The 115,343-nt window shown below is 64.0% G+C and carries 100 protein-coding genes and 1 pseudogene (2 of these 101 cut by a window edge); 53 read left to right on the top strand and 48 right to left on the bottom strand.

What is annotated here, in order from left to right; all coding sequences use genetic code 11:
* The 9 genes from NLM27_RS17385 to dusA form a co-directional block, all read left to right on the top strand.
* On the top strand, positions 1-919 hold the 3' portion of the coding sequence (locus NLM27_RS17385) for an ABC transporter ATP-binding protein (protein WP_254144467.1). Its footprint begins 689 nt before the window's first position; the window shows 919 of its 1,608 coding nt (coding positions 690-1,608); the start codon falls outside the window, past its left edge; the stop codon is at positions 917-919.
* 14 nt (positions 920-933) lie between these two features.
* Positions 934-2,475 (top strand): ABC transporter substrate-binding protein, encoded by a 1,542-nt coding sequence (locus tag NLM27_RS17380; RefSeq protein WP_254144466.1) that lies wholly within the window; start codon positions 934-936, stop codon positions 2,473-2,475.
* Positions 2,472-3,317, top strand: a complete 846-nt coding sequence (locus NLM27_RS17375; protein ID WP_254144465.1) for a polysaccharide deacetylase family protein — start codon at positions 2,472-2,474, stop codon at positions 3,315-3,317. Before NLM27_RS17380 ends, NLM27_RS17375 begins: the two co-directional genes overlap by 4 nt.
* Complete coding sequence (locus NLM27_RS17370; RefSeq protein WP_254144464.1) at positions 3,314-4,084, top strand: polysaccharide deacetylase family protein; 771 nt, start codon at positions 3,314-3,316, stop codon at positions 4,082-4,084. Before NLM27_RS17375 ends, NLM27_RS17370 begins: the two co-directional genes overlap by 4 nt.
* A gap of 286 nt (positions 4,085-4,370) precedes the next feature.
* Complete coding sequence (locus NLM27_RS17365; RefSeq protein ID WP_254144463.1) at positions 4,371-4,544, top strand: hypothetical protein; 174 nt, start codon at positions 4,371-4,373, stop codon at positions 4,542-4,544.
* A gap of 488 nt (positions 4,545-5,032) precedes the next feature.
* A complete protein-coding gene (locus NLM27_RS17360; protein ID WP_254149064.1) occupies positions 5,033-22,291 on the top strand; it encodes a VCBS domain-containing protein in 17,259 nt (5,752 codons plus the stop codon).
* Between the two features lie 30 nt (positions 22,292-22,321).
* Positions 22,322-23,137, top strand: a complete 816-nt coding sequence (locus NLM27_RS17355; RefSeq protein ID WP_254144462.1) for a sulfotransferase — start codon at positions 22,322-22,324, stop codon at positions 23,135-23,137.
* Between the two features lie 71 nt (positions 23,138-23,208).
* A protein-coding gene (locus NLM27_RS17350) for an IS5 family transposase (RefSeq protein ID WP_375142247.1) occupies positions 23,209-23,969 on the top strand; the annotation gives its coding sequence in 2 pieces (ribosomal slippage) (positions 23,209-23,545 and positions 23,545-23,969; 762 coding nt in all).
* Positions 23,970-24,638: 669 nt separating this feature from the next.
* A complete protein-coding gene (gene dusA, locus NLM27_RS17345; protein WP_256569985.1) occupies positions 24,639-25,643 on the top strand; it encodes a tRNA dihydrouridine(20/20a) synthase DusA in 1,005 nt (334 codons plus the stop codon).
* Between the two features lie 54 nt (positions 25,644-25,697).
* Here the strand turns inward: dusA and NLM27_RS17340 are convergent, their stop codons facing one another.
* The 6 genes from NLM27_RS17340 to NLM27_RS17315 all read right to left on the bottom strand — a co-directional run bounded on the left by NLM27_RS17340 (position 25,698) and on the right by NLM27_RS17315 (position 31,270).
* Positions 25,698-26,366: an outer membrane protein gene (locus NLM27_RS17340; RefSeq protein ID WP_254144460.1), complete on the bottom strand. Its 669-nt coding sequence runs from the start codon at positions 26,364-26,366 to the stop codon at positions 25,698-25,700.
* A gap of 168 nt (positions 26,367-26,534) precedes the next feature.
* On the bottom strand, positions 26,535-27,089 hold the full coding sequence (locus NLM27_RS17335) for a TIGR02281 family clan AA aspartic protease (protein WP_254144459.1): 555 nt from the start codon (positions 27,087-27,089) through the stop codon (positions 26,535-26,537).
* Positions 27,090-27,117: 28 nt separating this feature from the next.
* Positions 27,118-27,321, bottom strand: a complete 204-nt coding sequence (locus tag NLM27_RS17330; RefSeq protein ID WP_254144458.1) for a DUF1289 domain-containing protein — start codon at positions 27,319-27,321, stop codon at positions 27,118-27,120.
* A gap of 44 nt (positions 27,322-27,365) precedes the next feature.
* Positions 27,366-28,961, bottom strand: coding sequence for a HAMP domain-containing sensor histidine kinase (locus tag NLM27_RS17325; RefSeq protein WP_254144457.1), 1,596 nt, complete (start codon positions 28,959-28,961; stop codon positions 27,366-27,368).
* A gap of 136 nt (positions 28,962-29,097) precedes the next feature.
* Positions 29,098-30,375 carry a sodium:proton antiporter NhaD gene (nhaD, locus tag NLM27_RS17320; protein WP_254144456.1) on the bottom strand — a complete coding sequence of 426 codons (1,278 nt, stop codon included), beginning with the start codon at positions 30,373-30,375 and terminating at the stop codon, positions 29,098-29,100.
* A 22-nt stretch (positions 30,376-30,397) separates the two neighbouring features.
* Positions 30,398-31,270: an NAD(P)-dependent oxidoreductase gene (locus tag NLM27_RS17315; protein ID WP_254144455.1), complete on the bottom strand. Its 873-nt coding sequence runs from the start codon at positions 31,268-31,270 to the stop codon at positions 30,398-30,400.
* Positions 31,271-31,467: 197 nt separating this feature from the next.
* On the opposite strand from NLM27_RS17315, the gene NLM27_RS17310 reads away from it, so the two are divergent.
* The 5 genes from NLM27_RS17310 to NLM27_RS17290 all read left to right on the top strand — a co-directional run bounded on the left by NLM27_RS17310 (position 31,468) and on the right by NLM27_RS17290 (position 36,238).
* On the top strand, positions 31,468-31,905 hold the full coding sequence (locus NLM27_RS17310; RefSeq protein WP_254148849.1) for a VOC family protein: 438 nt from the start codon (positions 31,468-31,470) through the stop codon (positions 31,903-31,905).
* 52 nt (positions 31,906-31,957) lie between these two features.
* Positions 31,958-33,094, top strand: coding sequence for an Mrp/NBP35 family ATP-binding protein (locus tag NLM27_RS17305; protein ID WP_254144454.1), 1,137 nt, complete (start codon positions 31,958-31,960; stop codon positions 33,092-33,094).
* A 195-nt stretch (positions 33,095-33,289) separates the two neighbouring features.
* Complete coding sequence (locus tag NLM27_RS17300; RefSeq protein WP_254144453.1) at positions 33,290-34,381, top strand: TRAP transporter substrate-binding protein; 1,092 nt, start codon at positions 33,290-33,292, stop codon at positions 34,379-34,381.
* 165 nt (positions 34,382-34,546) lie between these two features.
* Complete coding sequence (locus tag NLM27_RS17295) at positions 34,547-35,635, top strand: TRAP transporter substrate-binding protein (protein ID WP_254144452.1); 1,089 nt, start codon at positions 34,547-34,549, stop codon at positions 35,633-35,635.
* Between the two features lie 255 nt (positions 35,636-35,890).
* Positions 35,891-36,238 carry a hypothetical protein gene (locus NLM27_RS17290; RefSeq protein WP_254144451.1) on the top strand — a complete coding sequence of 116 codons (348 nt, stop codon included), beginning with the start codon at positions 35,891-35,893 and terminating at the stop codon, positions 36,236-36,238.
* A 25-nt stretch (positions 36,239-36,263) separates the two neighbouring features.
* Here the strand turns inward: NLM27_RS17290 and NLM27_RS17285 are convergent, their stop codons facing one another.
* The 5 genes from NLM27_RS17285 to NLM27_RS17260 form a co-directional block, all read right to left on the bottom strand.
* Positions 36,264-36,500: a hypothetical protein gene (locus tag NLM27_RS17285; RefSeq protein WP_254144450.1), complete on the bottom strand. Its 237-nt coding sequence runs from the start codon at positions 36,498-36,500 to the stop codon at positions 36,264-36,266.
* A gap of 283 nt (positions 36,501-36,783) precedes the next feature.
* Positions 36,784-37,974 carry a PHB depolymerase family esterase gene (locus NLM27_RS17280; RefSeq protein WP_254144449.1) on the bottom strand — a complete coding sequence of 397 codons (1,191 nt, stop codon included), beginning with the start codon at positions 37,972-37,974 and terminating at the stop codon, positions 36,784-36,786.
* 3 nt (positions 37,975-37,977) lie between these two features.
* Positions 37,978-38,397 (bottom strand): CopG family transcriptional regulator, encoded by a 420-nt coding sequence (locus NLM27_RS17275; protein WP_028140806.1) that lies wholly within the window; start codon positions 38,395-38,397, stop codon positions 37,978-37,980.
* Between the two features lie 1,338 nt (positions 38,398-39,735).
* Entirely contained in the window at positions 39,736-40,662 is a 927-nt protein-coding gene (locus NLM27_RS17265) for a hypothetical protein (RefSeq protein ID WP_254144448.1), read from the bottom strand.
* A 285-nt stretch (positions 40,663-40,947) separates the two neighbouring features.
* Entirely contained in the window at positions 40,948-41,526 is a 579-nt protein-coding gene (locus NLM27_RS17260; protein WP_254144447.1) for a hypothetical protein, read from the bottom strand.
* 389 nt (positions 41,527-41,915) lie between these two features.
* Between NLM27_RS17260 and NLM27_RS43995 the strand changes: the two genes are divergently transcribed.
* Positions 41,916-42,452 carry a 2'-5' RNA ligase family protein gene (locus tag NLM27_RS43995; RefSeq protein WP_375142254.1) on the top strand — a complete coding sequence of 179 codons (537 nt, stop codon included), beginning with the start codon at positions 41,916-41,918 and terminating at the stop codon, positions 42,450-42,452.
* A gap of 136 nt (positions 42,453-42,588) precedes the next feature.
* On the opposite strand, the gene NLM27_RS17255 is transcribed toward NLM27_RS43995, so the two are convergent.
* Positions 42,589-43,587 (bottom strand): dienelactone hydrolase family protein, encoded by a 999-nt coding sequence (locus tag NLM27_RS17255; RefSeq protein WP_254144446.1) that lies wholly within the window; start codon positions 43,585-43,587, stop codon positions 42,589-42,591.
* 238 nt (positions 43,588-43,825) lie between these two features.
* On the opposite strand from NLM27_RS17255, the gene NLM27_RS17250 reads away from it, so the two are divergent.
* Together NLM27_RS17250 and NLM27_RS17245 are read left to right on the top strand one after the other, a co-directional pair.
* Positions 43,826-44,500 (top strand): response regulator transcription factor, encoded by a 675-nt coding sequence (locus NLM27_RS17250; RefSeq protein WP_254144445.1) that lies wholly within the window; start codon positions 43,826-43,828, stop codon positions 44,498-44,500.
* Position 44,501: 1 nt separating this feature from the next.
* Positions 44,502-45,890, top strand: coding sequence for an ATP-binding protein (locus tag NLM27_RS17245; RefSeq protein ID WP_254144444.1), 1,389 nt, complete (start codon positions 44,502-44,504; stop codon positions 45,888-45,890).
* A 21-nt stretch (positions 45,891-45,911) separates the two neighbouring features.
* Here the strand turns inward: NLM27_RS17245 and NLM27_RS17240 are convergent, their stop codons facing one another.
* From NLM27_RS17240 to NLM27_RS17215, 6 genes are all read right to left on the bottom strand, one after another.
* Positions 45,912-47,201, bottom strand: a complete 1,290-nt coding sequence (locus tag NLM27_RS17240) for a M20/M25/M40 family metallo-hydrolase (RefSeq protein WP_309144749.1) — start codon at positions 47,199-47,201, stop codon at positions 45,912-45,914.
* A gap of 120 nt (positions 47,202-47,321) precedes the next feature.
* Entirely contained in the window at positions 47,322-48,923 is a 1,602-nt protein-coding gene (locus NLM27_RS17235; protein WP_254144442.1) for a TRAP transporter large permease subunit, read from the bottom strand.
* A complete protein-coding gene (locus NLM27_RS17230) occupies positions 48,920-49,459 on the bottom strand; it encodes a TRAP transporter small permease subunit (RefSeq protein ID WP_254144441.1) in 540 nt (179 codons plus the stop codon). Before NLM27_RS17230 ends, NLM27_RS17235 begins: the two co-directional genes overlap by 4 nt.
* A gap of 287 nt (positions 49,460-49,746) precedes the next feature.
* Entirely contained in the window at positions 49,747-50,799 is a 1,053-nt protein-coding gene (gene moaA / locus NLM27_RS17225) for a GTP 3',8-cyclase MoaA (protein WP_254144440.1), read from the bottom strand.
* 132 nt (positions 50,800-50,931) lie between these two features.
* Entirely contained in the window at positions 50,932-51,426 is a 495-nt protein-coding gene (locus tag NLM27_RS17220) for a hypothetical protein (protein WP_254144439.1), read from the bottom strand.
* Between the two features lie 154 nt (positions 51,427-51,580).
* Positions 51,581-52,255 carry an HAD family hydrolase gene (locus NLM27_RS17215; RefSeq protein ID WP_254144438.1) on the bottom strand — a complete coding sequence of 225 codons (675 nt, stop codon included), beginning with the start codon at positions 52,253-52,255 and terminating at the stop codon, positions 51,581-51,583.
* Between the two features lie 169 nt (positions 52,256-52,424).
* Here NLM27_RS17215 and rpiA point away from each other — a divergent pair, with 169 nt between their 5' ends.
* The 4 genes from rpiA to NLM27_RS17195 all read left to right on the top strand — a co-directional run bounded on the left by rpiA (position 52,425) and on the right by NLM27_RS17195 (position 55,541).
* Positions 52,425-53,144: a ribose-5-phosphate isomerase RpiA gene (rpiA, locus tag NLM27_RS17210; RefSeq protein WP_254144437.1), complete on the top strand. Its 720-nt coding sequence runs from the start codon at positions 52,425-52,427 to the stop codon at positions 53,142-53,144.
* Entirely contained in the window at positions 53,141-53,677 is a 537-nt protein-coding gene (locus NLM27_RS17205) for a DUF2059 domain-containing protein (protein ID WP_254144436.1), read from the top strand. Before rpiA ends, NLM27_RS17205 begins: the two co-directional genes overlap by 4 nt.
* 46 nt (positions 53,678-53,723) lie before the next feature.
* Positions 53,724-55,112 carry a glutathione-disulfide reductase gene (gene gor / locus NLM27_RS17200; RefSeq protein WP_254144435.1) on the top strand — a complete coding sequence of 463 codons (1,389 nt, stop codon included), beginning with the start codon at positions 53,724-53,726 and terminating at the stop codon, positions 55,110-55,112.
* A 120-nt stretch (positions 55,113-55,232) separates the two neighbouring features.
* A complete protein-coding gene (locus NLM27_RS17195; RefSeq protein ID WP_254144434.1) occupies positions 55,233-55,541 on the top strand; it encodes a hypothetical protein in 309 nt (102 codons plus the stop codon).
* An 11-nt stretch (positions 55,542-55,552) separates the two neighbouring features.
* On the opposite strand, the gene NLM27_RS17190 is transcribed toward NLM27_RS17195, so the two are convergent.
* Genes NLM27_RS17190 through NLM27_RS17180 form a run of 3 tightly spaced genes read right to left on the bottom strand, consistent with a single transcriptional unit; the run spans position 55,553 to position 57,871 of the window.
* Complete coding sequence (locus NLM27_RS17190) at positions 55,553-55,738, bottom strand: hypothetical protein (RefSeq protein ID WP_254144433.1); 186 nt, start codon at positions 55,736-55,738, stop codon at positions 55,553-55,555.
* Between the two features lie 60 nt (positions 55,739-55,798).
* Positions 55,799-57,025 (bottom strand): carboxylate-amine ligase, encoded by a 1,227-nt coding sequence (locus NLM27_RS17185; RefSeq protein ID WP_254144432.1) that lies wholly within the window; start codon positions 57,023-57,025, stop codon positions 55,799-55,801.
* 18 nt (positions 57,026-57,043) lie between these two features.
* Positions 57,044-57,871: a class II glutamine amidotransferase gene (locus NLM27_RS17180; RefSeq protein WP_254144431.1), complete on the bottom strand. Its 828-nt coding sequence runs from the start codon at positions 57,869-57,871 to the stop codon at positions 57,044-57,046.
* Positions 57,872-58,110: 239 nt separating this feature from the next.
* Between NLM27_RS17180 and NLM27_RS17175 the strand changes: the two genes are divergently transcribed.
* Both NLM27_RS17175 and NLM27_RS17170 read left to right on the top strand, forming a co-directional pair.
* Positions 58,111-58,683 carry a hypothetical protein gene (locus NLM27_RS17175; protein WP_254144430.1) on the top strand — a complete coding sequence of 191 codons (573 nt, stop codon included), beginning with the start codon at positions 58,111-58,113 and terminating at the stop codon, positions 58,681-58,683.
* Complete coding sequence (locus NLM27_RS17170; protein WP_254144429.1) at positions 58,680-59,165, top strand: hypothetical protein; 486 nt, start codon at positions 58,680-58,682, stop codon at positions 59,163-59,165. Before NLM27_RS17175 ends, NLM27_RS17170 begins: the two co-directional genes overlap by 4 nt.
* A 44-nt stretch (positions 59,166-59,209) precedes the next feature.
* On the opposite strand, the gene NLM27_RS17165 is transcribed toward NLM27_RS17170, so the two are convergent.
* Positions 59,210-59,839, bottom strand: a complete 630-nt coding sequence (locus tag NLM27_RS17165; RefSeq protein WP_254144428.1) for an FMN-binding negative transcriptional regulator — start codon at positions 59,837-59,839, stop codon at positions 59,210-59,212.
* 73 nt (positions 59,840-59,912) lie between these two features.
* A pseudogene (locus NLM27_RS17160) lies at positions 59,913-61,366 on the bottom strand (PLP-dependent aminotransferase family protein).
* 141 nt (positions 61,367-61,507) lie between these two features.
* Between NLM27_RS17160 and NLM27_RS17155 the strand changes: the two are divergent.
* From NLM27_RS17155 to NLM27_RS17135, 5 genes are all read left to right on the top strand, one after another.
* The gene (locus NLM27_RS17155) at positions 61,508-61,885 is read left to right on the top strand and encodes a nuclear transport factor 2 family protein (RefSeq protein ID WP_254148848.1); all 378 of its coding nucleotides are present in this window, start codon (positions 61,508-61,510) and stop codon (positions 61,883-61,885) included.
* A 357-nt stretch (positions 61,886-62,242) separates the two neighbouring features.
* Positions 62,243-62,710 (top strand): TerB family tellurite resistance protein, encoded by a 468-nt coding sequence (locus tag NLM27_RS17150; RefSeq protein WP_254144427.1) that lies wholly within the window; start codon positions 62,243-62,245, stop codon positions 62,708-62,710.
* Positions 62,711-62,712: 2 nt separating this feature from the next.
* Entirely contained in the window at positions 62,713-63,075 is a 363-nt protein-coding gene (locus tag NLM27_RS17145; protein WP_375142319.1) for a hypothetical protein, read from the top strand.
* On the top strand, positions 63,072-63,707 hold the full coding sequence (locus tag NLM27_RS17140) for a TerC family protein (protein WP_254144425.1): 636 nt from the start codon (positions 63,072-63,074) through the stop codon (positions 63,705-63,707). Before NLM27_RS17145 ends, NLM27_RS17140 begins: the two co-directional genes overlap by 4 nt.
* Positions 63,708-63,740: 33 nt before the next feature.
* Positions 63,741-64,325, top strand: a complete 585-nt coding sequence (locus tag NLM27_RS17135; RefSeq protein WP_254144424.1) for a TIGR00645 family protein — start codon at positions 63,741-63,743, stop codon at positions 64,323-64,325.
* Positions 64,326-64,340: 15 nt separating this feature from the next.
* On the opposite strand, the gene NLM27_RS17130 is transcribed toward NLM27_RS17135, so the two are convergent.
* The 3 genes from NLM27_RS17130 to NLM27_RS17120 all read right to left on the bottom strand — a co-directional run bounded on the left by NLM27_RS17130 (position 64,341) and on the right by NLM27_RS17120 (position 67,553).
* Positions 64,341-65,309, bottom strand: coding sequence for a helix-turn-helix domain-containing protein (locus tag NLM27_RS17130; protein ID WP_254144423.1), 969 nt, complete (start codon positions 65,307-65,309; stop codon positions 64,341-64,343).
* A gap of 206 nt (positions 65,310-65,515) precedes the next feature.
* Positions 65,516-66,076 carry a DUF2478 domain-containing protein gene (locus NLM27_RS17125; RefSeq protein ID WP_254144422.1) on the bottom strand — a complete coding sequence of 187 codons (561 nt, stop codon included), beginning with the start codon at positions 66,074-66,076 and terminating at the stop codon, positions 65,516-65,518.
* Positions 66,077-66,143: 67 nt separating this feature from the next.
* Positions 66,144-67,553, bottom strand: a complete 1,410-nt coding sequence (locus NLM27_RS17120) for an aldehyde dehydrogenase family protein (RefSeq protein WP_254144421.1) — start codon at positions 67,551-67,553, stop codon at positions 66,144-66,146.
* 181 nt (positions 67,554-67,734) lie between these two features.
* On the opposite strand from NLM27_RS17120, the gene NLM27_RS17115 reads away from it, so the two are divergent.
* Both NLM27_RS17115 and NLM27_RS17110 read left to right on the top strand, forming a co-directional pair.
* Complete coding sequence (locus NLM27_RS17115; RefSeq protein ID WP_254144420.1) at positions 67,735-68,112, top strand: hypothetical protein; 378 nt, start codon at positions 67,735-67,737, stop codon at positions 68,110-68,112.
* Between the two features lie 153 nt (positions 68,113-68,265).
* A complete protein-coding gene (locus NLM27_RS17110) occupies positions 68,266-69,252 on the top strand; it encodes a cysteine synthase A (protein ID WP_254144419.1) in 987 nt (328 codons plus the stop codon).
* A 48-nt stretch (positions 69,253-69,300) separates the two neighbouring features.
* Here the strand turns inward: NLM27_RS17110 and NLM27_RS17105 are convergent, their stop codons facing one another.
* Together NLM27_RS17105 and NLM27_RS17100 are read right to left on the bottom strand one after the other, a co-directional pair.
* On the bottom strand, positions 69,301-69,675 hold the full coding sequence (locus NLM27_RS17105) for a winged helix-turn-helix domain-containing protein (RefSeq protein ID WP_254144418.1): 375 nt from the start codon (positions 69,673-69,675) through the stop codon (positions 69,301-69,303).
* Between the two features lie 77 nt (positions 69,676-69,752).
* Positions 69,753-70,835: a substrate-binding domain-containing protein gene (locus NLM27_RS17100; RefSeq protein ID WP_254144417.1), complete on the bottom strand. Its 1,083-nt coding sequence runs from the start codon at positions 70,833-70,835 to the stop codon at positions 69,753-69,755.
* A 113-nt stretch (positions 70,836-70,948) separates the two neighbouring features.
* Between NLM27_RS17100 and NLM27_RS17095 the strand changes: the two genes are divergently transcribed.
* Together NLM27_RS17095 and NLM27_RS17090 are read left to right on the top strand one after the other, a co-directional pair.
* Positions 70,949-72,433: an aldehyde dehydrogenase family protein gene (locus tag NLM27_RS17095; protein ID WP_254148847.1), complete on the top strand. Its 1,485-nt coding sequence runs from the start codon at positions 70,949-70,951 to the stop codon at positions 72,431-72,433.
* Between the two features lie 185 nt (positions 72,434-72,618).
* Positions 72,619-72,882, top strand: coding sequence for a hypothetical protein (locus tag NLM27_RS17090; RefSeq protein ID WP_254144416.1), 264 nt, complete (start codon positions 72,619-72,621; stop codon positions 72,880-72,882).
* 49 nt (positions 72,883-72,931) lie between these two features.
* Here NLM27_RS17090 and NLM27_RS17085 read toward each other — a convergent pair whose 3' ends face one another.
* From NLM27_RS17085 to NLM27_RS17065, 5 genes are read right to left on the bottom strand one after another with little or no spacing between them, the layout of a single operon-like run.
* The gene (locus NLM27_RS17085) at positions 72,932-74,218 is read right to left on the bottom strand and encodes a nitrate/nitrite transporter (protein ID WP_254144415.1); all 1,287 of its coding nucleotides are present in this window, start codon (positions 74,216-74,218) and stop codon (positions 72,932-72,934) included.
* A 46-nt stretch (positions 74,219-74,264) separates the two neighbouring features.
* Entirely contained in the window at positions 74,265-74,708 is a 444-nt protein-coding gene (locus tag NLM27_RS17080; RefSeq protein WP_166816981.1) for a cupin domain-containing protein, read from the bottom strand.
* A 24-nt stretch (positions 74,709-74,732) separates the two neighbouring features.
* On the bottom strand, positions 74,733-75,533 hold the full coding sequence (locus tag NLM27_RS17075) for an alpha/beta fold hydrolase (RefSeq protein WP_254144414.1): 801 nt from the start codon (positions 75,531-75,533) through the stop codon (positions 74,733-74,735).
* 48 nt (positions 75,534-75,581) lie between these two features.
* Positions 75,582-76,130, bottom strand: a complete 549-nt coding sequence (locus tag NLM27_RS17070) for an NAD(P)H-dependent oxidoreductase (RefSeq protein WP_254144413.1) — start codon at positions 76,128-76,130, stop codon at positions 75,582-75,584.
* 28 nt (positions 76,131-76,158) lie between these two features.
* Entirely contained in the window at positions 76,159-77,391 is a 1,233-nt protein-coding gene (locus NLM27_RS17065) for an acyl-CoA dehydrogenase family protein (RefSeq protein WP_254144412.1), read from the bottom strand.
* 416 nt (positions 77,392-77,807) lie between these two features.
* On the opposite strand from NLM27_RS17065, the gene NLM27_RS17060 reads away from it, so the two are divergent.
* A complete protein-coding gene (locus NLM27_RS17060; RefSeq protein WP_254144411.1) occupies positions 77,808-78,581 on the top strand; it encodes a LuxR C-terminal-related transcriptional regulator in 774 nt (257 codons plus the stop codon).
* 35 nt (positions 78,582-78,616) lie between these two features.
* On the opposite strand, the gene NLM27_RS17055 is transcribed toward NLM27_RS17060, so the two are convergent.
* Positions 78,617-79,513 (bottom strand): alpha/beta fold hydrolase, encoded by an 897-nt coding sequence (locus NLM27_RS17055; protein ID WP_254144410.1) that lies wholly within the window; start codon positions 79,511-79,513, stop codon positions 78,617-78,619.
* Positions 79,514-79,693: 180 nt separating this feature from the next.
* Between NLM27_RS17055 and NLM27_RS17050 the strand changes: the two genes are divergently transcribed.
* The 3 genes from NLM27_RS17050 to NLM27_RS17040 are packed head-to-tail and all read left to right on the top strand — an operon-like array spanning position 79,694 to position 83,222.
* Positions 79,694-81,082: a class II 3-deoxy-7-phosphoheptulonate synthase gene (locus NLM27_RS17050; RefSeq protein WP_254144409.1), complete on the top strand. Its 1,389-nt coding sequence runs from the start codon at positions 79,694-79,696 to the stop codon at positions 81,080-81,082.
* A 4-nt stretch (positions 81,083-81,086) separates the two neighbouring features.
* Positions 81,087-81,440, top strand: coding sequence for a diacylglycerol kinase (locus NLM27_RS17045; protein WP_254144408.1), 354 nt, complete (start codon positions 81,087-81,089; stop codon positions 81,438-81,440).
* Between the two features lie 24 nt (positions 81,441-81,464).
* Positions 81,465-83,222, top strand: coding sequence for an NAD+ synthase (locus NLM27_RS17040; RefSeq protein ID WP_254144407.1), 1,758 nt, complete (start codon positions 81,465-81,467; stop codon positions 83,220-83,222).
* Between the two features lie 25 nt (positions 83,223-83,247).
* Here NLM27_RS17040 and NLM27_RS17035 read toward each other — a convergent pair whose 3' ends face one another.
* The 5 genes from NLM27_RS17035 to NLM27_RS17015 form a co-directional block, all read right to left on the bottom strand.
* Complete coding sequence (locus NLM27_RS17035) at positions 83,248-83,640, bottom strand: cytochrome C oxidase subunit IV family protein (protein WP_254144406.1); 393 nt, start codon at positions 83,638-83,640, stop codon at positions 83,248-83,250.
* A 9-nt stretch (positions 83,641-83,649) separates the two neighbouring features.
* A complete protein-coding gene (locus NLM27_RS17030) occupies positions 83,650-84,372 on the bottom strand; it encodes a heme-copper oxidase subunit III family protein (protein ID WP_254144405.1) in 723 nt (240 codons plus the stop codon).
* A 14-nt stretch (positions 84,373-84,386) separates the two neighbouring features.
* A complete protein-coding gene (locus NLM27_RS17025) occupies positions 84,387-85,091 on the bottom strand; it encodes a cytochrome c oxidase subunit 3 (protein WP_254144404.1) in 705 nt (234 codons plus the stop codon).
* Entirely contained in the window at positions 85,088-86,866 is a 1,779-nt protein-coding gene (locus NLM27_RS17020) for a cbb3-type cytochrome c oxidase subunit I (RefSeq protein WP_254144403.1), read from the bottom strand. The genes NLM27_RS17025 and NLM27_RS17020 overlap by 4 nt, the downstream gene beginning before the upstream one ends.
* Before the next feature lie 78 nt (positions 86,867-86,944).
* Positions 86,945-87,778: a cytochrome c oxidase subunit II gene (locus NLM27_RS17015; protein WP_254144402.1), complete on the bottom strand. Its 834-nt coding sequence runs from the start codon at positions 87,776-87,778 to the stop codon at positions 86,945-86,947.
* A 551-nt stretch (positions 87,779-88,329) separates the two neighbouring features.
* On the opposite strand from NLM27_RS17015, the gene NLM27_RS17010 reads away from it, so the two are divergent.
* The gene (locus NLM27_RS17010; RefSeq protein WP_254144401.1) at positions 88,330-89,238 is read left to right on the top strand and encodes a DUF2189 domain-containing protein; all 909 of its coding nucleotides are present in this window, start codon (positions 88,330-88,332) and stop codon (positions 89,236-89,238) included.
* 53 nt (positions 89,239-89,291) lie between these two features.
* Here the strand turns inward: NLM27_RS17010 and NLM27_RS17005 are convergent, their stop codons facing one another.
* Both NLM27_RS17005 and NLM27_RS17000 read right to left on the bottom strand, forming a co-directional pair.
* Positions 89,292-90,485, bottom strand: a complete 1,194-nt coding sequence (locus NLM27_RS17005; protein WP_254144400.1) for a DUF2865 domain-containing protein — start codon at positions 90,483-90,485, stop codon at positions 89,292-89,294.
* Between the two features lie 131 nt (positions 90,486-90,616).
* Entirely contained in the window at positions 90,617-90,922 is a 306-nt protein-coding gene (locus tag NLM27_RS17000) for a hypothetical protein (RefSeq protein WP_254144399.1), read from the bottom strand.
* A 291-nt stretch (positions 90,923-91,213) separates the two neighbouring features.
* Between NLM27_RS17000 and cysS the strand changes: the two genes are divergently transcribed.
* The 4 genes from cysS to NLM27_RS16980 all read left to right on the top strand — a co-directional run bounded on the left by cysS (position 91,214) and on the right by NLM27_RS16980 (position 95,311).
* The gene (gene cysS / locus NLM27_RS16995) at positions 91,214-92,596 is read left to right on the top strand and encodes a cysteine--tRNA ligase (protein WP_254144398.1); all 1,383 of its coding nucleotides are present in this window, start codon (positions 91,214-91,216) and stop codon (positions 92,594-92,596) included.
* A 115-nt stretch (positions 92,597-92,711) separates the two neighbouring features.
* The gene (locus NLM27_RS16990; RefSeq protein ID WP_254144397.1) at positions 92,712-93,203 is read left to right on the top strand and encodes a GNAT family N-acetyltransferase; all 492 of its coding nucleotides are present in this window, start codon (positions 92,712-92,714) and stop codon (positions 93,201-93,203) included.
* Complete coding sequence (gene cimA, locus NLM27_RS16985) at positions 93,200-94,798, top strand: citramalate synthase (protein ID WP_254144396.1); 1,599 nt, start codon at positions 93,200-93,202, stop codon at positions 94,796-94,798. Before NLM27_RS16990 ends, cimA begins: the two co-directional genes overlap by 4 nt.
* Positions 94,799-94,933: 135 nt before the next feature.
* Positions 94,934-95,311, top strand: coding sequence for a VOC family protein (locus NLM27_RS16980; protein WP_254144395.1), 378 nt, complete (start codon positions 94,934-94,936; stop codon positions 95,309-95,311).
* Between the two features lie 3 nt (positions 95,312-95,314).
* Here NLM27_RS16980 and NLM27_RS16975 read toward each other — a convergent pair whose 3' ends face one another.
* Entirely contained in the window at positions 95,315-95,920 is a 606-nt protein-coding gene (locus NLM27_RS16975; RefSeq protein ID WP_254144394.1) for a TIGR00730 family Rossman fold protein, read from the bottom strand.
* Positions 95,921-96,121: 201 nt separating this feature from the next.
* Here NLM27_RS16975 and NLM27_RS16970 point away from each other — a divergent pair, with 201 nt between their 5' ends.
* From NLM27_RS16970 to NLM27_RS16955, 4 genes are all read left to right on the top strand, one after another.
* Positions 96,122-98,077, top strand: a complete 1,956-nt coding sequence (locus tag NLM27_RS16970) for an ABC transporter ATP-binding protein/permease (RefSeq protein ID WP_254144393.1) — start codon at positions 96,122-96,124, stop codon at positions 98,075-98,077.
* 87 nt (positions 98,078-98,164) lie between these two features.
* Positions 98,165-98,863, top strand: a complete 699-nt coding sequence (locus NLM27_RS16965) for a phosphatidylserine decarboxylase (protein ID WP_254144392.1) — start codon at positions 98,165-98,167, stop codon at positions 98,861-98,863.
* An 86-nt stretch (positions 98,864-98,949) separates the two neighbouring features.
* Positions 98,950-99,834, top strand: a complete 885-nt coding sequence (locus tag NLM27_RS16960; RefSeq protein WP_254144391.1) for a phosphatidylcholine/phosphatidylserine synthase — start codon at positions 98,950-98,952, stop codon at positions 99,832-99,834.
* A gap of 120 nt (positions 99,835-99,954) precedes the next feature.
* Positions 99,955-100,674 (top strand): RraA family protein, encoded by a 720-nt coding sequence (locus NLM27_RS16955; RefSeq protein ID WP_254144390.1) that lies wholly within the window; start codon positions 99,955-99,957, stop codon positions 100,672-100,674.
* Positions 100,675-100,689: 15 nt separating this feature from the next.
* On the opposite strand, the gene NLM27_RS16950 is transcribed toward NLM27_RS16955, so the two are convergent.
* Positions 100,690-100,983 (bottom strand): hypothetical protein, encoded by a 294-nt coding sequence (locus tag NLM27_RS16950; protein ID WP_254144389.1) that lies wholly within the window; start codon positions 100,981-100,983, stop codon positions 100,690-100,692.
* A gap of 102 nt (positions 100,984-101,085) precedes the next feature.
* Here NLM27_RS16950 and NLM27_RS16945 point away from each other — a divergent pair, with 102 nt between their 5' ends.
* The 8 genes from NLM27_RS16945 to NLM27_RS16910 all read left to right on the top strand — a co-directional run bounded on the left by NLM27_RS16945 (position 101,086) and on the right by NLM27_RS16910 (position 110,797).
* A complete protein-coding gene (locus NLM27_RS16945) occupies positions 101,086-101,910 on the top strand; it encodes an SDR family NAD(P)-dependent oxidoreductase (RefSeq protein ID WP_254144388.1) in 825 nt (274 codons plus the stop codon).
* A gap of 200 nt (positions 101,911-102,110) precedes the next feature.
* Positions 102,111-102,884 (top strand): motility protein A, encoded by a 774-nt coding sequence (locus NLM27_RS16940; protein ID WP_254144387.1) that lies wholly within the window; start codon positions 102,111-102,113, stop codon positions 102,882-102,884.
* A gap of 23 nt (positions 102,885-102,907) precedes the next feature.
* Complete coding sequence (locus tag NLM27_RS16935; protein ID WP_254144386.1) at positions 102,908-103,738, top strand: flagellar motor protein MotB; 831 nt, start codon at positions 102,908-102,910, stop codon at positions 103,736-103,738.
* 272 nt (positions 103,739-104,010) lie between these two features.
* On the top strand, positions 104,011-105,909 hold the full coding sequence (locus NLM27_RS16930) for a potassium transporter Kup (RefSeq protein ID WP_254144385.1): 1,899 nt from the start codon (positions 104,011-104,013) through the stop codon (positions 105,907-105,909).
* Between the two features lie 141 nt (positions 105,910-106,050).
* Positions 106,051-107,979: a potassium transporter Kup gene (locus NLM27_RS16925; protein ID WP_254144384.1), complete on the top strand. Its 1,929-nt coding sequence runs from the start codon at positions 106,051-106,053 to the stop codon at positions 107,977-107,979.
* Positions 107,980-108,149: 170 nt separating this feature from the next.
* Entirely contained in the window at positions 108,150-108,476 is a 327-nt protein-coding gene (locus tag NLM27_RS16920; protein ID WP_254144383.1) for a rhodanese-like domain-containing protein, read from the top strand.
* A gap of 7 nt (positions 108,477-108,483) precedes the next feature.
* Positions 108,484-109,665: an aminotransferase gene (locus NLM27_RS16915; protein ID WP_254144382.1), complete on the top strand. Its 1,182-nt coding sequence runs from the start codon at positions 108,484-108,486 to the stop codon at positions 109,663-109,665.
* 7 nt (positions 109,666-109,672) lie between these two features.
* Positions 109,673-110,797, top strand: a complete 1,125-nt coding sequence (locus tag NLM27_RS16910; protein ID WP_254144381.1) for a polyamine ABC transporter substrate-binding protein — start codon at positions 109,673-109,675, stop codon at positions 110,795-110,797.
* A gap of 477 nt (positions 110,798-111,274) precedes the next feature.
* On the opposite strand, the gene NLM27_RS16905 is transcribed toward NLM27_RS16910, so the two are convergent.
* The 5 genes in view from NLM27_RS16905 to NLM27_RS16885 are tightly spaced (at most 16 nt apart) and all read right to left on the bottom strand, a layout consistent with a single transcriptional unit that may run on beyond the window.
* A complete protein-coding gene (locus NLM27_RS16905) occupies positions 111,275-112,207 on the bottom strand; it encodes a lipid A biosynthesis lauroyl acyltransferase (protein WP_254144380.1) in 933 nt (310 codons plus the stop codon).
* 8 nt (positions 112,208-112,215) lie between these two features.
* Positions 112,216-113,493 (bottom strand): beta-ketoacyl-ACP synthase, encoded by a 1,278-nt coding sequence (locus tag NLM27_RS16900; RefSeq protein ID WP_254144379.1) that lies wholly within the window; start codon positions 113,491-113,493, stop codon positions 112,216-112,218.
* Between the two features lie 16 nt (positions 113,494-113,509).
* Positions 113,510-114,718: a beta-ketoacyl-ACP synthase gene (locus tag NLM27_RS16895; protein ID WP_254144378.1), complete on the bottom strand. Its 1,209-nt coding sequence runs from the start codon at positions 114,716-114,718 to the stop codon at positions 113,510-113,512.
* The gene (locus NLM27_RS16890) at positions 114,715-115,185 is read right to left on the bottom strand and encodes a 3-hydroxyacyl-ACP dehydratase FabZ family protein (protein ID WP_254144377.1); all 471 of its coding nucleotides are present in this window, start codon (positions 115,183-115,185) and stop codon (positions 114,715-114,717) included. Before NLM27_RS16890 ends, NLM27_RS16895 begins: the two co-directional genes overlap by 4 nt.
* A gap of 10 nt (positions 115,186-115,195) precedes the next feature.
* Positions 115,196-115,343 carry the 3' portion of an acyl carrier protein gene (locus NLM27_RS16885; protein WP_007592476.1) on the bottom strand. 140 nt of this gene lie beyond the right edge of the window, so 148 of the gene's 288 nt are visible here — the last part of the coding sequence; its start codon lies off the right edge, out of view; the stop codon is at positions 115,196-115,198.

The following is a 115,343-nucleotide window of genomic DNA, read 5'->3' as shown; positions in this document are numbered from 1 at the left end:
GATCGAGACAGGCACGACGCGGCAGATCCTGTTCTCGCCGCGCGAGGCCTACACCAAACGTCTGGTCGAAGCCCTGCCGCGCCGGGGCGCCGCGTCCAAGGCGCGCCAGGGCGGCGAGCCTCTCGTCAGCGTGCGTGATCTCAAGGTCGGCTTCGCCGGGCGGCAGCGATTGTTCCGCCGTGACACCGGCGTCTCCGCCGTCAACGGCGTCGATCTCGACATCGCCGCGGGTGAGACGGTTGCGGTGGTCGGCGGCAGCGGCTCCGGCAAGACCACGCTCGGCCGAGCCATGCTGCGGCTGATCCCGACATCGGGCGGTGAGATCAGGTTCCGGGGCAGGGACGTGACGTCAACCATCGATCGCGACTTTCGTCTCGCCTCGCAGCTCGTGTTCCAGGATCCCTATTCCTCGCTCGACCCGCGCATGCGCGTCGGTGAGATCGTCGCCGAGCCGCTGCGTCATGTCCCGGAGCTGAGGACAGCCGAGCGCGACAGGCGCGTCGAGGCGATGCTGGACGAGGTCGGGCTCGTCGGCCTCGGCAAACGTTGGCCGCATGAATTGTCCGGGGGGCAGCGCCAGCGCATCGCGATCGCCCGCGCCATCGTGCGCGAGCCGGCCTTCGTCGTCGCCGACGAGCCGGTCTCGGCGCTCGACATGACCATTCAGGCGCAGGTGCTGAAATTGTTCGAGCGGCTGCAGGCGCAATACGGCTTTGCCTGCCTGTTCATCAGCCACGACCTCGCGGCGGTCGAGCAGGTCGCCGACCGCGTCGTGGTGATGCAGGGCGGCAAGATCGTCGAGCAGGGCTCGCGCGACGATGTCTTCGATCACCCCCGGCACGATTACACCAAGGCGCTGCTCGCGGCCGCGCCCGTGCTGGATTTTGCGGGGGCGGCGGAGGCGCGCGCCTCGGGCTAGACAGGATATTGGGTATGAAGCGTTTTGTGGTTGCGTTGTGTCTGATGCTTGTCTCGCTGTCCGCGGCCCGCGCCGAGAGCGTCTTGCGCAGCATGATCACCACCGACATTCGCGGCCTGATGCCGGGCAACAGCCCCGACGACAACACCGGCCTCGTGCTTCAACAGATCTATGAAGGCCTAGTCGCCTGGCGCGCCGACGGCACGGTTGCGCCGATGCTGGCGAAGGCGATCGAGACCTCGGCGGATAGCCGCACCTACACCTTCACGCTGCGCGAGGGCGTAACGTTCCACAACGGCGCGCCTCTGACCTCGCGCGAGGTGGCGTGGACCTGGGAACGCTTCCTCGATCCCAAATCCGGCTGGCCATGCCGGACCAATTTCGACGGCACGCGAAAAATCAAGATCGCCGAGATCACGACGCCATCGCCGCAGCAGGTCGTCTTCCGTCTGGCCGAGCCGACCGGCGCCTTCCTCAGCACGATGGCGCGGGCGGATTGCGACGGCACCGGCATCGCGCATCCTGACTCCGTCGGTGCGGACGGCACCTGGCAGAAGGCGATCGGCACCGGCCCGTTCAAGCTCACTGAGTGGCGCCGCGGTCAGTTCATCGAACTCGCCCGCAACGAGGCCTATGCCGCGCGCAGCGAGCCTAGCGATGGGCTCGCCGGCGTCAAGCTTGCCAAGGTCGACCGCGTCAGGTTGTCCATCGTGCCCGACACCGCGGCGGCGAAGGCGGCGATTCAGTCAGGCAATCTCGATCTCTGGCCCTCCGCCGATCCCAAATTCGCGGGCGAGCTGAAGTCGGCGGGGCTCGTGATCAGCGCGGCACCGGTCGCCTCGCTGAACGCCATCGTGATGCAGACCAACGATCCGCTGCTCAAGGACAAGCGCATCCGCGAGGCGATTGCGGCCTCGCTCGATTATCCCAGCATGAGCGATGGCCTAACTGATGGCTATGCCAAGCCGAGCACCTCGCTTGTCCCGCTGTCGAGCCGCTATTACGGCGCAGTCGAGCAGGCCGGCTACAGTCTTGATATCGCGCGCGCGACGAAGCTTCTGAAGGAGGCGGGATACAAGGGCGAGCCGATCAAGATCACCACCAATTCGCGCTTTCCCGTCATGAACGACGTCGCCGTGCTGGCACAGGCGATGGCGCAGCAAGCCGGCCTCAACCTCACCGTCGAAGTCGTCGAGTTCGCGACCCAGCTCAGCCGCTACAACAAGGGCGACTATCAGCTGATGGTGTGGAACTACACGCCGTATCTCGACCCGGCCTTCGGCCTCGACCGCTTCATCGGCGACAAGGCCACGCAGCCGGACAAGGTCTGGGGCAACGGTGCTGCGATCGATCTGCTCGGCAAGCTGATGGAGACAGTCGCGCCCGAGGCGCGGCAGCCGCTGTTCGATGCGGTCCACAAGCTGTTCGTCGACGATGCGCCGATGATCGTGTGGAGCTCCGGCGTCAATGTCTCCGCCGCCTCGCCCAAGGTGCGCGGCTACGCGCCATGGGCGGGCCGAAAACCCCGCTTCTGGAATGTCGAGCTTGTCCCATGATCTCCCTTGCCCAGCGCAGGCAGCATGCCTGGCCTGACGGTGCGCGCTGCGTCGTCGGCCTCACCCTCGATTTCGACGGCACCTCGCTGGAGCGCGGCCGCGGGCAATTGCCGCTCGGGGCCCGCTCGCACGGCCGCTACTCCGCCAAATGCGGTATTCCCCGGTTTGTCGACATGTTCATGCGGCACGACGTGCCCTGGACGTTCTACGTCTCCGGATATGACGCCGAAGAAAGCCCCGGTCTCGTCCGCGACATCTCGCGCTCCGGCATCGAGATTGGCTCGCACGGCTATTTTCACGAAGGCGTCGATCCCGGCGATGCCGAGCCGGAGCTGCTGGAACGAACGCACAAGCTGCTCACCGAGATTACCGGCCTCGCTCCGAGGGGATGGCGTTCGCCATCGGGCCACAAGACCGCGCGCACGTTGCGCAAGCTCCGCGAGCTCGGCTATGTCTACGATTCCAGCGACAAGGATTTCGACCTGCCATATCTCGCCCGCTATGACGGCGAGGAGCGCAGCGACTATGTCTGCCTGCCCAACAACACCTCGAGCTTAGATGATTTCCCGTTCTACCGCGTCAGCTACACGCCGCCGTCGGAAGTGCTGGCGCACTGGGAGCAGGAGTTCGACGCCATCTATGCCGAGGGCGGCTACTACAACCTGACCTTCCATCCGCGCGTCGGTTACGGCTCCGGCTCGCCCGCGCGCGTCGCGGCGGTCGAAGGGCTGATCAAATACGCCAAGCAGCACGAGGGCGTGCGTTTCGTCGGCATGCTGGAGCTTGCCGAATGGTGCCTGACGAATCCGTCCGACTGGCGGCGGGACTGGGGCGGACAATGAGCAAGCCGATCGTTCCCGTCGTCGTCACCGTCAACCTCCAGGGCAAGACGGTGGAGCGGACCCAGCTAGGCGAAGACGCGCTGTTCGGCCGCGCGTCTTACGGAAAATACGCCTATGCCGTCGGTTGCGAGCGGCTGTTCGGCCTGTTCGATCGCCACGGCATCAAATCCACCGTGTTCGTGCCGGGCGCGGAGGCGGAGGCCAATCCCGCCTATATCGCAGCGCTCGCCGGCCGCGGCCACGAGATCGCAGCGCACGGCTGGGCGATGGAGGAGATGGATGCGGCCGACATCGACGAGCGGGCGCTGCTGGAGCGCGCGCATGCGACGCTGTCTCAGATCGTCGGCCGTGCGCCGCGCGGCTTTCGCGCGCCGCATGGCCGGCTCACCGAACGAACGCTCGGACATCTCGCCGATCTCGGCTATCGCTATGATTCGAGCTTTCAGGACGACGACCATCCTTACGCGTTGGATGCCGATGGCGGCCGCGGCATGATCGAGGTGCCGCATGCGGAGATCCTGATCGACGCGACGCTCTACGCCCAGCGCCAGACCCATGATCGCGTCATCAAGATGTGGCGCGAGGAGATCGAGGCGATGCATCGCGAGCGCTGCCTGATCACGCTGACGCTGCATCCGCGCAGCGACTATGGCAGCGCGCGGGCGAGCCGCGTCGCGGCCCTGGACCGGTTGCTAATATGGCTCCGTAATCTCGACGGCACCTCATTTCTCACATGCCAGGAGGTCGCAGATCGAATGCATGACTAAAGGCTGCTTCTCACGCAGCAGGAGGCGGTTCGGTTCGCCGCATGCAGCCGATGATCGCCGACGGTCTCCTCGGGTCTCATATGGTTCGCGAGCCCGAACCGACGTTCAAGCTGTTCACGTGGGTCAACGAGGGCGGCGTGTTGATGGATCGCCTGATCGTCGGCTGTGAGGAAGAGGACGCCGCCATCGATCAGATTACGACCGACGTGACGTCGGTTTCCGCGCTGGCGCAGCGGCTGAGATTGTCGCGGAGCAACTCGGGCGGAAGCTCGCCGAGGCGGAGTCGATGGGAAGCCTTGGCTGGGTCGGGGCGCGCGGCAAGTCCCGGCTGTGGGTATCGAAAGGCTTCCGCCGCGAGTATCACAAGGCGCAGGCCGTCAAGCTCGCGATCATCGACGCAGCCTTCGAGGCCTGTTTTACGATCGCATCGATAAAATCCGTGACGTTGTCGAACCGGTGATCGGCAGCATTGAACGATCAGCTGTCGTCTGACCATTTTTGGTGGTCGGCCTTTCCGGGCGGTCTCGATCTTTACCGCAAATGTTGGGTCGATACGGAGGACCCGCAGGGATTCACGTCGCTGCATACCTTGATTTCGTAGCTGGGTTTCGTGCGCGGAACGAGAATGTCGCGATTTATGATGAATGACGTTTTCGGCTTTCGGACGCGATGGCGGTGATCACGATTGATGAAAATGGGCGCATGTGAACGTTCGTTCGCAGCCTTCATCAGCCGAATACCGTACCAATGGGCCGCTGAAGAGTCGACGCTTCCGATCTGCGCGGGTGCAACGGCGTTGGATGCTTCGGTGAAAGTCCTGAGGAAATGCATGAAGAGGAATGCCCCGATCCGTCGGTAGATGGAGAGCGCGACAACAGCGTCGATCGGGTGCTTGTTCGGCGGTGACCTTCGACCGTGTTACGCGGTCCGTGTCTTTAGATGGAATGAATGATGCTGCATGTCGGCAGTGATCGGCATTTTTCGCTTTCTATTTCGCAGGAACTTTCGACCGAGGGCGGGCCGGACGCGTCCGTCGCAGCGATTCAGGACACGCACCTGCTTCTCAGTGCCGATTTCAAGCGCGTCGGCGATGACCTGCGGCTGATTGGAGCCGACGGAAAGATCCACGTCGTTGCGGGCTATTTCAAATCGGAGAATCTGCACGCGCTGCGGTCGCCGGATGGTGCGACGCTGAGCGGCGAAATCGTCGCTGCGTTGGCGGGGCCTGCCGCTCCCGGAGGGTACGCAGCCAAGGATGCGCCGTCGCCGGCGATGCAGGTGATCGGACATGCGGTGCGGGTCGAAGGGCAGGTAACGGTCCTGCGCAACGGCGTCGTCGTGGCGCTCAACAACGGCGATGTGCTGCTGAAGGGAGACGTGGTCCGGACCGACAGCGCGGGCGCCGCCGGACTTGTTTTCAACGACGGCAGCGCGTTCCAGATCGGGCATGGTTCACGGCTCGTATTGAGTGAATTCAAATTCGACCCGCAGGGCAGCGCCAATCTGGAAGTCTTCGATCTCATCCAGGGATCGTTCAGCTTCGCCTCGGGCAAGATTGCCCAGTCGGGTGACATGCGGATCGGGACGCCGGTCGGCTTTGCAAAGATTGCAGGCTCCGTTGGCGGCGGCGAGATATCCCCTGACGATGGATCGGTCACGCTGTCCATCTTTCATCAGGATGACGGGCAGCATCAGGCGACGGCCTACGATCGGAACGGCAACGCCATTGCAACGATCAGCAGCGAAGGCGGCAAGCTGGAGCTGATGCCGACCGGTCCAGCTCAGATAGCAACCAGCGAGCAGCCAAAGACGGACGCCGATAGGGCTGACGAGCTGGGTGCGTTGAACAACATTCTGCAGATCAAGAACCTTGCGGACCGCTATAGCAGCGACTCGCCGAACGGTGCCGGTCCGCACGGTTCATCGTCTCCTCCACCTGTCTCGTACGATCCGGGGGGTGACGCACCGTCATCTCTGCCTGATGGAGCTTCCGGCCACGGCCCGCCGGTCAACACCGGTGCGGACCTCGCCCCCCATATGCCCGGAGGTGGAAACAGCGGCGCCGGTCCGGGAATTGCATCGATCCCGGCGCCGCCGGTCAATGATCCACCTTCGCTATCTTTCAATTCCGGATCGGCGCCGTTGGCTGCGCTCGAGCAAACGCCGGTCGCGGTTGCACCGGCGCTGACCTTGTCCGATCCGGACAGCCACACTTTGCTGCGGGCGACGATCCAGATCAGCGGCAACTATCAGCCGGACGAAGACGTCCTCTCTTTCGCGAACACTGCGTTGATCGAGGGCCGGTTCGATCCGGTAACCGGAACGCTGACGCTGACGGCCAGGGCCGGCCAGCAGCCGACAGTTGCGGATTTCGCAGCCGCGTTGCGTGCGGTCCTCTATACCGACACCAGCGACAATCCATCGCCGCTGACCCGCACTCTGACCGTGACGGTGCAGGACCCGGATGGCACGGATCATGGCGGGCACGACACGGCCGTCGCCACCCGCGAGATGACGGTCAGCGCCGACAACGATGCGCCGGTCATCGGCGCTGCGCAGATAACCGGTGCGGTGCAGGAGGATACGGCGCTCGATGCCCAGGGGCGGCTGCATGTCGATGGTGCGATCGCGTTCACGGACGTCGATCTGACGGACGCGCATGTCGTCTCGGCCACCTTCGTCAGCTCGACCCGCGCGGGCGGGCTGGCGCTCGGGACCATGAGCGCGCATCTGTCTGCCGACACCGTGAATGGCCTCGGCGGGCAGGCGACGTGGCAATATCTCGTCGACAACGCGGACGTCCAATTCCTGCGGGCCGGGCAGACCGTCACGGAAACTTACGCCGTGACCGTCAGCGACGGTCATGGCGGGCTGGCGAGCCGGAATGTCACCATCACGATCACCGGCGGAGAGGATGCTCCCGTGTTGGCCGGTGCGTCGGAGACCGCCGCGGAAGCTGCTGACGCCGCCGCGCAGCACATCACGCTGACGGGCACCTTGCCGGTGACCGATCCTGACATCGGCGACACGCTGACGGCTTCGATCGCCGGTTCGCCGGTCGTGACTCTCGATGGCCACGCCTTCGCCCTGCCGGCAGGGGCAGCGTCGCTGATCAACAATGCCCTGTCATTCCATGCGGGCACCTCCAACGGCAGCACTGCCGGTGTCGGCTGGACCTATGATGCGTCCGCGGCCAACCTGGATTTCCTGCGGGATGGGCAGAGCCTGGTCCTGACCTACACGGTCGAAGTCAGCGACGGGCTCATCACCAGCAACCAGCAGACCCTGACCATCACCATCGCCGGCACCAACGATGTGCCCGTGGTGACGGGCGACACCGCGGCGGTCAACGAGGCGGCCGATGCCCATGCGCAGGTCATTTCGCTCGCGGGCTCGATCTCGGCCAGCGACCGCGACGTCGGCGACACGCTGACAGCTTCGGTGGTCGGCGCGCCCATGGTGAGCCTCGACGGGCACGCCTTCAATCTGCCGGCCGGCGCGCTGGCGCTCACCGACAATGCCGCCTTTGCGATCGACTCCACTGGTCAGCTGTCGACCGGCTCTGCTACGACGTTCGGCTGGACCTACCAACCGGCCGCGGCAGACCTCGATTTCCTGAAGCAGGGCCAGACGCTCACGCTGACCTATGCGGTCGTGGTCAACGACGGCACCGCGACCAGCGCCACGCAATTTGTGACGATCGCGATCAGCGGCACCAATGATGCGCCGGTGGCCGTCGCGCACAGCTACACAACCGATGAAGACCATCCGCTGGTGGTGTCAGGCACGGGCGTGCTTGCCGGGGCAACCGACCTCGACGGCGATGCGTTGCACGCGATACTCGTCAACGGTCCGGCCCACGGCACGCTGACGCTGAATGCCGACGGCTCGTTCACCTATGCGCCGGTTGGCGACTACAACGGCACCGACAGCTTCACCTACAAGGTCAATGACGGCCTCGCCGATTCCAACGCAGCGACCGTCAATATCACCGTGCAGGCGGTCAACGATCCGGCCGTGGTGTCGGGTACCAGCACCGGCGCAGTGACGGAAGCGGGCGGCGTCGCCAACGCGGCGGCGGGGACGCCGAGCGTGACCGGCACGCTGACGGACACCGACGTCGACAATCCCGCCAACACCTTCACGGCGGTCGGGACCGCCACGGCGAGCGACCACGGCTACGGCACCTTCACCATGACGTCGGGCGGCGTCTGGACCTACAATCTCGACAACAGCAACAGCGCGGTTCAGGCGCTCAATGCCGGCGGGACTCTGACCGACACGTTCACGGTGACGACCATCGACGGCACCGCGCAACTGGTCACGATCACCATCAACGGCGCGAACGATGCCGCGGTGCTGTCGGCCGATTCAGTCAACCTGAGCGAGACCGATTCAGTGCTGTCGACGAACGGCACGCTGACGATCCACGACGTCGACAGTCCCGAAACCTTCGTGGCGCAGGCGGGCACGCACGGGCACTACGGCACCTTCACGGTTGGTCCGAACGGCGCCTGGAGCTATGTCGCGAGTTCGGCGCATGACGAATTCGTCGCCGGGCAGACCTACACCGACACGTTCTCCGTGGTGAGTTCGGACGGCACGGCCTCGTCTGTCACAATCAATATCCTCGGCAGCAACGACGCGGCTTCGATCTCGGGCACCAGCACCGGTTCGGTGACCGAAGCGGGCGGCCTCAACAACGCGCTGGCGGAAACGCCGACTGCGACCGGCACGCTGACCGACACTGACGTTGACAATCCCGCCAACACGTTCACCGCGGTCAACGCGGGCACGGCAAGCGACCACCACTACGGCACCTTTGCCGTCACATCAGCCGGGGTCTGGACTTACACGCTCGACAACAACAATGCCGCGGTGCAGGCGCTCAATGCCGGCGGCACGCTGACGGATACGTTCACGGTAACGACCATCGATGGCACGCCGCAGGTCGTCACGATCACCATCAATGGCACCGACGATGCCGCCGTCATATCGGCGGTGACAAAAAACCTGATCGAAACCAACTCACCGTTGTCGACCGGCGGCACGCTGACGATCCAGGACCCCGACAGTCCGCAATCCTTCGTCGCGCAGGCCGGCACGTCTGGGCAATACGGCACCTTCACGCTCGCCACCGACGGCACCTGGAGCTATGTCGCGAGCTCGGCGCATGATGAGTTCGTGGGCGGGCACACCTACACCGACAGTTTTTCCGTCGCGAGTTCGGACGGCACCACCTCGTCCGTCACCATCAACATCCTCGGTACCGACGATCCGGCCACGATGAGCGGGACGGCGACCGGTTCGGTCATCGAGGCGGGCGGCGTCAACAACGCGCTGGCGGGGACGCCCACGGCGACAGGCACGCTGACGCTGTTCGATCCCGACACATCGTCCGTCACCTTCGTGGCGGTCGCCGCGCCGACCGCCAGCACCGGCGGGTACGGCACCTACACCGTGACCTCCGCAGGCGGGTGGACCTACACGCTCGACAACAACAATTCCACGGTGCAGGCGCTCGCCGCCGGCGCGACGATGACCGACACCTTCTCCGTGAGGGGAAACGACGGCAGCGCGCAGGTCGTCACCATCACGATCACCGGGGCTAACGATGCGCCGGTGCTGTCCGGCGACAATGCGGCGGCGCTGCTGCAGGGCCTGGCGACCACCATCACCACGGCCGACCTCAGCGTCAGCGATGTCGACAACAACGCGAGCCAGCTCACCTTCAACGTCAGCAGCACGCAACGCGGTTACGTGGCGCTGTCGAGTGCGCCCGGCGTTGCGATCACGAGCTTCACCCAGGCGCAGCTCGCCGCGGGCCAGGTGATCTTCGTCAGCGACGGCACGCTGAACCCGGCCGCGAGCTTCACCGTGTCCGCGACCGACGGCAGCGTGACCAGCGTGCCGGTGCTGGTCAGTGTCGCCGTCACCAATGATTTCGTGCTGCCGGGCAACATCAATCTCGGCGCTGTCTCGGAAACCATCCACAGCCTGACCCAGTCCGGCGGCACTCTGTCGGGCACCGGCACGCTGATCGACGCCAACGGGGCGACCTTCACCGGCGGCACCGAGAGCGGCAGCGGCACGACCATCGTCAACGGGCTCGCGACCTTCTTCGATGCCAATAACGAGACCTTCACACTCGACGGCAGGACGCTCGAGCTCCACGGATCCGGCCAGACCGGGGCCTTCTCCGGCGATACGCTGCGACTGAACAACGGCGCGGCCTTCAAGATCGATGCCGGCGTCACCTTCACCGATGCGACGGCCAGCGGCAGCGCGTTCAACATCGCATCGAGTGCCGGTACCGGAACGCTCAACGTCGCCGGCAATTACGACAAGACCGGCAGCGGCACCACGATCGTCAGCACGGCGGTCAACAACAGCGGTGTCATCGACGCCAAGGCGGGTACGCTCGATCTCGCCGGCAACGTCACCAACACCGGCACGCTGCAGGCGGACGGCGGCGGCAAGCTGCTGGTTGCGGGCAATGTCACCGGCACCGGGGCGGTCACCGTCGGCAATGGCGGCACGGTCGAATTCGGCGCGGGCGTCGCATCCAGCCAGACCATCACGTTCAACGGTGGACTCGCAACGCTCAAGATCGACGCGCCGGCGAGCTTTGCCGGCACCATCGCGGGCTTCAGCGCCGCGACCGACGCGATCGATCTGGTCGGGATCAACTACAGTTCCGGGCAGTTCTCCCAGTCGTTCAATTCGTCGACCGGCGTTCTGCACGTCACCGACGGCACGCATAGCGTCGATCTGCACTTCAGCGGACCGACCTACGGCTTCGCATTCTCGGCCGACGGCTCCGGCGGCACCGTGATCAAGCCGTCCAACGTCTATACCGTCCATAACGCCGCGGAGCTCAACGCGACGCTCCTCGCCATCAGCGTGGGTGGCGGAGCTGCCGCCGCCAACACCAACTATTCGATCGAGTTTGCAGGCAACATCTCCATTGCCTCGCTCGGCGCCAATCTGACCGCGATCAATCTGGCCAGCGGCAGCCATCTCGTCATCAATGGCGCGGGCTATTCGCTTGACGGCGGAAATGCCTATCGCGGTCTGTTCGTGTTCGGCGGCAACGTCTCGATCAACAATCTGAACATCGCGCACACGCTGGCCAAGGGCGGCGCCGGCGGCGTCGAAGGCGGCGGCGGTGGTGCGGGTCTCGGTGGCGGCCTGTTCGTGGCGGCCGGTGCGGCGGTAACGATCGATGCCGTGACGTTCACGGGCGCCGCGGCCACGGGTGGTGCCGGAGGCGATTGGGGCGGAGGCTCGAGCGGAGGTCAGGGTGGCGGCGGTGGTGGCATGGGCACCAACGGCAGCAGCGCCCACTACAGTAGCAACCACAGCGTCGGCGGCGGCACCTTCGTCTTCGTCGCGGGCGACGCGGGTGGCACGCTCGGGATCAACGTCCCGGGGCACGCGGGCTACTCGCAGGCCGCTGCCGGCGGCACATCGCCGAGCGGCAGCAGCCTCACTGCGGGCGCGCATGGCGGCTTTGGTGGCGGCGGCGGTGGCGGTGCGGGGGGCTACCTGTCCTACTCGCATGCAACAAGCATCAGCGTCGGCGGCGACGGCGGTTTTGGCGGTGGCGGCGGAGCCGCGGGTGCTTGGGGCTCGGGAACGGGCGGCGGTACCGGCGGGTTCGGCGGCGGCGGCGGCCGCGGTGGGGGCGCTGGCGGGTTCGGCGGCGGTGCTGGCGGCGGTGGCGTCGGCGGCGGCGGTGGCGGCCTCGGCGCAGGCGGTGCCGTGTTCGTGCAGGAAGGCGGCTCGCTGACGATTGCCGGCAGCTCGGTCTCCGGCAACTCGGTCACGGCAGGTCTGGGCAATCATGGCGGAGGCGACGGACAGGCGCTCGGCTCCGGCATCTTCATCCAGGGCAACCAGAGCATCACGTTCGCGCCGACTGCAGGCGAGGATACCGTCATTGCCGATACGATCGCCGACCAGGGCGGCAATGGCGGCAGCGGCCACGTCGAGATCGCAGGCAGCGGCACAGTGCATTTCGCCGGCGCCAACAGCTATGTCGGCGGCACCACCATTGACAGCGGCAGCACGCTCGAGGTCGAGGCCGGCGGCAGCGCCGGCACCGGCGCCATCATCGACAACGGCACGCTGCGGTTCGAGGCGCCGGGTACGATCGTGAACGCGATCACGGACAACGGTGCGGTTACCCTCGACCACGATGGCACGTTCGAATTCCAGGCCGCCGTGACCGGAACGGGCACGTTCAATTTCGCCCAAGGTCACGTCATCACCGCCGTGTTCGACACCGGCGTTCCCGCCGTCACTCTCAAGGGCTTTGACGTCGGGGATACCATCGATCTCAAGTCGATTGTCGCAACCTCCTTCACGATCGATGCGAACAACGTCATGACGCTGAAGAATGTCAGCGGCACTGCGGTGGCGACGCTGCATTTCGACCCGGCGCAGCATTTCGATCTCAACCTTGCCCTGGTCGCGGACGGCAATGGCGGCACCAACATCCGCCTGGCGCAGACCAGCTTCACGGTGAGCACCGCGGCCGAGCTCAACGCCGCACTGACGGCGATGAGCTCGGGCGGCAACGCCTATGGCGCGAATCTCAACTACGTCATCCATTTCGCCGGCAATATTTCGCTGGCGTCGCTGAGCTCGGATCTTGCCGCCATCAATCTTGCCAGCGGCAGCAAATTGACGGTCGATGGTGCTGGCTTCACGCTCGACGGCGCCAATACCCATCGTGGTTTCTTCGAATATGCCGGCACCGTCACGTTCAAGGACATGACGATTGCGCACACCCTTGCGCAGGGTGGTGCCGGCGCCATCGGCGGTGGCGGCGGCGGCGCCGGACTTGGCGGCGGCCTGTTCGTCGCGGCGGGTGCCACGGCGACGATCGCGAACGTGACTTTCCTCTACAACGCCGCCCGGGGCGGCAACGGCGGCGGCGTGAACCCGGCCGGCCGGATATATCAAGGCGGTGGTGGCGGCGGCGGCATGGGCATCAATGGTGCCGCTGGCGCGACGACCGGGGTGCAACATTTCTATAGCATCGGAAGCCACGCCGGCTACACCGGCTGGGGCTATGCGGGCGGCGCCGGCGGCGGCCTCGGCCTGTCGAATCTTCCGGGCGGAGGCGGGGCCGGGGCGACGTCGTATCGCGGATCGTTCCCGGCCTCCGGCACCTTTGGCGGTGGTGGCGGCGGCGGTAACGCCTATCTCGCCTCCCGGAAAGCCGGAACCACCGGTGCACAGGGCGGCTTCGGCGGCGGCGGCGGTGCTGGTGGCGGCTTCAACACGAACACCAACAGCTACGGCAACGGCGAGAACGCCGCTGGCGGCAACGGCGGCTTCGGCGGCGGCGGTGGCGGCGGCGGGCTCCAAGGTCGTATAGGGGCTGGCCTGGGCGGATTTGGTGCCGGCAATGGCAGCGTCTCCATCGCGTATCGGGCCGGCGGGTATTACCAGGCAAAGCTCGGCAATGTCGGCGGCGGCGGGCTTGGTGCCGGCGGTGGCATCTTCGTCCAGGAGGGGGGGACGCTGATCCTCGAAAGCGGATCGCTGTCCGGCGGCTCCGTGGCCGGAGGCGCTGCGGGTGCCATCCAGGCGGCCCACCAGCTGTATATGCCGGGCGCCGGGCAGGGGCTCGGCAGCGGCATCTTCCTCCAGGGAAATCAGTCGATCGTTCTCGCGCCGACGTTAGGGAATGCGATCACGATCGCAGACGCGATCGCCGACCAGGGCGGCAACGGCGGCAGCATTTCGATCGAGATCAAGGGGCCGGGCACTGTCGAGTTCGACGGCGCCAATTCCTATGTCGGCGGCACCACGATCGACGCCGGCGCCAAGCTCACGCTCGGCGGCCAGGGGACGCTCGGCAGCGGAGCGATCGTCGACAATGGCGACCTCGTCATTGCTCATTCCGGCACGTTCGGCAATGCGTTGACCGGGAGCGGTGATCTCGGGTTCGCGGGGCCGGCCATCACGGTCACCTTCACGACCTCGGTCTCGCTCGGTGGCTCACTCGATCTCGGCGATGGCGACACTGTCGCCAACTTCAACGGCGGACTGTCTGGCCTTCAATCGATTAATTTCGGCACAGGGATGCAGACCCTGTCCGTGACAGGCGCGATGCCGAGCGCGGTCGTGCATGGCTTCGGCGTCGGCGACACCATCGACTTTGCGACGATCAACGCCACCGGCATCGGCAGCTTCGTCAACAACGTGCTGACGCTGACCGGCCCCGGCGGCGTGCCGGTTGCGACCGTCCACTTCGATCCGGCCGAGCAGAACATCGCGCCGCACGGATTCCTGCTGGTGTCCGATGGGACCGGCGGCACCGAACTGAAGCTCAACGAGGTGCCGGTCTACCATGTGTCGTCCACCGCGCAGCTCGTTCGCGCGATCAACGAAATCAGCGTCGGCGGCGTGTTCTCATCCGCGAACCAGAATTACGAGATCGATATCGTCGGCAGCTTCACGCTCGACGGCGCGCTGCCCGACATCAATCTGGCGCTGGGCGACACGCTGACGATCCACGGTCTTGGCCATGAGATCAGCGGGGCTTCCACCTATTCCGGCTTCGTCCTGGAATCCGGCGACGTCACGATCGACCACCTGACGGCCGCCGACTTCGTCCGGCATGGCGGTGACGGGTCATCCGCAGGCAGCACGTCGTCCGGCGGTGGTGGTGGTGGCCTGGGCGCGGGTGGCGCACTATTCGTAGGCGCCGGCAGCTCGGCGACCCTGACCGACGTCGCTTTCACCGACAACCATGTCTTCGGCGGAAATGGTGGCGTTGGCGGCACCGCAATCACTTACGGGGGGCCCAGGGCGGGCGGGACATCCGGCCCGGGTCAACTGGGGTTCGGTTATGGCGGGGCGGGTGGGTCTAGCCTTCACGGCGGAAGCGTCGGCAGTTTCGGCGGCGGCGGGGGCGGAGGCGGCCTTCGCGCCGGCGGGAACACCGGTCCCGGCGGAGGCGCCAGCGGCGGCTATGGCGGCGGGACCGGCGGGGCTGGAGGCTTTTCCGTTACCGCGGGAGGCGGGGGCGGCGGTGGTGCGGGCCTTGGCGGCGCTGTCTTCGTCGCGCCGGGTGGCGAGCTTGATATCAACGACTGGACCTTCTCCAACAATGGTGCAACGGGCGGTGCCGGTGGCGGCAGTATCAGCTTTGGCGGCGCCGCCAATGGTGCGGCGGGCCAGGGCATCGGCAACGATCTCTTCAACTACGGCGGCACGGTCGGCCTGACGTCCAGCGCCGGACAGACCCTCACGGTCGATCAGTTCGTGGGCGGCACCCAAAGCACGTTCAATATTCAGGGCGCCGGCGCGGTCGTGCTGGCGCAGGGCATCGGAACGAATGTCCTCAACATAACCGGCGCCGGCGACGTCACCGTCCTCACCAGGATCACGGCCAGTGCCATCAACGTCTCTGGCTCCGGCGATGTGCTGTTGCGGGGCGCATTCTACGGCAGCGAGGTCTTCACCCACACCGGTAGCGGCACGCTGACAGTCGAGCCGATCTACAACGTCTCGACGACGGACCAACTGGTCGCCACGATCCAGACCGTCAACTCCAATCCTGTCTCGAACCTGTCCGTCGAATACGTGATCAATCTCGACGGAGACATTCCGCTGGTGGCGGGACTGGCGAAGCTTACCCTCGTCGCCGGGGATACGATCACGGTGAATACCGCGGGCCATACCCTGGACGGCGCCGTCAACGGCGCCGGCGGCGGATTCAGTTTTGTGGCAGGTGTGTCCGGCGGAAACGCCCTGCTGATCGGAAATGCGATCCCCACGTTCGACGTTGCAAGCGTTGCGGAGCTGACGACAGCCTTCAATGCCATCAATGTCGGAGGTTTCTTCTCCTCGCCGAACATCAACTACGTCATCAATCTCGAGGGAGACACCGCGCTCGGCAGCCTGTCGGCGGGCATGCTGAATTTTGCCGCCGGCGATACGCTCACCATCAATACCAACGGACACACGCTGAACGGCGCCGTCAACGGCAACGGGTCGAGCTTCACCTTCGCGACCGGCGCGTCCATGGGCCCGCCGGCCTTCACCGGCCATCCCATCGCGACCTTCACCGTCGGCACGATGGCGGAATTCAATGCGGCGCTCGCGGCCATCAATCCCGGCGGCTTCTACTACGGCACGAACATCGACTACGAGATCGACCTGACCGCCGATCTGAAGCTGACCGGCAACATGGCAGCGCTTTTTCTTGCCGCCGGCGACACGCTCACCATCAAGGGCGGCGGTCACGTCATCGACGGTTCGGTCAATGGCACGGCGACCTATTCCGGGTTCGATCTTGAATCCGGCAATCTGGTGCTCAGCCAGCTGACGATCGAAGGTACCCTTGCACATGGTCGCGACGGCGGGTCCGTTGCCCACGCCTATGCCGGCGCCGGCGGCGGCGGTGCCGGACTGGGCGGCGGCCTCTTCATTGGCGCAGGTGCGTCCGCGACGCTCGATGGCGTGGCGTTCACCGGCAACTCTGCGATCGGTGGCGCCGGTGGCAATGGCGGCGCCGCCGGAGGCTACAATGGCTACGTCGGCGGCGGCGGGCCGGGGAGCCCTGTGAGTGGATTCGGCATCGGCGGCGCGGGCGGTTGGGGGCGCCAGCCGGCCTTCTACGCGCACTCGCGAAGCAACGGTCTGGCCGGCTCATTTGGCGGCGGCGGTGGTGGCGGGGCCAGCGTTTACAGGGTTATCACCCGTAGTCCACCTTTCTTCGGCGGCGATCTTTATGCAGGCGTCGGCGGCAGCGGCGGTTATGGCGCGGGCAGCGGCGGCGGCGGCGGGGTAAGGGTCGCGTCCGGTGGTGGCGGTGGCGGCGCCGGTCTTGGCGGCGGCGTTTTCGTTGCGTCCGGCGGGTCTTTGACGATCCAGAGTGGTTCGATCGGCGGCAACACCGCGGTCGGCGGTCTCGGCGGTGCATCCACGACCGCTGCCGGCGGAAACGGGCAGGGCATCGGTTCGGGTCTCTTCGCGGCCTCGCAGAACGTCACCCTTGCGCCGCTGCTGGGTAACACGCTGACCATCTCGGACACGATCGCAGGTGGAGGCGTCGGCGTCATCCATGTCGCGGGCGCCGGCAACGTCACGCTGTCGGGCGCCATCACCGGCACGACGATCGACATCTCCAACACCGGCACGGTGTCGCTGACGGCGGGCGATCTCGTCAACGATTCCTTCTCGCTGTCGGGCTCGGCGCACTACACGCTGGCAAACAAGATCACGGGCGGCGGCACTATCAGTGCGTCCGGCACGTCGGTGCTGACGATCACCGGCATGAACCTGCTGACCGGCGGCATGGTGCTGAGTGGCAACAGCACCATCGATCTCACCTCGGTGAATTCGATCGGCAGCGGCATCATCACCTTCGTGCCCAATTCGGGCGCGACGCTGATCCTCGAAGCGGGCGTGACGCTGCCCAACCAGATCAACGGTTTCAACCCGGGCGATACGATCAAGCTGGTCGGCTTTGCCGCCAATGCGACGGCCACGATGGGCGCGGGCAACGTCCTCACCGTCAGCGATGGCGTTCATTCAGTCGATCTGCATCTCAACCCCGGTGTCGATTTTTCTCTGTTCCAGTTCGACGTCACGGCCTACAGCGGCGGCGTGATGCTGACCGATCGGGTCCCGTTCGGAATCACCGGCGTGGTCGGCCAGCCGGTCTACGGCAGCGGGGTCGAGCTGCGCGGCACGGCCGCTCCGGGCACCACGGTCACGATCATCGCCAATGGCGGCACGACCGTGCTCGGCACCGGCATCGTCGACGCCAATGGCAACTTCGATCTCATCACCTCGCCGCTCGCCGACGGCTTCTACACGTTCCAGGCGGTGTCGCAGACCGGGTCGTCGTCGCAGCTCTCGGCTGGCTTCGCGGTCACGGTCCTTCCGAGCGCACCTGTCATCACGACGCAGATCGGCCATCCGCTCAACGGCGACACCGTGGAGCTGAAGGGCACGGCGCTGCCCAACCAGATCATTAAGCTGTATCTCGACGGCAGCTCGACCGTGTTTGCGGCCGGCGTCGCCGATGCAAACGGCAATTTCGACATCGTCACGCCGGCGCTGACCGACGGCATCCATACCATCCGGGCAACCGAGACCGACAGCCTCGGACTGGTAAGCCCGCCGTCGGCCGGCTTCATTGTCAACGTCAATCCGACTGCCCCCACGATCACCGCGCTGGTCAACAACCCCTTCAATGGCGGGCCGATCGAGGTGAAGGGCACGGGCGAGCCCAATCACACCATCCAGATCTTTGCCGACGGTGGTACGACGGTGATCGGCACCGGCACCACCAATGCCAGCGGCCAGTTCGACATCGTGACCTCGGCGGGCCTGAGCAACGGGGTCCACACGCTGACGGCGGTCGCCGTGACGTCGAACCTGCCGAGCACGGCATCGAACAATCTCTCCATCACTGTGGTTCCGTCGGCGCCGCTCATCACCACGCTGGTCGGCCAGCCCGACAATGACGGCACCATCGAGGTCAAGGGCACGGGCCAGCCGAACCAGAGCGTCACACTCTATGCCGATGGTGGCACGACGCCGGTCGGCACCGGTGTCATCGACGCCACCGGACATTTCGACATCACGACGACGGTGACATTCGCCGACGGCGTGCACCGCCTGACCGCGACTGCGACCGATGCCGCGAACCTCGTCAGCCCGGCGTCGTCGCAATTCACCGTCAACGTGATCCCGGACACGCCGGTCATCTCGGTGGTGCTTCCCGTTTCAGGCACATCGCAGCGCATCGAGGTGCAGGGCACCGGCGAGGTCGGCGAGACCATCAAGCTGTTCGCCGACGGCAGCACGACCGTGCTGGCCACCGGCGTGGTCGACGCGACAGGTCATTTCGACATCTTCGCCGATATTCTCGGCGGCGCGCATATCATCCGGGCCACCGAAACCAACGCCGCCAACCTCGTCAGCCTGATCTCCTCCGGCGTGTCGGTCAACGTCACGCCGAATGCGCCGGCCATCACCGCGCTGGTGGGCCAGCCCATCAACGGCACCACCGTGACCGTGAAGGGAACCGCCCAGCACGTCGGCGGCACCATCACGCTCTACGCCGACGGCGGCACGACGACGGTCGGAACCGGCACGGTTGCCGCCAATGGCACGTTCTCGATCACGACCACCGTGACGTTTGCAGACGCCATTCACACTTTTACCGCGACGGAGACCGACGACGGTATCGCGAGCGGCTTGTCGCCGGCATTCACCGTCAACGTCAACCCGATCGCGCCGACGATCACGGCGCAGATCGGAACAACGGTGGAGGGCGGCGCGCTCGAGTTCGTCGGCACGGGCGAAGTCGGAAACTCCGTGACGATCACCCTCGGCGGCGCCACAATTGGTTCGGGAATCGTCGATGCCACCGGGCATTTCGACATCACGACGATTTCGGGCTTGAACCCCGGCGTCCAGACCGTGTCGGTGACCGAGACCAACGCGGCTCATCTCACCAGCAGCTCGTCGAACTTCGTGGCGACGGTTGCGCCGGTGGCGCCGGTTATCACATCGGTGGTTTCGGTCGATGATCCCGGTGGACGCGTCGAGGCTTTCGGCACCGGCAAGGCCGGTGACATCATCACGCTGTATGCAGATGGTGGCACGACTGCGATCGGCACCGGCACGGTGGACCAGACCGGCCATTTCGCGATCTATTCGACCAACGGCTTCGCGCTCGGCGACGGCGCTCACGCGATCACGGCGACGCAAACGCTGGTGAACGGCGCGGGCTCGGCGACCAGCGCTGCGTCGGCGACCTCCAATGTGAACGTTGCGACGACCGCCACCAGCTTCACGATCACGTCGGCGGCAGATCTCGCCGCCGACATCGCGGCGATCGATCTGACCGGCGCATACTCACGCGCCAACACGCACTACACGTTCAACATCGTCGGCGACCTCGTCCTGAGCACACAGCTCGCGGCGTTCAATCTTGCCTCTGGCGATACGCTGACCATCCATGGCAATGGCCATACTCTGGACGCCCACGGACTTCCCAGCCTGTTCGTCTATTCCGGCACGATCGACATCGATAATCTCAGCGTCATCAATGCGGTTGCCAAAGGTGGCGACTCCACCAGCGGTGGCGGCGGCGGCGCGGGACTCGGCGGCGGCCTCTTCATCGCCTCGGGCGGCGCGGTCACGCTCGACAATGTCAGCTTTGCGCATAACCACGCGGTCGGCGGCAACGGAAGCTATTTCAACGGCTATTCCGCGAGCGGCGGCGGCGGCATGGGCGGCGCTGGCAATATTAATGGCGGCGGCGGCGTCGGCCTTGCTGCGTCGGGCGGGTCCTATTTTGGTTACGCACCCGGTCGCGGCGTCGTTGTCGGCGCAGCGGTCGGTGGCGGTGCTGGAGGTGCGGATGGTGGCGGCGGCGTCACTGGGACCAGTGCGGGGGGCGGTGGTCGCTACGGCTATGCCGGCGGCGCCGGTGGTGGCATCGGTGGCAGCGCGGGTACTGCCACGGCGGGCGGCACGGGCGGTTTTGGCGGGGGCGGCGGCGGCGGTGTCATCAGTCCTATCGATCTCAGCGCCAGCGGCGGAGGTGCCGGCGGTTTCGGCGGGGGTGGTGGCGCCTCGGTGTGGAACGTCGGTGGCGCCGGCGGCTTTGGTGGTGGCGGCGGCGGCAGCTTTGGCACCGGCGATGCGGCCGGCGGTTTTGGCGCTGGACGCGGCTCGGCGAACTATCAGTCGGGTGGCGGCGGACTCGGCGCCGGCGGCGCGATCTTCGTCCAGGAAGGCGGCTCGTTGACCTTCGGCGGCAGCGGCGGCGCCCATGACAACAGCGTCGCGGGTGGTTCGGGCTCGAATGTCGCCCATAATTCCGGATCGGGCCTCGGCAGCGGCATCTTCCTGCAGGGCAACCAGACCATCACCTTCGCCCCGGATGCGACGCACATCATCACGATCAGCGACGTGATCGCTGACATGACCGGCTCGCACGATGCCAGCGGTCAGATCGGCGCGGGACATCTCGTCCTCGATGGCGACGGGACACTTGTCCTGGCGACCGCGAACACGTTCACCGGCGGCATCACGATCGAGAACGGCACGCTCGACCTCACCGCGAGCGGCGCGGCCGGCTCGGGCGCGATCGACTTCTCGGCGGCAAACCATGCCGCGCTGGAATTCACCGCCGCCAACGCGCCGGTCAACGCGATCGAGCATTTCGGCACGCGTGACCAGATCATCGTCGACGGCTTCCACGCCACGAGTGAAACGTTCATCAATGGCGTTCTGGTTCTGAGCGGCGCGAGCGGATCGGTCAGCCTTACGGTGAGCGGCGATGACATCGCCTCGCTGTCGGACTTCCATTTCGCCTACGACTCCGCGGCCAACACCACGACCATCACCGCCGGGCCGGATCGATCGGGTAACGACGTGATCCACTATGGTATCGGCGCGCATAGTCTCACCGGCGGGACAGGAGACGACGTGTTCTTCTTCCGCGGCAGCGATCTTGCCGCAGGCGTCACGGACAAGATCACCGACTTCTCCTGGGCAACCGGCAGCAACGAGCACGACCGCATCCATATCGAGGGCGTCGATCCCAATGCGGTGTCGGTCTCGACCGTCAATGGCGGCCACGACACCGACATCGCGATTTCCGTCACCGGCGGCACGGCACATATTCTTGTGCAAGGCGTCGGTTCGGGGCCGCTGGAGATCGAGTTCCAGAACACGACGCCGACGGATGATGCGCATTTGAACACGCTGCTGACGCCGTCGACGGTGAATGAGACGGTCGCTAATTTCTATCTGGGCGCCAATCCGCCTTACGCCAAGTCGCTGGTCAGCTATGGCGCCGATGGCACGGTCGTCGCGCAAGACGTCACCAACAATGACGGATCGCATCTGGTGACCGTACAGGGGGCCAACGCCACACTGACGGCGTCAGGGGCGAACGATACGTTCGTGTTCCAGTTCAACTCGCAGGCGGCAGCCACGGCGACCATCGGCAATTTCGACGTGGCGCACGACGTCCTGCAACTCAGCCAATCCGTCTATGCGGACGCGGCGGCTGCGCTGGCCGCGATCACCGCCGATCCCCACAACGCCGGCAACCCGGCCGACACCATCATTGCGCTAGACGCGCTTCACTCGATCACGCTGACCGGTGTCAACCCGGATCTGCTCCAGCAGCGGGATTTTCTGGTAGTCTAGTCACGAATCCCCAGTCAGGTTTGCAGGATCATGCAAGGCGATATTCATTTCATCTCCGGACTTCCGCGCGCGGGCTCGACGCTGCTGTCGGCAATATTGCGGCAGAACCCGCGCTTTCGCGCCGGGATGACCGGACCGGTCGGCTCGCTGGTCGACGGCATGCTGCGCAGCATGAGCATGAGCAACGAGACCGCGATCTTCATCAGCGACGAGCAGCGCCGGGAGCTCATCAAGGCGATCTTCTCCACCTATTACACCGATCTGCCGAAAGGGCACGTGGTGTTCGACACCAACCGCAATTGGTGTGCGCGGTTGCCTCTGATCACCGAGCTGTTTCCGCGCGCCAAGGTGATCTGCTGCGTGCGCCACATTCCTTGGATCCTGGATTCGGTCGAGCGGCTCATTCGCAAGAACAAGTATCAGCCGTCGGGCATCTTCAATTTCGAGCCGGGCGGCACGGTGTATTCGCGCGTCGAAGGGTTGGCGGCCCCGAACGGCATGGTCGGCTTTGCCTGGAATGCGCTACGCGAAGCGTTTTGCGGCGAGCAGTCCGCGTGTCTGCTGGCGCTGACCTACGAGACGCTGACCACCCAGCCGGAGCGGGCGATCGCCGCGGTCTACGAGTTCATCGGCGAGAAGCCGTTCGCGCATGATTTCCAGAACATCGAGTTCGACGCCGAGGAGTTCGACCGCAGGATCGGTACACCGGGTCTGCACAAGGTTGGCAGGCGCGTGGAATCCCCGGGGCGCAAGACTGTGCTGCCTGGCGACCTCTGGCGCAAATACGAGAACGATGCGTTCTGGGGCGACCCCGCCCGCAATCCGAACCAGGTGAGGGTGGTCTAGGGTCTGTACTCAATAGAGATTCCTCTTGAGGCGGGATTGTGATTCAAGCTTTCCAACGGAGGGAGGCTTGGATGGCAAAGCAAGTCTATTGGTTGAGCGATGCAGAGTGGCAGCGAATAGAGCCGTTGTTGCCGCGAGGCCGCCGCGGAGCGCACCGGGTGGATGATCGCCGGGTGATCAGCGGGATCGTCCATATGCTGCGATGTGGGGCGCGTTGGCGCGACTGCCCGGAGGTCTACGGCCCGTATACGACGGTTTACAATCGCTTCAATCGCTGGAGCCGTCAGGGGATTTGGACCGATATTTTCTATGCCCTGACGGGGTCGACTGGCATGTACGGGGCGGCATCTGTTGATTCCACCTACATCAAAGCCCACCGCTCGGCAGCCGGCGCAAAAGGGGGGCCTTCAACAATGCCATCGGCCGCTCGCGTGGCGGGCAAACGACCAAAATCCACGCGCTGACCGATGAGATCGGGCGTCCATATGCCTTGTTGATCACGGCTGGAAACGTCCACGACCTCGACGGAGCCCGCCGTCTGCTCACTTTGGGGCATCGACCGAAGAGTGTCATTGCCGACCGAGCCTATGACGCCAGAAGCTTGCGCGAGGAACTCGCACAGCGGCGGATCAAGGCGGTCATCCCCCCAAATCCGACCCGTAAGCACCCGCATCGCTACGACAAACGCGCCTACAAAGGCCGCAACGTCATCGAGCGCATGTTTTGTCGCCTGAAGGACTTCCGCCGCATCGCCACCCGATATGACAAGCGCGCAGATATCTTCCTCTCAGCAATCCTTCTGACCGCCGCCTTGCTCTGGTGGCTCAATTGAGTCCAGACCCTAGAGGAGGGTACGAATCCTTGGATTTGGTCTCTGTCTCGAGCTTTTCTTGCTGACCGCCGATGGCTCGCTCTAGAAGAGCGAGGTGAACCCGCAACGACACCAGCGCCTGCTTTTGATCCAGCTTCGCCGAGCATCGGCTCGCGCAGCCCATTGCAAGCTTGGTCCAATGTGAGCGGGTTGCTCACTCTCTGTTGATGTGTTGGACGATCCGTGCCGCGTGCGGGATGAAGCTTGTTCTGATTGCGGCATTTGTGATCGGTGTTGCTCTCTCTTGATGGCCGCGATTCTCAAACCGATTGCCCGGAGGCGCGACCTTGAGGATGATGTTGCGAACGGCTAGACGTAGACCCACGGTTGAACCTGACGATCCCCCGTCACTTGAGGCGTGACGCCGTGAAGTGTGCAAACTTCGATACCTCGGGTCTCTGTACCGATCTCCCACGGCCCAGGCGTGTGCCCTGCTACTTTCTCATCAGTCATCTTCTTAGCCTCCTTTTTGCTAAGTCATTGATTTCATGTATTATCGTTAGTCCTACATTTTCTTTTTGAGTCCTACATTGTAGGACTTATGTTCCTAAATTCCTGTTTTGCTGCGTTTCTCGCAACTCCAAGTGCGAAGGTAGCAACGGGCCTCAACAACAATCTCCAGTGATATCAATGTTAGGTAGTATTTCATCGCAACATATATTTAACGTTGCACCCATGATGGACTGGACCGACCGGCATTGTCGGGTGTTCCACCGCCATCTTACGCGACGGGCGCTGCTCTACACGGAGATGCTGACCACCGGTGCAATCATTCATGGCGACCGGGAGCGGATGCTTGGATTCGACGCATGCGAGCACCCGGTGGCGCTTCAGCTTGGCGGGTCGGATCCGCACGACCTCGCACAGGCCGCGCGGATCGGCGCGGCGTTCGGTTATGACGAGATCAATCTCAATGTAGGCTGCCCCTCCGATCGCGTGAAGGACGGTCGTTTCGGCGCCTGCCTCATGGCGGAGCCGGAGCTGGTGGCGAGCTGCGTTGACGCCATGAAGCGCGCTGTCACGGTTCCCGTCACGGTGAAGTGCCGCATCGGGATCGACGACCAGGATCCTGAGGTCGCGCTCGATGCCCTCGCGCGTGCGGTGGTGGCGTCCGGCTGCGACGCGCTGATCGTGCACGCCCGCAAGGCTTGGCTCAACGGCCTGTCGCCGAAGGAGAACCGCGACATCCCGCCGCTTGACTATGATCGCGTCTATCGGCTCAAGCGCGCGATGCCCGGTGTGCCCGTCATCATCAATGGCGGTATCCCGGGCATCGACGAGGCGAAGGCGCATCTTGCCCATGTCGACGGCGTGATGCTCGGCCGGGCCGCCTATCAGGAGCCATGGCGGCTGCTGTCCATCGATACCGAGATCTTCGGCGAAGCCGCGCCGCATGCGACCATGCAGGACGCATTCGAAGCAATGATGCCGTATATCGAGGCACAGCTCGCGCGCGGCACGCGGCTGCATGCGATCACGCGGCATTTCGTCGGCGCATTTCACGCCGTGCCCGGCGCGCGCGCCTTCCGGCGGCATCTTGCCGAGCAGGGGGTGAAGCCGGGCGCCGGTCTCGACGTGTTGCGCGATGCGATCGCGTGCGTCGGTGCGCGGGTGCCAGCGGAAGCCGCTGCCTAGCTGCAAACATCGCCAAGAGCCGGATCGCGACATCCGGCTCTTCATCGATCGGTCTCAGCGAAACAAGTCGAAGTGATAGTTCACGCCGACGCGGAAGGTGTGGAATTTCGCGGCGTTCCAGTCCGGTAAATCGTCGTGCATGAACTCGGTGTAGAGATATTCGGCCTTGGCCGACCATTTCGGCAGGAACGCCCACTCGACGCCGCCACCCGCGGTCCAGCCCATCTTCATCTTGTTGATCGGGCCGTCCTTCAATTCACCGGTGGCAAGACCCGCGGTCCCGAAGAGCAGCAGCCGTGAATCCAGCGTGGCGATACCGGCGCGGGCGCGGCCGGTCATGTACCAGGGAATGCTCACCGCGGCGCTGTTGAGGGTGTCGTGGTTCTTGACGTCTCCACCCTCGAAGTCGTTCTCGATGCCGACCACGAGCATTGGCGAGAGCTGGTAGTTGTAGCCGATCTGCACGCCGCCGACGGCGCCCTTGACCTTGCCGCCGCTCACTCCGACCAGATTGTTGAAGGCATCGTCGCCGCTCTCGGCATAGCCGGCGTTGAAGCCCGCATAAAGGCCCGTCCACGAATACACCGGCTGCGGCGCCGTGTAGGCGGAGACGGGCGCTGCATAGTGCGGCGACAGGTCCGCAGCAGCGGCGCTGCTCGTGGCGAACGCCGCGGCAAAGGGCAGGGCGTGCATCGTACGGCGTATGGCTGCTCTGGCAGTCATGACTCTCAATCTCCCACTTGGCCGCATCCCTCAGGACAGCAGCACTCATCCAATCCCGATCCGGGAATGGGTCTGTTATAAACCGACTGGGCGGTTTGTAAATGGTGCAGATGCACATCTCTGCGCATTCACAGCGAGTTATCCAACCTCGTGGTTGGGATGGAAGGATTAGTCGACCGCCGAGCGCGAGCGGCGGGAGCTGCTCTGGAGCTCCGGATACCCGGTCAGCATCAGTGTGTCCGCGCGCACGCCCCAGCTTTCCAGGCGGTCGAGGAAGCTCATGCCGAGCAGATTGGTCTTCATCTGGCCGCGCTGCACGACGAGGGCCGGCACCGATTTCTCGACCAGCTTGCCGACGGCGAGACGGTCGAGCGTAAGCCGGGCTGCCTTGGTGTGGCCGCCCGCGGTCTCCAGGTCGACGTTGTATTCGAGCATATCGAGCGGCAGCCCGATCGCTTTCGCGGTTTCCCAGGTCAGCACGACGGAGGTCGCGCCGGTATCGATCACCATCGGTGCAGCCACGCCGTTGATCTTGGCACGCAGCGCGAACTCGCCGCCTTGCCCGCGCGGGATATGCACGGCGGGGGCCGGGGCGGCGGTCTGCGCGCGGAAGATGTGCGAGACCTTGTGACTGGCGCGTACGATCTGGTCGGGATCGCCATAAGCGACGACGGCGCCTGCGGTGCCGGCGAGCATGATGAGAACGAGCAGGAAGCGGATCATTGCGCGCCTCCGCGCGTGCCCGTGCCGGTCAGATATGCTTCGGCGATGCCGCGATCGGCGGGAGTCCTGCTTGCTTCATGCGCGCCGGCAACAGCGCCATGACCGCCAGCCGTTCCGCGCTGTCCATGGCGTGCCAGCGCGCGATCTCCGGCAAGGTCCGGCCGCAGCCGAAGCAGAGCTTGGTCTTGGGATCGATCATGCAGACGGCGACGCACGGGGTTTCTTTGCTCATGCGGGCATAGTGAGGGATGGTCGGGCATGTCTGCAACCATCTCGTTAAGAGCCCGTGCCTGCGCTCATGATCGGCTTGTGCCGCGGTCGGCGCTTCTCGTCGGGAACGAGCGAGCTCTCCGGCTGAAGCGGCGGAGAATCATCCGACAGCGGCGCCAGCGCGCTCATCACACGCTCTGGCGGGAAGGTGACGATCACCTCGGTGCCGATGCGCAGCTTCGATTTCAGCGTGAACGTGCCGCCATGCAGGTCGATCAGATTCTTGGCGATGGGCAGGCCGAGGCCCGCGCCCTGTTCGGCCGACTTGATCGAGTTGGAGCCCTGGCCGAACGAGGCGAGCACGACCGGGATCTCGTCCTCGGGGATTCCGGAGCCGGAATCTTTCACCGAGAGATATTGTCCACCCGAAGCCGTCCATCCCGCCTTGAGCCAGATCTCGCCTCCTTGCGGGGTGAACTTGATCGAATTGGAGAGCAGATTGAGCACGACCTGGCGGATCGCGCGCTCGTCGGCCCAGAGCCGCGGCATCGCCTGCTCGAACACTTCGTGGATTGTGATGCCGCGGCTGGAAGCGCGCAGCTTCATCAAATGGTGGCAGTCGGCGACGATGCCGACCAGCGACACCGCTTCCTCGTTGAGTTCGTAGCGGCCGGCTTCGATCCGCGACAGATCGAGAATCTCGTTGATGAGGTTGAGCAGGTGCACGCCGGAATTGTGGATGTCGGCGGAATATTCCTTGTATACCGGCACCGCATGCGCGCCAAAAATCTCGCTCTTCATCACCTCGGAGAAGCCGAGGATCGCGTTCAGCGGCGTACGCAACTCGTGACTCATCTGCGCGAGGAAGCGCGACTTGGCGACGTTGGCGGATTCGGCGCGGTGGCGTGCTTCGTCCGAGATCGCCTTGGCCTGTTCGAGCTCGCCGATCAGCGCGTCCTTCTCGGCGCGGGCCTCCAGCGTGGCGAATGTCGAGGAGTGCAGGCGGTGGGCCAGCAGCACGAAATAGCCTTCGGCCGCGAGCGCGAGTGCCGCCAGGATGTAATTGTCCAGCGAGCCGGTCATCACGAAGCTCAGCGCCATCGCGACCGCGACCGGCGCGGTGGCAGCAACGGCGGCGATCGGCAGGTTGGCGGCCAGCATGCTCGATACTGCGATCACCAGCAGCATCAGGAACATCATCAGCGTTTCCGTGACCATGTCGAGCACGGGATGGATCAGGATCGCCATCCAGCACAGGCCATAGAGCAGGTCGAGCACGACGAAGCGCGTTCGCCATGCGCGCGTTGCGGCTGGAGAGCTGGCCTCGATCAGGAACCGGCGGCAACTGCGGATCATCGCGCTGTGGATGCAGAGCATGCCGGCGGTCCAGGCTGCGGCGGGGATCGGTTGCATCCAGAGCCCGAACAGCACGCCGGTCGCGACCACAAGCAGCATCACGACATAGGAAGCCGACAGCCGCGTCTGGGCATATTGGCGCAGCATCTCGGCGTCGAAGGCCGGCCGGGTTCCGCTGGTCGACGTTAACTTGTCGCGGGCCTCGCGCACCCGCTGCGCCGCAGCCCTTCGGCTGCTCGCCGATGGAGCGCTCACCGGCTCGGCCGGCAGCTGCACAACCTCGGGCTTTTCAGCGGGGTTACTCATCAAGCAACACGATTCCTGCCCACGCCGGACGCGGGCCTTCTGCATTGTCTATCTCTGGCAAGAAATCCTTAAGAGGTGACTTAAGGAGCTAAAGAATTACGTTAACCCGGCGTTAATTTGGATCGGCCGGCAGCGCTCAATGCAGCGCGGCGTACTGCGCCATGTATACCAGTGCTCCCGCCAGATAGCCCAGGAGTGCGACCGGCGCGATGCGGCGGGCGTACCAGAGGAACTCGATCCGCTCGAGCCCCATCGCGGCGACGCCGGCGGCCGAGCCGATGATCAGGATCGAGCCGCCGGTGCCGGCGCAATAGGCGATGAATTCCCAAAGGAAGCTGTCGGTCGGGTAATGCGCAAGGTCGTACATGCCCATGGTCGCCGCCACGAGCGGGACGTTGTCGATGACGGCGCTGAGGAGGCCAAGCACGACGACGATGATGTCTTGGCGGCCGATCGCGGCTTCGAGCCAGTTGGCCAGCTTGGACAGCAGTCCGACATGTTCGAGACAGGCCACCGCGAGCAGGATTCCAACGAAGAACACGATCGAGCCCATGTCGATCCGGGTCAGCGCGTGCGCAAGCGTGAGCGGTTGGCGGACATGCTCCTCCTTCTTGCGATGGATGATCTCGCCGACCAGCCAGACGAGACCGAGTCCGAGCAGCACGCCCATGAAGGGCGGCAGATGGGTGACCGTCTTGAAGGCGGGCACTGCGATCAGTACGCCGAGGCCGAGATAGAACATCACGTTGCGCTCGAACGGATCGACGCCCTGCAATCCTCCGTCCTTCGGCGGTGCCGCGATGGTCTTGCCTCTCAACGCAAACGCAATGAGGACCAGCGGCACCAGCAGATTGACGAGCGAGGGCAGGAACACCGCGCTCATGATTTTCAAGGGCGAGATCTGCCCGCCGATCCACAACATGGTCGTGGTGACGTCGCCGATAACGGTCCATGCGCCGCCGGCATTCGCAGCGATGACGATCAGCGAGGCGAACAGCAGGCGGTCGTCGCGCTTGGCGATCAGCCGCTGGATCAGCGAGACCATGACGATGGTGGTGGTCAGGTTGTCCAGGATCGCGCTGAGGAAGAAGGTCACGAAGCCGATCAGCCAAATCAGGCGGACGTGGCTCGTCGTGCTGATGCGTGAGGTGATGACCTCGAAACCATCATGGGCGTCGATCACCTCCACGATTGTCATCGCGCCGATCAGGAAGAAGACGATCTGCGCGGTGGAGGCGACGGACTCGTCGAGCTGGCGTCCGACCAAGGCGTGGTCGCCCGTCGCGACCGCATAGATGGTCCACAGCACCCCCGCGCCGAGCAGCGCGGAGGCACTCTTGTTGACGCCGAGCGGGTGCTCGAGTGCGATCGCCGCATAGGCGAGGACAAAGATGGCGGCGATCGCGATCAGCAAGGTCGTTTCAGATCTTCAGATGTCAGCGATTGAGGCGTGCGAGCAGGCTCGACGTATCCCAGCGCTTGCCGCCCATTTTCTCGACCTCGGCGTAGAACTGGTCGACGAGGGCCGTCACCGGCAGGTTGGCGCCGTTGCGGCGGGCTTCGGCCAGCGAGATCGAGAGGTCCTTGCGCATCCACTCGACCGCGAAGCCGAAATCGTACTTGTTCTCGTTCATGGTCTTGTAGCGGTTCTCCATCTGCCAGGACTGCGCCGCGCCCTTGGAAATGGTCTCGATCACGGCGGCGACGTCGAGGCCGCTCTTCTTGGCGAAGTGGATACCCTCGGAGAGACCCTGCACCAGACCGGCGATGCAGATCTGGTTGACCATCTTGGTCAGCTGGCCGCTTCCGGCGGGGCCGAGCAGTTTGCACATCCGCGCATAGGCGCCGGTGATGATCGGCTCGGCGCCGGCATAGGCGTCCTGCGCACCGCCGCACATCACCGTCAGCACGCCGTTCTCGGCGCCGGCCTGGCCGCCGGAGACCGGTGCGTCGACGAACTTGAAGCCGGCCTTGGTGGCGGCGGCATCGAGCTCGCGCGCGACCTCGGCCGAGGCGGTGGTGTGGTCGACGAAGGTCGCGCCCTTCTTGATGCCGGCAAACGCGCCGTCGGTGCCGATCGTGACCGCGCGCAGATCGTTGTCGTTGCCGACGCAGCACATCACGAAATCCTGGCCTTCGGCCGCGGCCTTCGGGGTCGGTGCAGTCTTGCCGCCGAACTTGTCCGCCCACTCCTTCGCCTTGGCCGCAGTGCGGTTGTAGACGGTGACCTCATGGCCCCCTTTTTTCACGAGGTGTCCGGCCATGGGGAAGCCCATCACGCCGAGACCGAGGAAAGCGATTTTAGCCATGTATGGTACCTTGTCCGTAGTTTGGGTTTTACGGTTCTTGCCGGGCGAGCAGGGCGCCTGGTTCCGCCGTGAGGGCGGATCGGGGCGCACCATAAACCCTTGAGGCCGGAGGGCAACGGCTTCGTTTGGCCGCCCCCTGTGCTAGGATGGCGGACCTCAAGGACTTCAAAAAAGGGAGCGCAGGCATGGGCGTGGGTTTGGGCGGCGTGAGCGTCGGCGTGCTCGATCATTTCAACATCCGGACCCGGAAACTGGCCGAGACCGTCCGCTTCTACGAGGACGTGCTGGGCCTGGAAAATGGTGCCCGGCCGAATTTCGCCTTCCCGGGCGCCTGGATGTACAGCGAGGGCAAGCCGGTGGTGCACCTCGTCGATATTTCGCCGACCGCCGAGCCACAAAAGCCGGATTCCGGCGTTGTCCACCATGTTGCCTTCGTCAGCCGTGGCTTTGACGCCATGAAGCAGCGGCTGACGTCCAAGGGGATGAAGTTCGACTCCCGTCAGGTGCCCGGCGGCGACCTCTGGCAGATCTTCGTCCACGACCCCAACGGGGTCATGATCGAGCTGAATTACGAGGCGGCCAGGGAGCAGGGGGCGGCGCCCGCGGAGATGGCTGACGACATCGGCAGGCAGTAGCCTTTTGGGCGTTTCCGCTCTAATGGGGCATCTTGAAATCAGGAGATGCGCTTTGAGCGTGACGCAGCAACAGGTTCTCGACAGCCTTGGCCGGATCAAGTCGCCGCGCGGGGTCGCGCTCACCAATGCCAATGTGCTGAGCGCGATCAGCGCCTCCGACGGCAAGGTGTTCTTCTCGATCAACGTCGATGCCGCCGAGGCGCGGGCCTGGGAGGCCATCCGGGCCGAAGCGGAAGCCGCTGTCCGCGCCATTCCCGGCGTCACCACCGTGATGGTGGCGCTGACCGCCGAGCGCAAGCCGGGCTCAGCGCCGCCGCCACCCCCGCAGCCGAGCCGCGGCACGCCTGGTGTGCAGCCGGTCCATGCCCACAAGCCGCCGCAAGGCGGCGGGTCGCCGATGGCGCGGCAGTCTGAGATCCCCGGCGTCGCCGCCGTGATCGCGGTCGCCTCCGGCAAGGGCGGGGTGGGCAAGTCGACCACCGCGCTCAATCTGGCGCTCGGCCTGCGCGATCTCGGTCTCAAGGTCGGGCTGCTCGATGCCGACATCTACGGTCCGTCCATGCCGCGGCTGACCGGTCTGCACGACAAGCCGGAGCTGAACGACGAACGCAAGATGATTCCGCTCCGGCGCTTCGGCCTCGCCATCATGTCGATCGGCTTTTTGGTCGAGGAGGAGACCGCGATGATCTGGCGCGGTCCCATGGTCATGTCGGCGGTGACGCAGATGCTGCGCGACGTCGAATGGGGCAAGCTCGATGTTCTCGTCGTCGACATGCCTCCGGGCACCGGCGATGCGCAGCTCACGCTGGCGCAGAACGTGCCGCTGAAGGGCGCCGTGATCGTCTCGACCCCGCAGGACCTCTCCCTGATCGACGCAAGGCGGGGGCTTGCCATGTTCAAGAAGGTCAACGTCCCCGTGCTCGGCATCGTCGAGAACATGAGCTATTTCCAGTGCCCCCATTGCGGCACGCGGTCGGACATTTTCGGCCATGGCGGGGCGCGGCACGAGGCCGAGAAGCTCGCAGTCCCATTCCTGGGCGAGATCCCCCTGCACATGGCGATTCGTGCCAGCTCGGATGCCGGCAATCCCGTCGTGGACAGCGAGCCGGACGGACCTCATGCGGCGATCTATCGCGCCATTGCAGGTCAGGTCCGGGACCAGCTCAAGGGCGTTATTGCCGCGGCCTGAGCCGGTCTTCTGGGGACATGCGACTTTCGTAGAGCCCCGTCATGCCATTGTCGCGTTCCGAAGCGGGGCCGTCCGTGTTAAAGGCCCACGGCAGTCAAGCCCCTTCGGTTCGACGCGGCCCGAGCGCGTCGCCGGAATGAGCGGCGGCAAAAGAGAAGTTAAGGGGGAAACGCCCCAGCAAGGAGAGACCTGAAGATGAAGCGTCGTGATTTTCTGAAAGTGTCGGCAGCAGGCGCGGCGGCGACCGCCGCGGTGGCCTCGCCGGCGATCGCGCAGTCCTCGCCCGAGATCAAGTGGCGCCTGACTTCGAGCTTCCCGAAGTCGCTGGATACCATCTATGGCGGCGGCGAGCAGCTGGCGAAGTACGTTGCCGAGATGACCGACAACAAATTCCAGATCCAGGTGTTCGCCGCCGGCGAAGTCGTCCCGGGTCTCCAGGCGCTCGACGCGACCTCGAACGGCACGGTCGAGATGTGCCACACCGTCTCCTACTACTATGTCGGCAAGGATCCGACCTTTGCGATTTACGCCTCGGTGCCGTTCGGCCTCAATGCGCGCCAGCAGAACTCCTGGTGGTACCAGGGCGGCGGCGAACAGCTCGGCAACGAGTTCTTCAAGAAGTCGAACGTGATCGGCTTCCCCTGCGGCAACACCGGCACCCAGATGGGCGGTTGGTTCCGCAAGGAGATCAAGACCGTTGCCGACCTCTCCGGTCTCAAGATGCGCATCGGTGGCATCGCCGGCCAGGTGCTCCAGAAGGTGGGCGTGGTGCCGCAGCAGCTCGCCGGCGGCGACATCTATCCGGCCCTGGAAAAGGGCACCATCGACGCCGCAGAGTGGGTCGGACCGTACGATGACGAGAAGCTCGGCTTCGCCAAGGTCGCCAAGTACTACTATTATCCGGGTTTCTGGGAAGGCGGTCCGATGGTCCATGCCTTCACCAATCTGGACAAGTGGAATTCACTGCCGAAGAACTACCAGGCGATCCTCACCAACGCGGCGGCCAATGCCAACAGCTGGATGGCCGCGCGTTACGACATGCAGAACCCGGCGGCACTGAAGCGTCTGGTCGCCGGCGGCACTCAGCTTCGTCCCTTCACCAACGAGGTCCTCGAAGCCTGCCTCAAGTCGACCAACGAGCTGTGGGCCGAGATCTCGGGCAAGAACGCCGACTTCAAGAAGTCGATCGACGCCATGCAGGCCTACCGCTCCGACGAATATCTGTGGTGGCAGGTTGCCGAATACACCTACGACAGCTTCATGATCCGCTCGCGCACCCGCGGCTGATCTACGGCTTAAGTCGTAGGACCATTAGCCCGGCCTCCCCAGGAGGCCGGGCTTTTTCTTTGCCGCGTTGCGATCGGGGTGGCATTCGGCCCGGCAATGTTCCATGCTGACGTCAAGCCTCGGCAAGAAGGCTTCACAATCACTGGTACATCAGGGCAGGAAATCATGAAGAGAAGAGACTTCATCAAGGTCACAGGACTTGGTGCGGCTGGCGCCGCCACGCTCGCGGCTCCCGCGATCGCGCAGTCGATGCCGGAAATCAAATGGCGCATGCCGACGAGCTGGCCGAAATCGCTCGACACGCTCTATGGCGGCGCCGAGATGATGAGCAAGATGGTCGCCGAGGCGACCGACAACAAATTCCAGATTCAGACCTTTGCCGCGGGCGAGATCGTGCCGGGCCTGCAGGTGCTCGACGCCGTGCAGAACGCCACCTGCGAGATCGGTCACACCGCGTCCTACTATTATTTCGGCAAGGACCCGACCTTCACCTTCGGATCGGCCGTGCCGTTCGGTCCCAACATGCGCATCAACCAGGCCTGGTACATGCAGGGCGGCGGGCGCGACGTGCTCAACGAGTTCTACAAGAGCTACAACGTCATCTCGCTGCTCGCGGGCAACACCGGCTGCCAGATGGGCGGCTGGTTTAGGAAAGAGGTCAACACGCCCGACGATCTCAAGGGCATGAAGATCCGCATCGGCGGCTTCGCCGGCCGCGTGCTGCAGAGGCTCGGCGTGGTGCCGCAACAGCTCGCCGGCGGCGACATCTATCCGGCGCTGGAAAAGGGCACCATCGACGCCGCAGAATGGGTCGGCCCCTACGACGACGAGAAGCTCGGCTTCTACAAGATTGCGCCGCACTACTACTATCCCGGCTGGTGGGAAGGCGGGCCGATGCTGCTCGCCTTCGTCAACCTCGACAAATGGAACGCGCTGCCGAAATATTATCAGAGCGTGCTGGAGCAGGCCGGCCACTACGCCAACAACTACATGATGGCGCGCTACGACACCGCAAATCCGCTGGCGCTGAAGAAGCTGCTCGCGGGCGGTGCCAAGCTGCATGCCTTCTCGCCCTCGATCATGGATGCCTGCTACAAGGCCGCCAAGGAGCTGCACGCCGAAGTCGGCGCGACCAACGCCAATTTCAAGAAGGTGCACGACTCCCTCGCCAAATTCTCCAGCGACGGCTATGCCTGGTTCCAGGTCGCCGAGGTCGGCTACGACATCTTCATGGCGCGGCGGTCGCAGAGCTGATCGCGCCACTCGTCGCATGCAGCGCCCCGGAGCGAAGGCTCCGGGGCGTTGCTGTTGCGGCGTTCGCAAGGGCGTTAGAACAAAAACATCGAAAACAACCCCATGCACAGTAGAAGGGAACAGCGTTATCAATGACTTGACGGCCGAGTGCGAGTTCTTGCGGAATTGCCGAATTTGGTTGACGCGTCGGGCAAAACAGTGGCATAAGTCGATAATCGCATAATCCGAAATCGCGTCGCTCGACCCAAGGGCCTGATGAGCTTTGATCCCGACGAAGTTCAAACCGCGCTGCGCAAGGCATGGTCGTTGGCAACGGCCAGCCAATGGACACCGACCAATCCGGCGGCAGGGCAATGCAACGTCACCTCGTTGCTCGTTCACGAACTCTTCGGCGGCGATTTGCTGAAGACGCCCCTGCCGGAAGGCGACCATTTCTACAATCGGATCGGAGGCAAGAGATATGATTTCACGGCGAGCCAGTTCGACCGGCCGATCGCTTACATGGATGTGCCGACCAGCCGGACCGACGCGGAGCTGGGCGCAACGCGCGACGAACTGGCTGAACTCAGAGCCGCATTTCAGCGGCTCCTAAAATCGCCATAGGGATGTTCGAAGCATCGAGGTCGGTCTAACCCTCGACGTCGTACTGTTTGCTGAGGTGATCGCCGATCTGGACCAGCATCGCAACACATTCGGGGTAGCCGGGCCGATCGGCCGTGGCCTGACTTGCACTGGCTCGAAACTCCCATGAGCTGCCGTCGCGAACGATCGAAATCGTCATTGCATCGGGACAGTCGGCGTGAACCTTCAACTCGGCTCGCGCCATTGCGATCAGTTCGCCTTCTGTTTTGACAGGTTTGCTCATGAAGCTCGTCTCTCCGTGTTGGAGTCAAGATTTGCCCATATTTGCGAAACTAGCAAACAAGTCCTCACGAAGAAAACTGACGCGTGACGGCCATTGATAGGCCGCATCGCTGGAGATGGCAGATGGCCGAACGTCGCCGAGAGGATGATCCCAAACTCCCGGTGATCTATGAGACCGATTTCTCGCGCCTCGCGCCCCGCCCGGTACCCCTGATGTTGCAGCAGCCCTATCGTCCGGAGGACATTGTCGGTGCCGGTAGCTTCGGGTCGGGGGTGAAGCCAGATTACCCACCGAGCGAATGCTCGAGGAAGAAGCGCAGCATTTCCCTCGTCGCATCCGGTCCTTGCGGATCAGTGTAGGATCCGGTGGGGCTGCCGCCTGACCACGCGTGTCCGGCGCCATCGATGTTCCAGTGTTCGGCGATCGCCCGACCCGCGCCGTCGATCAGGACGGTGCGAGTATAGGCATGGCCGTGGGTTACGCGTCCGCGAAGTACCTTCGCCGTCGGCCTCGTTGCCCTGGCGGACTGCTCGATTATCTGATCGCCATTCTTTGGATGCACCGTAGTGTCGCGATCGCCATGGAAAACGATGGTCGGCACAGAAGTTTTGCCATCTGCAATTGCCTTGGAGCCGCCTCCCTGCCGCATGGCGACGAACGCGGAGGGAAGATCGCTCGCGGCTCCGCACGCGAGGCCTGAATGAATACCGACCGCCGCATACAGGTCGCTATACGTTGCGCCCATGATGGCGGCGGCGGCCCCGCCGGCCGACAGTCCCGCGACGTATACGCGCTTCGGATCGATCGCATGGTCGCGCATGATCTGGCGGGTAATGCCGGCGATCATCGAGGGCTCGCCCCCGCCGCGGCGCTGGTCGCCCGTGCGAAACCAGTTCCAGCACTTCGAATGGTTGGCTCCGCTCGGCTGCTCAGGATAGACCACGAAGCAATTCTGCTCTTCCGCCAGGAAGTTCATCCGGGTGCCGGCCGCGAAATCGTCCGGCGACTGGGTGCAGCCATGAAGCATGACAATCAGGGGAAGCCGTTGTCCCCGACAGCGGCTTGGGATGAACAGCTTGTAGGTCCGGCTTCCCGCGGCGTTACTGAAGGTACCGGCGATAAACCGTGTGCCCTCGGGCACGATGTCCGATGGGGACAGAGGAGCGCGCGTGATCGGACTTCGCAGGCCGAGCCCGGAAAAGTCCCGCATGCCGTCGAGCGGTAAGGAGCGCCTGCGTCCCTGAGCAGAGCGGGCCGGCGAGATCTGCGGAGCTTCCCGCTCCCCGACGACGTCCGACGTGGCGTCGATGGTAAGCGGATCGAGCCGCGGGAGTCGAGCCTGAGCGGCGTTGCGATGCTCTGGTTTTGGAGCGCTACCGCCGTGGAGCATGCGCTGCAGGAGCGCGGTGGCCTCGACCAGTTGGCCGGCACGCGTGAGGCGGGTTGCTTCGCGGACTATGTCTTGATTCAGCATCGTTCACCTCGTTCTGTCGGCGAGAGCGGCCTTGACCGCGGGAGTGGCGTGAAGGGCCCCCAGCACCGAGACCGACGCGATTGTGGCGCGAGCCAACTCGGGAGTGACGTCCTGGGCGATGGTGGCTAAGCCCAAAACATTGATCTGCAGCATTTCGCCGGCGCGCCGCGCCGCTTCGAGATCCTCGCGAGTGTAGTTGCGCAGTCCGAGGTCCAGGTTCTTCCGGGCCGTGGATTGTCTGACGACCTCTACGTGGCGCTCGAGCTGGTTCCGAATTGCTGTCCGGATGAAATCGGTCCGGTTCGAATAGAACCCTTCCTGCACCATGAGATCGACATGACCGAGGTCGACATAGCCAAGGTTGATGGTGATCTTCTCGGTGTCGGGGGCCTTGGGTCGTAGCTCGCGCACATTATCGGCCATAGCTAACCATCCATTTTTACCATCCCATTGGATGGTGTATGGATGTTATCTAGATGCTCCCAAGCGCCTTTCAAGGGCGGGGCGAAGGGCAGCTTTGGGATCACAAGCGGCAGACGAGGCAAAATCCGCTTCTCGTCAGCTTCGCGGCCGACAGCCGACGTCTCTTTGATCCATCAGCCGACATCACAAGGAAAGAGAGCCGCCAACTGAGCTGCCTCACTTTTGAGGAGGGGCGGTAACGCGAGCAGCCTTTGTGGTAGTGTTGCGGCTGTCTACGATGCAATCTCAGGGCGTAGGGCGGTAGCTCTCGGCGGATCGCTCAGGTGGATGGCGTTTCCTGGCGAGGTCCGCTCGCTGGATGTCAGACTTCAGGCCAGCATCGAACGGAGCGGCGCGTCTCGCAAGCGAGGGAGCAACGCTGCTCATTGGGAAGGGTCCAGGGTGTTGCCAACGAACACGAAAATACGCACTCGCGTTGTGATCGTCTCTCCTAACTGTTTCCTGCCCATGAGCATGATGCCGATTCAGATTGATGGTCGATGATGGCGAAGTATCTGGATGATCTGCCTTTCGCTGCCGGTTCAGCTACGGCATGCGGAATTGGTACTGCGGTCTCCCAATTGCTCTTCTTTAGGGATACGTGGACGACAACCATCACGTTGTTAATAACGACCGTCACCGTTTCCTACTTTCTCGCCCGATGGAAGCTTAAACGGATGAATTTGCCGCTAGACTGTACGTACGGCGAATTTCGAATGGCCGCAAACAGCCGGCGACTGCGTCAATGAATCTCAGCGGCGACTTCTTCAATTGCTTTTGAGCCTACATTTTCCGGGGAAGCGCATCGAGAGCGGCAGCGGCCGCAGATCCTCGCCGCCCAGCGCGAGCACGTCGATGGCATAGAGCTGTACTTCCTCATCACGACGGCGCGGGTGTCGCGGCCTCTCCGAGTCGGGTGTACGTCATCGGGGGTCAAATAAGCACAATGCCCCGCGCCCAATGGGAACACTGGTGAACTCAGGCCATTCGGGAACGTGATTGCCCGATGCCCGCGAAGCCCGCTTCGGGTCAATCGCGTCATTTCGGTCGCGTGCGGTTCTCTTTCGGTCTACCCCTGTGAACGGACAACTTCAGACCACCCTGGCATGTCGCAAATGGGACCCAGAGCAGACGAATTTTGATCTCAGAAATTCTGGTGACCCCAGAGAAACACGGCTTCATCACGTTCCGCAAAATATTGGGGAATGGATAGCACCGGTATCTTTCGATCGAGTTCCTTGATTACTGTGCCGTCGACCCTAAAAACGGGAGCCGCTGATGATGCCGGAATTCGGTAGGTCAAGTCGTCACGTGCATCTTGGCAGGCACCGAAGCCATTAGTTGCTCCCTCCCGATATTCGAGATTGAGAACAAAGTCGCTGTCGTTCCCGAGAGCGGATTTCCGCATGGGAAAGGCTGACGAGAGACGCCGCCACAAGAGAGGATACATTTCAGGCGGCCAAGAGCTGGGAACGTGCGGTGGGATCTGCACGATTTGTCCGCTGCGAAGTGGTTGTCCACTGTGAAGATCGCCGCTTGAGATACGTTTGCTGATGTGTGGCCAGAACATCCCGCGAAACTGGGACCAATCAATGTCCTTCGGCAGAGTCCAGTAACGCGTTTGTCTTGTGGCCATAGCTCGCGGAGCTTGACACGCAACTCCTCGGGCAGCTTGAAACGACGATAGGTCTCGCAGGTGGAGATATACTGACCGAGCTCAGGCGGAGTTTGATTGGGGAAGTTATAGCCCCAAGGGCCGGGCAGCTTCCCTTTCTGGACGTACTCTGCCGCTGACGACTGTCGCCACCTCTCCCAATCCTCGCGCGTCGCTCTTTCGATCCGCGCCCCGCGAAATGTGAGCCGGCTAAGTGGATTGTCGTATGCGTCCTCCGAAAGATAGCCCACACCCGCAGACAAATCATCCACGTCATCGAACCAGACCGCCAGCGGCAGAACATCTGGTGGAACCATTCCGTTCTCGGTGGTTGGGCCGCTGCAAAGGTGCAGGGTCCGGATCATTACGGCATGCCCGTCGCGAGTCGCCATAATCATCGCCTTCGGACTGATGCTTGAGTCGTCCGACGATCCTCCAGATCGCCACCGCGTTACCCTAAGATTGCAGGCTACGACGTAATCGAAAGAAAGCTCTTCTCCGCTCTCCTTCACCCCGAAGGTTGCCTTCAGTCGGTAGAAGTAGCCGTTGTCTGCGATGTAGGTCTGCGACATCGGTTTTCGCAGGACCGATAGCACGTTAGGCAGCGCCACAATCGTCCCGACGGCGAGTATCAGGAGACCAACAACTACTATTACGAACTTGCGCAAACGATGAGGTTCCGATGGGACAAGCATTTGGCCGGTGCATCAAATGCTATCTCACGCGGAGGTTGATGAACTTTTTACGGCCGACGCCAGCGCGGTTTGGGTTAAAAAACCATGAAAGGCCGCTGCTGGCAAAGGTCTGCTTCTGGGCCAGAAGCGGAACTGATGCTTCAGAACTGAAGGCGGCATATCTCACGCACGTTCCTTGCGTCGAAAAACGCGCAGATCCATCTCGCGCCAACGCATCATCACCTTTTGCTCGAAGCGATCCTCTCTAATTCTAGCGCGATAAACACCCTCGAACACGAAGATATCGTCCTTGGTTGCTACGGCTTCCAAGAAGCGGGGAGACAGAACGGCGAGATTGATGGCATCGTCGCGCCCCGACATTTGACCGACCAATTGCCAGAAGGTGAACATTGCGTAGCAATAGTTGTCGAAGGTCTCGAACGCTGAAAAGTCTGCGACGTTACATTCGTCCAAGGTCATCAAGGGGTAGCTATACGCACTCCTCATGTTCGGGTCAGGCTTAATGAACTCGAGAGCGGATGGGGGCGATTGGAGGGGCTTGGTGACGCCGGCCTCCTCCAGGACGGAAGTGCTCCACTCCCAGCAGCTCGTGGAATTATGGCAGAAGGCTTCGCGCAGCACACCATCTTCGTCAGGGAGCCACAGGTTATGCGCCCGCTCAGCTTCGATCAGCCGGTAAATGTCGAATAGAAATTCGTATATGAGCGCTCCTACAGCCGCGTTTCGCATCACGCTTAGCATTTAACAACCTCGAACTAACCCGGCTCGTTATGCGCCCAGAGGCTATTCAGCAATCCCTAACAAAGAGGATTGCGGCCGAAAGTCCGCTTTGGGTCCATTTTCGATGGTTTCAGCGGAGATTGTCGGCTGGCTGATGTCCGCTCTTACCCGTAAGCGTCCGACTGAGGCATGCCCGGAAGCGTTGCGCCCGGTCAGCCCCCTGTGATTCAAGCTTCGGCTCCTCTTAGGCGCCGGATGATAGCGCCCATGCATAACCTTCCATTTGGTCACTCTCCACCATACCCCTGGCCCGACCGACGCGATTGAGCCAGAGCGGACCGACAGCAACGTTCCCCTGCATTCACCGAGCGAGTTGCTGCGGGCGGGTAAGCGCGGTTAGTATCGCGCCCATGCCGTTCGCCATCACGCTCTGCTTTGATCCCATGAGCGCTGTCCCTATCGAGGGGATGTGGCGCAAGCTTGCGTCCGACGGAATCGACGCCGATCGCGACCAACTTGGGTATGCGCCGCATATTACGCTTGCGATCTACCCGGACGAAACACCCCTCAAGAGGCTACGCACCGCGCTTGAAGATACGTCCCAAAATTGGGAGGCTCTTCCGGTTAATTTGTGCGGATTGGGTGCCTTTCCGGGCGACAATACCGTTCTATGGGCAGTGCCCGTTGTGACGCCCGCGTTGCTTGCACGGCATCAGGCAATACAAACTGCACTTCCCGATCTTAAGGTTCATGCGCATTATCGACCGGGAGCTTGGGTGCCTCACGTCACATTGTCGGGTGCCTTGCCTGACCCGAGGCCGGCTCTCAGGGCTCTCCTGTCCAGCTGGGAGCCAGTCAGAGGCTTTCTCGACCGAGTGGAGTTAGTGCGCTTCCGCCCTGTCGAAGTGCTGTACAGTTCGGCGCTCGGAGCCGCTTTGCCCCAATGAAAGTTCGATAAATCGACGCGCATCACCTCGATGAGGCGATCATCCGAGGTAGCCCACGGGTAGGAAACTTACCAAGATATCGGCGACATGATGGAGACCTGGGATGGCTCTCGCTTTGCGAGTCCCATCCCGCGAGCTACGGACCAGCGCTCACCAGATGTTTTCGGAAGAAGGCCAGTGCGGCAGCGTTGAACTGCGCGTGAAAGGCGGCACGGTCGAACCCCGGCCTGTCGGTGCAGACGTCGGGACGCTTCTTCGCCAAGCCCGGCGTGCAGGGCGGAAGGAATGCAAAATGGCCAGCGTTCGGCACGAGATGATAGTCGGGTCTGACCGGCAGGTCGTGCTCAATCACTGAAACATAGTCCAGCGTGACCTCGCCGCCGGTTTTATCCTCTCCACTCAGCGCCGACGCCCAAAGCTGAATCGGGATTGTTGCGTCCTTCAAGGCGTCCCGGCCGAACAATGGACCGAACGCGGGATCGGCAATGACGAGGGCCTTGACGCGCGGATCATGCGCGAAGGCCTGTACCGGGATCTCGTTTCGTCGCAGCTCTGCGCAGCTGGGTTTCGGAGAATTTTCCGGGCACAGGGCGATGGCCTTTCGCAGATCGGGATTGGCGCCCGCGACCACCAGGCCGGTGTAGCCGCCCCTGGAAAAACCAAAGAACCCGCCATGGTCGCGGTCGAGCTTCGCATGATCGGACCACGCGGTGAGCATATGGTCGATCAATCTCGTGACGTCGGCCGGACGCTCCGTCAATGCGGCCAGCGTGTCCGCACGGCTCATGTCGCCGCCGCCGGCGTCGACCGGATGGTCGAGCGCGGCAACGACGAAGCCGCCATCGGCGAGCACCTCGGCCGTATCATGATGGCCGGCGAAATCTCCTCCAAAGCCATGCGAGATCACGATCAAGGGCAGCTTTTCACCAGAGACCGCGCAGTTTTGCGTCCCAGGCAGAGTGATCGCGCGAAGCTTCACTTCGCCGGCCTGCTCCTGACAGGGAGACCACACGGCCGCCTGCAACGCCGGAAAGCCGGCCCCGGCCGGCACCTTGATGAAACGAAAGCCGGCCGCGTGGGCGAGCGTCGCCGCCAGGCAGAATGCGGAGGCGAGTGCGAACCTCGGGATGTGCATGCGTTGCTCTCGTTAGGGTTTGCGGAGAGTCTCGTTTGGAGCGGATCAGTCTGTAGGACGGGTAGCGCGCAGCGAAACCCATCCTACGAGCTGATGCCTCGCCGTGGCTTACACGAACCTGACAAGAGGGCGATCGGACAGGCGCTTTTTCCGCTGGCCGCGGCGCCCCGAATGCTGGAAAAGAGCGCTAGATGCGGCGCGAGCCGCGCGTGACACCGGAACATCCGGCGGGACTTTGATGCGCCTTCTGATCGTCGAGGACAATGTCGAGCTGTCGCGGCTCGTGGCCGGCGGGCTGGCGGCGGCCGGCTATGAGAGCGACATCGTCGGCAGCGCGGCCGAGGCGCGCGAGGCGGTGAGCAGCGTCAGCTATGCCGCGATGATCCTCGACCTCGGTCTGCCCGACGGCGACGGCCTGTCGGTGCTGCGCGAGCTGCGCCGGCAGATGGAGCCGCTGCCGGTGCTGGTGCTGACCGCGCGTGGCGGCTTGCAGGACCGGGTTACCGGCCTGCGTAGCGGCGCCGACGATTATCTCGCAAAGCCGTTCGCGATGGAGGAACTGGTGGCGCGGCTGGAGGCGATCCTGCGCCGGCCGGGCCAGCTGCTGGGCCGCTCGCTGCGCCTTGCCAACCTCGTCTACGACACCGAGAGCCGCCAGATCTTCGTCGACGACCAGCCGCGGATCATCTCGGCGCGCGAGACCTCGGTGCTGGAGATCCTGCTGCGCCGGCAGGGGCGGGTGGTGCCGAAGAAGAACGTCGAGGACCACATCTTCGGGCTCGAGGGCGAGGTCGCCTCCAACGCCGTCGAGGTCTACGTCTCGCGGCTGCGCAAGCAGCTCGCCGAGCACGGCGCCAGGGTGGTGATCCACACCATCCGCGGGGTCGGCTATCTCATGGCCGAGGAAAAATAGCGTGGCTGCCGGCGGCCATGCCAGATCGTTCACGTTCAAATCGCTGATCTGGCGGATCGTATTCCTGCATATCGTGGCGGTCGCGATGGTCGCGATCGTCCTGCCGCTGGTGCTGTTCTGGCTGCTCAATTCCGAGATCGACCAGTTGCACCACGACGGCATGCGCGCCCAGGCCGAGGTGCTGGCGGAACGCATCGTCGCCCAGCCGGACGGCTCGCTGACGTTCAACCTGCCCGACAGCCTGCGCGGGCTCTATTCGGACGCTTACGGCCGCTATCAATACGACATCCGCGATGGCGAAGGCCGGTTGCTGTTTTCCTCGCACCGGCGGCCGGGCGCCGCGGCGCTTCGGCCGTCCGAGACGATTTCCGGCGCCGGCTACACCCGGATCATCGACGGCAAGCGGGTGCGCGTCCAGGTCGCCGAGGATCTCGCGCATCGCGACGTCATCATCGACGACATCGTCTCGAATTTCTTTCGGCGAGTCGGGTGGATCACCATCCCGATCCTGCTGGTCCTGCTCGCAACCGACATCATCATCTTCCGCCGCGCGATCGCCCCGCTGTGGAAGGCCTCCGAGGAAGCCAGCAATATCGGCCCGGCGCGTACCCACATCCGCCTGCCGACGGAGCAGATTCCGCGTGAGATCATGCCGCTCGTGACCGCGGTGAACCAGGCGCTCGACCGCCTCGAGGACGGCTTCCGGGTGCAGCGGCAGTTCACGGCCGACGCCGCGCATCAACTGCGCACGCCGCTCACGATCCTGCGTACGCGGATCGAGACGCTCGGCGACGGGGCGGCACGGCAGGCGCTGCATGGCGACATCGAAGCCATGAGCCGCATCGTCGCCCAGTTGCTGGAGATCGCCGAGCTCGACACGCTGGTGCTCGATCCCGGCGAGACCACGGACTTGCGCGCCGTCTGCGCCGAGGTGGTCGGCGCGATCGCCCCGTTCGCGATCGCGCAGCACAAGGACATCGCACTGAAGGGCACCGACGCGCCGGTCATGATCCACGGCAATGCGGAGATGCTTCAGCGCGCGATCTTCAACCTTGCCGAAAACGCCATCAAGTTCACGGCCAAGGACACTTCCGTGGATGTCGAGGTCGGCGAGGACGGCTCGGTGCGGGTGCGCGATTGCGGCCCGGGCATTGCGGAGGCCGAGCGCGAGTTGATCTTCCAGCGCTTCTGGCGCCGTGACCGCCAGCGCAGCGACGGTGCGGGCCTGGGACTTTCGATCGTGCGCGGCGTCGCCGACGATCACGCCGCGACGGTCGCGGTGGAAAATCTCCCCGGGGGCGGCGCGGAGTTCACGCTGCGGTTTCGGCTGGCGGAGAAGGCGGTCTCTTCACCCTCTCCACTTGGGGGGGAAGGCGGTTCGCCGCGATAGCGGCGAGACGGAAAGCGTCGGCTATTTCAGCTTGCCAGTGGACAGATCCATGATCATACGCGTCGTCAGATAAAGACGCGGCACGATGCTGTTGAGCTGCACGTATTCGGCATCGTTGGAATGCGCGCCGAAGCCCGACAGGCCCATGCCTTCCACCACGGCGCCGTTGGTTTTAAGCGCGGCAAACGCGGCGTCGGTGCCGCCGCCGGTCGCCTTCTCGTCGACCTTGAGGGACAGTCCGATCTCCCCATAGATCATCTTGCCGTAGGCCGCCACGCGGCGCGAGGCGTCGTTGGCCTCTAACGGCGGGCGGCGCACCTCGAACTTCAGCTCGACCTTGGAGTCGGGAAGCAGGCGATTTTTGATCTTGTCCTGCAGTGCCTTCTGCAACTCGTCGAAATCCGACACCTTGAGCGCGCGCGCATCGGCCTGGGCCGTGGCGTCGGCAGGGATCACGTTGCGATTGGTGCCGGCCTTGGAGACCGTCCAGTTCAGCTTCAGGCCCTGCTCGGGCCTGGACAGGTCCTTCATTTGGAGCACCTGGTGCGAGAGCTCGTACAGCGCATTGATGCCGCCCTCGGGCCGCGAGCCGGCATGGGACGACTTGCCTCGCACCGTGAGATAGGCCGAGCCGATGCCGCTGGTGGCGAGCCGCAGCGTGCCGTCGGTGCCGCCGCCTTCGAAGGAGAACACCACATCCTGATCCGAGGCGAATTTGGTGATGGTGCTGCGCCAGCCGGGCGAGGAGATTTCTTCGTCGCCGTTGGTGAGCACCGTGAGCGTGCCGTAATCCTTGAAGTTCAGTTTCTGCAGCATCGCCACGCTATGGAGAATGAGCGCGACGCCCTGCTTGTCGTCGGCAATGCCGAGACCGTAGGCCCTGTCGCCGTCGATGCGGAATGGCTGGTCCTTCAGCATGCCCTTCAGGTAGACCGTGTCCATGTGGGCAATCAGCATGATCTTCTTGCTGCCGGTCCCCTTGAACGTGGCGTGCACGGCCGGGCCGATCTTGTCGGGCGTATCGTCGAGGCGGTAGATGTCGGTGGGTTGCAGAATCTCCACCGTGCCGCCGAGCTGCCTGAGCTGGCCGGCGACGCGCTCGGCGATCTGGTTCAGGCCGTCGATGTCCTTGCTGCCGGATTCGATGTTGACGAGATCGCGCAGCGTGTCGAGCAGCGGCTGCTGCTCCTTTTGCGCAAGCGCATGGACATCGGTCACCGGTTCCGCGTGCGCCATTGTCGCGGCACAAGCCAGCCAGAGAGAGGCCATCAACGGAGCAACGAGCGAAGGAGCTTGGTGCGATCGAGGCATGAGCGGCGTCCACAGGTTGGAGGATGGGCCGGTATGCCTGCGTTTGTCGCGATTGTCACGTGCCGCGGCGCGCGCGTCATGCTCCGCCAAGGCGGAACACGACGGCGAGGGCGGTGACAGCTATTGCTGCGGCGGCCCGAGATCCAGCGGAGGCAGCTCGATCTGCGGCACCTCGATCTTGACCTTGTCGAGATCGACATTGAGGGGCTTGTCGAGCAGGCCCGTGACCACGGACGGGAAGATGATCACCAGCAACACCATGATCATCTGGAGGCCGATCCAGGGCATCGCGCCCCAGTAGATGTCGGAGCTCTTCACTTCCTTCGGCGCGACGCCGCGCAGGTAGAACAGCGCAAAGCCGAACGGCGGATGCAGGAACGAGGTCTGCATGTTCACGCACAGCATCACGCCGAACCAGATCAGCGCAGCGTCCGGTCCCACCACGGGGGCGAGAATCTTCTGCGCGATCGGCGCGATCATCGGCAGGATGATGAAGGCGATCTCGAAGAAGTCGAGGAAGAACGCCAGGAAGAAGATGAAGAGATTGATGAAGATCAGGAAGCCCCAGACCCCGCCGGGCAGCGAGGTCAGGAGGTGCTCAAGCCAGACACCGCCGGAGACGCCGAGGAATACCACCGAGAAGCAGGTCGACCCGATCAGGATGAAGGTGACCATGCAGGTGAGGCGCATGGTGGACTGGTACCCTTGCGTGATCAGGTCGCGCAGGTCGGGGATGCGCGCGGCCCGGATGCAGATCCACGCCACCGCCAGATAGGTCACCGCGAAGGCGAGCTTGAAGATCAAATTCTCGCTGAACAAAATCGCGATGATGGTGCCGATGCCGGCGGCGATCACGCCGATGATCAACACCTTGTTGTCGGTCGAGGAGAAGTCCTTGTGGTGGATCGCGGCGAGCACGATCGCGCCCACGGCCCCCATCGCGCCGGCTTCGGTCGGCGTGGCAAGGCCCATCATCATGGTGCCGAGTACGACGAAGATCAGCACGGCCGAGGGGATGATGCCCATCAGGCACTTCTTCCACAGCGCCCAGCCGGTCAGCGTACGGGCCTCTTTCGGCACCGGCGGCACGTGGCCCGGCTTGATCAGGCCGAGGACGAAGGTATAGCCGGCGAACAGCATGATCTGGAACACCGAGGGGCCCCAGGCGCCGAGATACATGTCGCCGACCGACTTGCCGAGCTGGTCGGCGAGCACGATCAGTACCAGCGACGGCGGTACGAGCTGCGTGATCGTGCCGGAGGCAGCCAACACGCCGGTGATGTAGCGCATGTTGTAGCCGTAGCGGATCATCACCGGCATCGAGATCAGCGCCATGGCGATCACCTGTGCCGCCACCGTGCCGGTGATGGCGCCCAGGATGAAGCCGACGATGATGACGGAATAGCCGAGGCCGCCGCGGACCGGGCCGAACAGCTGGCCCATCGAATCCAGCATGTCCTCAGCAAGTCCGCATCTCTCCAATATGGCGCCCATGAAAGTGAAGAACGGGATCGCGAGCAGGAGCTCGTTGGAGAGCACGCTGCCGAACACGCGGCCGGGGATCGCCTGGAGGAAGTTGAGATCGAAGAAGCCGAGATGGATGGCGAGAAAGCCGAAGGACAGGCCGACGGCCGCCAGCGTGAACGCAACGGGGAAGCCGATCAGCATCGCCAGAACCAGGCCGCCGAACATCAACGGCGGCATCATCTCCAGCGTAATCATTGGGTCGGCCTCTCATACTTGGCGTCGATCGTCACATAGCCCTGGAGAGCCGCCATACGCTTGATGACCTCGGAAACACCCTGGAGCGCCAGCATGACGAAGCCGGCGGGAATCACGAACTTGATCGGCCAGCGGATCAGGCCGCCGGCATTGGCCGACATCTCGCCGACGCTATAGGCCTGCATGAAAAACGGCCAGGACAGATAAGCGAGCAGGAGACAGGAGGGGATCAGGAAGAACAGCGTGCCGATCATGTCGAGCCAGAGTTGGCCGCGCTCGGACAGGGTCAGGTAGAAGATCTCGACCCGCACATGCTCATTGCGCTTGAAAGTGTAGGACGATCCGAACATCACGATGATGGCGAACATGTACCATTGCAGCTCCAGCCAGCCGTTCGAGGAGTCGTTGAAGGCGTAGCGGATCATGGCGTTGGCCGCGCTGACCAGGCACGCCAGGAGCACGAGCAGGTTACAGACGTACCCAATCTTTTCGTTGAGGGCGTCGATGGCGTTGCTCAGCGCCAGCAATGGACGCATCTTACTTTCTCTCCGTCGCGGCCTTACACTTCACGGAAGGCTTCAGCACACATCGCTCGGCTCGCGCGCAAAATGCACACGACCGCATGGATCGAATTCCGAAAGCGTTGCGGCGTCAGTCCTCCCCTCGCGCCTTGCCGTCTTGACCGCGACCGCCAACGGGCGGGCCGGCTTATGTTGCCGGGCAAGCAAAGGCGGTCGCACCAAACCAGCGGCTTGGCGTGCCGTCAATCGGAAAATGGACAAATTGACGCGCTGTCAAAAGCTTAGGTTAGTGAGGCAGACCGTCAGCCGCCGGTGACGCTCATGTGCCTGCTGACGCTGGGACGGTCGTGGCGGCGGTCGATGATGAAATCGTGGCCCTTGGGCTTCAACCCGATGGCGCGGTCGATCGCATCCGCAAGCAGCACATCCTCGCTCGATGCACGCAGAGGTTTGCGCAAATCGGAAGCATCCTCGTGACCGAGGCAGGTGTGCAGCGTTCCCGTGCAGGTGATGCGCACCCGGTTGCAGGATTCACAGAAGTTATGGGTCATCGGCGTGATGAAGCCGAGCTTGCCGCCGGTCTCGGCGACGCTGACATAGCGCGCCGGTCCGCCCGTGGTCTCGGCTAAGTCTGTCAGCGTGAATTGCTGGGCGAGGCGGGCGCGCACGAGCGATAGCGGCAGATATTGGTCGAGCCGTCCCGATCCGATCTCGCCCATCGGCATCACCTCGATCAGCGTCAGGCCCATGCCCTTGCCGTGGGCCCAGCGCATCAGCTCGGGAAGCTCGTCCTCGTTGAGGTTCTTCAGCGCCACAGCGTTGATCTTGACGCCGAGCCCTGCGGCACGCGCGGCCTCGATGCCTTCCAGCACCTTGTCGATCTCGCCCCAGCGGGTGATCTCGCGAAACTTCCGGGGATCGAGCGTGTCGAGCGAGACGTTGATGCGGCGGACGCCGCAATCGGCGAGGTCCCGTGCGTGTTTCGCAAGCTGGGTGCCGTTGGTGGTCAGCGTCAGCTCGTTCAAGGCGCCGCTGGACAAATGGCGCGACAGCGAGCGCACCAGCGTCATCACGTTGCGGCGGACCAAGGGCTCGCCGCCGGTGAGCCGCAGCTTCTTCACGCCCTTGGCGATGAAGGCCGAGCAAAGCCGGTCAAGCTCCTCCAGCGTCAGAAGGTCCGCCTTGGGCAGGAACGTCATGTCTTCCGACATGCAGTAGAAGCAGCGCAGGTCGCAGCGGTCGGTGACGGACACGCGCAGATAGCTGATGGTCCGCCCGAACGGATCGGTCATCGCGCTCGACAGCGCGGCGCGGGGACTCGCCGTTGTGAGAGAGTTCGCGGAAGGTCCGTTCATACCAAATGCCTTGTCACTGACGGCGACGGGCGCACCTCTGCTTCAGCGGTGCCGTAGAACCAATCTAACCATCGGACGCGGCTAGGACAATCGGGTGGTATACGTAGGTCAGCGCTTGGATAGCCGCTTGGATCAGCGCGTGCCCGCGTTCGGATCGGGGAACGGCGAGGCGGCAACAGGTGTAGAATCGGCCGGGGCCGCGGCCGGCGCGGCTGCGGCCGGTTTCGGCTTCTTCGGCCGGTGCGGCTTGCGGACCGGTTTGGGCGGGGTGGCCGGCTGGAGCTCCGCAAACACCGGATTCGGGTCGGTGGTCACAGAAGCCGGCGTGGTGAAATCGCCGGGATTCTTGATCACATTCACCGGTATGCTCGCCGACTGGTATTTGGGCAGCGCGTAAGCGACCGTAAAGGGAGCGTCTGGGGCGGGAACCGAGACGGAGCAGGGGGTCTTGCAGCCCGCACCCAGCGATGTCGTGGCGTCAGCACCCGGGGGATTGGATTCGAGCCGGACCTGGACGGTCGGCGGGTCTGATTTGAACATGTCCCAGGACATCGAGGAGCAGCCGCCGAGACTTGTTGCCCCCAGGAGGCTCGCTCCCGCTAACGCAATCGCGATGACACGACCCATAACCCATCCACTTCTACTGCGACGAACCGCCACATCCCCGGCCGGACCATAGGAGCGTCGTTTGGGGCAGGCAACCGGCGCGCGGCGCATAGATAATAGATGGTTAACGCGGGGTTCCGCAAAATAATCGAGCTAACTCAGTATGTTATGGTAGTTAGGCCATCATCAGGCTGCTGGCCGCGGCCGGCAGGTCGCGCATGTGATGGATCAGCCGGTCGGGCTTCAGCTCGGCGATCGGCACGTCCGTGTAGCCGAAGCTGACTCCGATCACGGGCACACCCGCCCTCCGGGCGACGCCAACATCGGTTCCGGCGTCACCGACCATGATGCTGGCTTTGACCTCTCCGCCCGCCCTCGCCACGGTCTCGCGAAAGATGGTCGGGTCGGGCTTTTGGACGCCAAAGGTGTCGGCGCCGCAGATCGCCGCGAAACGGCGGCTGAGGTCAAGCTGGTCCAGCAGCCGCTTCGACAGCCATTCCAGCTTGTTGGTGCAGACCGCGAGGCGATGGCCTTGCGCGGCAAAATGGTCGAGCGCGGCCTCGAGCCCCTCGAATGGGCGGGATTCGACCGCGATATGGTCGGCGTAATAGGCGATGAAGTCCGCCGTCATCCGGTCCATGTCGGCGGGGGTGACGGTGCGGCCCTCGGCCTCCAGCCCCCGCTCGAGCAGCTTGCGGGCGCCGGCGCCGATCATGTTGCGGGCCGAGGCCATCGGCACGGGCGGTAGCCCTTCGCGGTCGAGCACGTGATTGAGCGCGGTGATCAGGTCGGGCGCCGTATCCACAAGCGTGCCGTCGAGATCGAAAACGATGGTGTGCGGGGAGGTCATGAGGAAGCGCTACCGGCCCTGCCGCATCGAAGCAAGGGGCGACGCCATAAGATGCGCTTATAGGCCTGTTCCCAGACCCTGTTCTCCGGCGAAAAACGAGGCTACATAGGCCGCCGCAACCGGCCACAACCCGGACGGCGCATTCTCTATTCAAAGGCGGGCGCAATACGTGAACATGGACCAGTTGAAGCGGCAGGCTGCAGCGCGCGCCCTCGAGGAGGTGCGTGACGGCATGCAGCTCGGGCTCGGCACCGGCTCGACCGCGAAACATTTCGTCGAGCTGCTCGGCGAGCGTGTCGCCGCGGGGCTCAAGGTGATCGGCGTGCCGACCTCAGAGGCGACGCGCGCGGACGCGATGCGCTGCGGCGTGCCGCTGACCACGCTGGACGATATCGACCATCTCGACATCACCGTCGATGGCGCCGACGAAATCGATCCCGCGCTCAATCTGATCAAGGGCGGCGGCGGCGCGCTGCTGCGCGAGAAGATCGTGGCGGCCGCCTCGGATCGCATGATCGTGATCGCCGACGACAGCAAATGGGTGCCGACGCTCGGCAAGTTTCCGCTGCCGGTCGAGGTGATCCCGTTCGGGCTCGGCGCGACGCGCCGTGCCATCGAGAAGGCATTTGCCGAATGCGGCGTTTCCGGGCAAATGGCAGTCCGCAAGGCCAAAGACGGCCACGTTTTCGTCACCGATGGCGGCCACTGGATCGTCGATGCCCAGCTCGGACAAATCGTGGATCCACCCGGTCTCGCCAAGGCGTTGAGCGCCATCCCCGGCGTGGTCGAGCATGGCTTGTTCATCGGCTTGGCCGGTTCGGCCGTTCTGGCGGGTGGCGAAGGAATTCGCGTGATTGAACGGCGAAAGCCGAAAGGAGACCAGGAATGAAGAACGTGTTGAAAATCTTGCCGGCCGCGACCCTCGCTGTGGGACTGGCGCTTTCGGTCACCCCGGCCATGGCGCAGCAGGCCGCGCCCAAGGCCGCTGCGCCGGCCCAGAAGGCCTCGCCTGCGGCGATTGCGGCGGCCAAGGAGATTTTGCAGATCAAGAACGCGAGCGGGATGTATGCCGGCGCCGTGCCTGGCATGGTCGAGAAGACCAAGATCGCGCTGATCCAGCAGAACCTTAACTACCAGAAGGACCTCAACGAGGTCGCCCCGATCGTGGCTCAGCAGCTCGCCGGCCGCCAGAGCGAGATCGGCGACGGCATGGCGCAGATCTATGCCAACGAGTTCACCGAGCAGGAGCTGAAGGATCTCGTGACCTTCTACAAGTCGCCGCTGGGCAAGAAGCTGATCGAGGCCGAGCCGCGCGCGATCGGGGCCAGCATGGCCTTCATGAACTCCTGGGCCCATGAGTTTGCCGAGACCGTGATGGGGGCCTTCCGCGCCGAGATGCGCAAGCGTGGCAAGGAGGTCTGACAGAACCCATCTGATCAGTAATTCCTGGTGGGGGTCGGAGTGGACAATGGCTGAATTCGACGTCGACCTCTTCGTCATCGGCGGTGGCTCGGGCGGCGTGCGAGCCGCCCGCATCGCGGCCGGCCATGGCGCCCGCGTGATGATCGCGGAAGAGTACCGCATGGGCGGCACCTGCGTGATCCGCGGCTGCGTGCCGAAGAAGCTGTTCGTGATCGGCTCGCACGTCCGTCACGAGCTCGAGGAGGCCGCGGGTTTCGGCTGGACCGTTCCGCCCGCCACCTTCGACTGGCCGACGCTGATCGCCAACAAGGACAAGGAGATCGCGCGGCTGGAGGCGGCCTACACGACGAACGTCGAGAAGTCGGGCGCGCAGGTCGTCAAGAGCCGGGCGGTGATCGAGGACAAGCACACCGTCCGCCTGCTCGAGAACGACAAGAGGATCACCGCGAAATACATCCTGATCGCCACCGGCGGTGCGCCGAACCACGGCGCGTCGATCCCCGGCATCGAGCATGTGATCTCCTCCAACGAGGCGTTCCACCTGAAAAAGCTGCCGAAGCGGATCGTGATCCAGGGCGGCGGCTACATCGCGCTGGAATTCGCCGGCATCTTCGCCGGCTTCGGTTCCGACGTCACCGTGATCTATCGCGGCGACAACATTCTTCGCGGTTTTGACGAGGATGTTCGCAGCCATGTCCGCGCCGAGATGGAGAAGCAGGGCATCACCATCCTCACCGGCTGCACCGTGAGCAAGGTCGACCGCCACGACGAGGAGTTCACCACCCATCTGTCGAACGGTTCGAGCCTCGCTTCCGATCAGGTGATGTTCGCGATCGGCCGCCACCCCAACGTCGCCAATCTCGGCCTAGAGAACGCCGACGTCGCCATCAATCCTGCGAACGGCGGCATTGCCGTCGACCATTTCTCCAAGAGCTCGGTCGACAGCATCTACGCGATCGGCGACGTCACCCACCGCTTTAACTTGACCCCGGTGGCGATCCGCGAGGGCCATGCCTTTGCCGATACCGTGTTCGGCAAGCGCGAGGTCAGGGTCGATCATGCCAACATCCCGACCGCCGTGTTCTCGCAGCCGGAGGTCGGCACGGTTGGTTTGACGGAAACCGAGGCGCGCGCGCAATTCAGCCACGTCGACATCTACAAGACGACGTTCCGCCCCATCAAGGCGACGATGTCGGGCCGCGACACACGCGTGTTGATGAAGCTCGTCGTCGACGGCGCGACCGATCGCGTGCTGGGCTGCCACATCGTCGGCGATGCCGCCGCCGAGATCACCCAGGCGGTCGCGATCGCGGTGAAGATGAAAGCGACCAAGGCCGATTTCGACGCCACGATCGCGCTACACCCGACCGCGGCCGAGGAACTCGTCACCATGCGCACGCCGACCGCGCGCCACGTGCGTCAGGCGGCGGAGTAGCCTTCGCCCTGTGAGGTCTGGGTCCGCGGGGTCTTGGTCCGCGGGGTCTTGGGGGCCGTCGGAGGTCTTGACGTTTTGTTCATGTTTTGTTCTTATGCTGCACCCGTGATGGAGGCAGCGATGGACAACCGCATCAACGAAATCCGCAGAACCATTAGAGCGCTTCGCGTCAGCATGCTCGAGGCCGAAGCCATCATGCGTGAGCAGGTCGACCGGGACGAGGATTGCACCTTCGTCGCGGAGGAAATCCTCAAGATGCGTTCGGTCATGAGCCTGCTCGCCAAGGAGCGTGCAGCGCTCGGCGATGACGAGCCGATCCTCGTCACCTGTCTCTACGTCCCGCGGCGCCGGCCGCCGCGAAAGTCAGCGGCTGATCGTCTCCCGCAGTCCGGCAATATGCCGCCGCAACGCGTGCCGGCGAGGGTCTGACCGGAGGACGCTCATTCGAACGGCTGACGGGCAGCCCGTTCAGGCTTGCCGGACGGGCTGTCCGCCCACTTCGCCATGTCCGTCGTTCGCACGTCGACGCCTTCGCACCAGAGACAGCCGAGCTCCGCGCGGCCCTTTGCCGAAAGCATCGGAACAAGTCCATGGCCGCAGCCGGTGCAAGAGGTGACGTGATTCATGCGTTTCTCCAAGGTGCCCGAATTCAGGACGACATTTCGTTCCCGAAGCTTGCCTGGGCGTTATGACGGCGCAGAAACGCTTCCGATCGGAGCGCTCGTTCCCGATGTGGTGGATGTCGCAATCCACCGTGACACGGCCGCGATGTCGTCGCCGTTTTCGCGATAGGCGCGAAGCTGGAATTCTGCGGAGCTGCCGCGCTCGACGATGGTCCGGCAGTGCTCGACCTCGGCGGCGCAGTTCAGCGCGCCTGCGTCTGCGGCAATGTCGTCGATCACGCGGGAGAGCAGCTCCGAGATCGTGACCGGCCCGTCCTTCGAGGCGAAGATGCAATCGGTACCGTAGCGCTGGGCGCGCCATTTGTTTTCCACCGCAATCGCGCGCTCGACCACGGTGACCTCCTTCGACAGATGAGGTCGCAGGTAGAGATGGCGGGTCAGGCAGCGGTAGAGCGATGCAATGGCAACGGCATCGTCGATGAAGGTGCAGGTATCCGGCGCGCGAAGTTCGAGGGTCGGATGCCGCATCGAGGGCCGCATCGCCCACCAGATGTGGCTCTCATCGGGAATCACGCCGGAGCGCTGCAACGCGCCGACATATTCGTCGTAATCCTGCCTGTCCTCGAACAGTTCGGGCAGGCCAGTGCGCGGCAGCTCGGAGTAGGCGGCGAGCCGGTAACCCTTCAGCCCGGTCTTGTGCGAATTCCAGAACGGGGAGGAGGCGGAGAGTGCGATGAATAGCGGCAGATGCGGCAGCATCGCCCGCATCACTGCCATGCGCTTCTCGGGATCTGGCAGCTGGACGTGCACATGCATGCCGCACATCATGTTGCGGTGGCCGATGCTGCGCAGATCCTCGATCATCTCCTCGTAGCGCGGTTTCGGGCTCGGCTGGGACATGCGCCAGACCGCGGTCGGGTGCGTGCCGCAGGCCATGATCACGAAGCCGTACTGCGTGGCGACGTTCGCGACCTCGCGGCGAAGGAAGCGGAGCTCCTCGCGCGCGTCGTTGACTTCGACGTGAATGTTGGTGGCGACCTCGAGCTGGGATTGCAGCATCTCCCGCATCGCCTGGCCGCCGGTCGACCAGTTCGCCGACTCGAACAGCGCGTCGGGAGTCTGGATCGCGACCTCCAGGCTGCGGCGATCGGCGAGGAAGTATTCCTCCTCGATGCCGAAGGAATACTCCGCCGCCTTGCCGCTGCCGCCGGCGGAGCGAATGACGAGGTGCTGCCTGTCGTCGGAGGGATCCAGCCGCAGCAGTTTCAAAACGTCTGAAGACAATGCCATCGTGCCACCCGGCCGATATTACCTGCGGGCAATAATCCTTCTGGCCGGGACCGGTTCCGCGTCGCACTCACCTGAAATTGCAAGCGGGAACGGAACTATCTTCACGGTTTCGGATGCACGCGCGATCAGGGCGTGATTGGGCGGCACTTCGGCCCAATCCTCCTCCTTGTCGAACGGCTCGGACACGACGACGACCTCATCGCCTGCCTCGCGGTAATACAGCGTGTTCGCGGCGTCGTTGACCGCAACCCGGAACGCGTAGAGATCACGGCCGTTGGCGATCGCGCTGGTGAAGCGCAGCCGCTCGCGGAGCTGACCTTCGTTGACGAGACCGACGAGGGCCTGCAGCACGTGCTGCGTTGCGCCGAGCGGATCGCTGTCCAGGCCCGCGCCCATCATGGCAAGGAACACGGCTTCCGAATCGGTCGTGCCCAGCCGCGATGGGTAATAGGCATCGGGAATCAGCGCCTCGACCTTGCGCCGCAGCCGATTCCAGCTTCCGACGAATCCATTGTGCATGAACATCCACTGGCCACAGGCGAAGGGATGGCAATTCTGCCGCGTCACCGCGGTGCCGGTGGCCGCGCGTACATGCGCGAAGAACAGATGCGAGCGCAGATGGCGGCAAAGATAGCGCAGGTTCTCGTCCGACCACGCCGGGCGCGTCTCGCGATACAGGCCGGGCTCCGGATGTTCGCCGTACCAGCCGAGACCAAAGCCGTCACCGTTCGATCCCGCCGTCGACTGAAGCGAGCGGATGCTCTGCGCGACCAGTGAATGCTCGGGCTCGGTGACATAGGGCTCGAAGGACGTCGTCTCGCCCCGGTATGCGATCCAGCGGCACATGAGGGATCCTGTCGGGAGATGCCGTGACGTGCAGTAACGGATCGGCCTGCACGTTAGTTCCCGACCGCAGCTCTTCGACGTCTTCGGAAAATATCCGCGTTTCGTTAGGACATCCTTAGACGTTCATTTACCCTGCGGAGCTGGAACCCGCATATTAGTACGTCTCTTAACGCGACACCGTTAGGTTGCGCTCGGCAATTCGAGTGCACATCATGGGCCGCTTCGTTCTTTTCACTTTCATGGCGTTCGTCACCACCTTCGTCGGCATCTCCTGGGCGATGCGTGGCTTTCCCACGACTGTCGCTTCCTCTTCGCCGGTCGGAGAGTTGAAGCCGACACTCACTGTCACATTCGGCGACGAGAGCGCCAAGGCACATGAACGCAAGGCGTGGGAGGCCAAGCACACCCTGCAAAGCGACAAGGATCCGCAACTCGATGCGCTGCGGATGGACGCGCTGCAGGCAGGCACCGCCTATGCGATGTCGCCGTGCGACAGGACGATGAAAGCGAATCTCATTGCGGCCACGTCGGCCTATGCGCGGGGCTACATGAAGATCTTCGACTGTCCAAACCCGGCACTGGCGATGTTCTGTAGCGAAAAGAAGCGCGATCAGGCCAACGCCGCATACTCGACGCCGCTGGACGTTCGCGTCCAGGCGCAACTGGCCGAGGCCTTCGAGCAAAAAGGCATCATCAAGGAGGATTTTCCGGAGGAGATCCGCCTCACGGTCCTCCAGTTTGCCGGTCCCGGCCTATGGTCCGATCCGTCTCCTGTGTGCCTGCCGAAGCAACGCGGGACGAACGCGAGATGAACCGTGCCTGGTTCATCGTCTGGGCCCTCGTCGTCTATCAGGTCGCCGCATGGGCATTCGCGCCGCAAAAGGCAGCCCAGCAAGCAAGTCCGATCATCGACGGTCCGGGTTACGGCTCCAATGAAGCGATCTTCGTGGATGGGAGAGCAAGCTCGCGCCGTAGCGCCGCGCTGGCGCTCGAACGCCCCTATGGGTCCCGCTGCGCAGGCGAGGGGCGGAAGCAGTTCATCAGCTCACTCGGCGGATATTACTACCGCCGTCAGACCGACACCGAACATTATCCCACGATCTATGGCAAACCCGGTGCTGACTACATCGCCCGGCAATGGTCGACCGGCGAGGACAAGCGCATCGAGCGCCTGACGCAGGAAGCTTATGCCCAGGGCTATCTTGCACCGTCGGATTTCGATGCCGTTGCGCGCAGGACGGTCGAAGCCGTCGTCAGGAACGAGCGCGTCACAGTTCGTTCCTGCGCGAGCTGACTGGGGCATGTTTCCGGCCGGCGAAGGCCGGAAAAGAGCTGTCGTCAGACCGGAAGCGGGATCAGGGGCGCAACCTCGCGATCACTGGGATCATCGCTTGTCGCAAGACCTTGCGCGACGCGAACGCGGTCGGCCTCGGGCCGGTTCTGGCTCATCTTGCGCTTGCCCTCGAACCGTACGACGGGAATGCGCACGCCGACGATCCCGCGCAGCTGCGCGGCGATGAAATCAGCGGGCGCATCATCGACGGCCCATGGCTTGGCGCGCGCGCCTTCGTGCCTGTTCGTCAGCCGCGTCACGACGCCGAGCAGTCGCTCCGGCTCCTGGAAGAATTCGACCTGGCCATACGCATGCACCGCCACGTAATTCCAGGTCGGCACGACTTTTCCAGTCTCCTCTTTGGTCGCGTACCAGGACGGCGTCACATAGGCATCGGGACCGCTGAAGATCGCGAGTGCATGTCCGATCGGCGTCAGCTTCCATTGCGGGTTGGCCTTGGCGATATGCCCATACAGCACGCCGTGCTCGCCTTCGCCCTCGTCAAGGAAGAGCGGCAGCGGGGTCGCAACCGGGCCATCGGTGGTGGCCGTCACGAGGCTGGCGAGGCGTGCGCCGCGGATGGTCGCCCGAATGCTCTCGATGTCGTCATCCCTAAAGGCGGGGGGAATGTACATGGCTGTCTCCGTGTCAGGTCCGGAGATAGCCGGAATCTGGCCTGTCATAAACTGCCAGTTCGCGATTGTTTCGTCAGTCCAGTTCTTCCATGGCTTGCGCGAGAAGCTTGCAGCCGCGCTCGATCTGCGCGATCTCCAGCGCCGAATAGCCCATGACGAGGCCGACCGTCTTCCGCATCTGGCGGGGTCCGGTGAACAGCGCCGAGACGGGATAGATGCCGACGCCCTTCATGCGTGCGGCATTGATCAGCGCATCCTCACGCTTCTGCGGCAGATCGTCGAACCAGGCCACCACATGCAGGCCGGCAGCCGTGCCCTCGATCCGGACGCGATCGCCGAACCGGCCGTGCAGCGCGTCGAGTAGCGCCCGCTGGCGCTCCGCGTTGCGCCGGCGCATGCGCCTGACGTGGCCCTCATAGGCGCCGCTCTCCAACATCCCAGCGAGCGCATCCTGTTCGACGAGCGGCGTGTGCCGGTCCATGATCTGCTTGGCGGCGGCGAACAGGGATCGCAGTCCGGCGGGCACCACGAGATAGCCGACCCGCAGGGTCGGGGACAGCGTCTTGGAGACGGTCCCGAGATAGACCACGTTGTCGCTGCCCTCCAGCGCATGCAGCGGCGGGATGGGCTTGGTGTCGTAGCGGTACTCGCTGTCGTAATCGTCCTCGATCACGCAGGCCTCATTCTCGCGCGCCCAGGCGAGCAATTGGTGGCGGCGTCCGATCGGCATCACCCCGCCGAGCGGATATTGATGCGACGGCGTGACATAGGCGAGGCGGGCCTCGATGCCATCGAGCCGCGCGGTCTCCAATCCATCTGCGTCGACCGCGATCGGCACGGCGATTGCGCCCGTCGCCACAAAGGTGTGGTGCGCCATCTGGTAGCCGGGGTCCTCCATCACGAAGCGGTCGCCCGCGTCGAGCAGCAGCCGTGCGCAGATGTCGAGACCTTGCTGCGAGCCGTTCACGACGATGATCTGGTCGAGGTCGCAGCGGATGCTGCGCGATCGCCAGAGATAGCCCTGAAGCGCGCTGCGCAGTCGCAGCGAGCCGCAGGGTCGTCATAAGCCAGCCGTTCGGGCTTGCGCGCCATCGTAGCCGTCACGGCTCTTTTCCATGCCAGCACCGGAAAGTCCGACGGCGAGAGCTCGCCATAACGGAAGTTCGCAATGAGCCCGCGCGGCGGTTCGGTCCAGCGCGGCGGGCCCTGCCGCAACCGCTCGCCGAATGCCGACAACCGCATTTTGCGCGCCGGCGGGCGCGAAGAGGCGCGCGTTCGTCCACGTGCGACGACGGCGCTGGCCACGCGCGGCCGGGCGCCATGCCGTGTCTCGATGAAACCTTCGGCCGCAAGCTGCTCGTAGGCGACAGTGACGGTCGATCGTGCGACGCCCATCTCGCCGGCGAGCGCACGCGACGACGGCAGCAACCCGTCCGTCCCATACACCCGCGCCACGATTTGGTCCCGCAGCGCCTTGTAGATCTGGCGTGCGCCCATGCGGCTGCGTTTCGTCTTCATCCGGATCATCCAAATCAATCGATCAGGGAGCAAATCTCTCGCATCCGTGATCAGTACGCAGTGAGGGCTAAATTGTATATCTTCATGCCGGGCACCGGCCTCACTCTGGTCCGGGTGGTCGAAGTGAAAAAGCAGAGATCGGAGACCGCGATGGACGACCAGGCGATACTCGCTGCGCTCACTCGCCACTGGGCTGCTTCGGACGCAAATGATTTCGAGGCGGAGCACGACATCTATCGCGAGGACGCCGTGCTCGATTATCCGCAATCGGGCGAGCGGATCCATGGCCGCAGCAACATTCAGGAAAGCCGGACGCTGCAGCCTAACAAGAAACGCTTCACCGTTCGCAGGATCATCGGCGGCGGTGATCTCTGGGTGAGCGAGTTCGTGCTGAGCTATGACGGCGTGCCGTCCTATGTGGTCAGCATCATGGAATTCCGCGACGGCCTCGTGGTTCACGAAACCCAATATTTCGGCGACCGGTTCGATCCGGGACCATCGCGTGCGCATCTCGTGGAGCGGGTGTGAGCTGCGTGCGCCGCACTCCGCTGCCATTCCGCGGGGGCTTCGTGGGGAATGATCGCGAGGACGTGATCAGGGTGCTCCCGTAATTGCTTAACCAAACCGGCACCGCGGAACCGATGCGGCGGCTGGTCGCAGCCGTATCGACTTGATTCCGACAGACCCTTCTTTATGTCTGGCAGGAACAAGAATCCGGGCCCCTCTGACGAGGACACCGACAACGTCGGCAAACCTCGTGATGTCGGATGACCTGTCCCGCGCGAATGCGATGGATCGGCGATCGTCGGGCCCTCTTCGGTTCTCTCCGACCAGTCGTTCCATCGCAAGCTCCGTGCGGTCATTTCGCAAGTTTAGGGAGCAACGATGTCTGACGCCAAGCATTCAAATCCGATCGAGATCGCGGACCCGGCCAGCCTGAACGAGCAGGCTGCGGCCGCGTTGGTCATTGCCGGCGCGCTGGTCGCGGTGGCCGACCGGCGCGTTTCGCCGGTCGAGCGTGACGAGGTGATCAGCTTCATCCGGGATCGCCGATTGGCGCCTCATCTCGACGATGAACGGCTGCTGGCAATGTTCGACGCACTCGCTGAACGCCTGGAGGAGCCGGATTTTGCCAACGTCGTGATCGACACGCTGCGACCGGTCTCGAACATGCCGCTGTCGTCTCATCTGATGGAACTGTCGGAACGCGTTGCGGCCGCCGACGAGGACGTGCATCCCCATGAGGTGCAGGCGATCAAGCTGTTGCGCCTGCTGACGCTGGCGCTGCCCCGCGCAAAGCAGGTTGCACCGGCTGCGGGCCGCGCCGCGCCCCCCACGGGAGCAAAGGAATGAGCATGACCACGACCTCGGACGAGCGTACGACGGGAGCCGAGCGCGCTGCCAGCCAGATGGCCGGCGGCGACCCGCGCCTCGACAGGCTCGTCCATCGTCTGCCGCCGCGCGTGGGTGACACCGTCACCTACCTGCTCAAGCCGTCGAGCCGCTGGGTGAGGATTCCCTCGGGCGCGCTGCTCATCGTAGGCGGCGTGCTCTCGTTTCTGCCGATTCTCGGTGTCTGGATGCTGCCGCTCGGTCTCGCGCTGCTTGCCGAGGACGTGCCTGCGCTGCGCTCCTCACGTTCGAAGGTCCTGGACTGGGTCGAGCGGAGGAAGCCGCATTGGCTCGATCCGTCCTTATCGAAAAATGAACGATCATGACTGAATTCATCACCCCCGAGGCGCTGACCGCGCTGCTTCAGGTCATCCTGATCGATCTCGTCCTCGCCGGCGACAACGCCGTCGTCATCGGCCTTGCCGCCGCCGGTCTCCCGGCCGAGCAGCGCCGCCGCGCCATCGTGGTCGGCATCATCGCCGCCACCGCGCTGCGTATCCTCTTCGCCGGCGTCGCGACCCAGCTCCTGCAAGTGATCGGCCTCCTGCTCGCCGGCGGCGTGCTGCTGCTCTGGGTCTGCTGGAAGATGTGGCGCGAGCTGCGCGAGCATTCCACCCATTCGAACCAGCTCGCATTCGGCCATGGCAACGCGGCTGCTGCGCCGGTGCAGCAAAAGACCTTCGGCCAGGCGGCGATTCAGATCGTCGCCGCCGACGTTTCGATGTCGCTCGACAACGTGCTCGCGGTCGCGGGTGCCGCGCGCGAGCATCCCTACATCCTGGCCTTCGGCCTGCTATTGTCGGTTGCGATGATGGGCGTTGCCGCAGACTTGCTTGGCCGCGTGCTCCAGAAGCAGCGCTGGATCGCCTATGTCGGTCTCGCCATCATCGTTTACGTCGCCTTCGAGATGATCTATCGGGGCACTCTGGAACTCGCGCCGGTCATTGCGAGTCTCTGAGACGACAAATTTGCCCGCAATCCGGAGTGATCGATGACGTCTGAACCCAAAGCAGCCTCGGCGCATGCCGCACCGGGGCCGCGGATCGGCCCGTTTGCCCAGCTCATCTTCGGCTCGCGCTGGCTGCAAGTGCCGCTCTATGTCGGCCTGATCGTCGCGCAGGGCGTCTATGTGCTGCTGTTCCTGAAAGAGCTCTGGCATCTGGTCCTGCACTCGTTCGACGCCAGCGAGCAGCAGATCATGCTGGTCGTGCTAGGGCTGATCGACGTCGTCATGATCTCGAACCTGCTGGTGATGGTGATCGTCGGCGGCTACGAGACCTTCGTCTCCCGGCTGAACCTGACCGGCCATCCCGACGAGCCGGAATGGCTGAGCCACGTCAATGCCAGCGTGCTCAAGATCAAGCTGGCGATGGCGATCATCGGCATCTCCTCGATCTCGCTGCTGAGGACCTTCATCGAGGCGGGCAATCTCGGCACGACGCGCAGCAATTCCAGCGAGACCGCCGTGATGTGGCAGGTGCTGATCCACCTGACCTTCATCATATCGGCGATCGGCATCGCCTGGGTCGACCGTCTCAGCGAGAGCGGCCATCGCAAGGAGGCCGGCCACGCCTGACGGCGATCGTTGCTCTCAGGCGCCGATGCCCAGACGAAACGGACGCCGTCCGCGCGCCAGCGTCTCGGACGGTGCCTCGCCGAATAGGCGCCTGTAGCCCTTGGCGAAGTCGCCGAGGTGCCAGAAGCCGTTGCCGAGCGCTGCGGCCTTGACGGTCACGCCGTCGCCTCCGGTCATGAGCTGGACACGCACGGACCATAGCCGCTTGAGGCGCAGATAATGGTGCAGGCTGACGCCGTGCACCGCCTGTGCCGCGATCTGGAGCGTGCGCACGGACACGCCAATCGCAGCGGCGAGATCGTCGCTGTAGAGTGGCTTGCTGCCGGAGAACTCGACGACCTCGTCGAGCCGCGCGATCAGCCTGCGATGCTTGTCGAATGAGCCGGGGCGGGCGATGCGGGCCTCCGCCGGCAGCAGGGCAGCATCGAGGCCGGCGATCAGCGTTTCCTGGATCGGGCGGTTGAGCGCCGCAAAATGCCGGGGATCGCTGCATACCGAAGCCTGCGCGTACATCTCCAGGATTGCGGCGCGCAGACGCGCCATCGGATCGTTCTGCGTGCGGACGTATTTCATGCCGGTGTCGAAATCACCCCAGCCGCGATGTCGCATGTCCGAGTTGAAGCGCAGCATCAGATAGGTGTTGGGATTGTGCTCGATCGCATCGACCGCGGCCTTGCCACGCATCAGGGCAATCATCGAGCTGTCGACCTCATCACCGTTGGCGATGGAGTTAAAGCTGAAGGGGACGACGAGACCGAAGCCGTTGTCCGTGCCGATCTCGGCCTCATAGCGCCGGGCGAAGCAGCGCTGGAATACGAACAGGCCTTCGCGCAGCGGCAGGATTGCGCGCGACAGCGAGAATTCGCGCGGACGCAGCGGCGTGCTCTTGCCGAGGCCGAGCACCTCGTTGGCGCGAAATGCGCTGAAGTCCGAGAAGCGCTCGATGCGCAGGACTGGCGATGGCTGGAGCCGGCTCAGCGGCATTCGATTTCCTGGGGGTCGGAGCTGGGGCCGAAGAATTACCAGACCCGCAGCCGGTGGCCATATTCCGGGAAACTACTGCCCACGCGATCGTGATTCATGGAATGCATGATCGTATGGCTGCAGATGCAGAAGCGCGCAGTGAATTCGTGTGTCAGGTCGCGTCTGTCTGATTGCGAGCAGAATTTTGCCGGGGCCAGCCGCGCGATCTATTTGAGAATTTCACACACCGTAGGATGTGATGCCGGCTCGGGCTCCGCATTGCTTGTAGAGATGCTGTGCCACCAGGCGTCGAGCGCATCGCGATCACAGCCGAGTTTCACGCTCATGCCTCCGGCGAATCTGATCCAGTCGGCGAAATGGTCGTTGCCGACGGCGATCACCACGGGAATGTCGGCGTCGAGCGCGCGTCCGATCAGATGGAACAGGCCCTTGCCGTCGCGTTCGCGCTTGCCGAAGCGGTTGATGATGACGAGGTCTGCGCCATGTGCCAGCGCCTCGGCGATCCGCACGCCGGCATTTTGCAGTCGCGCGAGATCGAGCCGGCAGCCCTGTGCGGCCGGATCGAAATCCTGCGCCAGCAGAAGAGTCTCGCCGCTGTGAAGCAGCACCGCCGATAGACTCGAGTCCGCGCATTGGCCGGCCTGAACCATGCCGACGACGCGAACGCCGCGCGCATTCAGGTCCGCGTCAAACTCGTGCGAGACCGCGTCGGGGTCCTGGTACTGCTCGTAGACGAGGGCTGCAAGGTCGCATTGCGCATCGAACATGGTTGGCCTCCGTTTCACGGCAAATAGAAGGGGCCGCGGCGGTTGCGCCGCGGCTCCGGTTTTCAGGTCAGGCCGCCGGCGGGCCGTTGATGATCTGGAGCTGGGTGAATTCGGCAAGGCCTTCCTCGGCGAATTCGGTGCCGATGCCCGATTGCTTGGCGCCGCCGAACGGGATGTTCGGGGCCATGTCGAGGTGTTTGTTGATCCAGACCGTGCCGGACTCGAGCTGCGTTGCAACCTCGTGCGCGCGCTTGATGTCGGACGACCACACCGAAGCCCCGAGGCCATAAGTGGTGGCGTTGGCGCGGCGGATCACGTCATCCTTGTCGGAATATTTGATCAGCGGGAGCACGGGGCCGAACTGCTCCTCATCGACCAGCTTCGAGCCTTCCTGTATGTCGCGCACGATGGTCGGCTCGATGAAGTAGCCGGGACGGTCCATCACGGCGCCGCCGGCGACCACCTTGCCGTTCTTGTGCGCGTCTTCGAGGAACGCCTTCACCTTTTCGTACTGCATCTTGTTCTGAAGCGGCCCGAGCTTCGTGCCCTGCTTGGAGCCGTCGTCTACCACCGTGTTCCTGGCGATCGCGACCAGCTCATTGCAGAGCTCGTCATAGACGGACTCGTGCACATAGAGCCGCTTGATGGCGAGGCAGACCTGGCCGGAATTCTGGAACGCGCCTTCGAAGATGCCGGGCGCGACCTTCTTCGGGTCGACGTCGTCGAGCACGATGCCGGCGTCGTTGCCGCCGAGCTCGAGCGTGATGCGCTTGAGCGTCTGCGCTGCGCTCGCCATCACCTTCTGGCCTGTCGCCGTCGAGCCGGTGAAGGAGATCTTGCGGATGTCAGGATGCTTGGTCATCTCGCCGCCGAGATCATTGGCGTCGGTGATGAAGTTGAGCACGCCCTTCGGCACCACGTCCTTAATCAGCTCGGCAAAGCGCAGCGTGGCGAGCGGCGTGGTCGGCGCGGGTTTGACCACCAGTGTGTTGCCGGCGAGCAGCGCCGAGGGCAGCTTGAAGGCGAGGATCAGGAGCGGATAGTTCCAGGGGATGATGGCGCCGACGACGCCGAGCGGGCGGCGATAGGCCTCCACCTTGCGATCGCCCGAGTTCTCGATCACCTTCATCGGCAGTTCGAGCGAGCCGAGATAGCGGAAGAAGGCGGCCATGCCGAGCACTTCGCCGGTGGCGTCCGCAAGCGGCTTGCCCTGCTCGGATGTGAGCAGGCGCGCAAGCTCGCCCGAATTGGCCTCGATCACGTCGGCCATTCCGATCACGACCTTGCGGCGGTCTTCCATCGGAGCCGCGGCCCAGGCGGGGTAGGCGGCCTTTGCTGCGGCAACGGCGGCATCGAGCTGCGATTTCGAGGCCCGCGGGCACTGCGCCAACACCTCTTCGGTCGCGGGATTCAGTACCGGCATGGTCAGATCGCCGGGCACCAGTTTGCCGTCAATGAGAAGATTGTAGTCGCTCATAGGCTTTGCGCTCCCTTGCAGAACGGGCCGTTCAGGGCCTCGTTATATCCAATTATATATCACGCATCCGCTGACCCGGCCATGCACATGGATTCGATCAATTCCAGAAAAGCAGGCTGGACGCAGGTGGACATATCGATATATCGTGACGGATATAGCGAAGTGCGTTCCGGGACCGGCGATGGAAATCAAGGTGAGGCAGCTCACGACCTGCGAGGTGGCGGCCGACGGCGGCGCGATCTCGCTGGGCTTCGAGGACGTGACGGGCAATCCCGCAGCCGTCAGCGTCTCGCTGAACCAGGTCGGCGCCCTGATCATGACGCTTCCCGGGTTGTTGGAGGCGGCGCTGAAGGCTCGCTACGGCGACCAGAGTTTGCGATACGCTTATCCGCTGGCGTCCTGGGTGTTGGAACAGTCGACCGACACGACCCAGCGCATCATCACGCTGCAGACCGAGGACGGCTTCAGGGTCCGCTTCTCGATTCCGAAGGCTGAGCAGAGCCTGCTGGGTGAAGCGCTGACCCAGCCGATGCCGGAAATGTCGGTGCGGCCGAACTAGGGCTGAGCCAGAGCGCAAATAAAACACGCCTCAAGGATGGAATTACCGATTGGGCAGGTCGAACGCCGAGATTGTTGCACGCGTCGCCTGAACTAGAGAATGGCATTGCCTGTTCGCCGGCCTAATGTTGTGGGCGCGCAAAGGTGGCAGGCGATGAACGGCGTCCGAACAGGTTTCCTGGACTCTATCGGCAACACGCCATTGATCAGGCTGCGAATGCCGTCGGAGGCCACGGGTTGCGAGATCTATGGCAAGGCCGAATTTCTCAATCCCGGCGGTTCGATCAAGGATCGCGCGGCGCTGGCCATGATCAACGATGCCGAGCAGCGCGGCAGGCTGAGGCCGGGCGGCGTCATCGTCGAGGGCACAGCCGGCAACGTCGGAATCGGCATAGCGCTCGTGGCGAATGCTCGCGGCTATCGAAGCGTGATCGTGATGCCTGACACGCAAAGTCAGGAGAAAAAGGATATGTTGCGGTTGTGCGGTGCCGACCTGCGCCTGGTACCTGCCGTCCCGTATTCTAATCCCGGTCACTATGCGCGCTATTCCGGTCGGCTCGCCGAGGAGCTCGGTGCCTTCTGGGCCAATCAGTTCGACAATGTCGCCAATCGGGAGGGGCACTACCGCACGACCGGTCCTGAGATTTGGCAGCAAACGGATGGAAGAATCGACGGCTTCACGTGTGCCGTTGGGAGCGGCGGTACCTTGGGTGGGGTCGCGCGAGCCCTCAAGGAGCGAAATCCCGGCATCAAGATTGCGCTCAGCGATCCCATGGGGGCCGCTCTCTACAATTGGTTCACCAAAGGCGAGCTGACGACAGAGGGAGACTCCATCACCGAAGGGATCGGGCAGGTTCGTGTCACAAGGAACCTGGAAGGCACGCCCATCGATACGGCATATCAAATTACGGACGAGGAAGCCTTGCCTGTTCTGTTCGACCTGATCGAGCACGAAGGACTGGTGTTGGGTGGCTCGAGCGCGATCAATATCGTTGGAGCCATGCGACTTGCGCGCGACCTCGGTCCAGGAAAAACCATCGTGACCATCCTCGCGGATGGTGGACAGCGCTATCAGTCCAAGCTGTTCAACCCGGAATTCCTGCGCAAGAAAAACCTGCCCCTACCACGCTGGATGCGATAGCAAGCCGCCAGCAGCCGGGCTGCTACCCGTTCATTCGCGCCCGTTCGCTCACGATTTCCGCGTACGGGTGATGTCGCTCTTGAGCGCCTCAAGTTCCTTGCGCACGGCGCGGGCGGCGTCGCGCTCGATCTTGCGATAGCGCGCGACCAGTCCCTCGCCGAACGGCGTCAGCATCGCACCGCCGCCGTTCTTGCCGCCAGCCTGAGGCTCGACGACCGCATGTCCGCAAATGCGATTGATCTCGTCGACGAGATCCCAGGCCCGCTTGTAGGACATATCCATGGCGCGGCCGGCTGCCGAGATCGAGCCTTGCGCGCGAATCTGCTCCAGAAGCTGGATCTTGCCGGGACCGATCCGATCCTCGCTGTCGAGATCGATGCGAAGGCTCAACTGGGGAAGCGATTTGGCGCTCGCGCGCGGCATGGCGTTGTCTCTTGGGCTCTGCCTCGCGAGATTGCCACTCTTACCCGTCGTGGACAAGGTGAGCGCTCAGTGAAGCATCACCGCACGGCGTGCATCTCCAGAAACGCCTTCACGCCGGTCACGTTGCCGGTATCCGACGGCACATAGCCGGGCAGGGTGGCGACGGCGGCGCGGAAATCGGCGCTGCGGATGATTTCGAGGATGCGCTGCATCGGCTTGGTGTCGAGGAACGCGCGCTTGCAGACGAAGAAATAATCCTCGGTGAGGATGCGGATGAAATCGAGGCCGAAATGCCGGGCGGCGGCTTCGACCCCGAAGCTCGCATCGGCCATGCCGCTGGCGACATAGGCAGCCACCGCGGCGTGGGTGAACTCGATCTGCTGCGCGCCGTTGATCTTGCTCTCGTCGATGCCGTTCGCGGCGAGCAATTGGTCGAACAGAAGCCGCGTGCCGGAATCATGGTCGCGGTTGACGAAGCGGACCTTTGGTCCGGTGAGATCATGAAGCGAGGCGATCCGCAGCGGATTGCCGCGCGCGACCATCAATCCCATTTCGCGCGTCACAAAACTGATGATTCGATCCTCTCGCGGATCGAGCCATTCGCGGGCGGCCTTGATGCCCTGGGCCCGCAGCGCGCCGTGCGGCAGATGCAGGCCGGAGAGGTCGCAGGCGCCCTGCGCCAGCGAGACCAGCGAATGCTGGTTGCTGACATAGCGCAGATCGACGCCGATGCCGGGCTCGCGGTCGAGGAATTCGCGCAGCTTTGCCACCGCAAAGCCGTGGCTCGCATGCACGCGGATGACGGACGGGCGCTGTTCGAGGAACGGCTTGATCTCGTTGGCCAGCTCCTGCGCGAGGTTTTCGAGTTGCGGCCCGAGCCGGGCCTGCATGCGCTCGCCGGCCCACACCAGCCGCTCGCCGAACGGCGTGAGCTTCGAGCCCTTGCCGCGCTGGGTCTCGACCAGTGGCGTGCCGAAGAACTCCGACCATTGCTCGATCAGATTCCAGACATGGCGGTAGGAGAGGTGGGCATCGCTGGCCGCGCTCGTGATCTTTCCGGTCTTCCGGATTTCGTTGAGCACGCCGAGCATGATCACGGCGGTGCGCGGGCTGCCCTCCCGGCGAAACCGCCAGACGGCTTCGATCTCGATCTGAAGCATCGGCCTTCCTTATGAACTACACTTCATATATGGGGCGTCCATTTGCAAATCATATCATATTTACTCCGGTCGATATGCGCCTATCCTGGTATACCAGAACAGGAGGAAATATGATGTCTGTTGCATATGACTTTGCGCATTCGCCGGCCACCGAGTTCATGGCCCGGCCGCAGCATCTGCTCATCGACGGTCGCCGCGTCCCTGCGAGCTCCGGCCGCACCTTCAAATCCCTCAATCCCGCCACCGGGCAGGTCATCGCCACCGTCGCCGAAGGTGGCGAGGCCGACGTTGCGCATGCCGTGGCGGCCGCCCGCCGCGCCTTCGAAGGCCCGTGGCGTACGATGCGCGCCTCCGAGCGCGGCCAGATCCTGCTGCGCTGGGCCGACCTGCTGAAGGCACACGCCGACGAGATCATCGAGCTCGAATCGATTGACGCCGGCAAGCCGATCTCCGCGACGATGCGCCAGGACTTTCCGGCTGCAGTCGATACGCTGATCTACTACGCCGGCTGGGCCGATAAGATCAGCGGCGATGTCGTGCCGGTGCGCGAGGATGCCCTGACCTACACCGTGCGCGAGCCCGTCGGCGTGGTCGCGGCGATCGTGCCGTGGAATTTCCCGCTGATGATCGGCATGTGGAAGCTGGCGCCGGCGCTGGCCTGCGGCTGCACCGTGGTGATGAAGCCCGCCGAACTGACCTCGCTGTCGGCGCTGCGCATCGCCGAGCTGGCTTTGGAGGCCGGCCTGCCGGCGGGCGTGTTCAACGTCGTCACCGGTCCGGGCCGCGTCGTCGGCGATGCGCTGGTCAATCACCCCGACGTCGACAAGGTCACGTTCACCGGTTCGCCCGGCGTGGGCCGCGGCATCATGAAAGGCGCGGCCAGCAATTTCAAACGAGTCTCGCTTGAGCTCGGCGGCAAGTCGGCCAACGTCGTTTTCGACGACGCCGATCTGGAAGCAGCAAGCAAGGCTGCGGCCTCCGGCATCTTCTTCAACGCCGGCCAGGTGTGCTCGGCCGGCTCCCGTGTGCTGGTGCAGGAGAAGGCCTACGACGAGGTCGTCGAGCGCCTGGCGGCGCGCGCGAAGTCGCTCAGGATCGGCGATCCGCTCGATCGCAAGACCGCGCTCGGGCCTGTCATCTCCGAGAAGCAGATGAAGTCGATCCTCGACTATGTCGAGATCGGCCGGAAGGAGGGGGCAAGCCTCGTCACCGGCGGCGAGCGGCTCGGCGAGCGCGGCTATTTCATCAGTCCGACGGTGTTCGCAGGCGTCGCGCACGAGATGCGGATATCGCAGGAAGAGATCTTCGGCCCCGTCGTCAGCGTCATCAAGTTCAAGGACGAGGCCGACGCGCTCAGGATCGCCAACGGCACCGCCTACAGTCTTGCCGCCGGCGTCTGGAGCCGCGACCTCGGCAAGCTGCAGCGCTTCGCCAAGCGGGCGCGCGCGGGCACGGTCTGGATGAACACCTATGGCTATACCGACGTGCGCCTGCCCTGGGGCGGGGAGCGCGACTCCGGCCTCGGCCGCGAGCACGGCACCGCCGCGATCGACAATTTCACCGAGCCCAAGGCTGTCTGGATGAATCTGGCCGTCTGATAACCTCCCGAGCGGCCAATCCTGGAGCCCGCCTGATCCGGTCAGGCGGGCTCTCTTTTCGAAATCGATAAAATTGTCTGCAATTCGCTCAGTGGCAGCAAACCCTGCGGACAAGAACAGTTCCGTCTTAAACCTCGGCTTTGGAACCGGCGTGCATCCTCACCTCAAAAGGGTGGGGCATCAACATGTCAGTTCTCAGGGAGGTCGTTGCAGCGATAACGGGAGTTTACGCGCTCCTGTTCGTTTGCGACGCCTTGTTCGGCGTCGGTGACGTCCGCTTCGACGACGCCTATTACCGCGCCAGCTTCTACGCGCCGCGTCCGAAGGAGTTTCGCTTCGCAAGCGATACGCCGCCGGCGGTCCGCGTCAGCGACGCCTTCGCGCAATTCGCGCCGGGCGAGGGCAAACCGAACAAGCGTTACTCGTCGCTGACGACCATCATTCGCTAAGGACAGCCGCCGGCGCGAGACGAATGCCTCGCGCCGAAACCATTGCGATCTATTCCGCGGGGCTTTCGATGGTCACCCCCTGCCTGACATCGTCGCGGGCGAGGATCATCAAGAGGCCGACGATGATGAACTCGACCACGGCAAAGGCAATGAAGGCCCCGGTGAACGAGCCGGCGGAGGCGTTGATGATGGCCCCCATCATCCAGGGGGCCACGAACGCCGAGAAGATGCCGAACACTTCGGCATAGCCGATCGCCGCCGGCGCGAGCGCATCGGAATACTTTTCGCTGAGCAGCGCAAAGATCGCGCCGCCGCCGAGCAGCGCAACGCCGCTGAGCGCTGCAAACATCACCAGCATCCCGAACGGCATCGGCGTGACGACGCTCCACAGGAACATCACTGCCGTGAGGAAGGCAAGGAACGCGGTGAGCTTGATCATGAAGGGCTTGCCCAATCGGTCGGACATGTAGCCGCCGATCACCAGGAACAGCACCTGGGACAGTCCCATCACGGTGCCGATCACCGCGCCGGATTCCGGCGCCATGTGCTGCACGGCGATGAAGGCGGGGACGACCCAGGTGGCGGTACCAGCGATCGCGAAGGTGCAGGCCACGATGCCGAAGCCGCCAACGGCGATCCATTTCGAGCGGAAGATTTCGCCAAGCGGAAGATGCTGCTGTTGCGCTTCGTTACCCCAAGTGAAGCCGTCGATACCGAGCTCGCGCGGATTGTTGCGGACGACGAGCGCGTCGATCGCTGCAACGATCAGCGTGCCGATTGCCAGCACGGCAAAGAAGACCCGCCAGCCGGTTGCGATCGTCAGGGGAATGCCGAGTGCGAAGTCCATGGTGATGGCGAGGCTGTAGGCGGCGAGAATGATCCCTACCACCGAGCCGCGCCGGCTTTGCGGAAACCAGCCGAAGATCAGCTTCATGTTGCCGATGAAGATGCCTGCGTCGAAGAAGCCGATCACGAGCCGCAGCAACACGAGCTGCGTGTAGCTCTGTACGAACACCTGGAGCACCATGCCGAGGCCGGTGCCCGCAAGCCCGATCAGCAGCATGTTGCGCGCCGTCATCGAGCGGCTGACCGGCGACCACACCACCATTCCGACGCCGTAGGTCAGCGCAAAGATGCCCTGCGCCAGCCCTGCCTCGGCGGGATTGAGTTTCAGGCTTTCCGAGACGAAGGGCAGTACTGCGGCGAAGGCGTACCAGTCCGCGGCAAGAAAGATCTCGCAGAGGATGGCGAGTGCCAGCATTCCCTTCTGCCATCGTCCAATCCGCTGGCGGTCGCTCTCTGAAATCGTCGTCCAGTTGGTCATCGGCATGGTCATCGTTGGTCCTTGCGGGGATGCGTATCGTCGGAGTGCAAGCGCAGCGTCAGGTCGGCGGCGGCAGGAAATTTACCTCGTGCTCGGCGGCGCGGCGCACGACCTCCTGCGGATCAGGGAGGTTATGGATGCGCTCGAACAGCTCCTTCAGCGAGCGCGTTGGCGCCACCCAGAACAGGCTCGTCGCTGTTTCGCCCGACTTGTTGAAGATGCCGTGGGGAATGCCCTTGGGCATGCGCACGAGATCGCCGGCTTTGGCGACAAAATCTTTGCCATCGAGCCAGAGATCGTAACGGCCGGTCAGCACATAGACGAACTCGTCCTGGGTCGGATGCACGTGCGGCGGCACGAAGGTTCCGTCCGGAAACACGGCGTGCCAGGCCATCGAGGCCTCGGAGTGCTGCTTGAGCGTGTAGGTCTGGCCCAGAATGTTCCAGACGATATTGCCGAAGCCTTCCTTGGAAGGGGTTACGCCCGGGGGCATCTCGATCATGCTTGTGTCCTCTCTTGTGGGGATTCAATCGGCAAGGAAGTCGATGACGTGTTGCGCGGCAGCGGGCGTCTCCTCGAAGACGAGATGGCCCGTCGCCGGCACCAGCGTCACGCGGGCGTCGGGCAGGCCGGCCCTCCAGGCGGCCGCCTGTGCCGTCGGACGCAGCCGGTCGGCCGCGCCCCACAACACCAGCGTCGGCATCGCAATCCTATGCAGCCAGTTCGCAAGCTTGGGATTGCCCTGCGGGTCGCTGCGGATCAGCTTGGCAAAGCCCGTGACCTCCCGCCCCAGGCGCGCGTCGAAGCTGGGATCGGGCGCCTTCGAGAAGTAACGCAGCGCCGCAGCCGGATCGTGCGCGAGATAGGCCGGCAATTCCTGCGGCGCGATCTCGAACAATCCCGGTGCCGGTGCGTTCGGCACCACGAGGCCGGCGGGCGCGACCAGCACCAGCTTGCGCACGCGCTGCGGCTGGCGGATCGCGAACTCTGCGGCGAGCCATCCACCTAGGGAGAAGCCCGCGAGGTCGAACTGCGCAAGCGCGAGCTTGTCGAACAGATCCATATAGTGGAGGACGTGATCCTCGATCGTGTCGATCGCATCGGCATCACCGGAGTCGCCGAAGCCGGCGTGATAGGGAATGATCACGGTGTGCCGCTTCGCCCAGTCGCGCGCCATCTCGAAGCCGGTGAAGGTGCCGGTGCCGTGCAGGAACACCAGCGCCGGACCGCTTCCGATCGTGTGGACGACCGTCCGCACCCCGTTGATGTCGTACTCCGCGCGCGTGAAGCCGGTGAGATCGGGCGAGGGTTTGACGGTATCAAGCATGGCGCCATCTCCGGTTGAGGTCGGCAGGTCGTGTGATGCGAAGGAATCTCATGCGGCGTTCGCCTGGCGACCGTTGAGAAGCATGGCGAACTGCTCGACGGCATTGGCTAGCCGTGCTGCGATCATTGGGGAGAACGCTTCGTCCGGTCCGAACTCGCCGCTGCTGGCGTAGATCGCGGTCGAGATGGTGCAAGCCTCGAAGAAACCGAACAGTGGACGGAGTTGGTGCTCGACCACCAGGGAGTGGCGCAGGCCGCCGCCGACGGCAGTGAGCAGCACCGGCCGATTGCGCAGCACGCCCGGTTCGATCAGGTCGAATACGTGCTTGAACAAGCCGGGATAAGAACCCTGGTACACCGGGCAGCCGATCACGAGGCCGTCGGCCTGCTCGATCGCCTCGACGACGGCGCGGGCCTGGCCGTCGAGGCCGATGCGGGTAAAGGCGGCTATGCCTGAGCCGGCATCGACGAGGTCGATGACGTCGGTCTTGAGTCCATGCCGCCCGAGCAGGTCAGCCGCGACGGCTTCCACCAGCACGCGCGACTTCGCCGGTCGCCAACTATTACCGCAGAAACCAACGATGCGGGATGTCCTCACGTTCACGCCCTCATGCCTGGCCGCGCGCTCAGCCCGTGACCCCGAACACGGTCCATTGCGCACCGGGGCCGGGGAGACCGAGCAGCGCGCGGCCGCATTCTTCGACGATCTGGTCGGCCATCAGGATGTGCTGGGTGCCAGAGTGGATATCGCGATAGAATCGCTGCATCGGCGTGTTGTGCAGCGAGGCGCCTCGGGCAGCACGGTGCGCGAAGGTCCCGACATCAGACAGCACGTCGTGGATATGGCGCAGCGACAGCTTGATCATGGTCATCTGGTCCAGCGACGGAGTTTCGCCGCTGGCGCAGGTCTCCGAGACCTCCTTCCAGGTTTCGTGCACCAGCGCGCACGCCGCGCGGAAGCGCGCTTCGGCCTGCGCGAACTGGAACTTGAAACTCGCGCTCTCGCACGATTTGCCGAAAGGGTCCTGGCGCTGGACGATCACCTTCACGAGTTCGTCGAGCATGCGGCGTCCAGTTCCGACCGCCCAGGCCGAATGCGACCAGGCGCTGTAGCCGGCCAGTCCCAGAGCACCCTGCACACCGCCGCGCCTGGGCGCGCCGATGTCGAAGTCGTAGGTCATGTGGGTCGGCACGAACAGCTCGTTGCCTTCGCTCAGGGTATAGTCGAAACTTCCGGTCGCGCGCAGGCCGAGCACGTCCCAATTGCCCATCAGCTTGATCGTCGAACGCGGATGGTGGGTTACGACGATCTTGGGCTGACCGTTTGGGCCGAATACCATGTCCTTGCCGGATGCGTCCGTCACGAAGCAGCCGGAATGCACCCACTCGGCATGCTGGATGCCGCTGCCATAGGCCCAGTTGCCACGGATCATGTAACCACCTTCGACCGGGCGGGCGAAACCGCGCGGAACGCCGTTGCCGGCAATGATGATATCGGGACCGCCAGCGAAGACTTTTCTTATGCCCTCGTCCTCGATGTAGATGGCGAGTGTCGTGCCTTCCATGTTGCAGCCGATCGCACACCAGCCAGCGGATGCGTGGGTGTAGGCAAGTCGCTCGATCACGGTCATGGCGTCGTAGGGAAGAAGCTCGGCGCCGCCGACCTCCTTGGGAAACAACATGTTGTAGATGCCGGCCTTGCGCAGCGCGGCCACCACGTCATCGGTGAGATAGCCCTGCGCCTCGGCCTCGGCGGCCCTCGATTCGACCAATGGCAGCAGGGCGTCGAGGCGCGCATGAAATTCGGCCACCGTCGGCGTTGCGGTGGACTTTGCGGCGCGCTGCACAGAAGGGCTCATGGTCGATGTCTCCACGTCAGGCTGTTTGCCACCCGCGTGCATTGACGGCGGCGGGAAGGCTCGGATCGGTGGGAACACGGGCCGGCTTTTTGCAAAACGATTCCGCCGCGCGCCAATGCGGTTGGCGCGTGCGATGAACGGCTTGCGATGGCGTCGACGTGTCCCCGTCGGAACCGCGCAAACGTCGTTGCGCGATTACGATCGTTGAATGCTAGAGACGAGGCAGGCAAACCGGCAATCCCCCATGATGGGGGGGCGATAATGGTGCGCTGCCGCAAAGCTGAGCCGTTAGAACGAGGCTTTGACGCTTCTTTCCGCTTGACCAAGCAACAGGCAAGGAAGAAATTTTAGGCTTATAATAATCGGCAATTCCGCGTCGGCGCTTCGGGCACGACACGATCTCGCAAGGAGCGGTGGTGAGAGCCGAGCAGGAGCATTTGGATGGTCTGCCCGAGCGGCAGCTCGCAGATCGGCTGATGTCGATCGCCGAGAGCCGGTCTGTACGCTCGCTCGGCATTGCCTGCTGTTCTGCGATCGCAGAAATGACGGGATCGCCGACCGTTGGTCTCTATCTGCTCGACGGGCTCAAGCCCGAGTTGGCCTACAGCAGTCACGTCGCGGAAGGTCTGCTCGACAATTACAAGGCCGGCTTCTGGAAGTGTGATCCCGTGCTCGACTGCATCATGACCAGGGGCTGCGCGGCCGACGGCGAAACCGTGATCGGCCCGCAGCAGTGGCGACACAGCCCATCCTTCGAAATGCTGCACGAATGGGGCCTTGCCTACAACATGGGGGCGCCGCTATGGTCCAGCCGCAAGATCGTCGGCGTGCTGTTCACCGCGACGACCGACGCGCCCTACACGCCGCGGACGCGGCAGCGCATGGAAATGCTGTGCCGCGCCGGTTCGCTCGCTTTGACCAATATGACGAATGCGGGCGAGATCGAGACGTATCGTGGCGCCATCCCGGTTCCTGAACGGGCCGTGACGCTTTCGGCGTCGCTTCCGCCGCGTTCGGCCGACGTCGCCATTCGCGTCTGTCGCGGCCAAACCAACAAGGAGATCGCGCGTGAGATGGGGATCTCGGATCAGACCGTGAAGGAGCACGTCGCAAATTTGTGTCGCCGCTTCGGAGCGCATAATCGCACCGAGCTGGCGGCCTTCCTGCTGAGCACGACGAGCCGGCAATAGGCGACGAAAAGCGCGGGCAATCCCTTGCGTCGCCGTCAGTCTCCCTGAATCCATTCCGCCAAGCCGCGCCACAGCGTGTCGCGGTGCTCGGGGCGGAAGAAGCCGAAATGGCCGATCGCCTTGGCGCCGACTTCGGACGGTTTCACATTGAGCACTTCCGGCTCGATCGCAGTGAAGCCGCTCGTGAGCAGCTCGACCGCGGGTCGCGTCGCCCAGGGATCGTCGGAGAAGCACAGCGCGCGCAGCTCGCCCTTGAAGTTCGCGAAATTATCCAGCGCCGGCAGTTTTGAATCGAAGAGATAGCGCGGGCTCGAGACCCACTCTGCCCATTGCAGGAAAACGCCCTTGGGGAAATCCTCGCCGATGCCGGCCCAGCCGGGCGCGTAGCCGAGGGCGTGGGCGAGCGGCACGCCGACAAAGTTCATGAAGGCGAAGACGCGATATTTTTCCGGCGAGGTCATCAGCCGCCAGGTCGCGGCCTGCGAGGCCACGAATGCGGCGCGCGAGATTTCCGTGTTGTTCGCGATCAGCCCCAGCGCCTGGCCGCCGAAGGAATGGCCGACATAGGCGAGCGGCAGCTCGTGATAGCGCTCGCGCATCCAGCCCACGGCGGCAGTGACGTCGAGGGCGGCCCAGTCGGACATCGAGGCCTTGAAGCCGACCAGCGATTTTGGCCGGTTGTAGCCGACCATCGCCGGCAGCCGGGAATCGCCGATGCCGCGATAATCGTAGGTCAGGACCGCGCAGCCGCGATGGGCGAGATAGGAGGCAAAGCCGCGATAGATTTTTCGCGGGACGGCGGTGGCCGAGTTGATCAGCACGGCATGGCGCTTGGTGCCGCGTGGCAGGAACAGGGTGCCGGTCAGCCCATACCCGTCGGTCGCCGGGAAGCTGATCTCGTCGATGAAAACGTCGTCCAGTGCCGCGTCCATGGGCACAAGGTATCCTGCCAGTTTCCTTGCCGCTCCCACCAAATGCGAATTTGGCTTTCCCCGCAAGGGTTTGCCGTCCCGAATGGATTTACAACTGGCGGGCCGCGGCCAGCCTGTGTATAAGGCGGCCCTCGCAACCCACAGATCAGGTTGCACTTTTTGCTTCACGGAGAGATTGCGATGTCCGAGCGGTGGACGCCCGAGTCCTGGCGCAGCAAGCCGGTGCTACAGGTGCCCGACTATCCCGACGCCAAGGCCCTCGCCGACGTCGAGGCGCAGCTTGCGACCTTTCCGCCGCTGGTGTTCGCCGGCGAGGCGCGCAATCTGAAGAAGGCCTTGGGCCGGGTTGCGACGGGCGAAGCCTTCCTGCTCCAGGGCGGCGACTGCGCCGAGAGCTTTGCCGAGCACGGCGCCAACAACATCCGCGACTTCTTCCGCGTGCTGCTTCAGATGGCGGTGGTGCTCACCTATGCCGGCGCCGTCCCGGTGGTGAAGGTCGGCCGCATCGCCGGCCAGTTCGCAAAGCCGCGCTCGTCGCCGACCGAGAAAATGAGCGGCGTCGAGCTGCCGAGCTATCGCGGCGACATCGTCAACGACATCGCCTTCACCAAGGAAGCGCGCGTGCCCGATCCGCAGCGCCAGCTGATGGCCTATCGCCAGTCGGCCGCGACGCTGAACCTGCTGCGCGCCTTCGCGACCGGCGGCTACGCCAATCTCGGCAGCGTGCATGAGTGGATGCTCGGCTTCCTCAAGGATAGCCCGCAGTCCCGCCGCTACAAGGAATTGGCCGACCGCATCTCGGACGCGCTCAACTTCATGCGTGCCTGCGGCCTCGATCTCGAAGCCCATCCCGAGCTGCGCGCCACCGATTTCTACACGAGCCACGAGGCGCTGCTGCTCGGCTACGAGCAGGCCATGACCCGCGTCGATTCCACCACCGGCGACTGGTACGCGACCTCGGGCCACATGATCTGGATCGGCGACCGCACCCGCCAGCTCGATCACGGCCATATCGAATATTTCCGCGGCATCAAGAACCCGATCGGGCTCAAATGCGGCCCGTCGCTCAAGCCCGACGAGCTCTTGAAGCTGATCGACGTGCTCAACCCCGACAACGAGCCGGGCCGGCTGACGTTGATCGGTCGCTTCGGGTCGGACAAAGTCGGCGAGCATCTGCCCAACATGGTCCGCGCGGTGCAACGCGAGGGCAGGGTGGTGGTCTGGTCCTGCGATCCCATGCATGGCAACACCATCACCTCGACGTCGGGCTACAAGACGCGGCCGTTCGACCGCATCCTGTCCGAGGTGAAGTCGTTCTTCGCCATCCACGCCGCCGAAGGGACCCATGCCGGCGGCGTGCATCTGGAGATGACCGGCAAGGACGTCACCGAATGCCTCGGCGGCGCCCGCGCGATCACGGACGAGGATCTCAACGACCGCTACCACACGGTCTGCGATCCCCGCCTCAATGCCGAGCAATCCATCGACATGGCTTTCCTGATCGCCGAGCTGCTCAAGCAGGAGCGCGCCGGCAAGGCCAAGCCGATGCCGGCCGCAGCGGGGCTCTAAGACCTTGCTGCGGATCTGGAAGGCCACGATCAATTCCCGCAACGGTCTGGCCTTTGCGTTCCGCTCGGAGCAGGCCGTCCGCGAGGAGATTTTTGCGCTCCTGCTGTCGGTGCCGCTGGCGTGGTTCGTTGGCGCGACCGCGATGCGAGCGGTCGAGCTGGTTTGCTCGGTTGCGTTCGTGCTGACGGTCGAGCTGCTCAACACCGCGATCGAGAAGCTCGCGGACCGGCTGACCATGGACCACGACAAGCAGATCGGCCGGGTCAAGGACATGGGCTCGGCCGCAGTCGGCGTTGCCTTGCTGATGGCCGGCGCGTTCTGGATCATCGCAATCGTCGAGCGGTTGGGTTTCGTCTAGCCAAGGGATCGGACCAGAGCGGCCATGACCGAACGTCTCAACGCATTCGCGGTCGCGCTTGCCCAGCTCAATCCGACCATGGGCGACATCGAAGGCAATGCGGCCAAGGCGCGGGCTGCTCGCGCGCAGGCTATCGCCGAGGGCGCCGATCTCGTGCTGTTTCCGGAGTTGTTCATCGCCGGCTACCCGCCGGAGGATCTCGTGCAGAAGCCGGCGTTCCAGGCCGCCTGCCGCACCGCGATCGAGAGCCTCGCGCGCGAGACCGCGGATGGTGGTCCGGCCATGCTGGTCGGTACGCCCTGGGTCGAGGAGGGCAGGCTCTATAATGCCTGCGCGCTGCTTGACGGCGGCCGTATCTCCGCGCTGCGCTTCAAATGCAATCTGCCGAATTACGGCGTGTTCGACGAGAAGCGACTGTTTGCGCGTGGGCCGGCCGCAGGGCCGGTCACCGTGCGCGGCGTGCGCATCGGCGTGCCGATCTGCGAGGACATCTGGCTGGAGGAGTCCGAGGACTACGAGAACGTGGTCGAGACGCTGGCCGAGACCGGCGCCGAGCTCATCCTGGTGCCGAACGGCTCACCTTACGCCCGCGACAAGAACGACGTACGCTTGTCGGTCGCGGTGGCGCGCGTCACCGAAAGCGGCCTGCCGCTGGTCTATCTGAACCAGGTCTGCGGCCAGGACGAGCTTGTCTTCGACGGCGCTTCCTTCGCGCTCAACGGCGACCTCTCGCTCGCAGCGCAATTGCCGGCGTTCGAAGAGAGCGTCGTCACGCTGCGCTTCACCAGAAACGGCGACGACTGGCGCTGCACCGGGCCGATCGCCGAACAGCCCGAGGGCGACAAGGCAGACTACGCCGCCTGCGTGTTGGGCCTGCGCGATTACGTCGCCAAGAACGGCTTTCCGGGTGTGCTGCTCGGCATTTCCGGCGGCATCGATTCCGCGCTGTGTGCGGCGATCGCGGTCGATGCGCTCGGCGCCGACCAGGTGCATGGCGTGATGCTGCCGTATCGCTACACCGCACCACACTCGATCGCCGACGCCGGCGAGCTCGCCGGCCATCTCGGCATCCGTTATGAGGTTTTGCCGATCGCCGAAGCCGTGACCGGGTTCGAGACCATTTTGTCCGACATCTTCAAGAACCTGCCGCCTGATATCACCGAGGAGAACCTTCAGGCCCGCACCCGCGGCACGCTGCTGATGGCGATCTCCAACAAGATCGGCCTCATGGTGGTGACCACGGGCAACAAGTCGGAAATGTCGGTCGGCTATGCCACGCTCTATGGCGACATGAACGGCGGCTTCAACCCGATCAAGGACATCTACAAGACACAGGTGTTTCGCCTGGCGAGCTTGCGCAACAGCTGGAAGCCGGAGGGGGCGCTCGGTCCCGCCGGCGAGGTCATTCCGCCCGATATCATCACGCGTCCGCCGACCGCGGAGTTGCGTGAGAACCAGCGTGATGCGGACTCACTGCCGCCCTATGACATGCTCGATGCGATCCTGGAGCGCCTGGTCGAACGCGAGGAGCCGCTCGACAAGATCATCGCTGCCGGCTTCGACCGCGACACGGTCACCCGCATCGACCATCTGCTCAACGTCGCCGAATACAAGCGCCGCCAGGCTGCGCCCGGCGTGAAGGTGACGGCCAGGAATTTCGGCCGCGACCGTCGCTATCCCATCACCAACCGCTTTCGCGACAGGGGTGAGCCGTTGCCCGCGGCGGACGAGACGCTGGTCTCGCGCGGCAGCAAGGCATCGATCGACGCGTTCGAGGGCTGAACTCCAGTCTTGAGCGACAGCGGCCCTATGATGGGGTTGCGAAGAACAGCACCCGAAGCAAGTGGGTGTATTCGGATTCGAGCACCATGATCGCCACAAATACCAATACCGCGATCGGCGGCAGCAGGATGGCATAGGCCAAGGCCAGTCGCTCCCAGGCCATGTGCATGAAGACGGCGACGATCAGGCCGGCCTTCAACATCATGAACAGCAGGATCAGCGACCACCTCAGATAGCCATGCAGGCCAAAGTAGTCGACGAGGTAGGAGCACGTGCTGAGGACGAACAACCAGCCCCAGACCACGAGGTACAGCTTGATCGGGTGCTGTTGACCCTTGGCGTGAACGGCTCCCGTTGCGACTGCGCCATGCGCCGGTGCGTGGAGCTGTTCTTCCATATGTATTGCCGCGTTTGCCATGCTCCGACCTCACCAAAGATAGAAAAACGCAAAGATGAACACCCACACGAGGTCGACGAAGTGCCAGTACAGCCCGGTGATCTCGACGATCTCGTAATAGCCCTTGCGGCTTGTGAAAAAGCCGCGCCGTTCGACATCGAAGTCTCCTCGCCAGACCTTTCGCGCGATCGCGATCAGGAAGATCACGCCGATCGTCACGTGAGTGCCGTGGAAACCCGTGATCATGAAAAAGCTCGAGCCAAACTGCGCCGCGCCCCATGGATTGCCCCAGGGTCGAACGCCCTCCATGATCAGCTTGGTCCATTCGAACGCCTGCATTCCGACGAATGTTGCGCCAAATGCCGCCGTGACGAGCATCAGGATTGCGCTTCTCACGCGATCCCTGCGGTAGCCGAAATTGACGGCCATCGCCATCGTTCCGCTGCTGCTGATCAGGACGAACGTCATGATGGCGATCAGGATCAGGGGAATGTGGTGGCCCGCGATAGTGAGGGCGAAGACTTCGCTGGGATTCGGCCACGGCACGGTCGTCGACATGCGCGCCGTCATGTAGGAGAGCAGGAAGCAACTGAAGATGAAGGTGTCGCTGAGGAGGAAGATCCACATCATGGCCTTGCCCCAGGACACGTTCTTGAAGGCGCGCTGATCTGACGCCCAGTCGGCGGCGATGCCACGCCAGCCGTCAAGCCGCGCAGTCGATTGGTCCGAATTTGTCAGCACGGTCTCAGCCATCTGGTCTCGCCTCCCTAGCTCAGCAATTGGCGGCAGATGTTGACGAAATCATCGGTCCAGCCCGTGATAAGACCGAGCAGGATAAGCCAGACCAGCAGCATGAAGTGCCAGTAGATGGCGCACAGTTCCACGCTCAATCGCATCTCGGCGATCGCGGCGCCACGCCACATCTTGGCTGAGGTTCGGCCCAAGGCCACCAGACCGCCCGTCAGATGCAGGCCGTGCACCGCGGTCAACAGGTAGAAGAAGGAATTCGCCGGATTGGACGCTACGAAATATCCGGCAGCCGCGAGCCGTTGCCAGGCCAGGAGCTGTCCGGCGAGGAAGATCACGGCAGATGCTCCGCCAGCGAGCAGACCGATCATGACACTCTCAGTATCGTGTCGCCGAGCGGCCACGTACGACCATTGCAGCGCGACACTGCTCAGCACCAGGATGCTCGTGTTGACCCACAGCAGCCGCGGTACCGGCAGTGGCCGCCAGTCCACCACGCTCATGCGCATCGAGTAGGCGCTGATGAAGAGGACGAATAATGCGCTCGCGACAGCGAGAAACACGCCAAGTCCGACCTTCGCTGCCGGCCAGGTCATGCCATCGCCGCCGGGGAAGTCACCGACCGGGCCTTCCTCCAGCCAGGGCTTGGCGGCCAGCCGCTGCTGCGACAGCCACCATCCGGCGATCCCCGCAAGCACAACCAGGAACAGGATGACGGCGCTCACGAAGCCGCTCCCTGAACGAGCTGCGTCGCGCGTGGTGGCTGGTTCTGCGGAATGAAGTCCTCCGCGGCGCCAGGCACACTGTAGTCATAGGCCCAGCGGTAGACGATCGGGAGCTCCTTGCCCCAATTGCCGTGCCCGGGCGGTGTCTCCGGCGTCTGCCACTCCAGCGTCGTCGCCCGCCAGGGATTGCCGCCCGAGGCCTCACCTTTGAACAGGCTCCAGGCAAGATTGAACAGGAACACCATCTGGCTGAAGCCGACGGTCAGGGCCACCACGGAGATGAAGGCGTTCAGTGAATGGGCCGAGGTCGGGATGAACGACGTGTCGCCGAGTTCGAAATACCGGCGCGGAACCCCGAGCAGTCCGAGATAGTGCATGGGGAAGAAGATCAGGTAGGCGCCGAGGAATGTGACCCAGAAGTGAAACTTGCCCAGGGCATCGTTCAGCATTCGCCCGGTGACCTTGGGGTACCAATGATAGATCGCGCCGAGCACGACCATGATCGGCGCCACGCCCATCACCATGTGGAAATGCGCGACCACGAACATGGTATCCGAGAGAGGTACGTCGACGACGACGTTGCCGAGGAAGAGGCCGGTGAGCCCACCATTGACGAAGGTGATGATGAAGCCGAGCGCGAACAGCATCGGCACCCTGAGATGAATGTCGCCGCGCCACAGCGTCAGCACCCAGTTGTAGACCTTGATGGCCGTGGGGATGGCGATGATGAGCGTCGTGGTGGCGAAGAAGTACCCGAACTGCGGGAACATGCCGCTCACATACATGTGGTGCGCCCACACGATGAAGCTGAGCGCGCCGATGGCCACGATTGCCCAGACCATCATACGGTAACCAAAGATGTTCTTGCGCGCATGCGTGCTGATCAGATCGGAGACGATGCCGAAGGCGGGCAGGGCGACGATGTAGACCTCGGGGTGGCCGAAGAACCAGAACAGGTGCTGGAAGAGCAGCGGGCTGCCGCCGCCATGTTTCGACAGCTGCCCCATCTCCAGGAGGGAGGGCATGAAGAAGCTGGTTCCCAGCAAACGGTCGAACAGCAGCATGACCGAGGCAACGAAGAGTGCAGGGAATGCCAGCAACGCCATGACGGTCGCGGTGAAAATGCCCCACACCGTCAGGGGCAGGCGCATCAACGTCATGCCGCGGGTACGCGCCTGGAGCACCGTGACCACGTAATTCAGCCCGCCCATGGTGAAGCCGATGATGAACAGGATCAGCGACGACATCATGAGGATGATGCCCCAATCCTGCCCGGGCGTTCCGGAGAGGATCGCTTGTGGCGGGTAGAGCGTCCAGCCGGCCCCGGTGGGGCCGCCGGGCACGAAGAATGTCGACGCCAGCACCAGGACTGCGAGCAGATAGATCCAGTAGCTCAGCATGTTCACATAAGGGAAGACCATGTCCCGGGCGCCGACCATCAGCGGGATCAGGTAGTTGCCGAAGCCGCCCAGGAACAATGCGGTGAGCAGATAGATCACCATGATCATGCCGTGCATGGTGATGAACTGGAGATACTGGTTGGCATCGATGAAAGAGAAGGTGCCGGGGAATCCAAGTTGCAGCCGCATCAGCCACGACAGCACCAGGGCCACCAGCCCGATGGCCGAGGCCGTCAGCGAATACTGGATGGCGATTACCTTGGCGTCCTGCGAGAAGACATACCGTGTCCACCAACTCCTCGGATGATAGAGTTCGACCTCAGGTACTTCGGCAGGCGGCGTGCCTGCGATCCCTTCATATGGAATATCGACCATAGAAACCTCCTCGGTCGTTTCCATCGGGGGTGAGGCGTTGGCCTCATGCACCCGATCTATCGTCGCGGCGGCAGCTTGCTACTTGCCGCCGGATTGGTACCTCGCCTTGACGACGGCTTTTGCCGGCGACAATTCGGCAAACGTTTTTTGCTGCTCCAGCCAAGCGTGATATTCACGCTCTTCGTCGACGATGACCTTGGCCCGCATCTGATAATGAGCCGCGCCACAAAGTTCCGCACAGAGAACATCGAACGTTCCGGTTCGGATTGGCTTTATCCAGAAATACGTCACCATGCCTGGAACCATGTCCATCTTGGCCCGGAATTCGGGCACGTAGAAATCGTGGAGGACATCGACCGAGCGCAGGAGAACCTTGATCGGCTTTCCCACTTGAAGGTGCAGGTCGCCGTTCTCGATCACGACGTCGTCCCGTGCATGTGGGTCGTCACCATTGAGGCCCATCGGATTGTCGGAAGCGATGTTGCGGACATCGGATGTGCCCAACTTCCCATCCTTGCCCGGAAGGCGGAAGCTCCATTGCCATTGCTGGCCCATGACCTCGACCTCGGTGGCATCCGCAGGCACCGTCACGAACTGGTGCCAGACCACGAGGCCAGGCGCCAGCATGGCCGCGACGCCGACGCCGGTCCCGACGCTCAGCCACCATTCGAGCCTTTTGTTTTCCGGATTGTAGTCAGCCCGTCTTCCCTCTTTGTGGTGAAAGCGGAAGACGCAATAAGCCATGAAGGCGATGACCGCGACGAAAACGAAGCCCGTAATCCAGAACGTGATGTTGATGGTGTGGTCGATATAGGCCCAGTTCGTGGCGATCGGTGTCCACCACCACGGGCTGTAGATGTGAAACAGCACCGAGCCGATCGCGACCAGAAGCAGTATCAGTGCGACAGCCATCCTGATCCATCCTTGCCATCGAAGGCTGCGGATACGAATCCAGGGCGGAGCTCACGTCTGTTGCGGTGACTGACTTTTCTATGTCGGCTCTCGTGTCGGCATGCCGGCCATCGCCGCGCCTCTTGCCTCGCCCATTTCAACCGGTCGCGCGATGAAAAGCCACGTCGCGACCGGCAATCTCATCGGAGCTGGGGGCGTCTACAGGTTTAAAATGATCCCCGGCGGACCCGGCGTCAATAGCGCATGCTCGTGGTCATTTGGCGCGGACGGCTCTGTTGCTGTGCGAAGGCGTTTAGTCGGCCGAACTCGTCAGCTGCGCAGCGCACAAATTTGTGCGGCTGCTCAATTCACCCAACCGTGAGCACAGCTGTCCGTAGCGCGTACTATGCTTGGAAAGCGGGTCGCGACGGGTTCCGTCCGGCTAGGCTCGTTTCGCAGAACCTGGGTTTGCCGTACTCAGCCCGATCGCGTTTCTCGCTCAAGAGGCGGACACGCGTGGCTGGAGAGCGCGTCGTTTCACCGCCGCGACTTTCAGCAGGGAGGGTGCGTCCATGGCCACTCTGTATTCCGACAACATCGTAAGACGGCACATCTTCGGCGAAGCGGCCTCCTATCCCGTTCGCAAGATCAGCCTGTCTGACCTCGGTGCGGCGCTGCGCCTGGGTTGGGAAGATTTCAAGGCAATGCCGAGTCACGCACTCGTCGTGTGCGTGATTTATCCCGTTCTCGGTCTCGTCCTGTTCAGGATGGTTCTCGGCTATTCGGTGCTGCCGCTACTGTTTCCGCTGGCTGCCGGCTTTGCCTTGATCGGCCCTTTCGCCGCGATCGGTCTCTACGAACTCAGCCGGCGTCGCGAGCGTGGCGAGGAGGTCGATGCATGGGATGCGATCAAGGTGCTGCGCGCACCATCGTTCGGCGCCATGGTCGAGCTCGGCATACTTCTGCTGGTCCTGTTCGGGGCCTGGATCGGTGTCGCGAACGCAATCTATGTCACCATCTTCGGTCACGCGGCGGCCGCAACTATTCCTGACTTTGCAACGCGCGTGCTGACGACGCCGGAAGGCTGGTCGCTCATCATCGTCGGTTGCGGTGTCGGCTTCCTGTTTGCGGTTGTGGCCTTGTGCGTCAGCGTCGTGTCGTTTCCGTTGATGCTCGACCGGCATGCGACTGCGATCGACGCGATCCGCACGTCGCTCCGAGCGGTTGCGGCGAATCCGGTTGCGATGGCCGGATGGGGCCTCACCGTGGCGGTGCTGCTCGTGATCGGCTCGCTACCGCTCTTCGTCGGTCTCGCTGTTGTTCTGCCGGTACTCGGTCATGCCACTTGGCACCTCTATCGGCGGGTGGTTGAGCCGAATCCGAATCCACCGGACGAGCTACCGCTGCCCCCGAAGGGAAAGCGCTACGCGGCGGACTTTCCGGCCAATCTCTTCCCGTGGAGCCGGGAGGGTAAGCAGTAACAGTGAAACGGCCGCGCGCGGCGACCGCATTCGCAGGGCATGAGGGTTAGGGCCTACTTCTGCTGCTGCGGCAGGAAGGTCGGGCCGACCGAACGGATCGGCTTGTTGTCGGAGTTGGCGGTGGTGCCGGTATCCGCCGGCGCCGTTGCCGCGGGTGCAGCTGCCGTGGTCGGCGCCGGAGTCGCACCCTTCTTGGCATTCGCAGGCGTGCCCTTGTTGAGTCGCTGCTGCTGCATCTTCTTGGCGCTCTCCTCGGTGACGATGATGTCGCCTTGCTGCTCGGCCGCCGCCTTGTCGTCGGCCGATTTGAGCGCATCCGCCCAGGTCTGTCCCGCGGCCTTGCAGGAGCAGGACGGGTTGAACTCGCTGCGGAATTTGAACGCGGCCGGGAGCGCCGTGTAGGGCTGGCCGCTGATGGAGACCGCGGAGTTCATGTCTTCGCCGGGATTGCGATGGGTGTAGAGCACGGCTTCCGCGGCGGGGCACAGCGCCTTGCACGTCCTCTCGTCGTCGGGGAAGCGCGCCGGCACGGTCGCAAACGAGATCGGGAAATAGGCGCCGTCGCAGGTGCGCACGCACACGGTGCGGAAGGTGCCGGATTGCGATTGCGGGCCGAGATCGGAAGGCGGCACGGCTTGCGGATTGCCCGCGCTGTTGCCGCCGAACAGATTGCTCAGGAAGTTGCCGCCGCCCTGGGACTGGGCGGCGTTGGCGTATTGCGGGCCGCAATTGTTCTGCGCCAGCGCCAGCAGCACCGAGCGCCGCTGGCTGTCGCGCTCCGGACTGACGCCGCCGGGACCACCGCCGCGCAGCCGCTCGAGATTGCTAGTGATCTGGTCCAGATTGGCGCGCATCTGCTGGATTTGCGTGTTGACCGGGCCGCATTGCGCTTGCTGGCCGCCGAACAGCGAGAAGAAGCCGGAGGAATCGCAGCCCATGCGCTTGGCCTGCATGGTGACGCGGTCGAGCTCGGCCTGCTGACGGGTCTGGGAATCCTGGTAACGGCGGATCTGCTCTTCGCGTGCGGGGTCACCGCCGCCGCCGCGATCGAGCGCAGCGAGCTGGCCTTCCAGTCGCACGCACATCGGATTCGGCCCGAGCCCGTTCTGGCCGGGCTGAGGCGGCGGGCCGGGCGGGCCGGCCTGCGCAAAAGCGCTGGTGGCGAGCACGGCGGTGCTCAAGAGCACGGTGCAGGCAAGGACGAAACGGGCACGGGACAGGGACAAAAATTCAGGCATATCCGCCATTCTAGCGAGGTCACGGCCCGGCATGACTTTGGAGGGCCGAAGCGCGCCCTCCCATAGCCGCTTCCTGCGGCATCGTCACGTCGTTTCAGGGGCCGAAGACTGGTCCTAAGGTCCGCCAGTTCCGAGCGAATTCAGCGCTGGCAGGTGATTGCGACATACTCATCGCAACGGCCATGGGAGCAGTTTGCGCCGGATTTGGGGACGGAGCCTGTAATTTCGTCGGGATCGACCCGGCGATAGGCCGAGGCTTGGGCAAAATCTCGTGACTGGCAGTAGGTGCGCGCGACGGAGGCGCCGCATTTGTCGCCCTTGGCCAGGCACTGGTCGACCCCGTAGCCATCCGCCTGGTTGGCGATGATGAAGACGCGTGTCTCGGCGCAAGCGCTGGATGCCGCAATGACAGAGGCGCCGAAAATGAGCGCGCATAGGGATCGCATGAAAACACCTGGGGGCCGAAAAGGAACTGCCAGTTCCAGAATGGGCTCAAATGGTTAGGGGATCATGAACCATCGCGACGGACTGCTCGCTTTGCGGAGATAGGGCGGCGTTTTCGCGGCTCTCTTGACGCGGGGCCGCCTCATAGCCCATATGTCGCCTCATGAACGGTCTCCTCGCCATTTGCGCCATTTGCCGCGAGATTACGAGCTAGCGATTCGCTGGCTGGAGCCGTCTTTTCTCAAAACCATTGAGAGCCCTGGACGCCCGGCCAACAGCCGACGGGTATCCATATGGAATTGCGCCTTTACGATACGCTGAGCCGGGAAAAGCGGACCTTTGCACCGCTCGATGCGAGCAACGTCCGCATGTATGTCTGCGGACCGACCGTCTACGACTTCGCCCATATCGGCAATGCGCGGCCGGTGATCGTGTTCGACGTGCTGTTTCGGCTGCTGCGCCATCTCTACGGCGAGGCGCACGTCAAATATGTCCGCAACATCACCGACGTCGACGACAAGATCAATGACCGCGCCGCGCGGGATTTTCCCGGCCTGCCGCTGAACGAGGCCATTCGCAAGGTCACCGAGCAGACCGGCAGGCAGTTTCACGCCGATGTTGATGCGCTTGGTGCGCTCCGGCCGAGCGTCGAGCCGCGTGCGACCGAACATATCGGTGAGATGCGCGAGATCATTGAAAGACTGGTCGTCGGCGGCTTTGCCTATGTCGCCGAGGATCATGTGCTGTTCTCGCCGCAGGCGATGAACGCGACCAATTCCGACCTGCCGCGCTATGGCGCGCTATCCAATCGCTCGCTGGACGAGATGGTCGCCGGCGCCCGCGTCGATGTCGCGCCCTACAAGAAGGGCAACACCGACTTCGTGCTGTGGAAGCCGTCCAAGCCCGGCGAGCCGTCTTGGCCGTCTCCGGCCGGCATCAAGGCTGAGGGACGTCCGGGCTGGCATATCGAGTGCTCGGCCATGGCCTGGAAACATCTCGGCGAGCATTTCGACATCCATGGTGGCGGCATCGATCTCGTGTTTCCGCATCACGAGAACGAGCTCGCGCAGACCTGCTGCGCCTTTCACCAGCAGCGCATGGCGAACTACTGGATGCACAACGGCTTCCTCCAGGTGGAGAGCGAGAAGATGTCGAAGAGCCTCGGCAACTTCATCACCATCCATGAACTGCTTGCGGATTGGCCGGGCGAGGTGCTGCGCCTGAACATGCTGAAGACGCATTACCGCTCGCCGATCGACTGGACCATGAAGTCGCTGGAGGAGAGCGCCAAGACGCTAGACGACTGGTATCGCGTCGCCGCCGACGTCGAGCCCGGCAGGCCGGCCGCGTCCGTGGTCGAGCCGCTGCTCGACGACCTCAACACGTCGCTGGCGATCGCGGCGCTGCACGGCCTGCGCGGCAGCGACGTGAATGCGTTGGCGGGATCATTGCGGCTGCTCGGCTTTCTCTCCGAGAGCGCTGCGCAATGGGAAGGCCGCAAGCAGCAGGCGAGCGGCATCGATGCAAAGGAGGTCGAGCGCCTGATTGCGGAGCGAACGGCTGCGCGTGCGCGCAAGGACTTTGGGGAGTCCGACCGCATCCGCGACCTGCTCGCCGCGATGGGCGTTGCGATCAAGGACTCCAAGGACGGCACGACCTGGGAGATTGCGCGATGAAGCGGCCCGACACGCCTTTCCCACGGCACTGGCTCTATTACATAGCGCTGAAAATCCTGCTGCTCGGCGCCGCCGTGGCGATCGTGCTGAAACTCTTTGGGATGTGGTGAAGACGATGGGACAAGCTTTACCAAAGCCCGGCTTGCGGCCGTTCCTGCCTGATGACGTGCCGGTGCTCGCTGCGATCTTCACCGCCAGCATCGAGGAGCTGACCGGCGACGACTATAGCGAGGCACAGCAGGAAGCCTGGATGGCTGCCGCCGAGGACGAGGAGTTCGGCAAGCGGCTCGCCTCCGACCTGACGCTGATCGCGACGCTCGAGGGCTCGCCGGTCGGCTTCGCCTCGCTGCGCGGCAACGATCACGTCCGCATGCTCTACGTGCATCCGGCGGTGGCCGGGCAGGGCATCGCGACCATGCTGGTCGACGCGCTGGAGAAGCTTGCAGGCGGCCGTGGCGCGACAAGTCTTTCGGTCGATGCCAGCGACACCGCCCAAAACTTCTTCGCCAAGCGCGGCTACACGGCCCAGCAGCGCAACAGCGTCACCATCAACGACGAGTGGCTCGCCAACACCACCATGAAGAAGACGCTCGGAGCGGGGCAATGAGCAAGGAGCGCCTTTATCTGTTCGACACCACCCTGCGCGACGGGGCCCAGACCAATGGCGTCGATTTCACGCTGACTGACAAGCAGGTCATCGCGGCGATGCTCGATGATCTCGGCATCGACTATGTCGAGGGCGGCTATCCCGGCGCCAATCCGCTCGACACCGAGTTCTTCGGCTCCAAGCCCAAGCTCGCCCATGCGCGCTTCACGGCGTTCGGCATGACGCGCCGGGCAGGGCGCTCCGTCTCCAACGATCCCGGCGTTGCCGGGCTGCTGGAAGCAAAGGCCGACGCAATCTGCTTCGTGGCAAAATCCTCGGCCTATCAGGTACGCGTCGCGCTGGAGACGACGAAGGACGAGAATCTCGCCTCGATCCGCGACAGCGTTGCGGCGGCGAAGGCCGCAGGGCGCGAGGTGATGCTCGACTGCGAGCATTTCTTCGACGGCTACAAGGAGGACGCCAGCTTTGCGCTCGCCTGCGCCAAGGCCGCCTATGAGGCCGGCGCGCGCTGGGTGGTGCTGTGCGACACCAATGGCGGCACCATGCCTGACGAGGTCGGGGCCATCGTCACTGAAGTGACGAAACACATCCCCGGCGATCATGTCGGCATCCACGCCCATAACGACACCGAGCAGGCGGTGGCAAATTCGCTTGCCGCGGTGCGGGCCGGCGCGCGGCAGATCCAGGGTACGCTCAACGGCCTTGGTGAGCGCTGCGGCAATGCCAATCTCTGCTCGCTGATCCCGACGCTGAAATTGAAGAAGGATTTTGCCGACACCTTCGAGATCGGCGTCACGATCGAGAAGCTGGCAACACTCGTCAAGGTCTCGCGCACGCTCGACGACATGCTCAACCGCGCGCCAAACCGGCATGCGGCCTATGTCGGCGAGAGCGCCTTCGTGACCAAGACCGGCATTCACGCCTCGGCCGTGCTGAAGGACCCGCAGACCTACGAGCACGTGCTGCCGGAGTTGGTCGGCAATCACCGCAAGGTGCTGGTGTCCGACCAGGCCGGACGCTCCAATGTCATCGCCGAGCTCGACCGCGCCGGCATTCCCTACGAGAAGAGCGATCCGAAGCTGACGCGCCTCGTCGAGGAGTTGAAGGAGCGCGAGGCGCAAGGTTACGCCTATGAATCCGCCAATGCTTCGTTCGAGCTGCTGGCGCGTCGCACGCTCGGCAAGGTGCCGCATTATTTCGAGGTCGAGCAGTTCGACGTCAATGTCGAGCAGCGCTACAACGCGCTCGGCGAACGCGTCACCGTGGCGCTCGCCGTGGTCAAGGTCGACGTCGCCGGTGAGCGCCTGATCTCGGCGGCGGAAGGCAACGGCCCCGTCAACGCGCTCGACGTTGCCTTGCGAAAAGACCTCGGCAAGTACCAGAAATACATCGAGGGCTTGACGCTGATCGACTACCGCGTGCGTATCCTCAACGGCGGCACCGGCGCGGTCACGCGCGTCCTGATCGAGAGCGAGGACGAGAACGGCGACCGCTGGACCACGGTGGGCGTGTCCCCCAACATCATCGACGCCTCGTTCCAGGCGCTGATGGATTCGGTGATCTACAAGCTCGTGAAATCGGGCGCGCCGGCGTAGGATTGTCGACGTGGGTGACGGCGGCGCCACAAACGCCGTCATTGCGAGCGAAGCGAAGCAATCCAGAGTGTCACCGCGGAGGGATTCTGGATTGCTTCGCTGCGCTCGCAATGACGAGGAGGAGAGGGCACGGACATGATCGACCACATCTCCTTCGGCGTCAGCGATCTCGACCGCGCCGCCAAATTCTACGAGGGCACGCTCGCGGCCCTCGGCCTTACGCGTCTCGTGACGCGGCCGCGGACGGTCGGCTTCGGCAAGGCCTATCCGGAGTTCTGGATCAATCTGCGCGAGGGCATGCCGGCCGTAGCATCGGAGAGCGGCGTGCACATTTGCCTGCGGGCGAAGACGACTGATGAGGTCGATGCATTTCACGCCGCCGCGCTGTCCACCGGTGGTGCCTCCGACGGCGCGCCGGGCATCCGCCCGCACGATCGCGTGCGCTACTACGCGGCCTTCGTCACCGATCCCGATGGTAACCGGATCGAGGCGGTGACGTTTCCGGGCGAGTAGCCGTCAAAGCTTGCGCGCGACTTCCGGAGCGAGCTGCTTTTCCGACTCGGCGATCTGGGCGGCTGCCGTCTTCAGCTTCGGCAGAATGTCCTCGACCCGATCGGCCTTGAGGATGTCGACCGAGAGGCCGGCACGGATGAACTCGGTCTGTCGCATATGCGACAGCAGCGAGAACAGCGGCTCCCAGAAATTGTCGATATTGGCGAGCAGCACCGGCTTGGCGTGACGGCCGAGCTGCTTCCAGGTCAACTGCTCGACCAGCTCCTCCAGCGTGCCGACGCCTCCTGGCAGCGCCACGAAGGCGTCGGAGCGTTCGAACATCAGCCGCTTGCGCTCATGCATGTCGGGGGTGACGATCATCTCCTGCACGCGAGTCAGCGCATTCTCGCGCATCCGCAGGAATTCAGGAATGATGCCGGTGACGGTGCCGCCGTTATCGAGGACTGAAGTTGCGACCGAGCCCATCAGACCGAGCGAGCCGCCGCCATAGACCAGGCGGATGCTGTTCTCGGCGAGCGCCTTGCCGAACGCTTTGGCACCTTCGGTGAAGCGGGGATTGGTTCCGGGGCCGGAGCCGCAATAGACACAGACGGTTTTGATCGTGCTCATTGGTGCCATGATGCATTGCAGCGAAGAGGCGTCAAGCCCTATCGGTGATTCGGGACTTCCGGGAATCTACCGGTAAATGGCGACAAACAATCGAAGATTCGCCATCTGGCGGGGTGCGCTGGCATCGGGAAGTCTCTATATGACGGACGAAAATCGTTAATCGCAGCGACGCCCGCATCCGGCGGGCTTTCAGGCTTCTGGATGGATCAACCTCAATCGTTCGACGGCGCCGACGTTCCAGATCCCGTTGGCGAGCAGCCGGCCGGGGCCACGCTGATGGGCACGCTGGCGCATCTGTGGCCCTATATCTGGCCGGGCGACCGCTTCGATCTGAAGATGCGCGTGATCTGGTCGATGGTGCTGCTGCTCGCGGCCAAGCTGATCACGCTGACGGTGCCGTTCAGCTTCAAATGGGCGACGGATGCCCTGACCGGCGCCAACACCGCGCCGGTGCAGGCCGACAACTGGCATCTCTGGGTGATCGCCGCGCCGCTCGTGCTGACCGCGAGCTACGGTGTGATGCGCATCCTGATGGCGGTGCTGACGCAGTGGCGCGACGGTATCTTCGCCCGCGTCGCCATGCATGCGGTGCGCAAGCTTGCGAGCATCACCTTCATCCACATGCACGAGCTGTCGCTGCGCTTCCATCTCGAGCGCAAGACCGGCGGCCTGACGCGCGTGCTCGAGCGCGGCCGCGAGGGCATCGAGGTCATCGTGCGGATGGTGATTCTGCAGCTGATCCCGACCATCGTCGAGGTCACGCTCTTGATGGCCGTGCTGCTCTGGCAGTTCGACTGGCGCTACGTGGTTGCGACCCTGATCACGGTCACGCTCTACATGTACTACACCTATATCGCGACCGAGTGGCGGATCGGCATCCGCCGCAAGATGAACGATTCCGACACCGAGGCGAACACGAAGGCGATCGACTCGCTGCTCAACTACGAGACCGTCAAATACTTCAATGCGGAATCGCGCGAGGCGCAGCGTTACGACAGGTCGGTGGCGCGTTACGAGGAGGCGAGCGTGCACAGCTATACCTCGCTCGCCGTGCTCAACACCGGCCAGGCCGTGATCTTCACGCTGGGCCTGACCGCGACCATGCTGATGTGCGCGATCGGCGTGCGCAACGGCACCAACACGGTCGGCGATTTCGTGCTGGTCAACGCCATGATGATCCAGCTCTACCAGCCGCTGAATTTCATGGGCATGGTCTATCGCGAGATCAAGCAGGCGATCATCGACATCGAGAAGATGTTCAATGTGCTGGGCCGCGAGGCCGAGATCAAGGACATGCCGGATGCGCAGCCGCTGGTCGTCTCCGCCGGCACCGTGCGCTTCGAGGACGTGCGCTTTGCCTATGAGCCGACACGTCCGATCCTGAAAGGCATCAGCTTCGAGGTGCCGGCCGGCAAGACGGTCGCGATCGTCGGTCCGTCCGGTGCGGGCAAGTCGACGATCTCGCGCCTGCTGTTCCGTCTCTACGACGTCTCCGGCGGCAAGATCTTGATCGACGGCCAGGATATCCGTGCGGTCACACAGGATTCGCTGCGTGCGTCGATCGGCATGGTGCCGCAGGATACCGTGCTGTTCAACGACACCATCCGCTACAACATCCGCTACGGCCGCTGGGACGCCAGCGATTCCGAGGTCGAAGAGGCGGCGCGGCTGGCGCAGATCGATCATTTCATCCGCATGGCGCCGATGGGCTACGAGACCCAGGTCGGCGAGCGGGGGTTGAAGCTGTCGGGTGGCGAGAAGCAGCGGGTCGCGATCGCGCGCACTGTCTTGAAGGCGCCGCCGATCCTGGTGCTGGACGAGGCAACCTCGGCGCTCGACACCCATACCGAGCACGAGATCCAGGGCGCGCTCGACCGCGTGGCCAAGAATCGCACCTCGCTGGTGATCGCGCACCGGCTCTCGACCATCGTCGGCGCCGACGAGATCATCGTGCTGGACCAGGGCCGGATCGCCGAGCGCGGTACCCACGCCAGACTGCTCGCGCATGCCGGTCTCTATGCCAGCATGTGGAACAGGCAGCGCGAGGCCGAGGCGGCACGGGAGAAACTGGCCAAGATGGCCGACAGCAGCGAGGCGCTCAACCGGGAGCCGCCGCCGGTCGATGACGCCCTGACGACGCCTGCGGCGGCGGAGTGACCTTGTCTCCGGTCCCAACTCTGGCCTAAACAACTCCACCGCGCGGGATGGCCCCGTGCGCCGTCAACCGGTTAGCGGCAGATTGCGATGTCCATTCTCGATTCGATCCAGCGTCAGATCCCGCCGATCCACAAGGAGGGCTATCCCTTCATCGGCGGCTTTGCGCTGGCAAGCCTGATCCTGTTCTGGCTGTGGTCGCCGCTGGGGTGGATCGGCACGATCCTGACCGTGTGGTGCGCGCTGTTCTTCCGCGACCCTGTTCGCGTGACGCCGGTGCGCGAGGGGCTCGTGGTGTCGCCGGCCGACGGCCGCGTCTCGATGATCACCATGGCGCTGCCGCCGGCCGAGCTCGGGCTCGGCGACCGGCCGCTGCCGCGCATATCGGTGTTCATGAGCGTATTCAACTGCCACGTGAATCGCAGCCCGATCGCGGGCAGGGTGGACCGCATCGCCTACCGGCCCGGTCTGTTCATTAACGCCGAGCTGGACAAGGCGAGCGAGGACAATGAGCGCAACTCGCTGGTGATCACGACGCCGACGGCGCGGATCGGCGTGATCCAGATCGCCGGCCTCGTCGCCAAGCGCATCGTCTGTTTCGTCAAGGAAGGGCAGGCGATCGGCGCCGGCGAGCGCTTCGGCCTGATCCGCTTCGGCTCGCGCCTCGACGTCTATTTGCCTTTGGGCACCAAGGCGCTGGTGTCGGAAGGGCAGACCGCGATCGCCGGCGAGACGATTTTGGCCGATCTTTCCGGAGACGATCCGAGCCGCGCCTACCGCGCCAATTAACCAATAGTCGGTGCTTATGGGCTTTCCGCCGCAATGGCGGAGGGGGGCGCGGCTTGCTATATCTCGCCTTGAGGTGAGGACGAGCCATGACGCCCTATGATTTCAAGGACCCCGATACGCGCCGCCGGCGGTTCCGCCCGATTCCGGTGCGGATGCTGGTGCCGAACGTCATCACGCTGCTGGCGATCTGCGCCGGCTTGACCTCGATCCGGCTGTCGATCGAGGGGCGGATGTCGCTCGCCGTCTACGCCATTGTGTTCGCGGCCGCGCTCGATGGCATCGACGGTCGCATCGCGCGCATGATCAAGGGCCAGTCCAAGTTCGGCGCCGAGCTCGACAGCCTCGCCGACTTCGTCAATTTTGGCGTGGCGCCGGGCCTGATGCTGTATTTCTGGCAGTTGCACGAGCTCGGCAATGCCGGCTGGATCGCCGCGATGGTGTTCGCGATCTCCGGCGGTCTGCGTCTGGCGCGCTTCAACGCCACCATGGACGATCCCAACAAGCCGGCCTTCGCCGCCAATTTCTTCACCGGCGTGCCGGCGCCGGCTGGCGCGATCACCGTGCTGCTGCCGATCTACGTCGCGTTCCTGGACCTCGGGCGCTGGCCCGTAGCGGTGACCGCCGCCTATACGCTGCTTATCGCGTTCCTGATGGTGTCGCGCCTGCCGGTGTTCTCCGGCAAGACCAAGCGCATGCGCGTGCCGCCCGAGCTGGTGCTGCCGGCGTTCGTCGCCGTCATCGTCTTCATCGCGCTCTTGATCGCCTATCCCTGGCATGTGCTGTCGATCGGCACGGTGCTCTATCTGCTCTGCCTGCCGCTCGGCTACAAATCCTACCGCGATCAGGCGCGTGCGATGGAAGCTGCAACTCCCTCGGGTGGCGAGGTCCCGTCGCCGCCCTCGGCGCCGACGCTGGCCAATTTGTCGGAGCCGCCGCACGACGACGACGACCGGCCCGGACGGCTGCACTGAGCGGCCACACGCGGATATCTGCCATGAGAGCGCGCTGAGTTGGGTTGAGGCTCGATCTCGGCTATATCGCCCTGTGCCGGCGGCGCGCCAACAGCGGCCGCCAATCTGGGAGAGAACGCCGTGACTGATACCGCGACCGGGCCGCTGCCCGCTTCCGTCCTCGAGGCGCTGGGCCGCTATGACACGCCGACGATCTGCAACGCCATGGAGATCGTCGCGCCCGAGAGGCGGCTGATCGGCTACACCACCAAGCAGCTGGTCTGCCCGTTCCCTAACCTGCCGCCGATCGTCGGCTACGCCCGAACGGTTGCGATCCGCTCGGTGCTGAAATCCTCGCTTCCTGCCGAGGAGCAGTCCAAGCGCCGCATCGAATATTACGAGTATGTCGGCACCGGTCACGGTCCCCGTATCTCGGTGATCCAGGACATCGACGGTCCCGATGTCGGTTACGGCGCGTTCTGGGGCGAGGTGCAGAGCAACGTGCACAAGGCGCTCGGCTGCCTCGGCGTCATCACCGACGGCTCGATCCGCGACATCCCGCAATGGGCCCCGGGCTTCCAGGCGCTGGCCGGTTCGATCGGCCCGTCGCATGCCTGGGTGCATGCCGAAAGCTTTGGCGGCGAGGTGCGCGTCGCCGGCATGACCGTGAGGTCGGACGATCTCATTCACGCCGACCAGCACGGCGCCATCGTGATCCCGCTCGACATCGCCGCAAAGCTGCCGGATGCTGCCGAGCTGTGTGGCCGCCGCGAGACGCCGATCCTGGAGATCGCCCGTAGCCCCGACTTCTCGCTGGAGAAGCTCAAGGCCGCGCTGAAGCGCTCGGCCGAAATCCACTAAGCGTCTGAATGAGGCCTACGGCCGGGATGCGGGTCGAGGGTCGCCTTGTTCCGTCAGGAACAGGGCGGCCTGATCCGGCTCCCCGAACACTGCGGCGGCGCATCCGATCAGGGTGAAGCCGCCGGCAAGATCCCACAGGGTGATGTTATCCGCATTATCAGGGAGATGAATCAGCCGCGCCGCGAGCACGGCGAAGCCGGCCTCGATAAAAAGCAGGACGCTGAACGCCGGCAGAACCAGCTCCGGCTCAAGCAGATGGAGCGACAGCACCGCGGGCAGCGCGGTGAGAAGGCCGAACAGCGTCAACATGGCAAACTGGCTCCCACGATGGAGCATGCCGTACGGCGATAGAATACCCCCGCGATACCTCGTCACGGATGTGACGCAGGGCCGCAGCCGGAGGGCGCAACAATGAAGATGACGGACAAAACGGTCCTGATTACCGGTTCCACAGACGGCGTCGGCCGCTATGTCGCGCGCCGGCTGGCTGAACAAGGCGCGAGGGTCCTGATCCATGGCCGTGACGCCGCTCGCGCCAAGACGCTGATCGACGAAATCGCGAGGGCGGGCGGTGCCGCGGCGACGTTCTATCAGGCCGACCTGTCGTCAATGTCGGGCACGCGTAGGCTCGCGGAGGCGGTCCAGCGTGATCACCAGCACCTCGATGTCCTCGTCAGCAATGCCGGCATCGGCTCGCAGAATGACGGGCCGCAGCGGCAGACAAGTGTCGACGGTCACGAGCTGCGATTTGCCGTGAACTATCTCGCCGGTTTCTTGCTCATCTATCTGATGCTGCCGTTGTTGAGGACCGCGGCGCCTTCGCGCATCGTCAACGTCGCCTCGCTCGGCCAGCATCCGATCGATTTCGACGACGTCATGATCACGAAGGGCTACGGCGGTTCCCGGGCCTATGCGCAGAGCAAGCTCGCGCAGATCATGTTCACGATCGATCTAGCGCAGGAATTGAGCGACACCGGCATCACGGTGAACGCGCTGCATCCCGCGACCTACATGAACACCACGATGGTGCGTGCCGGCGGCATCACGCCGATTTCCACCGTGGAGCAAGGTGGTGCGGCGATCCTGCGTCTCGTTGAAGGTGACGATGTCGCTGACAAGAGCGGCCTGTTCTTCAACGGCATGAACGAGGCGCGCGCGAACCCGCAGGCCTACGATGCCGACGCGCGCAAGCGGCTGCGCGCGCTCAGCCTGAAGCTGACGGGGCTATCGCCCTAGCGCGACCGATTATGGTTAGCAAAGTGTTGAGATTTTGCCGGCGGCCGGCAATCGCAACGCCTGCGACACGGCATACCACACTGTCCAGACTTAACCTTTACGCGTCTTTAATGGCGGCGCTCTAGGGTCCGTGATGCGGTTCGGGTTGGGCCGCACCAGCGGCCAGGACGGCCGTTGTTGCGTACGTGTTGGAGTCGATAATGGATATCGCAACACTTGTCGGGTTGGCGGCGGGCGCCGTTGTGGTGTCGACCCTGATCTTGATGGGCGGCAGCTTCGGGATGTTTTACGACATCCACGCTGTGATCGTCATCTTCGGCGGTTCGTTCGCCGCAACGATGATCCGCTTTCCATTGTCTGCGATGCTGCACGGCGTGCCGCTCGGCGCAAAGTTTGCCTTCACCCTGAGCCGCCTTTCGGCCCACGACCTTGTCGACGAACTCGCCCGCATCGCTGAAATCGCTCGCAAGCAGGGCCCGGTGGGCCTCGAAAAGGTCGAGACTGACGAGCCGTTCCTCGCCAAGGGCATCCGTTACGTCGCCGACGGCTACGACCTCGACTTCATTCGCGACAATCTGGAGCGCGATCGCGACAACTTCCTGATGCACCTCGACGAAGGCAGCAAGATCTATCGCGCCGTCGGCGACTGCGCTCCGGCGTTCGGCATGATCGGCACGCTGCTCGGCATGGTGCAGATGTTTTCCAACATGTCGGATCCTTCCAAGCTCGGTCCGTTCATGGCCACCGCGCTGCTGGCGACGTTGTACGGCGCCGTTGTCGCCAACCTGATCTGCTTGCCCATTGCCGACAAGCTGCATGGCAAGCTGCTCGACGAAGAGACGAACCGCACCCTGATCATCGACGGCATCCTGATGATCCGCGACTCCAAGAGCCCGACCCTGGTGCGCGAAATGCTGCTGGCCTATCTGCCGGAGAAGCATCGTCACACCGAGGGCGAGCCGGTACCGGCTTGAGGCCGTCGCCGGGATTTTGAGAGATGGCCAAGAAGAAGCGCGGCAATGCTCACGGTGGCGGCCACGGCTGGTTCGTAACCTTCGCCGACCTTATGGCGCTGTTGCTGGCGTTTTTCGTGATGCTGGTCGCGTTCTCCACGCAAGACGCCAACAAGCTGAAGATCGTCGCGGGTTCGATGCGCGAGGCGTTCGGTGTGCAGAGCGAAGCGCGCTACTCCGGCATCGTCGAGTCCGATGGCCTGCCGACCCGTCCACGGCTGAAGAACGTCGACCACATCCAGCCTGAGGATGCCTCCAACACGCCGACGCCCGACCAGGAGGATCGCGACCGCACGTCCGGGGCGAAGATCAAGGTCGACCGCAATTTCGCGCTCGCCGCGGCCTCGCTGCGCCAAGCCTTGCAGGACATGCCGGAACTGACGGAGATGTCCAAGCACATCATGTTCGAGGAGACCAAGCAGGGCCTCAACCTCGAGATCGTCGATCAGGACGGCCGCTCGATGTTCGCCGACGGCTCCAGGGTGCCTTACGACCGCACCCGCCGCCTGATCGAGAAGCTTGCGATTCCGCTCAAGGCGACGCCGCTCCGCGTCTCCATCGCCGGTCACACCGCGGCGGGGTTCGTGCCGACCCGCAGCGACTACGGCGCCTTCGATCTGTCGGCCGACCGCGCCAACGCGGTGCGCCAGATCCTCGAACGCGAAGGCCTGCCGCCGTCGCACATCTTCGCTGTCTCCGGCAAGGCGGACACCCAGCCGCTGTTTCCGGACGATCCCTCGCTCGCGGCCAACCGGCGGGTGACCATCACCCTGATGCGGGAAGATCCGCCGCTGCCGCCGAATCTGAAGCCGTAGAGCATGATCCGGACCCGAAAGGCCGCATTGGCGCAAAGTGTGGCGCGGCTTTCCCTCGCGACAAACCCGGAACGCGTTTGCGCGAAGATCATGCTCGGACAATAGGCCTCTTGCGCTACCATCCTACCTGAGGCATGTCGTCGCTCCGGCGATGAAAGTTGCTGCGGCGTCACAGCTTCTGTCTCGACGCCTGCTATGGTGCGATTGACAGGCGCGTAGGAAGCGTCAAAAGGCGCCGGATCAAATTCAGGGACGAAGCGTTTTCCACCCTCATGACGGCGAGCATCACATCGACCGAGACCCAAGAAGGGCCGGTCACTTCAGGTTTTTGGGCCCTTACGCTCGGGAGCATCGGCGTCGTCTTCGGCGACATCGGCACCTCGCCGCTCTACGCGTTCCACGAGGCGATGAGGGGCGCGGCCCATGGCGAGCCGGTCTCGCGGGTCATGGTGCTCGGCGTGCTCTCGCTGATCCTCTGGGCGCTCTTTATCGTCGTCACCGCTAAATACGTCCTGCTGCTGCTGCGCGCCGACAATAACGGGGAGGGCGGCACGCTCTCGCTGATGGCACTCGGCCAGCGCGCGCTGGGGCGGCGAAGCTGGTTCCTGCTCGCCCTCGGCGTAGTCGGCGCCTCCATGTTCATCGGCGATTCCATGATCACGCCGGCAATTTCGGTGCTATCGGCGGTTCAAGGCCTGAAGCTCGTGACCCCCGCCTTCGAACACTATGTCGTACCGCTGACCGTCATCATCCTGGTGTTGCTGTTCGCGGTTCAGAGCAAGGGGACTGCGCTGGTGGCCTCGGCCTTCGGGCCGGTGATGGTGGTCTGGTTCACCGTTCTTGCGGTGATGGGCGCCGTCCACATCGCCGACGATCCGTCGGTGCTCGCCGCGATCAATCCCTATTATGCGCTGCAATTCCTGCTGTCGCACGGCACGATCGGCCTCGTGACGCTGGGCGCCGTGTTCCTCGCGGTCACCGGCGGCGAGGCGCTTTACGCCGATCTCGGCCATTTCGGCCGCAAGCCAATCCAGTCGGCCTGGATGTTCTTCGTGCTGCCCTCGCTGCTGATCAACTATTTCGGGCAGGGCGCGCTGGTGCTGTCCGATCCCAGCGCGATCGAGCATTCGTTCTACCGCATGGTGCCCGAGAGTCTGGTGCTGCCGCTGGTCGGACTTGCGACCGCGGCGACCGTGATCGCGAGCCAGGCGGTGATCACCGGCGCCTATTCGCTGGTCTATCAGGCGGTGCAGCTCGGCCTGCTTCCGCGTTTCGAGGTGCGCTACACCTCCGAAACCCATGCCGGCCAGATCTATCTGCCGCGCGTCAACCGGCTGCTGCTGATCGGCGTGATGCTGCTGGTGCTGCTGTTCCACACGCCCAGTAATCTGGCCTCGGCCTATGGCATCGCCGTCTCCACCACCATGGTCGTCGACGGCATCATGGGCTTCGTCGTGATCTGGAAGCTGTGGAACTGGCGCGCGGCGACGGCCGCGGCCGTGATCGTTCCCTTCGTCGTCGTCGACATGAGCTTCTTCAGCGCCAATCTGCTCAAGCTGCTCGAAGGCGCGTGGGTCCCGCTACTGTTCGGCGCGGCCATGGCCGGGACGATCTGGACGTGGCGCAAGGGGACGGGCATCCTGCTCCAGAAAACGCGCCGGATCGAGGTGCCGCTGGACGATCTGATCCGCAGCCTGGAGAAGCGGCCGCCGCACATCGTCAAGGGTACCGCGGTGTTCCTGACCAGCGATCCCGCCTTCGTGCCGACCGCGCTCCTGCACAATCTCAAGCACAACAAGGTGCTTCACGAGCACAATGTGGTCCTCACTATCGAGACCGCGCACACACCGCGCGTCGATCTGTCGGAGCGGTTCCGCATGGAGAAGATCAGCGACAAGTTCTCGAAAGTCCGCCTACGCTTCGGTTACATGGAGCAGCCGAATGTGCCGAAGGCGCTCGCGATCGCGCGCAAGCAGGGCTGGCAGTTCGACATCATGTCGACGTCGTTCTTCGTGTCGCGGAGGTCGCTGAAGGCTTCGGCGCAATCGGGCATGCCGCTGTGGCAGGACCATATTTTCATCGCTCTCAGCCGGTCGGCCAATGACGCCACCGACTATTTCCAGATTCCCACCGGGCGCGTGGTTGAAGTCGGAACCCAGGTGACTATTTGAACGTAATTGGCCGAGATATGCGAATTTTGCATGGCGATGGTCCAGAATCGGGCTAGGCTATGCCGGCAGCGCAGGACTATAAGCCCCGCGCTCTTCCGCCATTGTGCAGTGAAGCATTTCTAGAGGCCACCGGGCTCTCCCATGACAAGCGACGTAGCGATTTCCGCCCCGGAAACGGCGGCGGCCAACGGGCATGGCGAGGCCCACACCACCGCCCGTTTTGGTGCGCTGACCCTCGGCAGCATCGGCGTCGTCTATGGCGATATCGGCACCAGCCCGCTCTACGCGTTCCGCGAGGCCGTGATGGCGGCATCGGGCGCCGAAGGGCTCGCGTCGCCTGCGGCCGTGCTCGGCGTGCTCTCACTGATCCTGTGGGCGCTCATCGTCGTGGTGACGCTCAAATACGTCGTGATCCTGCTGCGCGCCGACAATAACGGCGAGGGCGGCACGCTCGCGCTGATGGCGCTGGCGCAGCGCGCGGTCGGCACCGGTGGGGCCACCATTGTCCTGCTCGGCATCATCTCCGGCGCCTTGTTCTATGGCGATGCCGTCATCACGCCGGCGCTCTCGGTGCTGTCGGCGATCGAAGGCATGAAGGACGTCACGCTGCGGTTCGAGCCTTATATCGTGCCGCTGACCGTTGCGATCCTGGTCGGCCTGTTCGCCGTGCAGTCGCGCGGCACCGCCCGCGTCGCCGCGTTCTTCGGCCCGATCATGTGCGTCTGGTTCGCGGTCATCGCGGCGGCGGCGATCCATCCGATCATCATGCAGCCGCAGGTGTTGTATGCGCTGAACCCGCTCTACGCCGTGTCATTCATGCTTCACCACGGCGTCATCGGCTTCGTGACGCTGGGCGCGGTGTTCCTGGCGGTCACTGGCGCCGAGGCGCTCTATGCCGACCTCGGCCATTTCGGCAAACGGCCGATCCAGACCGCCTGGCTGTCCATCGTGCTGCCATCGCTGGCGCTGAACTATCTCGGGCAGGGGGCGCTCGTCCTCAGCGATCCCGGCGCGATCGTCAGCCCGTTCTTCCAGCTCTTCCCGCAAGGTTTCTTCCGCGGCTGCATGGTCGTGCTCGCTACCATGGCGACCGTGATCGCGAGCCAGGCGGTCATCACCGGCGCCTATTCGCTGACGCGCCAGGCGATTCAGCTCGGGCTGCTGCCCCGCTTCGAAATTCGTCATACATCTGAAGCTCATTCCGGCCAGATCTTTATTCCGCGCATCAACCAGCTCTTGCTGCTCGCCGTGGTGCTGCTGGTGCTGCTGTTCCGCTCTTCGAGCGCGCTGGCGTCCGCCTACGGCATCTCCGTCACCGGCACCATGGTGGTCACGGCGATGATGGGCTTTGTCGTGGTCTGGAAGGTCTGGCGGTGGTCGCCCATTGCGGCCGCGGCCCTGATTGCGCCGTTCCTGTTCCTCGACCTGACCTTCCTCGCCGCCAACCTGCTCAAAGTGTTCGAGGGCGGCTGGGTGCCGCTGGCACTCGGCGCACTGATGATCGTCCTGATGTACACATGGCGGCGCGGCAGCCGGCTGCTGTTCGAGAAGTCGCGCAAGCTCGAGTTCCCGCTCGCCGACCTCGTGGCAATGCTGGAGAAGCGGCCACCGCAGCGCGTGCCCGGCACCGCCGTGTTCCTGACCTCAGACCCGCTCAGTGCGCCGACTGCGCTGATGCATAGTCTGAAGCACTACAAGGTCCTGCACGAGAAGAATGTCATTCTCACCATCGAGACCGCGCAGACTCCGCGGATCGACCCGGCCGAGCGGGTGAGGCTGGAGCAGATCTCGCCGACCTTCTCCAAGGTGACGCTGAAGTTCGGCTTCATGGAATCGCCCAACGTGCCGAAGGCGCTGGCGATCGCCCGCAAGCTCGGCTGGCAGTTCGACATCATGTCGACCTCGTTCTTCCTGTCGCGGCGGGCGCTGAAGCCGGCGGCCCATTCCGGCATGCCGCGCTGGCAGGACCGCCTGTTCATTTCGCTGAGCCGCTCGGCCAACGATGCCACCGACTATTTCCAGATCCCCTCCGGCCGCGTGGTCGAGGTCGGAACGCAGGTGACGATCTAAGCCGGCGATCCGGGCTAGGATTCAAAGCACACTTCAACTCGCTGCGATTTAGCTTTAACTTGCGCCGTGCGGCTCAAGCCTTTGTAGCGCTTGATTTTCGCGTCCCGAGAGGCGAGGTTGCCCGCCGGCCGGGATCGCCCCGGCCGACAGGTGCGACGTTGGAGGATGATGTGGCAAACCAGGTACAGGATCTGACCCCGGACGAGGTCTCCAAGGGTGTCGAGGAAGGCCGCTATCTGCTCGTCGATGTCCGCGAGCCGAACGAGGTCGAGGCCGAGGCCTATCCCTACGGCGTCGTGGTGCCGCTCTCGACCTTCGATCCCAAGGCGATCCCCGATCCCGCCGGAAAGCAGGTCGTGTTTGCCTGCCGCTCGGGCAAGCGCTCGGTGACGGCCTCGCTGGCGGCGCAGGCGGCGGGCCTGCCTTACGACAAACATCTGGCCGGAGGCATGCTGGGCTGGAAGGCGGCCGGTCTTCCCAGCAAGGTCGGCGGCTGACCTCAAGATGACGACCAAGAGCTCTTCGCTGAACAAGGTCTTCGCCGACCTTCCTGTCACCATCTTCGAGGCGATGTCGCAAGCCGCCCGCGACAATGCCGCCATCAATCTCGGCCAGGGCTTCCCTGACGATCCCGGCCCCGAGGACATCCGCCGCGCCGCGGCCGAGGCCTCGCTGAACGGCTACAACCAGTATCCGTCGATGATGGGCCTGCCGGAGTTGCGCCAGGCGATCGCGACCCATTACGGCCACTGGCACGGTCTCAAGCTCGATCCGATGAGCGAGGTGATGGTGACCTCCGGCGGCACTGAGGCGCTGACCTCGGCGATCCTGGCGGTGGTCCAGCCGGGCGACGAGGTGGTGTGCTTCCAGCCGGTCTACGATTCTTATCTGCCGATCATCCGCCAGGCCGGAGGCATTCCGCGCCTCGTCCGGCTCGAGCCGCCGCACTGGCGGCTGAATGAGGACATGCTGAAAAGCGTCTTCAATTCAAAGACCAAGGCGGTGCTCTTCAACAACCCCTTGAATCCCTCCGCGGTGGTCTATCCACGCGAGGATCTCGAGCTGCTGGCGCGCTATTGCCAAGAGTTCGACGTCATCGCGATCTGCGACGAGGTCTGGGAGCACGTCACCTTCGACGAGCACAAGCACATCCCGCTGATCACCATCCCCGGCATGCGCGACCGCACCATCAAGGTCGGCTCGGCCGGCAAGATTTTTTCACTGACCGGCTGGAAGATCGGCTTCGTCTGCGCCGCGCCGCCGCTTCTGCGTGTCGCCGCCAAGGTGCACCAGTTCCTGACCTTCACGACCGCGCCGAACCTGCAAGCCGCCGTCGCCTATGGGCTCGGCAAGTCCGACGACTACTTCCTGTCGATGCGCAAGGACCTGACGCGGAGCAGGGACCGCCTGACCAAGGGGCTGGAGAGCCTCGGCTTCCCCGTGCTGAAGTCGCAAGGGACCTACTTCCTCACCGTCGACCTGTCGCCGCTCGGGCTCAACGAGAGCGACACCGAGTTCTGCTGGCGCATCGTGAAGGACTACAAGGTCGCGGCCATTCCGGTGTCGGCCTTCTACGAGCAGGATCCGGTGACATCAGTGGTGCGCTTCTGCTTTGCCAAGAAGGACGAGACGCTCGACACCGCGCTGGAGCGGTTGTCGGACGCGGTGCGCGGGCGCAAAAGGTAGACCTGAGATGACGAACGTCGGCCGCTCCAGGCTTTGCCTCGGTTTTGCAATCGCCGCAGCGCTGACGTTGCTCTCCGCCCCCGCCGGGGCCGAGGAGCGGGTCGTCAACTTCTACAACTGGTCGAACTACATGGCGCCTGACGTCCTCGAGGCCTTCACGAAGGAGACGGGCATCAAGGTTGTCTACGACACCTTCGACGCCAACGAGACGCTGGAGACGCGCCTGATGGCCGGCAAGTCCGGCTATGACGTCGTGGTGCCCACGGCCTATTTCCTGCAGCGCCAGATCAAGGCCAACATCTTCCAGAAGCTCGACAAGTCGAAGCTGCCGAACCTTAGCCATGCCTGGCCGATGGTGACCAAGCATCTTGCGACCTACGATCCCGGCAACGACTTCGCCGCCAACTACATGTGGGGCACGACGGGCATCGGCTACAACGTCGCCAAGGTGAAGCAGATCCTGGGGCCTGACGCGAAGATCGACAGCTGGGACATCGTCTTCAAGCCGGAGAACCTGGCAAAATTCAAAGACTGCGGCGTGCACATGCTCGATTCCGCCGACGACATCTTTCCGGCGGCGCTGAACTATCTCGGGCTCGATCCGAACTCGACCAAGCAGGCTGACCTCGAGAAGGCTGCCGATGTCGTGGCAAAGGTCCGCCCGTCCGTGCGAAAATTCCACTCGTCCGAATACTTAAGCGCGCTCGCCACCGGCGAGATCTGCTTCGTGGTCGGCTGGTCCGGCGACATCATGCAGGCGCGTGCCCGCGCGGCGGAAGCCAAGAAAGACAATAGCAGCGGCGTTGAGATCGGCTACGCCATCCCGAAGGAGGGCGCGCAGATGTTCTTCGACAATCTCGCGATCCCCGCGGATGCCAAGAACGTCGCGGAAGCCTACGAGCTGATCAACTATCTCTACCGCCCCGATGTCGCCGCCAAGAATTCGAACTTCCTGTCCTACGCGAGCGGCAACCTTGCCAGCCAGAAGCTGGTCGATCCGAAGATCCTTGATGACAAGAACATCTATCCGGACGAGGCGACGCTTTCAAAACTGTTCGTCATCACCGCGCGCGAGCCGGCGACCCAGCGCATCATCAACCGGCTCTGGACCAAGGTGAAGACGGGAAGGTGAGGGGCCGCGATCGCGCCTCGGATCACCCCCGCAATTATTTTCCGCAAAACAACCCCATGCACAGTAGAACCGCCTCCGGAGCGCTGCCGGCGGTGGCGGTGCTTAAGTCGCGATGCGGATTGGTTTTATCGACGGGCGGGCGCAAAGGAACCGAAACACCTTGCGCGTCGTGAAAAGTGAGCCTGCGAGACAAGCCGAGCGCATCCGACTCATCAGCTTCCGCTGCTTTGACACGTCGGGCAAAACACTGGCACGAATGGCATCGTGGCCATCAGGTTCAATGCCGCTCTCGATGCGAAGCGTGCGTCAGGAGCGCAAGCTGTCTCCTAACCATCGCTGTCATGCCCCGCGAAAGCGGGGCATCCAGTACGCCGCAGCTTCTCGGTTCAATCACTGGCGTCACGGAGTACTGGATCGCCCGGTCGAGCCGAGCGATGACAGCGGACTATGACGAAAGCGCGCTCCGGGCCGACGCGCCTACCGCCACCGCCGGTGCAGCCACAGCCACTGCTCGGGATGCTCGCGCACCCAGCTCTCCACCACGCTCGTGATCGCCTGCGTCGTGCCGGGGATGTCGATCTTGCCGTCGGCATCGCGGACCGGCTTGACCTCCTCGGTGAGTTCGCCGCGGAAGCGGCCGCCGGGCAGGCGGATGATGCGGACGCCGTGGATCGGGCAGTCGACCTGGCGCAGGAGTCGCGCCAGCATCGGATTGGCGCGAGTCTTGCGGCCGAAGAAGGTGACCTCGACGCCGCCGGTCAGATATTGGTCGATCAGCATGGCGACGTGCTTGCCGTCCTTGAGCGCCTGCGCGAGGCGGATCGGCGCGTCGCGCCCCGCAGGGATCAGCGTGCCCATGTTGACCTGCCGCATCTCCTGGATGATGCGGTCGGCGGAAGCGATATTCGGCCGGCGATAGAGGATCGCGGTATCCAGCTCATGCGCGACGGCGGCGAGCGCCGGCAACTCCCAATTGGCGAGATGCGCGGCGAAGATCAGTGCCGGCTTGCCGTCGTCGCGGATCTGGTCAAACAGCTCGATGCTGCGCTGGGGCAGCTCGATCTTGCTCTTCTCCGGATGGTCGCGGTCGTAATCCCATACGTGATCCATATGGGCGAACTCGGCGCCGACGCGGCCCAGATTATCCCAGACGCCCATCAGGATCTCTTCGATCTCTTCGGGCGACTTTTCCGGAAAGGCAGCGGTGAGGTTGGCGCGGCCGATGCGGTGCTCGCGCAGGCGCGGCCCGATCAACTTGACAACGCGTGAGAAGAAGTCCGAGGTCTTGGCCGGATCGAAATAGCGCGTAGTGCGCAGCATGGCGACGGTGGCGGCGCCGATCAGGCTTCCGCCGACTGATTTGGCAACCTCCCGCGCGCGGGCCTTCGTGCTCGCAGTCAGCAGCGCCATGCGTCCGGTCAGGCCGGTTCGCGGGTCAGGATCAGCGAGGCGTTCTGGCCGCCGAAGCCGAACGAGTTCGACATGACCGCGGTGACGCGGGCATCGCGTGCCTTGTTGCCGACGACGTCGAACAGGATCGTGGGATCCGGATTGTCGTAGTTGATCGTCGGCGGGATGCGCTGATGCTCGAGCGTGAGCAGCGAGAAGATCGCCTCGACCGCGCCGGCGGCCGAGATGGTGTGGCCGACCATCGACTTGTTGGAGGTGACCGGAATCTTCTGCGCGAGCTCGCCGAACACGGCCGAGGTCGTGTTGAACTCCATCTTGTCGTTCTCGGGCGTCGCGGTGCCGTGCGCGTTGATGTGGTCGATCTGGTCCGGCGTCATGCCGGCATCGGCCAGCGTTTTGTTCATGCAGCCGATGATCGGTTTCCCATCGGGAGACGAGCGGGTGCGATGGAAGGAATCGGTGAGCTCGCCGCAGCCGGCGATCACGCCGAGGATTTTTGCGCCGCGCGCGGTCGCTGCCTCGTAGCTTTCCAGCACGAGAGCGCCGGCGCCTTCTGCCATGACGAAACCGTCGCGGTTCTTGGAGAAGGGGCGGGAGGCCGCCTGCGGCGGATCGTTCTGGGTCGAGAGCGCCGAGAGCAGCGAGAAGCGCACGAGCGCTTCGGGGTTTACGGTGCCGTCGGTCGCGACGCACAGCGCGGCATCGGTCTCGCCGCGGCGAATCGCTTCGACGCCGAGCTGGATCGAGGTCGCGCCCGAGGCGCAGGCCGTCGACAGCGAGATCGGCGAACCCTTGGTGCCGAACATCTCGGCGAGGTGCGCGGCCACGGAGCCGAACATGAAGCGGTGATGATAGGCGCTGTACTTGCCGCCGCCGGAGATGCGCAGCAAATCGTCATAGGTGAAGTCGGGCGCGCCGACGGCGCGGCCAAGCTCGCGGCGCTGCGGCCATTCGACCTCGACCGGTGCGACCGCGAGGAAGAGCGGGCCCGGGAAATCGGCCCTGGCGCCGATGCCAGCCTGCTCGAGCGCTTCCTCGGTCACCAGCTCGGCCATCCGCTCGGAGAGGCCGGTGGAGGAGAACGGATCGACGCTGACGAAATCCACCGTGCCGGCCATCGTGGTCTTCAGGCCGTCGACCGGAAAGCGGGTGATGGTGCGGATGCCGGACTCGCCGGCGACCAGCTTTGCCCAATTGTCGGCCTTGCCGTTGCCGAGCGAGGTCATGATGCCCATGCCGGTGACGACGACGACGGGACGCCCGAGTTTGTCGCGTGGTGCAGTCATGTGTCCCCCAAACGCGTTAGCTGACCGCCTCGACCAGCGCCATGCCTTCGCCGCGCCAGTGTCCGGCTCCGACCACCACAATCTGGGTGGGCGCCCCCTGCATTTCAATCTCGGTGCCCGTGGAATCGTTCGGCGGGAACAACGCGCCGCGCGAGATCGCCAGTGCGGCGAGCGCAATGCCGAGTGGGAATTGCGTCTCCATGGCGTGTCCGAACATCGTGCCGGTCGAGCGCACCGGGAGATCCGCATGGCTCTTCAGGAAGCTGCGCTCTTCGCTCGTGGCCGGCTCCGCCCCGGTCGCGCCCGTGATGATCGCGCCCTTGCCGTCGCGCTTCGGCAGCTTGGCCCAAAGTTTCTCGAGCGTCGCGGTCATGTCGCCGCCCTGCTTGCGCCGGGCGAGATCGGCAACGACGCTCGACAGCTTCGCGAACGGCTTTGCCCCGCGCGCCTCCGCATGCGCCCGCGATTCCAGCACCAGGAACGCGCCGGCCGAGCCGAGCGCGAAGCCCGGGTGGTCCTTGCGCGCCCACACCGGAGCGAATTTGTTCTTCAGGTTGAAGTCGCCGAACTCGTAGAGGACCATCAGGTCCTTGCGCTCGCCATTGTGCGAGCCGCCGACCAGCGCAATGTCGCTCTCGCCCGAGGCGATGCGCGCAAGCGCGATGCGGGCGGCATCGGCGCCGGCAACCTCTTCGCCCATGAAGGTGCGCGAGGTGCCGCCGAGCCCGTGGACAATGGCGATGTTGCCGGCGAGGAGGTTCGAGAGCTGGGCCAGGAACAGCGTCGGCCTGAGATCGCTCATCAGCCGCTCGTTGAGGAAGCCGGGCGCGTTGGCGCCCTTGGCCTCGGCCGTGAGCACGCCGGTGTCGACGTTGAGATCGCGCTCTCCGCCGCCTGCGGCGATCACCATGTCGATCTTGGACAGGATGTCCTTGTTGCCCTTGATCCCTGCGGAATCGAGCGCCAGGCCCGCGGCATAGGTGCCGATGCGCTGCCAGGCTTCCATCTGGCGCTGGTCGCCCTTCTTCGGAATCTGGCTGTCGAAAGAGACAGGCATCAAGGGATGGACGATGTAGGGCGCAAAGCCCTTCTCGTCGACATTGATGCGCTTCTCCTGGAGCGCGGCCCAGTTGGCGTCCAGTCCCTCGCCGAGCGAGGTGGCAAGCCCAATGCCGGTGATCCAGACTTCCGTCTGGCCGGGCTTCGTAGCGGGAGTGTCAGTCATGGCGAAACGGCCTGTTGCGGAAAGCCGACGCGCTTGGCGATCGCGTCCATGTGTCCGCGCATATCCGCATTGGGGAAGGGGATCTGCGTGAAGGTGAGCGTCGAATTCGCGCGCAGCTTGCCGCCGACCCGGATCTTGGCTTCGGTCACCGCGTAACCCGAACCCTGATGGGACAGGGTCGCCTCGATGCTCATGAGATCACCGGGGAAGACCGAACCGCGGACCTTGGCCTCCTTCACGGCGGCGAGAATCGGCATGCGCTCGAACTTGAGCACGCCGAGCTGAAGCCAGCCCGAAGCCTGCGCCATCGATTCGATCAGGAGCACGCCGGGCATCAAGGGATAGCCCGGGAAGTGTCCCTCGAAGATGGTGCTTGCGTTCGGAACCAGGGCCTCGACGACGATCGTCTTCTCGTCGACGTTGAGGTCGACGATCCGATCGATCATGTGGAAGTATTCGAGTTGCATGGCTGCGCGCTTAGGCGCTCGCGCCCTTGGCCGCGACGAGCTCGTCGATGCGCGCGCACAGGTTCTTCAGCACGAAATACTGTTCGGTGGTCGCCTTGCCGTCGTTGACCTCCTGGGTCCACTTTTCCAGCGGCAGCTTGATGCCGAACTGCTTGTCG

Source organism: Bradyrhizobium sp. CCGB12, assembly GCF_024199845.1.
In the GTDB taxonomy this organism is placed as follows: Bacteria; Pseudomonadota; Alphaproteobacteria; order Rhizobiales; family Xanthobacteraceae; genus Bradyrhizobium.
Note: the sequence above shows the minus strand (reverse complement) of the source record. Positions and strands in the feature narration are given on the sequence as shown.

What these genes read in the sequence shown, in the direction of transcription:
- NLM27_RS17380 (WP_254144466.1), top strand. Translation starts at nt 934, where the DNA reads ATGAAGCGTTTTGTGGTTGCGTTGTGTCTGATGCTTGTCTCGCTGTCC.
- NLM27_RS17375 (WP_254144465.1), top strand. Translation starts at nt 2,472, where the DNA reads ATGATCTCCCTTGCCCAGCGCAGGCAGCATGCCTGGCCTGACGGTGCG.
- NLM27_RS17370 (WP_254144464.1), top strand. Translation starts at nt 3,314, where the DNA reads ATGAGCAAGCCGATCGTTCCCGTCGTCGTCACCGTCAACCTCCAGGGC.
- NLM27_RS17365 (WP_254144463.1), top strand. Translation starts at nt 4,371, where the DNA reads ATGGGAAGCCTTGGCTGGGTCGGGGCGCGCGGCAAGTCCCGGCTGTGG.
- NLM27_RS17360 (WP_254149064.1), top strand. Translation starts at nt 5,033, where the DNA reads ATGATGCTGCATGTCGGCAGTGATCGGCATTTTTCGCTTTCTATTTCG.
- NLM27_RS17355 (WP_254144462.1), top strand. Translation starts at nt 22,322, where the DNA reads ATGCAAGGCGATATTCATTTCATCTCCGGACTTCCGCGCGCGGGCTCG.
- dusA (WP_256569985.1), top strand. Translation starts at nt 24,639, where the DNA reads ATGTTAGGTAGTATTTCATCGCAACATATATTTAACGTTGCACCCATG.
- NLM27_RS17340 (WP_254144460.1), bottom strand. Translation starts at nt 26,366, where the DNA reads ATGACTGCCAGAGCAGCCATACGCCGTACGATGCACGCCCTGCCCTTT.
- NLM27_RS17335 (WP_254144459.1), bottom strand. Translation starts at nt 27,089, where the DNA reads ATGATCCGCTTCCTGCTCGTTCTCATCATGCTCGCCGGCACCGCAGGC.
- NLM27_RS17330 (WP_254144458.1), bottom strand. Translation starts at nt 27,321, where the DNA reads ATGAGCAAAGAAACCCCGTGCGTCGCCGTCTGCATGATCGATCCCAAG.
- NLM27_RS17325 (WP_254144457.1), bottom strand. Translation starts at nt 28,961, where the DNA reads ATGAGTAACCCCGCTGAAAAGCCCGAGGTTGTGCAGCTGCCGGCCGAG.
- NLM27_RS17315 (WP_254144455.1), bottom strand. Translation starts at nt 31,270, where the DNA reads ATGGCTAAAATCGCTTTCCTCGGTCTCGGCGTGATGGGCTTCCCCATG.
- NLM27_RS17300 (WP_254144453.1), top strand. Translation starts at nt 33,290, where the DNA reads ATGAAGCGTCGTGATTTTCTGAAAGTGTCGGCAGCAGGCGCGGCGGCG.
- NLM27_RS17295 (WP_254144452.1), top strand. Translation starts at nt 34,547, where the DNA reads ATGAAGAGAAGAGACTTCATCAAGGTCACAGGACTTGGTGCGGCTGGC.
- NLM27_RS17290 (WP_254144451.1), top strand. Translation starts at nt 35,891, where the DNA reads ATGAGCTTTGATCCCGACGAAGTTCAAACCGCGCTGCGCAAGGCATGG.
- NLM27_RS17285 (WP_254144450.1), bottom strand. Translation starts at nt 36,500, where the DNA reads ATGAGCAAACCTGTCAAAACAGAAGGCGAACTGATCGCAATGGCGCGA.
- NLM27_RS17280 (WP_254144449.1), bottom strand. Translation starts at nt 37,974, where the DNA reads ATGCTGAATCAAGACATAGTCCGCGAAGCAACCCGCCTCACGCGTGCC.
- NLM27_RS17275 (WP_028140806.1), bottom strand. Translation starts at nt 38,397, where the DNA reads ATGGCCGATAATGTGCGCGAGCTACGACCCAAGGCCCCCGACACCGAG.
- NLM27_RS17265 (WP_254144448.1), bottom strand. Translation starts at nt 40,662, where the DNA reads ATGTCGCAGACCTACATCGCAGACAACGGCTACTTCTACCGACTGAAG.
- NLM27_RS17260 (WP_254144447.1), bottom strand. Translation starts at nt 41,526, where the DNA reads ATGCTAAGCGTGATGCGAAACGCGGCTGTAGGAGCGCTCATATACGAA.
- NLM27_RS43995 (WP_375142254.1), top strand. Translation starts at nt 41,916, where the DNA reads ATGCCGTTCGCCATCACGCTCTGCTTTGATCCCATGAGCGCTGTCCCT.
- NLM27_RS17255 (WP_254144446.1), bottom strand. Translation starts at nt 43,587, where the DNA reads ATGCACATCCCGAGGTTCGCACTCGCCTCCGCATTCTGCCTGGCGGCG.
- NLM27_RS17250 (WP_254144445.1), top strand. Translation starts at nt 43,826, where the DNA reads ATGCGCCTTCTGATCGTCGAGGACAATGTCGAGCTGTCGCGGCTCGTG.
- NLM27_RS17240 (WP_309144749.1), bottom strand. Translation starts at nt 47,201, where the DNA reads ATGCCTCGATCGCACCAAGCTCCTTCGCTCGTTGCTCCGTTGATGGCC.
- NLM27_RS17235 (WP_254144442.1), bottom strand. Translation starts at nt 48,923, where the DNA reads ATGATTACGCTGGAGATGATGCCGCCGTTGATGTTCGGCGGCCTGGTT.
- NLM27_RS17230 (WP_254144441.1), bottom strand. Translation starts at nt 49,459, where the DNA reads ATGCGTCCATTGCTGGCGCTGAGCAACGCCATCGACGCCCTCAACGAA.
- moaA (WP_254144440.1), bottom strand. Translation starts at nt 50,799, where the DNA reads ATGAACGGACCTTCCGCGAACTCTCTCACAACGGCGAGTCCCCGCGCC.
- NLM27_RS17220 (WP_254144439.1), bottom strand. Translation starts at nt 51,426, where the DNA reads ATGGGTCGTGTCATCGCGATTGCGTTAGCGGGAGCGAGCCTCCTGGGG.
- NLM27_RS17215 (WP_254144438.1), bottom strand. Translation starts at nt 52,255, where the DNA reads ATGACCTCCCCGCACACCATCGTTTTCGATCTCGACGGCACGCTTGTG.
- NLM27_RS17205 (WP_254144436.1), top strand. Translation starts at nt 53,141, where the DNA reads ATGAAGAACGTGTTGAAAATCTTGCCGGCCGCGACCCTCGCTGTGGGA.
- gor (WP_254144435.1), top strand. Translation starts at nt 53,724, where the DNA reads ATGGCTGAATTCGACGTCGACCTCTTCGTCATCGGCGGTGGCTCGGGC.
- NLM27_RS17195 (WP_254144434.1), top strand. Translation starts at nt 55,233, where the DNA reads ATGGACAACCGCATCAACGAAATCCGCAGAACCATTAGAGCGCTTCGC.
- NLM27_RS17190 (WP_254144433.1), bottom strand. Translation starts at nt 55,738, where the DNA reads ATGAATCACGTCACCTCTTGCACCGGCTGCGGCCATGGACTTGTTCCG.
- NLM27_RS17185 (WP_254144432.1), bottom strand. Translation starts at nt 57,025, where the DNA reads ATGGCATTGTCTTCAGACGTTTTGAAACTGCTGCGGCTGGATCCCTCC.
- NLM27_RS17180 (WP_254144431.1), bottom strand. Translation starts at nt 57,871, where the DNA reads ATGTGCCGCTGGATCGCATACCGGGGCGAGACGACGTCCTTCGAGCCC.
- NLM27_RS17175 (WP_254144430.1), top strand. Translation starts at nt 58,111, where the DNA reads ATGGCGTTCGTCACCACCTTCGTCGGCATCTCCTGGGCGATGCGTGGC.
- NLM27_RS17170 (WP_254144429.1), top strand. Translation starts at nt 58,680, where the DNA reads ATGAACCGTGCCTGGTTCATCGTCTGGGCCCTCGTCGTCTATCAGGTC.
- NLM27_RS17165 (WP_254144428.1), bottom strand. Translation starts at nt 59,839, where the DNA reads ATGTACATTCCCCCCGCCTTTAGGGATGACGACATCGAGAGCATTCGG.
- NLM27_RS17155 (WP_254148848.1), top strand. Translation starts at nt 61,508, where the DNA reads ATGGACGACCAGGCGATACTCGCTGCGCTCACTCGCCACTGGGCTGCT.
- NLM27_RS17150 (WP_254144427.1), top strand. Translation starts at nt 62,243, where the DNA reads ATGTCTGACGCCAAGCATTCAAATCCGATCGAGATCGCGGACCCGGCC.
- NLM27_RS17145 (WP_375142319.1), top strand. Translation starts at nt 62,713, where the DNA reads ATGACCACGACCTCGGACGAGCGTACGACGGGAGCCGAGCGCGCTGCC.
- NLM27_RS17140 (WP_254144425.1), top strand. Translation starts at nt 63,072, where the DNA reads ATGACTGAATTCATCACCCCCGAGGCGCTGACCGCGCTGCTTCAGGTC.
- NLM27_RS17135 (WP_254144424.1), top strand. Translation starts at nt 63,741, where the DNA reads ATGACGTCTGAACCCAAAGCAGCCTCGGCGCATGCCGCACCGGGGCCG.
- NLM27_RS17130 (WP_254144423.1), bottom strand. Translation starts at nt 65,309, where the DNA reads ATGCCGCTGAGCCGGCTCCAGCCATCGCCAGTCCTGCGCATCGAGCGC.
- NLM27_RS17125 (WP_254144422.1), bottom strand. Translation starts at nt 66,076, where the DNA reads ATGTTCGATGCGCAATGCGACCTTGCAGCCCTCGTCTACGAGCAGTAC.
- NLM27_RS17120 (WP_254144421.1), bottom strand. Translation starts at nt 67,553, where the DNA reads ATGAGCGACTACAATCTTCTCATTGACGGCAAACTGGTGCCCGGCGAT.
- NLM27_RS17115 (WP_254144420.1), top strand. Translation starts at nt 67,735, where the DNA reads ATGGAAATCAAGGTGAGGCAGCTCACGACCTGCGAGGTGGCGGCCGAC.
- NLM27_RS17110 (WP_254144419.1), top strand. Translation starts at nt 68,266, where the DNA reads ATGAACGGCGTCCGAACAGGTTTCCTGGACTCTATCGGCAACACGCCA.
- NLM27_RS17105 (WP_254144418.1), bottom strand. Translation starts at nt 69,675, where the DNA reads ATGCCGCGCGCGAGCGCCAAATCGCTTCCCCAGTTGAGCCTTCGCATC.
- NLM27_RS17100 (WP_254144417.1), bottom strand. Translation starts at nt 70,835, where the DNA reads ATGCTTCAGATCGAGATCGAAGCCGTCTGGCGGTTTCGCCGGGAGGGC.
- NLM27_RS17095 (WP_254148847.1), top strand. Translation starts at nt 70,949, where the DNA reads ATGTCTGTTGCATATGACTTTGCGCATTCGCCGGCCACCGAGTTCATG.
- NLM27_RS17090 (WP_254144416.1), top strand. Translation starts at nt 72,619, where the DNA reads ATGTCAGTTCTCAGGGAGGTCGTTGCAGCGATAACGGGAGTTTACGCG.
- NLM27_RS17085 (WP_254144415.1), bottom strand. Translation starts at nt 74,218, where the DNA reads ATGACCATGCCGATGACCAACTGGACGACGATTTCAGAGAGCGACCGC.
- NLM27_RS17080 (WP_166816981.1), bottom strand. Translation starts at nt 74,708, where the DNA reads ATGATCGAGATGCCCCCGGGCGTAACCCCTTCCAAGGAAGGCTTCGGC.
- NLM27_RS17075 (WP_254144414.1), bottom strand. Translation starts at nt 75,533, where the DNA reads ATGCTTGATACCGTCAAACCCTCGCCCGATCTCACCGGCTTCACGCGC.
- NLM27_RS17065 (WP_254144412.1), bottom strand. Translation starts at nt 77,391, where the DNA reads ATGAGCCCTTCTGTGCAGCGCGCCGCAAAGTCCACCGCAACGCCGACG.
- NLM27_RS17055 (WP_254144410.1), bottom strand. Translation starts at nt 79,513, where the DNA reads ATGGACGCGGCACTGGACGACGTTTTCATCGACGAGATCAGCTTCCCG.
- NLM27_RS17050 (WP_254144409.1), top strand. Translation starts at nt 79,694, where the DNA reads ATGTCCGAGCGGTGGACGCCCGAGTCCTGGCGCAGCAAGCCGGTGCTA.
- NLM27_RS17040 (WP_254144407.1), top strand. Translation starts at nt 81,465, where the DNA reads ATGACCGAACGTCTCAACGCATTCGCGGTCGCGCTTGCCCAGCTCAAT.
- NLM27_RS17035 (WP_254144406.1), bottom strand. Translation starts at nt 83,640, where the DNA reads ATGGCAAACGCGGCAATACATATGGAAGAACAGCTCCACGCACCGGCG.
- NLM27_RS17030 (WP_254144405.1), bottom strand. Translation starts at nt 84,372, where the DNA reads ATGGCTGAGACCGTGCTGACAAATTCGGACCAATCGACTGCGCGGCTT.
- NLM27_RS17020 (WP_254144403.1), bottom strand. Translation starts at nt 86,866, where the DNA reads ATGGTCGATATTCCATATGAAGGGATCGCAGGCACGCCGCCTGCCGAA.
- NLM27_RS17015 (WP_254144402.1), bottom strand. Translation starts at nt 87,778, where the DNA reads ATGGCTGTCGCACTGATACTGCTTCTGGTCGCGATCGGCTCGGTGCTG.
- NLM27_RS17010 (WP_254144401.1), top strand. Translation starts at nt 88,330, where the DNA reads ATGGCCACTCTGTATTCCGACAACATCGTAAGACGGCACATCTTCGGC.
- NLM27_RS17005 (WP_254144400.1), bottom strand. Translation starts at nt 90,485, where the DNA reads ATGGCGGATATGCCTGAATTTTTGTCCCTGTCCCGTGCCCGTTTCGTC.
- NLM27_RS17000 (WP_254144399.1), bottom strand. Translation starts at nt 90,922, where the DNA reads ATGCGATCCCTATGCGCGCTCATTTTCGGCGCCTCTGTCATTGCGGCA.
- cysS (WP_254144398.1), top strand. Translation starts at nt 91,214, where the DNA reads ATGGAATTGCGCCTTTACGATACGCTGAGCCGGGAAAAGCGGACCTTT.
- NLM27_RS16990 (WP_254144397.1), top strand. Translation starts at nt 92,712, where the DNA reads ATGGGACAAGCTTTACCAAAGCCCGGCTTGCGGCCGTTCCTGCCTGAT.
- cimA (WP_254144396.1), top strand. Translation starts at nt 93,200, where the DNA reads ATGAGCAAGGAGCGCCTTTATCTGTTCGACACCACCCTGCGCGACGGG.
- NLM27_RS16980 (WP_254144395.1), top strand. Translation starts at nt 94,934, where the DNA reads ATGATCGACCACATCTCCTTCGGCGTCAGCGATCTCGACCGCGCCGCC.
- NLM27_RS16975 (WP_254144394.1), bottom strand. Translation starts at nt 95,920, where the DNA reads ATGAGCACGATCAAAACCGTCTGTGTCTATTGCGGCTCCGGCCCCGGA.
- NLM27_RS16970 (WP_254144393.1), top strand. Translation starts at nt 96,122, where the DNA reads ATGGATCAACCTCAATCGTTCGACGGCGCCGACGTTCCAGATCCCGTT.
- NLM27_RS16965 (WP_254144392.1), top strand. Translation starts at nt 98,165, where the DNA reads ATGTCCATTCTCGATTCGATCCAGCGTCAGATCCCGCCGATCCACAAG.
- NLM27_RS16960 (WP_254144391.1), top strand. Translation starts at nt 98,950, where the DNA reads ATGACGCCCTATGATTTCAAGGACCCCGATACGCGCCGCCGGCGGTTC.
- NLM27_RS16950 (WP_254144389.1), bottom strand. Translation starts at nt 100,983, where the DNA reads ATGTTGACGCTGTTCGGCCTTCTCACCGCGCTGCCCGCGGTGCTGTCG.
- NLM27_RS16945 (WP_254144388.1), top strand. Translation starts at nt 101,086, where the DNA reads ATGAAGATGACGGACAAAACGGTCCTGATTACCGGTTCCACAGACGGC.
- NLM27_RS16940 (WP_254144387.1), top strand. Translation starts at nt 102,111, where the DNA reads ATGGATATCGCAACACTTGTCGGGTTGGCGGCGGGCGCCGTTGTGGTG.
- NLM27_RS16935 (WP_254144386.1), top strand. Translation starts at nt 102,908, where the DNA reads ATGGCCAAGAAGAAGCGCGGCAATGCTCACGGTGGCGGCCACGGCTGG.
- NLM27_RS16930 (WP_254144385.1), top strand. Translation starts at nt 104,011, where the DNA reads ATGACGGCGAGCATCACATCGACCGAGACCCAAGAAGGGCCGGTCACT.
- NLM27_RS16925 (WP_254144384.1), top strand. Translation starts at nt 106,051, where the DNA reads ATGACAAGCGACGTAGCGATTTCCGCCCCGGAAACGGCGGCGGCCAAC.
- NLM27_RS16915 (WP_254144382.1), top strand. Translation starts at nt 108,484, where the DNA reads ATGACGACCAAGAGCTCTTCGCTGAACAAGGTCTTCGCCGACCTTCCT.
- NLM27_RS16910 (WP_254144381.1), top strand. Translation starts at nt 109,673, where the DNA reads ATGACGAACGTCGGCCGCTCCAGGCTTTGCCTCGGTTTTGCAATCGCC.
- NLM27_RS16905 (WP_254144380.1), bottom strand. Translation starts at nt 112,207, where the DNA reads ATGGCGCTGCTGACTGCGAGCACGAAGGCCCGCGCGCGGGAGGTTGCC.
- NLM27_RS16900 (WP_254144379.1), bottom strand. Translation starts at nt 113,493, where the DNA reads ATGACTGCACCACGCGACAAACTCGGGCGTCCCGTCGTCGTCGTCACC.
- NLM27_RS16895 (WP_254144378.1), bottom strand. Translation starts at nt 114,718, where the DNA reads ATGACTGACACTCCCGCTACGAAGCCCGGCCAGACGGAAGTCTGGATC.
- NLM27_RS16890 (WP_254144377.1), bottom strand. Translation starts at nt 115,185, where the DNA reads ATGCAACTCGAATACTTCCACATGATCGATCGGATCGTCGACCTCAAC.